This is a genomic window from Actinacidiphila yeochonensis CN732, from assembly GCF_000745345.1.
GTDB lineage: Bacteria > Actinomycetota > Actinomycetes > Streptomycetales > Streptomycetaceae > Actinacidiphila > Actinacidiphila yeochonensis.
On record NZ_JQNR01000005.1, the window covers coordinates 2,935,615 to 3,050,957 of the forward strand.

Genomic DNA, 115,343 nt, shown 5'->3' on the forward strand with positions numbered 1-115,343 from the left:
CGCGGAGCTGCGGGCCGCCACCGGCGCGGCCACGCCGGAGGCACTGCCCGAGGTGCTGCGCCACGCGTTCCGCCTCGGCGTCCGACTGTGGCGCGACATCGCCGCGCGCGGCGGCCGGACCGTCCCGGCCGCGCTGGTCGAGGAGCTGGCAGCCGCGCTGGGCGAGCCGGTCCCGTGAGCAGTGAGCAGTGGGCAGTGGGCAGTCCGTACGTCAGCGCGTCAGTACGTCAGCGCGTGCTCCGGCTTCGGAGGCGACGGACCGTGGACCAGTGGCCGGCGGCCGGGGCCGTCGGATCGGGGGATCGTCGGATCGGGGCCGTCGGACCGGGGCCAGGGCGGTGACCGGCGGTCAGTCGGCGTAGCGGAGGACGGCCGCGCAGCCGTCGTCCGCGGGCCGACCCGGCAGCAGCTCGCTGAAGCCGGCCCCGCTCAGCACCGCCGCCCGCAGCAGCAGCGCGCCGGCCGGGGCCTCGAAGGCCGAGGCCGCGTGCGCGCCCAGGGCCTCACGCGCGCTGCCCAGCAGCCGGGGGTCGTCCGGGGCGCCCCACAGCGCCGGGTCACCGGCGCGGTCCGCGGCGAGCAGCAGGGTGCGCACGTTGCCCGCGGCGAACGCCTCCGTCACCGCGGGGAAGCCGTGCACGGCGGTGTCCTGCTCCAGCGCCGCCTCGAACGCCTCCATCGCCAGCTCGTGGCTGCGCCGCGTGTATCCGGCCAGCGCCTCGTCGACGGCCTCGCGCAGGCTCGCCAGCGCGTCGGCGCCGCCGCGGCCGCCGGCCACGTCCACCAGTTCGGCCTGCGGGACGGCCTGCGCGCACAGCGGCCGCAGCACGCCGACCGCCTTCGGGTCCCCGCCCACGAAGACCAGCGGCGCGTCGACCTCCCGGACCGCCTGGGCGATCTCCTCGACCACGCCCGCCGCGTTCTCCGTCCAGAGGTTGAGGGTGCGGCGGTGGTACGAGGACATCGACGCGCCGCCCGCCCGCACCCGGGTGATGTGGAGGGTGCCGCCGTCGTAGGTGCGGCTGGTGGCGGGGTCGAAGGCGCCGGCGGGGTAGGCGTCGATGTCGCCGCCCTCGCGGTCCAGCGCCACCACCACGTACGGCACCTGGTGGTCCAGGTCCAGCACCGTCTCCAGGGGGTCGGGCACCGGCCCGGCCACCGCCCGGGCCCGCGCGGGCGGCGCGGCCAGGGTGAACGCGCCCAGCAGCCGGCCCTCCGCGGCGAACAGCGACTCGCCCTGCGGTCCGACCACGTGCGGCGCACCGCCCACGGCCTCCTCCAGGACCCCGAGCGTGGCCTCGTCGACGCCCTGCCCGGCGAGCCGGCCGCGCAGGTCCCGCCACACGACCTCGACGCGCTTGTCGGCGTCCTGGTCAAGCCGGCTGGTGTCCAGGTGCACCGACACCGTCGTCGCCGCCGGGGTGTACAGCGGGCGCAGCAGGGCGAGGTCCATTCGGCCACCTCCGGTTCGGAGCGTTCGGGGAGCAGGACGGGTTCGGGGGCGTTCCGGTCGCTCGGATCGCCGGACGGGCGTCGGCACCGCGCACCCGATCCCATACTGCGGTCATCCCGCCCGGCCCGCGCTGCGACCGCCGCCGGGCGGGGGCCTGAGAAGCCCGACGGGGGGCAGCGGGGGCGGCAGAGGCCGGACGGGGGCAGCGGGGGCCGCAGCTTCCTGTGCCGCCGGGGACGGGTCACCCGCGGTACGGTCCGGAGGGTCAGGCGCGGTACAGCTCGGAGACGTTGTCGCGCGGGGCGGGCCGGTGCCTGCCCGCGGGCCCGGAGGCGAACCCCGTCAGCACGTTCTCGGTGACCCGGGTGACGAAGCCGCGGGTGCGGGCGTCCATCCGGTGGTCCCGCCCGTCCAGGCCGGTGCCCGCCATCAGGCCCTCGACCCACCGCATCGTCCCGGTGGCGAACACCCCGGCACCGCTCGGCGCCGTGTAGTACGCCGAGTCCGAGTGGCTGCCCCGGCCCTTGCGTGTCAGCGGGGAGTGGGCGACGACCTCGATCGGCGCCGGCGTGGGGGAGCCCGGGGTGACCCGGTCGTACTCCACCCCCACCAGGTGGTCGAAGCGGTCGCCGCGGCGCGCCCCGGTCCCCTGGAACGCCCAGTGGTCGGGGCGCTCCACGACGTACGGCGCGTCCACCGGGTACCCCTCGTAGAGCACGCCGGTCATCGAGGACTCCGGGTCGGCGCCCGGCCCCGACCGGAAGTCGGTGGTCGCCATCTCCGGGTGGTCGGCGAGGTACGGGTCCTGGCCGTAGTCGGTCTTGTAGCAGACCACGCTGCCGGGCACCTCGGCGTGAGCACCTGCCTGCGCCGGGCCGGGCTCCAGCCGGACCCGGCGGAAGCACGTGTTCGCGCCGAGGAAGAGCAGGTTGGTGCCGGCGTCGCGGGCGGCCGTGACGTGGCGGCGCTGCCGGGGCGTCCAGTACTCGTCGTGGCCCAGCGCGACCGCGGTGACGGCACCGCGCAGCACGGCCGGGTCGCGGTCCACGTCCACGCCGGTGGTGTAGGCCAGGGGGATGCCCAGCCGCTCGGCCAGCACCACGGCGGCCCGTTCGTAGACCAGGAACTTCTCGGCGCCGCTCTTGGCGTAGGGCCGCCCGAACGACACCGCGAAGGCGCGGTGGGCGTAGGACCCGTCGGGGCCGAGGTAGAGGCTGGTCCCGCCCCAGTGGTTGTACGCCTGCCAGGTCGCGGGGGCGTGCATCAGCAGCGTGCGGCCCGCCGCACGGGCCGAGCGCACGATCAGCGGAACGTAGCGCTGATGGCCGCTGTCGGCCTCCAGCCGCAGCAGGTAGGCGCCCTCCGGCCACCCCGCGGCGGACACCTCCAGGCTCGGCTCCCACCCGGCCCACACCATCCGCGTCTCCAGCACCGTGTCGTGCGCGCCCTGCCGCTGCCCCCGTAGCGTCCCCGAGGCCCACACCAGGGCGGCCTCCGCGCCGCCGTACCAGCCCACCCGGAACGCCGAGGCGCGGAAGGAGCGCGCGGTCGTCGACACGTGCAACCGGAAGCGTCCGCCCGGGAGGACGCTGACCTGGTCCGCGTACCCCTCGATGGCGTCGGCCGGGCCGGTCGACGCCAGCCGCCAGCCGTTGGTGCCCCTTCGGGTGCCGCCGCTCACCAGCCCGGACGCTCCGGAGGTGGGGACGGGCGTGCGGCTCGCCGGGCTCGGTGCCGCCGCGTCGCAGCCGGCGCCGGCGGCGGACGCCATCGCGGCCGCCAACCCGCCGGCCGCGACCCGCAGCACCCCGCGCCGACCGGGCCCGGCCGGCGCCGCGTCACCCCGGCCGGGGGACCGCCCGCGTCAGCTCCGCCGGGGGGACCGCCCGCGTCAGCGTGCCCGGACACGCCGAAGCCCCTCGCCGCCCATGACGCCGCCTTCCTCACGCCTGCGCGGCCGCCGCCGCCGTCGTCGATCACGCTCCGTTTCCGATTCTCACCGCGGCCGACCCCGCCGGGCGACCCGGCACGGTGAAACCCGGGCATCCGGGGGAGCACCCGGGCCTGCTCCCGCCACCCGCTCCCCGCCCGCTCCCGCGGCCCGTCACCAGTCCGACGGGGCCGGCGAGGACGGGACCGCACGGGACGACAACACGGCCGACGCGCCGCGCGGGACCCTGGGTCCTGGGGCCGCCCGGTCAACCGACGGACTGCCGCACTCCTGCGCTCCTGCACTCCCGGACCGCCGCACTGCCGAACTCCCGAAAGGAGAGCCCACCGTGGCCGGCGTCACCGAAACGAGAGCACCCCGCCTCCCCGGCACCCGCGCGGACGCCCTGCGCAACCGGGAGCGGATCCTGGCCGCCGCGATCGACACGTTCGTCGAGTCAGGCCCCGAGGCGCCACTCGACGACATCGCCCGCCGCGCGGGCGTCGGCAGTGCCACGCTCTACCGGCACTTCGCCGACCGGCGCGCCCTCGTCCGCCAGGCCCTCGCCCTTGTCGCCGGCCGGGTCGCGGACTCCGCCGAGGCGATCGCCGCCGACGTGGCGGACCCGTTCACCGCGCTGCGCCGCTTCGCGCACGCTGCGGCCGACCAGAGGGTCGGCGTCCTGTGCGGCATGTTCGGCGACGTGGCCGCCGCGAGCCGCCAGGGGGACGAAGCGCAGCGGGACCGGTTGGCGGCCGCCGTCGGGGGACTCACCGAACGGGCCCGGAGGGCAGGGCAGTTGCGGCCGGACGTCGCTACGGAGGACTTCCTGATCGCGCTCGCCCAACTCGTCCGCCCGCTGCCCGGTCCGGCGCGCCCGTCCTCCGACGCCGCCGTCCACCGACGCCTTGAGATCCTCCTCGACGGCCTCCGGGCGGTCCCGGCGTCACCGGCGGTCCCGGAACGCCCGGCGGTCGCGGAGTCCCCGGAGCCCTCGGAATCCCGGGAGCCCCCGGCGTGACGGACCCGGGCTCGGCGGGCAAGCACCGGCGACCAGGACGCGGGGGCGTCGCCCCTCAGGCTTCCGGTCGCCGCTCGTGCCCCTCGTGCCCCTGCCGGCGGTGGGGGTGGGCCGGGTAGACGCCCAGCAGCCGCACCTCGGACGAGAAGAAGTTCAGCTCCTCCAGGGCGAGGGCGACGCCGGGATCGTCCGGGTGCCCCTCGACCTCGACGTAGAAGCGGCTGGGGTGCAGCCCAGCGCCCATCTGGTAGCTCTCGATCTTGGTGATGTTCACGGCGTTGCTGGCGAAGCCGCCCAGCGCCTTGTACAGCGAGCTGGGGATGTTCCGCACGCAGAAGAACAGGCTCGACATCGTGGGCGCGCCGGTGGCCTCGGGGACGACCGCGTCCCTGGACAGGACGACGAACCGGGTCGTGTTGTCCGGGTCGTCCTCGACCCCGGCCTTCAGCACCCGCAGCCCGTACTCGCGGGCCGCGGCCGGCGGGGCCAGCGCGGCGTGCCGGGGGTCGCCCAGCTCCGCCACCTCGCGGGCGGCCCCGGCGGTGTCCTGGGTGACCAGCGTCTGCCAGCCGCCCTCGCGCAGGACCTTGCGGCACTGGCCCAGCGCGTGCACGTGGCTGCGGACGTACTCGATCTGCTCCGCCGACCCGCCGGGCACGACGACGAGGTCGAAGCGGATGGGCAGGAAGTACTCGCCGATGATGGACAGGCCCGACTCCGGCAGCAGGTGGTGCACGTCCGCGACCCGGCCGGCGGTCGAGTTGTCCACCGGGATCACCGCGAGGTCGGCGGTGCCCAGCGTCACCGCGTCCAGCGCCTGCTCGAAGCTCGTGCAGGGCAGGCCCGTGCTGCCGGGGTAGAGGTCGGCGGTCGCGGCGGCCGAGTTGGAACCCGGCTCTCCCTGGTAGGCAATCGTGGTCATCGCGCCTCGGTTCTCTGCTGCCCGCACCGGCGATCCGCCGGCCGGCGGACGGTTCGGGATCTCTCGTCTTCTCGCACCGGCCGGACGTCCCGGTCGGCCTCGGAGGCGTCCCACGCCGTGGCACCTCCCACCCGGCATACTCCTTGGTCGCGACGGCGTTCTCCAACTCGCCGCCCTCCGCTTGACGCGGCGGCGGTGCTCCCCGCCGTGCCCGATCCGCTTGTCCCTGGCGGCCGGGGACGGGGCAGGACCCCGGCTCGCCGCCTCTCGCGCCTGCCCCTTCTGACCGCGCCGGGAGCCCTCAGCGGGCCCACCGTCCGCGCGAAGTCCCCCGCGAAGCGTGAGCCCCGCGGCCTGGGGGTGACGGGAGGGGCGGCCGGCACGGACGGCGGACCGGGGGTGTACGGCGCGGTGGAGTCCGGCGAACCGTGCGCTGCGCTCTCCCCGGGCCCCCGGCGGTGCTGAGGCAGCGCCGAGGCAGTGCTGAGAGGCGGGGAGCATCAGGCCGGGGGCGTCGCGTGGGTCAGCGCGGCGATGGTGTGGCGCCGCGGCGGGTGGCTGCCCAGAGGAGGAGAGCGAGCAGACTGACCCCGGCGCCCAGCGCGCAGACGGCCGTCCAGCCCGCCGCCGCGTAGAGAGCGGTCGCGGCGACGGCGCCGGAGGCGCTGCCGATCGAGTAGAAGACCATGTAGCCGCCGATCAGCCGGCTGCCCGCCTCCGGGTGCAGAGCGTAGATCAGGGTCTGGTTGGTGACGTGGACGGCCTGTACGGCGAGGTCGAGGAGGATCACGCCGGCCGCCAGCGCCCAGAGCGAGTGCCGGGTGAGGGCCAGCGGCAGCCAGGAGGCGGTGAGCAGGGCCAGGCCGATGCCGGTGGTGCGCTGGGAGAAGCCTTGGTCGTTCAGGCGGCCGGCCGCTGTGGCGGCGAGGGCGCCCGCGGCTCCGGCCAGTCCGAACGCTCCGATCGCGGTGTGGGACAGGGAGAGCGGGGGTGCGCTGAGCGGCAGCGCGACACTGCTCCACAGGGTGCTGAAGGCGGCGAAGACCAGCAGGGCGAGCAGGGCCCGCACGCGGAGGAGGCGCTCGCGGGCGAACAGCGTGACGGTGGAGCGCAGCAACTGCCCGTACGTCCTGGCCGTCGACGTGGTGCTGGTGCTGGTGCTGGTGCTGGTGCTGGTGCTGGTGCGGGACGGCAGCAGGCGGTGGAGTGCCAGGGCGATCGCGCAGGTGAGAACCGCTGAGGAGAGGTAGACGGCGCGCCAGCCGGCGAGGTCGGCCAGGAGACCGGACACGGTGCGGGCGAGCAGGATGCCGGTGACCACGCCGCTGGTCACCAGGCCGACGACCCGTCCGCGTTCCTCGGGTGGGGCGAGGGACGCGGCGAAGGCCACCAGCGTCTGCGTGACCACCGCGAGCAGCCCCACGGCCGCGAGGCCCCCCAGCAGGAGCGTCGCGCTGCTCGCGGTGCCGACCGCCGTCAGCGCCGCCGCCAGGAGGAGGAGCTGCGCCACGACGAGACGTCTGCGGTCGAGCATGTCCCCCAGCGGTACGAGGAGGAAGAGCCCCAGGCCGTAACCGATCTGGGTCAGGGTCACGACCGCGCCGACCGTCGCGGTGCCGATCGAGAAGTCGCGGCCCAGCGTCACCAGGAGCGGCTGCGCGAAGTAGACGTTGGCCACGGCCGTTCCACAGGCGACGGCGAAGAGCACGGTGCCCCCTCTGGACAGCCTGAACGCGGGCACCCCCGTCCCCGTTCCCAGCGCCACGGCCTCCGCCGCCTCGGCCATCCCCGTCGTGCCCCCGTGGACTCTTGCCATGTGAAGCCCTTTCGCGGAACTGGTTTCAACGTGCCACCAGGTGACGGTAGCCGTATCTGGTAGCATGTTGCAACCAGTGTGGAGGGTGGCATGGTGGAGCGGACCCGTTTCGACGACAGCGACTGTCCCGTCGCGCGGTCGGTCGACGCGATCGGCGACTGGTGGTCGCTGCTGATCGTGCGGGACGCCTTCGACGGCAGCCGCCGCTTCGGGGAGTTCCAGCGCGGCCTCGGCGTGGCGAAGAACATCCTCGCCGCGCGCCTGCGCTCGCTGGTCGCCGCCGGAGTCCTCGACACCGTCCCCGCCTCGGACGGCAGCGCCTACCGCGAGTACGTACTGACGCCGAGGGGCAGGGGCCTCTTCCCCGTCATCGTCGCGCTGCGCCAGTGGGGCGAGCAGAACCTCTTCGCCCCCGGCGAGCCGCACTCGGAGCTGGTCGACCGCGGGCAGGGGCTTCCCCTGCGGGCGTTGGAGGTCCGCGCCGCGGACGGACGGCGGCTCGACGCCGACGACACCACCGTCAACAAGCTCGGCTGACCGGCCGCCCGGGAGCCCCCGAACCGCGTCGCCGCCAGTCCGTTCGGGTGGGCAACGGCGCCGCCCGTCCCCTCGGCCCAGCCGGAACGACGCGTGACGCAGGCCACAGGAACTCCCCACAGGCCACGGAGAGAACCTGGTGTGAGGGACACAGACAACGAGACGCGCCGACGCGTACGCGAAGGGGACCGTGAGGCGTTCGCCCAGCTGTACGAGCAGTTCGCACGTGCCGTGTACAACCACGGGCTGCGGCTGACCGGCGACTGGTCGACGGCCGAAGAGGTCATGTCCGAGACGTTCCTGGCGGCGTGGCAGGCCCGCGCGCGCGTCCAGGAGGACGGCGGGACGCTCCTGCCCTGGCTGTTGGGCATCGCCACGCACAAGGCCGACAACGCGCGGCGGGGATTCCGCAGGCGCCAGGGCTTCCTGGCGCGGCAGCCGCAGCCGGACGTCCAGGAGGACTTCGCCCCGGAGACCGCCGGACGCATCGACGACGCCAGACGCCTGCGTGCCGTGCACGCGGCCCTCTGCCGTCTGCGGCGCCAGGAACGGGAGGTGCTGGCCCTGTGCGTATGGGGCGGCCTGGACTACCAGCAGACCGCCGAGGCCCTGGGCATCGCCGTCGGCACCGTACGCTCCCGGCTCTCGCGCGCCCGCGGAAGGCTGGCCGCCCTGGCGGAAGAAGGCATGGAACGGCCCGGCGCCCGCGGAGAGATGACAGGTGAGGCCGCGATCGCGGCCCTGACCGTAGGGGAGAAGCCCGCATGAAGGACACCGCGTCCCCGGCCGCCCGGGACCCGCGGCACGACCGCGAAGAGATCGCCCGCCTGCTGCCCGCCCCCGCCGAACAGAACCTTCCGCACGAGCGGTTCCTGCACCACAAGGAGCAGCTCATGCGTCGGATCGACCAGGACAGCGACCACGCCACCCGCTCCCACTCCCGGACCCGCACCCGCACCCGGCCGCAGCGCCGGCTGCTGCGGCCCGCGCTCCTGGCCCCGGCCACCGCGCTCGCCCTGGCCGGCGCGCTGACCGCCGGCATCGCGCTGACCCGCACCGGACAGGAGACGTCGGCCGGCGGCCGCGCGGACACCCGGGCGCTGCCCGCCGTGGCCCTGCTGGCACAGATCTCCGACACCGCGGGACGGCGTGCCGTTCCGACCGTGCGCGACAACCAGTACGTCTACACCCGGGAAGAGGGCCGCGCGGCGGACCTCACCAGCGGGAAGGCCGTCCTGGGGCCGCTGCGGGACACCGAGAAGTGGCTCTCCCAGGACCCCGACCCGGTCCAGCAGCAGGGGCTCCTGCGCGTCGACGGAGTGACGACCCGCCTCAACGCCGAGTTGGGCGACACCGACGGAACCCCGGCGGGTGTCGCCCGTCCCACCTACAAGTGGCTCGGCTCACTGCCCACCGACCCCGACGCGCTGCTCGACTACCTGAAGTCCCAGAAGCCCCGGACCAACGACAGCGAACCCGACCAGTGGGCGTTCGACGAGATCGGGAACCTGCTCGGCGGGGTGATGCCGCCGCGCACCGCCGCGGCCCTCTACCGGGCCGCGGCGAGGATCCCCGGCGTCGCCAGTGCGCCCGAGGCCCGCGACGCGATCGGCCGCCAGGGCCTCGGCATCGTCCGTGAGGACGACCAGCACGCCTCCCGCACCGAGTGGGTCTTCGACAGCAAGGACTTCACCTTCCTCGGCTCCCGCACCGTGCTCGTCAAGGACACCCCGTACGGCAAGGCCGGCACCCTGATGTCCAGCTCGGCAGAGATCGAACACGGCGTGGCCGACAAGGCGGGGCAGCGGCCCGCCGCCGACGAGGTGACCCGCACGGACGCCACCGGCTGACACGCATCCCGGCCCTGACCGGCCCCGCCGCCGTTCACCGCCGATCCCGCGAACGAGGACTTCCGCCCCCGGCCGTGCAGGTGGCGGCCGCGCAGGGCCCCGCACTTCGTCCCGTGCGGTCGCTCCCCGAGCGGCCGTGCGGGACGTGTGCGGGCGGAAGCCGGGCCACGCGGTGCAGGAGAGGCCCATCCTGGAGAGAGGTGACCCTCCACCACCGACCGAGAGTGAGCCTGTGAACCGACTCCTCACGCCTCCGTTCCTCTTTTCGGCCCCGGCCCACCTCGCCCGTCGTGAGGTCGACCGGCTCGGGATCGCACCGGGTGCCGTCGCCTGCGATGCCTGTCGAGTCGCGGATCTCCGCCTCCGTATCGCCAGGTGCCTCCCGTCATGACGGCGTCCAAGGAGTCTCGAACGGCGCTGTCGGAGGCTTGCGCGGTTGTCGGTCTGGATGCCCGGGGAGCTGTCCCCCTCCGCATCGCGGCGAACGCCCGTGGCCCTGGCGCGGAATCATGTGACCGCCTGCCGGCCCGGATCGTGAACGCCGTTGGACCCGGTCCGGGTACGCGGGAGACCGGTACGGACGGTCCGGAGCGGTCCCCTTGTATGGGAGCTCCGTGTCCGCGCCGGCCTCAGCGTGCGGCGAGCAGGACCGGGGTGCGGCGGAAACCGCCCGGTGCAGTGCCGTACTCGCGGCGGAAAGCGGCCGAGAACGCGAACTCGCTCGTGTACCCGACCTGGTGCGCGATGGCCGCGAGCGGGGCGTCCGACTCGCGCAGCATGCGCGCCGCGCGGCCCAGGCGCCACGTGGTCAGGTACCTCATCGGCGGCACCCCCACCACCGTGGTGAAGCGGCGCGTGAACGCCGTGCGCGGCATGGTGGCGGCCGAACTCAGCTGGGCCACCGTCCACGCCCGCTCCGGGTTCTCGTGGATCGCGCGCAGCGCGGCGGCTATCCCCGGGTCGTCGGCGCGCGGCCGGCCGGACGCGTCCTGCTCGTCGTACCACTGCCGCAGCACCTCGGCGAGAACCAGGTCGAGGAGTGCGGGCAGCGTGGCGCCGGTGCCCGGGCCGGTCGCGGCGGCATCGGCGGCCACGTCCGCCGCGAGGAGATCGATCAGTGTGCGCAGCCGTGGAGCGCGCTCGTACGCCGGCGACAGCGCTACGAGGTCCGGCAGCGCGCGCGGGTGCCGCGGTGAGGGACCGTGATCGAGGTGGTAGGCGCCGCACAGGAACTCGAAGTCCGCCGGGCCCGGCTCCGGCGGAAACGGGCCCAGCACCATCTCCGGCAGGTCCGCCAGCACGCGGGGGGCCGCGCACAGCCCGTGCGCGATGCCCGCGGAGACGAGTACGACGTCGCCCGGCCCGAGCCGGACCGGCTCGCCGTGCTCGGTGACCAGCCAGCACGTGCCGCGCCGGATGATGTGGAACCCGCTGCCGGAGAACGGCGGGAACCGCACGCCCCGCCGGTCGGTCTGCCGGATCAGTCGGGCGGCGGCGCTGCCGACGCGCAGGGTGCGGATCACCTCGCTGATCAGGTCCATGCATACGACTTTAGCGGCACGCACAAACGCGTATGGACCGGCGACGCTCGCGTATGGCCGCGGCCGCGAGGCCGGTGGTTGGGTCGATGGCATGATCGACGATTCCGACAAGACGAACGACATCCTGCGCGCTCACGCCGAGAAGACCGAACGGAACGAACGCCCGGCACCGGAGAGCCTCGACGCGCTGCGGGAAGCCGGGGACTTCGCGTTGCGGGTACCGAGAGGGCAGGGCGGAGCCGGAGCGGGCGTCGAGGCGGTGGCCCGGCGCCTGACCGCGCTGGGGCGGGCCTGCCCGTCGTCGGCGTGGGTCGCCGGGACGTGCGCGACGTCCAAGAACCTCGCGGGCGCGTGCTTCCCGGGCGCGGACGACCTGTTCGCGGACGCTGACGCGCTCTTCTGCGGCTCGGGTGTTCCCGGGGCGCAGGGCGTCCGGGACGGCGACGTCGTGCGGGTGTCGGGTCGCTGGCAGAACGTGTCCGGATGCGAGGACGCGGCCTGGGCCTCGCTCGCCGTGATGGTGGACGGTGTGTTCTCCCTCGCCGTGATTCCCGTGGCGGAGCTGACGATCGACCGGACGTGGCAGATGGCCGGGATGCGTGGCACCGGCAGCCACACCCTGGTCGCGGAGGACCTGCCCGTACCGGCGTCGCGGGTCGCGGCGGCGCCCCCGTTCGGCCTGAACGATGTGATGCTCTACGCGATGACGGTGCTCGGCCCGGTGGTCGGCGGCGCGCGCGGCGCACTCGACACGACGTTCGCGATGTTCGCCTCGGACCGCAAGCCGTTCATGAGCGCGCACGCGCGGATGGGGGAGTCGGCGGGCGCGCGGTACTGGCTCGCGGAGGCGGCGCGCCTGGTGGACCGGGCCGAGGAGACGATGCTGTCGGTGGCGCGGGAGGCGGACGCGCGCACACTGTCCGACGTGGACGCTCCGCGGCTGCGCATGGCGCTGGCGGACGCGGGCCGGGACGCCCGCGCGGCCGTCGAACGGCTGATGGACCTCAACGGCGCCGGCGGCTTCCGCACAGCGAACGTGCTGCAGCGCTTCTGGCGTGACGTGTCCGTCGGCAGCCGCCACCCGCACCTGAACCCGTACCTCGCGGTCGAGACCTACGGGACCGCGCTGGCGGGCGCCGGCGACGCCCGCTGACCCCGGAGGCCGGGCACGGGCCCAGCTGGCCCGGGGCGGCCCTGACCGGTGATCCGCGCGCCGGGGACCAGCAGCGGCACGGGGGAGCCGCAGCCGTGTGGCCGCCGCCCTGAGACGGCTGCGTCCGCCTGCACAACACCTCGGCCGAGGAGTTCACCCCGCCCCCCTCCTACCGCGCCGACCTCGTCACGGTCTGCCGCGCCTTCCACTGGATGAAGCAGGACGTGGTGCTGTCGCGCCTGGAGGGTATGACCGCGTCGGACGCCACTGTCGCGGTCATGGGCGACGGCAGCCTGTGGACCGCGCGCACCGAGTGGACCGACGCCCTGCGGGCCCTGATCCAGGAGTACTTGGGAGTCTCACCTCGGCACTCCTGGCCGGCGGCGATCCCACGCTCCACGTCCTCACCCCCGCCGACCCCGCGCGCGCCGCGGCCGCGCTCACCTTCGCCCTGCGCAAGCTCGACCGCTGCACGCTCGTCGTCGCCGGCAAACACTCGAGCGTCCACCACCCGCTGGACACCCTCTACGAGGAACTGCGACACGGCATCGCGATCTGGTCCCACCTGACCCACCCCGGCCCCGGCGAACCCGACCTGGTCCTCGCTTCCGCCGGCGACCTGCCCGCCGAGGCCCTGACCACCCTGGCCCGACGGCTCCGCGCCGAACACCCGGACCTACGCCTGCGGTACGTCCACATCCACGACCTCACAGCCCTGGCCGAGGACGGCACCCGCCCCCTCGCCCTCGCGCCGGACGCCTTCCCCCGCTACTTCGGCACCCGAGCGCCGATCGTCCTGGCCACCAGCGGGCACCCGGCCGACATCCACGCCCTCCTCGGCCGCCGCCACCCCGGGCCCCGGCTCACCGTCCTCGGCTACCGCGACTCCGGCCGCCCCGTCTCCCAGGCCCGCCTCCGCCAGCTCTGCGGACTCGACGACGCCGGCCTGTGGCAGCTCGCCACCACCCTCACCAACGCCGTGAAGGAGATACCGGCATGAGCACCCCGCTCCCGCCCGTCGCCCCCGACGCCGGCACCATCGACGCCTTCGAACGCGACGGGTACGCGGTCATCCGCGACGCGATCACCCCGGAACTCCGCGAACAGCTCCTGGCCGCCGCCGAGAAGCTGCTGGTCAGCGACATCACCCAGGGCCGCGACCGAGGAGGCGACGGCAAGGACGGCTTCCGCGGATGCCTCAACCTCGACCGCGCCTTCCTTCCCCTCCTCGCCAACCCGGCCGTCCTGCCCACCGTCGTCCAGCTCCTCAGCCCGAACATCCACCTGCTGTCCGCCCACCTCATCGCCCTGCCCAGCGGTCCGCCCCGCACCATCCGCATCCCCGGGCGCCACGGCTGGCACCGTGACATGTACGGCGTCACCGCCGACCTCGGCTTCCCCCACACCCCCCGCATGGCGATCAAGGCCGCCCACTACCTCACCCCCATCACCCCCGACTGCGGGCTGACCACGTTCCTCCCCGGCAGCCACCGCCTCACCGAACCAAGGGCAGCGGAGCCGCCCCCATCGGGACTGTAAATCGTCCGGGCCGCCGGCATCGCCCCCAAGGACGACGACCTGGCGTGCCGCTGGATCGCCGTGCGCCACGCGGACGACCACATCCACGTCCTCGCCATCACCGTCCGCGAGGACGGCCGCCGCCCCAAGCTCCACAACAGCGGCCAGCGCGTCGGAGCCGAGTGCTGCGAGATCGAGAAGGACTACGGCCTGCGCCAGCTCGGGACCGGCGACCGGACCGCCGAACGCCGCCCCACCCAGGCCGAGGTGCACAAGGCCAAGCGCCTCGGCTGGGAACAGACCAGCCGCGAGTGGCTCCAGGACCGCATCCGCGCAGCCATCCCCCACGCGAGCAACGCGGAGGAACTTCTCGCCTACCTCCAGGCCGATGGCGTCGAGGTCAAGATCCTCCGCTTCCCGTCCGGCGACCTTCGGGGCTACTCCGTCGCTCGCTCCGGAGACCTGAAGGCCAACGGGCAGCCCAACTACATCCCCGGCGGGAAGATCGCCCCCGACCTGTCCCTGCCCAAGCTCCAGGCGCTCCTTGAGGCCGCCAAGCCGGAGGAGTACCCCACCGCCCGCCGCAACAAGGCCGCCACCCGCTGGCAGCACGCCACCAACGCCCTCGACACCTTCACCACCAACCACGACACCGCCAGCGACAGTGGTGACGCGCGTGCGCAGGCGCACATCACCGCCCTCGGTGAACTGATCGAGGCCACCGCCCAGACCGCACCCCAGGACCTGCGCGCCGAACTCCGAGTAGCAGCAAAGACCTTCGCCCGCGCCCAGCGCTCCCAGATTCGTGCAGATCACACGGCGGCAGCCGGTCTGCGACAGGCGGCCCGCGATCTTGTGCACGCCGGCAGCGGAAAGGACGGCAGCACCCTCGCCGTCTTCGTCGCAGCCCTCGTCTGGGCCGCGATCCTCTCCCCGCGCTGGCACACCGCCAAGGGCCATGCCCAGCAGGCCGAAGCCGCGCGCCGAACCGTCCAGCACCTTCAGGCCGCCTACGACCAGGCCGCCGCCGACCAGATCGCTTTCCTCGCCCAGCGCCAACCCAAGGAGCAGACCCGCAACACCCTCGCCAGCGACGTCCGCGCCGCCATTCCCGACCACGCGACGCGGATCTCGCCGACCCCAACTGGCCCGCCCTCGCCACCGTGCTCGCCGACGCCGAGGCCGGCGGCTACATACCCCACCAACTCCTCACCGAGGCCGCCGCCCGCCGCGAACTCGGCAGCGCCCGCCTGCCCGCCAAGGTCCTCATCGCCCGCATCCAGCACACCAGCTACAACCCCGCACCCAACCGCACCGTCGAGGCGGCACTCCTGCGCTCGTCTGCCGCCCCGACCGTCCGCCACCCCACGACCAACCCGTCATCCGCCACGACTGCCCTGCAGCGCCCCGTCACCCAATCCCGACACCGCTGACCACCAGCGACCGGAATTCTGCTGCCGCCGTGGGCGGCCACCAGTTGGTGGTCGCCCACAGCTGTTCACTCAGCCCTTGAGCGCGATATCCAGGTATGCCTGCACTGGCTCGAAGATCCCGTATGGGACGTATTCGGGGATCTCTGCAAGCGCCACCCACGCCAGTGCGTCCAGTTCTCGTGGGTCACCGACGGCAGCGGTGCCGCTGACGATCTCGCAGACCATGTACGACATCCATCGGCCAGTCTCCGGGTGGACGCGCTCGCCGAGGACCTTGATGGCGGCCACGTTCAGCCCCGTCTCCTCCGCGGTCTCGCGAACAGCCGCTTGCTCGGGAGACTCGCCGGGCTCGATCTTGCCTGCCGGGAACTGCCACGAGAGCTGGCCCTCGCTGACTCGGCGCCGGACCATCAGCACCCGACCCTCTCGGATCACGATCGCGGCAGCGACACCTGGCGGCCCGTCTGAAGGCGGGAGCACCGGCTAATCCCTCTCCGCCACTGAGGCCGCCACGGGGCGGAGCAGGTCGAGGACGTGGGTCCAGTTGTACTTGTCGCGGCCCCCGCCGGCCTTGGGCTTGTGGGGGACGTAGTCGCCGATCAGGACGCCCATCGACCGGAGCCGGGCCAGGCTCTCCGCGTACGCCGGGTGGGCAGCCTGGGCGGAGTTGACGTAGGGCTGGACGGCCACGGGGATGCCGAGTCCGTAGGCCTCGCAAAGGATGCCGAGCGCGAGGGTGTCGGAGATGCCGGCGGCCCACTTGTTGATGGTGTTGAACGTGGCCGGGGCGACGGCGATGGCGTCGGCCGGGGGCAGTGGCTGGGGGATGCTCGGTGTGCGCCAGGCGGAGCGGATCGGGTAGCCGGTCTGGGCTTCGATGGCTTCCTGGTCTATGAACCCGAGTCCGTTCGGGGTCGCGATCACGCCGACTCCCCAGCCCTCGGAATGGGCAGCGGTGATCAGTTCGCCCACTCCGTCGGCGATGCCCGACGCGCAGACGACGACGTAGAGGAACGGCTCGCGGTGCTCGGTCAAACCTGGACTCCCAACTCCTGGCAGAAACGGCGAAGCTCCGGGACGGCGCCGCGCCGGTCGCGAGCGGCCATGTCACCGGCCAGCTCGAGCACGCTGGGCCGTCGGCGGATGTCCTCCGAGGCACAGCTCTCCGCGATCCTGAGCGCTTTGTATCCCTCGGCCAGTCTGCCCTGCTGGCTGTAGGCCCGTGCAGCCTCCACCCACAGTGCCGCCCGGCGTTCGGGGACCGGGATACGCCTGCGCATCAGCGGCTGGACGGCCTCCAGCGCCGCTCCGGCGTCGCCCAGGACGACCGAGGCGCTCACCGAGTGGAGCGCGACGTTGGTCGGACTGAAGTTTGCCCAGGCTTCGGGGCTGTCGAGGTCGACGTAGCGCGCGACCTCCTGAGCCTCGGCGAGGAACTCGGCGGTCGTGGCGCGGTCACCGCCGGCGCTTGCGGCCGTCACCCCGCGAAGGAGCATGAGCCCCAGCGCGGCGAGGTACTCGGGCGGGCGCCGGTCGTAGCTGCCGGAAAGCTGGTCGGCGGTGTGCCGGATGAGGGTGACGGCGGGCGCGGTGTGCCGGTCGCGCGCTAGGACGTGCGCCTGAACGCGGACGCTGGAGGCCATCACCACGGGGTCGGCGCTCCGTTCGGCCTCGGCCATGGCACGGCCGACCGCCAGCCAGGCGTTGCCGTGGTCGCCGAGCTTGAGCAGCAGGCTGACCGCGGTCTGGTACGCCGTCGCGAGGAGGCCGGACAGGACTTGATCGTCGCCGCGGGAGGCATCCTGGGCCTGGCGAAGGTCGGCGATCAGTGAGGGCAGAGCGCCTTCGAGTTCGGCGTACCGGCAGGTGTAGAACAGCCTCCGAGCCTGGGAGAGCCGGGCCGCGAGTGCGGCCTGGGGTTGTGGCGCGTGATCGGCTGGAACAGGTCCAGGCAGCAGCGCCTGGACCAGCTCTATCCCCACGCGGGGACGGGGCGTCGGGGTCGCGAGCGCGGCGACGCTCGCGGCCAGGAAGTTGCGACGGTGCATGTCGTCCGTCCTGCTGTCCGCACTGGTATGGGAGGACAGGCCGAGGCTTTCCAGTGGGATGTCGAGCACGGCTGCGACAGCGCGCAGGACGTCGATGTCCTGCGTCCCCTTGCCGCTCTCCAACCGGCTGATCTTCGACTGGTGGTAGCCCAGTTCGGTGGCCACGTCCGCCTGCGACCGGCCGCTCAACACTCGCGCGCGGCGGATCACCTCTCCGATCCCACTCGCAGCGGAGTGTCCTGTGGCCGTCCGCGACATGGCTTCTCCTGCCAATGCTGATCCTGCCCTGGCGAGCCGAGCGTAGCCGCACCAGGACAACCCGCCATGCACGATCTGCATGGATCATGCACGCGGAGCCGTTGCCCTAACCGTGGTGCATCGAGATGGAGTTGTCTGGACGTCAGCAGCTCGACCACCCTCGCAGCTCGCGATTCCCCGCTCCCGCATGACCGAGGCCCATCTGCGGTCTCTCGCATGCGCGGCTCTACCCAGTGGCTAAGGAGAAGCGCCGATGACCCTCCGCTCGGACGCCCAGAGGAGGCGCTACCACGCATCAGCGGGAAGCGGACGCGGTGGCCGTTCCTCTCGCTTCGGAAGACGGCCGGGCGTCGAACGCAACCGCGAGCCCCTCAGATCACGTCGCTGAGCGTCGCGCGCGCCTCGCCACCGCCAGCCCCCACGCCCGAGAGGTCCTCGACCGCCACCAGTTCGAGGACGGCCGGTGCGGCGACGGCTGCGGCCCCTGGCCGTGCAACAGCGTTGTCGACGCGGTCCAAGCCTGCGACGGTGACCAGTGATCGCCTCCACTCACGCTCGGCGTATCTCGTTCATCGGCACCAAGCGCGACCACGTCCCGCCGGCCCGGGAAGCCGTCGTCCGAGTCGCGCGCTCGTGGGGGATCGACCCGACTTCGCTGGGCGACATCGCGCTGGTCGCCGACGAGTTGCTCGCCAACGCGGTCATCCACGCGCCAGGAAGACTGCTGGCCGGCATCTACCTCTCTCCGGACGGCGACCGGGTGGTGATCGAGGTCTACGACCCGTCGCGCCGGATGCCCACCGGCGCCGCGAACTTCGGCAACGACGAACTGACCACCGGTCGAGGCATGCTGCTGATCGAGGGCCTGTCGGAGACCTGGGGCGCGGAACCGACGACCCATGGCAAGAAGGTTTGGGCCGAACTGGCGGTGCCCGCTGTCGCGGTACCCGAGCACCCTCGCTCGGCCCGCCGGGCGGCACTCATCGCGAGCCTCGTCCGCACCGACCGTCCCAGGCCCCGTCCCCACGCGCCCACCTGGCCACGCGCCCACGCGTACAGATGGTTCTCGCAGCACCGCTCGCCGCGCGCCTACCGACTCCGCCCGTGCTGGTCCAGGCGCACCGGCCGGGCGGTGACGGGGGCCGGTCGCTCTTTCCCCCGGGAGCGGCCAGCCCCACCCCGTCCGACTCGCGCGGAGCAGCCGTGCTCCACCCGAACTCTGCTCTACGGAAGGATGGATGGATGAGTGACTGGGAGTTCGTGAAGGACAGAACGGCCACGCAGGGCGCGGTGTGGAGGTCCGCCGACGGCCTGCTCTACAAGCGGACCGGCGGTGAGGATCTGCGGGTTGAGACCGAGTTCCAGCAGCTGGCCGCCGGTCTTGGTTACCCGGTGCCGGAGATCGTCGACAGCGGCTCGGAGAACGAGAGCTACTTCGTCATCGAGCGCGCCATCGGCGACAGCTCGCTGCACGAGGAGGCGCTGGCCGACGCCGGGCGGGACGGTCAGGTCAGCTACCAGGTGATCAGCACGGCGGCTGCCGTCGCATCGAAGCTCCTGCAGGCCCAGGCGAGGCACCCCCTCCCGGTCACGCCGTGGTTCGAGGAGGCGGCCTTCGCGGCTGAGGTCTTCGAGGAGAACCCGGACTTCGACACCCCGCGCGTCCACGAGGCGGTCAAGCACGCCCTCGACCGGCTGGCTCGGCTCCCGATGGTGCACGGGCACCTGGACTACGGCTTGCCCAACGTCCTTCAGGCCGGGGTCATCGACTGGCAGCACCACGGACCGATCCCGCTCGGCTACGACGTCTACCCCGCTCTCGACATCGTGGCCTTCAAGGGCGGCGGCAAGGGCTACAGCATCACCGCGGAACAGCGCGCCGCCTACACCGCAGCCCTCGACGAGACCACCGCATCCCTGATCGGGCAGCGGGTGAGCGAGCACCTGGGCGACTTCCTGCTCGTCAAGTGCTTCTTCTTCCTCGCCCTCATGCGGCCCACCGACCCCACGCGGCACGACAAGCACATCAAGTGGCAGTACCGGCGCACCCTCTTCACGATGGGACTTGATCAGTATGAGTCTTCCGACACGATCGACACCGGCACCTTCCCCACTCTGGAACGGTTCACTGCTGAACACCGGTAGGCCGGTCCCCACCGTCCGCGACCGCGACTACCTGATGGACCACCACGGAGTCGTCTTCAAGGTCATCGGCGACAGCCACCCCGGCAGCCACTACCTCGGCTACGTCAAGTACCACCCCGACGAGAAGGGCGACCGGCGGCTGTTCGGCCGGACCTACCGGCAGAACAGTGTCGTGTCGAAGTCCTTCGGCATCCTTGCCGGCAGGCCGGAGTGCTACGTCTACTCCGACACCCTCGGCTGCGTCATCACCGGCATCCCGCGCGAAGACGTCGCCGTCCACTACTCCTGCCGCCAGGCCCTCGCCGCCATCCACGAGGACCCCGGCCCGGTCGCCGACAACCCGGCCGGCAAGGACCTCCTGGCGATCACCGAGTGGATCACCGCGAACGACGCCCAGGGCCTGATCGGCGTCACCGGCTCCTTCCTCGTCGGCTGCTTCAACGAGCGCTCCGACATCGACCTCGTCTGCTACGGACCGGAGGGCTACCAGGCCGCACAGGAGCTATTCCAGCAGACCGACCTGATCCGGCCGTACGACGGAGACGACCTCACTCGGCTGTACATCCGCCGGGCCAAGTACATGGAGGGCAGCTCCTTCGACGCCCTCATCAAGCAGGAACGCCGCAAGCTCCAAGGGCTCACCGCCAACGCCGGCGCGCACATCAACTGCGAACCCATCCGCTCCGACCGCGACAAGACCTTCGCCCGGATCTCCTCCAAGGAGATCGGCGAGATCTCACTACTCGCCAAGATCACCGACCACGCCGAGGGCCTCACCACCCCGGCCGTCTACGGGATCAAGGTCAAGACCATCCTCAGCTCGACCATCGACGAGGCCGACTCCTTCGCCCGCCGGATCACCCACATGCGCTCGTACCTCGGCGCCTACACCGGCGCCTTCCGATCCGGCGACACCGTGCACCTGGCCGGCAAGCTCGTCCACACCCAGGACGGCGAACACAGCGGCTTCGGCATCGAACTCACCCCCTGGACCGTCAGCGGCTCCTACGTCGCCAACCTCGCCGGATAGGAGCCTCGTCTTGCCCCTGCTCGTCATCCGGCACGCGGAGTCCGTCGAGAACGCCGACAAGTACAACGGCTTCTACCAAGACCCCCGCCCCTACAGCGGAACCGCTGCCCACGCCATCTCCCGCACCATCGTCGGCCTGACCCCGCACGGCTTCCGGCAGGCCCAATGGCTCGCCGAAGTCCTCCCGCAGCTCGCGGGCCCCGAACCGCACGTCTACACCTCGACCTACCGCAGGGCGATCGACACCGCCGCAATCGCCCTGCCCGCCCTCCCCGACGGCTGGCCCCAGCAGACGCCGCTCCTGGACGAGCAGCACTACGGCGACGCCACCTACATGACCAAGCGTGAGCTCTACGACAGCTACCCCGCACTCGCCGAGGAGCGCCGCCTGCGCAAACACATCTGGACTGCGCCGGGCGGCGGTGAGTCGCTCGCAGAGGGCGTGCTCAACCGGGCCGCCGAGTTCGCCGCGCTGGCCCGTGCCGAGCTTCAGGGAGCGCGCACGGTCGTCGCCTTCACCCACCAGACCGCCGCGGTGGCGCTGCGTTCCCTGCTCGAACTCCGCAGCCTGCCCGAGATCCTCGCGGAGGAGCGGAAGGGCAAGATGCCCAACGCCGCGATCCTCCACTACGAGCTGCACGACGGCCGGTTCACCCGGACGGGAACCACCACCCCGCCGATTTAGGAGGAGCCCGTGCGACACCTGTTCCTCAACGGGCCCGTCCAGAACGGACCCTTCACCTTCGCCACCCGCCCTGGCAAGGCTGTCGGCATCCGACTCGCCGCCGCCCTCAACGCCATCCTCGGGTTACCGCCCGCACCCCACCTGTGGAACACCGTCACCCTCGCCGGAGACCTCCGCCACCGCCAGGCCGAGGGGTCGACGATCCCCCGCCAGCGGTTCGAGGCCGACCTGATTGCCGCCAAGTACACGTCCGGCCAGTCCCCGGTGGGCGGCATCCTGACCGACACCGACGCGGAAGTCGCCAACCTCGCGCTGGAGATGATCGAGAACAACCTCCGTGCCGGCACCCTCAGCATCAGCCGCGAGACCGTCCCCACCTGCCGGGCCTGCGGTCACATGACCGGCACCGGCGGCCACCCCTGCAACGCCTGCGGCAGCACCGCCACCCGGGAACGCAGCGGCCTCCACCTCGTCGCCGAACTCGCGAAGGACCGCCCCGTCCTCGACCGCTCGGACATCCACGCCAGCCACCGCCAGCAGCCCAAGCACCTGCAGAACACCGCCGGCAACGTCGCCGAGCGGTTGATCGTCTCCCGAACCCGCGACCACGGAATCGATCTCTCGCCCCTCGGCCTCAACGGCCTCGTCCTCGACCCGCGCGTCGGCATCCACGCCACCGTCCTCGCCGCAGCCCGAAGGCACCAGGCGGATGTAGCCGTCATGACCATCACCCAGAACGCGGCCAACCACATCGCCGCCCACGGCCAGCACTTCCGCGAGCACGACGGCACCCGGCTGCAGTACGCCCTGCACGGCCACCTCCCATACGACCACACGGCCAGCCTCCAGCCGCTGCACGAGGCGTACCGAACGACCCAGGAGATCAAGGACGGCTTCGGAGAGTGGTTCCTCCCGCTCTTCTCTCTGAGGGCCAAGACTGGAACTCGGCCGGACCAGTTGCCCGCGCTCTTCAAGCACTACATGCGGGCACACCTTGCCAAGCCCGTTGCGGTCGACGGAGTCACCTTCGAAGCCGTACAGCATTCGGTCTCCGCCGGCGACACGGAATGGATCACGGACAAGCGGGCGCTGGCCAATGTGATGGCTGTCCATGGGGCAGCGCAGGTAGCTGCTGCGGACTTCTGAGAGTCCCTGCCAGCAACCTGCTCGTCGTCGATGATCAGGGCGCCATCCCGTTCCAGCGCCGCCGGCCACCGGTCAGTGGGCTCTGCCCGGTGGCGCCCAGGACATCGGCAAGGTCGCCAGATTCGACTCAACTCGGCACCTGGCGAACCCACCTGGCAGTAGGCTGATCCACCAGCCAGCAGCGCTTCGTACGTCACTGTCACCTACAGCGCCCTACGGAGTTATTGATCTTGTCGGTGAGATGAGCGAGGCTTTGTGGTGGGTGCGTTCGGAGAGGGTGGAGCATGATGGAGTTCATCCCCGGCGTTGGTGCCGGGTCTTTGCTGCGGTCTGAGCTGCTTGCCGATGGTCGGTCGACCCGGATAGGTGCGATTCACCAGATCGACTACGACCAGGCCGTCGTGCTGACCCACGACCGCTGGAAGTTCGACGCCGGTGGCATTTCGCAGTTTTCGTTCCTCCTCGCGACCGCACAGGATGTCAACGACCCTCGCGTCGACGATGACGAGGTGCTGCTTCTGCGTGTCGAGGGCACGGCACCGCTGTCGCTTGAGCGTGACCTGCACGCCGTGCGCGAGGAATCCCTGCGAACGGCCCTTTCGAACAACCAGGACCCATCGCCATCCACCGTGCTTGATGCGGAGCTTGACCCGTTCACCAAGAACCGCGTGTCGTTCACCGGCGTGCGGTGCAAGATCCTCGGCACCTTCTACGAAGACGACGTGGATGGGCAGAAGGTGCTGGAGTTCGGTGCCGACGTGGACAACTTCTACGCCACGTCCACGTATCGAGTCCTGAAGCCTATCGGTGACGGCCTCGCGACGATCGCCTCCTACCTCAAACCGACTGGGCGCCCAGTAGAACGTGTACGCATAGGTGCGGTGCGGTACTCCGCGACGCGGCGGCGAGCTAAGGCCTCCAAGCAGGCTGACGCCGCAGTCGAAGTCAATATCCGGGACTTCATTGGCAACAAGACCGCCTTGCTCGGCATGACCCGGATGGGCAAGTCGAATACCGCAAAGATCATCATCGCGCGCACGTTCGTAGTCTCCGAACGACAGCGCGCCGCTGGCGGACACCCCATCGGTCAGCTGATCTTCGACCCGCAGGGGGAGTACGCCAACCCAAACACGCAGGACGGTACCGAGATTGCGGCGATCGGTGCGAACCATGTCCGCATCTTCAAGTTTGGTGCGGACGGTACGCAGCCACACGTGAAGCCTCTCAATATCAACTTCTTTTCCGAGAATCAGATTGACGCAGTTCAGGGGTTGATTTCCGACACTCTTAGCAGTGATGAGTCTGGCTACGTCAAGGACTTCGCGGGTATGTCCTATGCGGATGTGCCAGGAGATCGCTCCGCCACCACGCATGCCCAACGTGCCCGACTTGTTCTCTATGGCGCGCTGATGCGCGCGGGGTTCGCGGTGCCGACAAATTTTCGCGCGCGAATCAATATCAGCGGTGCTTTTCGGCAGAAGATTGTCACCGGACTCGGCCGTAACCCGTTTGTGCAGGCCGGGAGTAGTGCCAACTTGGTGGCCATCGCTGCAGCAGACGTCGAAAATGTCGTCGACAAGATCGTGGAGCTGCGCGACGCCGGAGATGCCGACGCGACCAACTTTGCGAAGGATGTCCGCTGGAAGAGCGTTGAGCCGATTTTCACGACTCGCAGCGGAAACCGCAGCGTCCGAGGCTGGCGAAATCTGAATCCGCTGCGGCCGTTTCACAGCCCTGCGACACAGAACGACCCTGCGATCGAGATTTACGAGGAGCTTCTCCGGGGGCGCATTGTGATCGTCGATTTGCATGTCGGAGCCGAAGCTGTGACCAAGGCTCTGAGCGAGTCGATTACGCGTCGGCTGCTTTCTAAGCAGACCGAGGTGTTTACCTCCGGGCAGGAACCGCCGCACATTCAAGTAATGCTTGAGGAGGCTCACAACCTGTTCTCGTCGGATCGGTATAAGGATGACCTCGACGTCTGGGTCAAGCTCGCCAAGGAAGCGAGCAAGCTGAATCTCGGCATGACCTACGCGACGCAGGAGGTCTCGGGGGTAGCGCACCAGGTCAAGGCGAATACTGCCAACTGGGTTGTCGCCCATTTGAACAACACGACAGAGGTGCGGGAGCTGGCCAAGTTCTACGACTTCGGGGCGTTCTCAGATGCGATCATCGCCTCCGAGGACCGCGGGTATGTGCGGCTAAAGACACTGTCCTCGCCGTACATCGTCCCCGTCCAGATCGATCGGTACGACATCGCGCTCGTCAACGAAGCACGAGCAGCGGCTGGTGACACGCCGTTGACGCTGAACGGGACGGCACTCTGATGCCGTACGAGACTGTCGGCGGGGCTCACGAGATCGCATCGCGGCTGGGGCATTCGGCGGCCGCCATCCGGGCGATCGCGGACCAACGCACCTTCCATGTTCCGGCTGAGGCGATCCAGGACCTGGATTCGATCCGCAAGCGAATCCGTCCGCGGGGCGACTTCGCCGCCCCGCCTGCGCCAGAGCGACTCACCGCTGCGCTGGCGATCGACGGTTCACACGTCGTTGAGCAGGTTCGTGACGGCCTGCCATCGGTCCTGTACGGGTTTGCGCAGGCCGCCGCAGCGTACGTGGACCTCGGAGTTCTGGAGTCGCAGCGGGCCGAGCGGTTTGTCGACCCGTACAAGATCGAGCGTGCGGTCAACACCGCCCTCGTGACGCTGGATCTGCCTGTCTCCGGCGCGTACACACGCGCCGACGCCGACATCGTGACCTCGTGGCGAGAGGTCATCAACGAGCTGTTTCGGCAGAAGAAGATCGACGTCAATCGCCTCGACCAGCCGCTGCTGGACCTGCTCTTCCTTCTCCACGGCGTTCCTGGGTCCCCAGCGGCTACAGTGCCGGTTAACTGCCCGACGCAGGACTGCAAGAAGGACATTCCTGTGCCACCCGCTGGTGCCGACTGCGACGCGTGCGGCGTGCACCTTTTTCCCACCGACGTGCTTCGTATCCACGAGGAGGTTGGCGAGGAGGGTACGAACCAGTCCGCTCTCGGGCGGCTCATGTCGGTGATCGAGCTGTTGGTGCTGGTCGGGCTGGCGACGCTGCTGTGGGAGCAGTCGCGCCAGAAGGCTCTGCCCATGACGCTGTTCATCGTCGATGGCCCGCTGGCCGTGTTCGGCACACCAGCAAAGCTGCGCGGGCGAGCCCTTGAGTACTTCCAAGCAATGGGCAGCACGACGCCGGGCAACGCGCCATACGTCTGTGGGATTGAGAAGTCCGGAGTTCTGGTCGACTACGCGCGCCAGCTGGCCCGGCACGACATTCTCGAACCGGGTGACCTGTTGGTATGCGACGAACTGATCATTGCGCGAGTCGTAAACGCCAACAACGCGCGGGCCTACGGCAAGGAGACATACTGGGGCCGCAAGTTCGTGTATCGGGCGCTTGATGGGCGAGTCGTCGTCCCGACCGTGCCCCCACCGGTGGGTGCACCGTATGATGCCAACGGCGGGCAAGCCGACCCGGCGGCCTACCCGACGCTGCCGGCAATCCTCGACGTGATCGACCGCACCGGTTCCTCGATGTACGTCGATGGCATCATCCCGGTGGCGGCCGCGCACGGGAAGGCCGCGTTCCCGATCGGCGTGGGCACCGATGTGCTCCGCCTCGTAGCCACCAAACGCCTCGGCCTCGACTCGACTGGTGGACAAGCGGCTCCGGTACGGTTTGCCCCATGATCGAGAATGTGGCTGTGCTGCCGGTCGCCCCCCTCCGTGATGCTCACGCTGCGCATGTTGCTGCGCCGGCAATCCCGACGCACATCCTCGACAACCCCCGCCCACTCGTTTCACCCCTCGGCGTCGTTGACCACGCGCTCATGATGAGCAGGTACCAGTCGCCCCTGCGCTACCCCGGAGCAAAGTCGTCCCTCGCGCCGGTGATCGCCCGAATCTTGGATGCCGCCAAGGGGTCGAGGGCCGTTCCGGAAATCAACCTGCTGGTCGAGCCTTTCGCCGGCGGAGCGTCGGCGTCTTTGCGACTCGTTGGCCAAGGGCTCGTCGACCGAGTGCTGCTCGCTGACGTGGATCCGTTGGTGACTGCCTTCTGGCAGACCGCGGCCGCCGATACAGAGGCGCTGATCGGCCGTATGCATGACGAGTGGACCCGATACGTCAAGCCGGGCGGAGTAGCCGCTGTCGAGCGGTGGGACTATTGGCGTTCCTGGGCGCCCGCTCGGAAAGCGAAGCCTGCCACGGTCCGACTGGAGTTGGCGACACAGTGCCTATTTCTAAACCGCACAACTTTTTCTGGAATCCTTCATGGTAAGGCAGGCCCGATCGGTGGACGCAAGCAAGCGAGCCCGTACGGCATCGGATGCCGGTGGAATCCGGAAGCGATAGAGGAACGGCTTCGATACGTCGGTCACCTGTACGACACCGGCCGGATCGTCGATGTCTGGCACAAGGACTGGCAGCAGACACTCGATGACGTGCCCAGCTACTACCCGCAGCTGATCCCGTCTCGCGTTGTTGCCTACCTCGACCCGCCCTACATCGAAAAAGCCTCGCACTTGTACCGAACCTCTTTCGACCCCCGAGGTGGATACGGCGGCGACAGGGGTGGCAAGGCGGAATCAGACGACCACATGCTCCACATGCAGCTCGCCGGATATCTGCGTACCAAGGCGCAGTTCCGCTGGTTGCTCAGCTACGACAACAACCCAATGTTGACCGAAAGCACTTGGCTCTACGCGCACGCTCGCATGACGCCTAGCCGCGTGGACCGGGAGACGCTCGGCGTACGCTCGTGGCCCTTGACGAAACGGTTGGTGAAGACGCGCTACAGCGCTAGTGGTAAGACCGGCAAGCGCGATGCTGATGAACTCCTCATCACAACCCTCCCGCCATCCACTGTCCCCGTAGATCACCAGCTGCGCGAGCTGCCTTGATTGCTGGGGGTTATCCGCCTTCCGCTACCTGTTCATCACCTTCCGTCCGTAGTTGTTCGTGCCCGCGATCCGGTTCAGCTCCGCGCAGGTCGGTGTACGGCTTGGTCAGGTAGGAGGCCGCATCTGCTGATCGGCCGCCGGCCAGGACTCGTCCGAGATCACCTGTCGGCGACGGCTGTGGTGTTGCGCGGCAGACTGAGTTGTCGGGTGATCGCCCACAGGGAGGGTCCTGCGCGTGCAGCTCGTGCACGGCTCGGTATGGGTCGCCGGTGCGGTCGGGTGGGTGGTGTTCACGGTCTTCGCCGCGCCGATGCGCGACTACCGGAGGGCTACGGCGACGGTTGGATCGGCAACTGAGACATGAGCCGCTGGGTCGACGGTTGCCACGCCGCGGCGGTTTGGCGGGCTAGAAGCGGTCGCAAGTGGCCAGCCTGCGTGAGCGATGCGTGAGCGGACGGGGTAACACGTGCCGGTTCGGACGGGATCGTGGATCACGGTGCAACGTTCTGACCTGCGGGTTCAGTACCAAATGATCGATGCTGGCAGTAGCCATCATGATCACTCTCGGGCTCGTAATGCGTAGGTCTCGGGTTGGGAGCCGGGTGGCGTCCCCAGGCAGGTCAGTGGTCGGCAGAAGCCGCGGCAGATCACTGACTGTGACTCGCTGCGGCTTCTTCCGAAGCCCGCCGCTCGACTGAGCCTGTCCACCACCATCCAGGGACTGAAGCCCGCCTCTGGACGGCGGCGGAGTCGGCGCAGCCCGAGGTCAGGGGGCCTTGCGGCCCGCGTTCGCCAGGGAGTTTTCAGGGACTTTCTGCTTCGTCCGAGGGAGTTTTCAGGGAGTTTTCGCTGTGCAAGCAGGAAAGCGCCTGACAGCTCTGAAAGACGAGACGTCGCAGGTCAGGCCCTGTTTCGTCAGCACTCGATGACGTTGACCGCGAGGCCGCCGCGGGCGGTCTCCTTGTACTTGACCTTCATGTCGGCGCCGGTCTGCTTCATCGTGCGGATCACCTTGTCGAGGGAGACGTGGTGGCGGCCGTCGCCGCGCATCGCCATGCGGGCGGCGGTGACCGCCTTGACCGCGGCCATGCCGTTGCGCTCGATGCACGGGATCTGGACCAGGCCGCCGATGGGGTCGCAGGTCAGGCCCAGGTTGTGCTCCATGCCGATCTCCGCCGCGTTCTCCACCTGCTCCGGGCTGCCGCCCAGGACCTCCGCGAGGCCGCCCGCCGCCATCGAGCAGGCCGAGCCGACCTCGCCTTGGCAGCCGACCTCGGCGCCGGAGATCGACGCGTTCTCCTTGAAGAGCATGCCGATCGCGCCGGCCGCCAGCAGGAAGCGGACCACCGCGTCGTCCTGCTCGGCCTGGGGCGCTCCGGCCGGGCAGACGAAGCGCAGGTAGTAGTGGAGGACGGCCGGGATGATGCCGGCCGCGCCGTTCGTGGGGGCCGTGACCACGCGGCCGCCCGCGGCGTTCTCCTCGTTGACGGCCATCGCGTACAGCGTCGTCCACTCCATCGCGCGGACCGCCGGGTCGCCCTCGGCCCGCAGCTGGCGGGCGGACTGCGCGGCCCGGCGGCGCACCTTCAGGCCGCCCGGCAGGATGCCCTCGCGGCTCATGCCGCGCTCCACGCACTCCCGCATGACCTGCCAGATCTCCAGCAGCCCGGCCCGGATCTCCGCCTCGGTGCGCCAGGCCAGTTCGTTCTCCAGCATCAGCGCCGAGATGGACAGTCCGGTCTCGCGGGCCAGCCGCAGCAGCTCGTCGCCGGTGCGGAACGGGTGGCGCAGCACCGTGTCGTCCAGCTTGATGCGGTCCTCGCCGACCGCGTCCTCGTCGACGACGAAGCCGCCGCCGACCGAGTAGTACGTCTTCTCCAGCAGCACCGCGCCGGCCTCGTCCCGGGCGAGCAGCCGCATCCCGTTGGCGTGGTACGGCAGCGACCGGCGGCGGTGCATCACCAGGTCGGCGTCCGGGTCGAAGGCGATCTCGTGGGCGCCCAGCAGGTTCAGCCGCCGCAGCGCGCGGACCCGGTCCACCTCGCCCTCGGCCGCCTCGGTGTCCACCGTGCGCGGGGAGTGGCCGGCCAGGCCCAGCAGGACCGCCTTGGGGGTGCCGTGGCCGTGGCCGGTGGCGCCCAGCGAACCGAACAGCTCGGCGCGGACCGAGGCGGTGTGCGCCAGCAGTCCGTCGTTCTTCAGCCGGTGGGCGAAGATCCCCGCCGCCCGCATCGGGCCGACGGTGTGCGAGCTGGACGGGCCTATCCCGATGGAGAACAGGTCGAAGACGGAGATTGCCATGTGGTGCGGCTCCTGGTGTGCGGGGGACGCCGTTGTCCCCCGGTCGGTCCGCGCGGCCGGGCCGCGCGGGGCGGTGCGCTGCCCGGGGGCGGGCCGCCGAGGCTTCGACGGCCCGCCCCCGCGGCTCACGCGTAGAGCGGGTACTGCCCGGCCAGCGCGGCCACGCGGGCGCGCAGCGGCGCCTGCTCCTCCTCGGGGAAGGAGGGGGAGCCGGTCAGCACGGCGGCGATGACGTCCGCGACCTCGCGGAAGTCGTCGGCGCCGAAGCCCCGGGTGGCCAGCGCGGGCGTGCCGATCCGCAGGCCCGAGGTGACCATGGGCGGCCGGGGGTCGTTCGGCACCGCGTTGCGGTTGACGGTGATCCCCACCGCGTGCAGCCGGTCCTCGGCCTGCTGGCCGTCCAGGGCGGACTCGCGCAGGTCCACCAGGACCAGGTGCACGTCCGTGCCGCCGGACAGCACCGACACGCCCGCCCCGGCCAGGTCCGGCTGGGACAGCCGCTCGGCCAGGATGCGGGCACCCTCCAGCGTACGGGACTGCCGGTCCTTGAACTCGTCCGTCGCCGCCGCCTTGAACGCGACCGCCTTGGCGGCGATCACGTGCTCCAGCGGGCCACCCTGCTGACCAGGGAAGACAGCGGAGTTGATCTTCTTCGCCAGCTCGGCCTTGGCCAGGATGACGCCGCCGCGCGGGCCGCCCAGCGTCTTGTGCGTGGTGGTGGTCACCACGTCCGCGTACGGCACCGGCGAGGGGTGCAGCCCCGCCGCGACGAGGCCGGCGAAGTGGGCCATGTCCACCATCAGGTAGGCGCCGACCTCGTCCGCGATCCGGCGGAACTCCGCGAAGTCCAGCTGGCGCGGGTACGCCGACCAGCCGGCCACGATCAGCTTCGGGCGCCGCTCCTTGGCCAGCCGCTCCACCTCGGCCATGTCGACCAGGCCGGTCTCGGCGTCCACGTGGTAGGCGGCCACGTCGTACAGCTTGCCGGAGAAGTTGATCCGCATGCCGTGGGTGAGGTGGCCGCCGTGCGCCAGGTCCAGCCCCAGGATGGTGTCCCCGGGGTTGAGCAGGGCGAACATCGCCGCGGCGTTGGCCTGCGCGCCGGAGTGCGGCTGCACGTTGGCCGCCTCGGCGCCGAACAGCGCCTTGACCCTGTCGATGGCGAGCTGCTCGATGACGTCGACGTGCTCGCAGCCGCCGTAGTAGCGGCGGCCGGGGTAGCCCTCGGCGTACTTGTTCGTCAGCACCGAGCCCTGGGCCTCCAGCACCGCGGTGGGCGCGAAGTTCTCGGAGGCGATCATCTCCAGGGTGGTGCGCTGACGCTCCAGCTCGGCGTCGATGGCGGCGGCGACGTCCGGGTCGAAGTCGTGCAGGGACTGGTTCAGAAGCGACATGGCGGCCTCAGCCCTCGATGAACGCGTCGTACTCGGCCTTGGAGAGCAGCTCCTCGGCCTCCCCGGAGACCCGCACCTTGAACAGCCAGCCGCCGGCGAAGGGGGCGGTGTTCACCAGCGACGGGTCGTCGGCCACGTCCTGGTTGACCTCCGTCACCTCACCGCTGACCGGCGAGTACAGCTCGCTGACGGACTTGGTCGACTCCAGCTCGCCGCAGCTCTCGCCCGCGGTGACCGACGCGCCGACCTCCGGGAGCTGGACGAAGACGACGTCACCGAGCGCGTCGGCGGCGTGCGAGGTGATCCCCACGGTGGACACGCCGTCCTCGGCGGCGTCGAGCCACTCGTGCTCCTTGCTGTAGCGCAGCTGCTCAGGGTTGATGGTCATGGCGCGAATTCTCCCGGATATGGAGGTGTGGGTACGGCCGCGCGGGCCACGGACGGCGCACGCGGCGGTCGGGTGGGGGGAGGTGGGGCTTTCGGTACGAGCCCGCCGGCGCGCCGCCGGTGGGAGCCGGGCGGGGGACGCGGACGGCGGGCTCAGACGGAACCGGCCGGTGGCCGGTCCGGCGATCGACCGGTGGCCGGTCCGGTGACCGGTCGGTGACCGGACCAGCCACCGGTCAGCGGGCGCGCTTGTAGAACGGCAGCGCCACCACGGAGTGCGGCTCGTGGGAGCCGCGGATGTCCACGGCCACCCCGGACGTGCCCTGCTCGGTGTGGGCGGCGTCGACGTACGCCATCGCGATCGGCACCCCGAGGGTCGGGGAGGGCGCGCCGGAGGTGACCTCGCCGATCACCGCGCCGGCCGCGTCCACCACCGGGAAGCCGGCCCGCGGCACCCGCCGGCCCTCGGCGACCAGGCCGACCAGGGTGCGCGGCGGGACCTCCGCGGCCCGGGCGGCCGCGGCCAGCAGCGCCTCACGCCCGACGAAGTCGCCCGGCTTGTCGAACTTCACGACCCGGCCCAGGCCCGCGTCGAAGGGCGTCACCGAGGCGGTCAGCTCGTGGCCGTACAGCGGCATGCCGGCCTCCAGCCGGAGGGTGTCGCGGCAGGACAGCCCGCAGGGGACCAGGCCGTGCGGCGCGCCCGCCTCGGTCAGCGCCTGCCACAGCTTCTCGGCGTCGCCCGGCGCCACGAACAGCTCGAAGCCGTCCTCGCCGGTGTAGCCCGTGCGGGCGATCATCGCCGGCACGCCCGCGACCACGCCCGGCAGCCCGGCGTAGTAGCGCAGGGAGTCCAGGTCGGCGTCGGTGAGGGAGGCCAGGATGGCCGGCGCCTGCGGGCCCTGGACGGCGAGCAGCGCGTACGCGTCGCGGTCGTCGCGCACCTCGGCGTCGAACCCGGCCGCGCGCAGCGCCAGCGTGTCCAGCACCGTCTGGGCGTTGGAGGCGTTGGCCACGACCAGGTACTCCTGGTCGCCGGTCCGGTACACGATCAGGTCGTCGAGGATGCCGCCGTCGGGCGCGCACACCATCGTGTAGCGGGCCCGGCCCACCGCCAGCGCCGACAGGTGGCCGACCAGCGCGTGGTCCAGCGCCTGTCCGGCCTGCGGCCCGGTGACGGCGATCTCGCCCATGTGCGAGAGGTCGAAGAGGCCGGCCCGGGTGCGCACGGCCTGGTGCTCCTCGCGCTCGCTGGCGTAGCGCAGCGGCATGTCCCAGCCGGCGAAGTCGGTCATGGTGGCGCCCAGGGCGCGGTGCAGCGCGTCGAGCGCGGTCCTGCGGGGCTCGCTCATGGGGTTGTGGACTCCCAGGTGTGACGGTCGGATGGCGGCCGGTACGGGCCGGACGAGGGGCCCTCGGTCCGGCCTCCCCATCTGTCATCGGAACCTGAGAGGTTCACCGTGAACCCGGCGAGGGGCCACGGTTTGCACCTTGGGTGGGAGCGGGGCCCGGGGGCGCACCGCTCCGCTTTTCAGATCTGCCTCGCCCGCGCGGTATCTGTGCCTGAGAGATTCAAGGGAGGGCTTGCTCCTTCGGCGCCGGGCCCGCCGCCGTACCGGCCGGCTGGTCCCGGAACTCTCCCGCGCGGCCTCGAACGGCCGTTATGCAGATGTCTGGCCTCATCATTGCACGTCGCCCCGGGGCCCCGCCCGCCCGGCCCGCCCGGCCGGCCCGCCGGACAGCGGCCCGTCGTCCGGCAGCGGTCCGGCAGCGCTCCGGCCTCCGCCGGGCAGCGGCGCGGCGAGGGCCGAGCCGGCTCCACCCCGACCGGTCCGCACCCCTCCGTGTCCCTTCATGCTCCTCCGCGCCCGTCCGGAAGCACCCGGTCGGCGGCATCCCCCGCGGGCCCCGGGCCGGATAGGGTTTCCCGCGCACGTGACGGACAAGCGCGGACAAGGGTGGGTATGGAGAATCCGGCGCCGTACATATGGCCGGCCAACGAGCTGGAAGAGGTGCTGAGCGCCAGCCTGGGCAACCCCGCGGCCACGCCCAGGCTGCTGGAGGTGCTCGGCCGCTCGCACGTGTGGGTGCCGCTGCCGAACGGCGGCAGCCCGGACTCGGTCGAACTCGACCTGCCCACGATGGAGCTGGGCGGCGCGCTGTTCGTGCCGGTGTTCAGCTCCGAGCAGCAGTTCCGGCTGGCCGCCGAAGGCATGTCGTGCACGGTGGCGCCGGTCCAGGAGTTCGCCCGCGGCCTGCCGCCGCAGCTGGGCATCGCGGTCAACCCCGGCGGCGCGGTCGGGGTGCCGCTGCCGCCCGCGGCCGTGGCCCGGCTGTGCCGGCCCGCGGCGGGGGAGCGCGGCGCGGAGACCGCTTCCGGCGCGCGGGTGCGGCTGTGGGAGCCGGACCACGAGAGCGAACCGGTGGACTTCCTGGCCGCGGCGGCCGGCGAGTTCGCGGTGACCCCGGTGGTGCTCAGCGCCCGGCGGGCCATGGCGGTGGTCGAGGACGACCCGCCGGCGCTCTTCGTCGGGGTCGAGCTGGACGGCTGGCAGGAGGGCGACCGGGCCGCCGCCCTGGACGCGCTGGGCCGGGCCGCGGGCACCGCGCTGCCGCCCTGGCCGGTCCACCTGATCCTCCTGGACCTGGCCCAGGACCCGGTCGGCGACTGGATGCTCGACAGGGTGCAGCCGTTCTTCACCCGCGACTGAGCCCGCGACTGAGCCCGGGCCCGGGGCCGGGTCCCCGACGGACCCGGTCCCGGGCCGGGCGGCGCGCGGAACCCGCGGACGGGGACCGGCGCACACCCGGTGGGCCGGGCACGTTCAGCGGACCTGTACGCGCCGTATATCCGGAAGCGGTTGAGTCGGTCGACGTTCCACCGCGAACCCCCACCTGATTTGATGGCGGGCGACGTGAGGTGAACGCAAGGACGAGGGGAAAGGGGCGGTCCCACGTGATCGCGGGCGCGCAAGGCGGTGCGGCGCCGGCCGGCCAGGTGGAGCAGTCGCTGCTCCAGGTGGCACCCGGCCGGTTCGACGCATACGAGAACCTGCTCGCGTCGCTGGCCGAGGGCCAGGTGTGGATGCTGCTCTGGCACGGCTCGCCGGGCTCACCGGACGCGCGGTACGGCTCCATGCAACTGGACGGGTACGGCTACACGCCCTGCTTCAGCTCGCCGCGCGAGCTGGCCGCCAGCGGGTGGAACCGCGACCACGAGGTGGTCTCCGGCCGCGAGATCGCCCAGTGCCTCTACCCCGACCGGCTCGGCCTGTGGATCAACCCGCACGCGGCCGGCGGCGGGATCGGCGTGCCCTGGGCCGACCTGCGCCGGGTGGCGGTCGGCCTCGACGTGCTGCCGGCCGGGCCGCTCCAGATCGGCGAGCCCTCCCTGCCGCTGCCCGAGTTCCACGCCCTGCTCGCCCAGGCCGCCCACCGCACACCCGTCGTGCGCGGCCTGCGCCAGGCGTGGGTGCAGCCGGTCCTGGGCGAGCCGTACCTGGCCGTCGGCGTGGAGGTGCACGACGGCGCCCCGCAGGCGGCGGAGTCGGTGCGGATGATGATGCAGCAGGCGGTGGCCGGGGTGCCCGACGGCGTCGCCGTCTCCACGGTGTCGCTGGCCGACCCGTACGACCCCGTGGCCCTGTGGATGCGTACCTTCGGCCGGCCCATCTTCGACCGCTGAGGCCGGTACGGCCGTCGCCGCGGGAGGGCCGCAGGACCGGAGGGCGGGGCCGGAGCCGGGGAGGGCCGGAGGGGCGAGCCGTCCGGCACGGCCCGGTGGGTTCCGCGCCGTACCTGGTTGGGCCGTACCCGGTTGGGCCGGGCCATGCACTACGGCGGGCGAACCGCTGGGCCCGGCCCCGCGCGCTGCCGGGCCAGGCCGGGACGCTGTCCGACGCCCAGCCGGGCCCAGTCGGCACCCTGCCCCGACGCCCCCAGCGGCCCCGGCCGATCCCCGAACCGTCCCGCCGCGCGCTCAGCCCGCGAGCGCCGCGTCCAGCAGCCCCAGCGGCGGGCTGCCCAGCTCCAGCAGCGCCGCGTGGAAGCGCTTGAGCGTGAAGCCCGAACCCCACTGCGCCCGGGCGCGTTCGCGCAGCCGCAGGATCTCCAGCTTCCCCCAGGTGTAGCGGCCGTACGCGGCGTCGAACGTGCCGCGCCGGGCCTCCGAGGCCGCCGCGGCCGGCGACAGGTGGGCGTCGCGGACGAAGAGCTCCGTGGCGTCGTCCAGGGTCAGCGCCCCGGTGTGCAGCCCGATCGCGCAGCTGAGCCGGGTGACCCGGACCAGCGCCTCCAACGCCACGCCCACCGCGAACCGCGGGTCGTCGGCCCGGAACCCCTCCTCCAGGCAGACCTCCTCCGCGTAGTGCGCCCACCCCTCGGTGAAGGACAGGCCGTGCAGCAGCCGCCGCACCGGCCCCGCGGCCCGGCGCAGCGCCCGGCCGTGCGCGAAGTGCCCGGGCGCCACCTCGTGGACGGTGATCGCCGGCAGGCTGGTGCGGCTGAAGACGGTCAGCCACTCCTCCTGCTCCTCCTCCGGCCACGACGGGTCCGGCGGCGTCACGTGGTACCAGGACGGGGCGTCCCGCTCGCCCGGCGCGGCCCACGTCATCATCGCCATCGCCCAGCTCCGCGACGCCGGGGCCGGGCCGACCGCGCACTCGCCGTCGGTGTGCGGGGCGAGCCCAAGGTCCCGGGTGAAGGCGATCACCTCCTCGGTGAGCCGGGCCGCCTCCGGGACGACCTCGTCGGCGGCCGGGTGGTCGGCCAGCAGCTCCGGGATCAGCGACGCCACACTCCGGCGCGCGTCCAACTCGGCGCAGGCGCGCGCCAGCATCTCCTCCAGCCGGGCGCGCTCCCGCGCGGCCTCCGACGCCAGCCGGGCGAGGTCGACCTCCAGGCCCTCCTGCGAGCCCATCAGCGCGGCCAGCGCCGGTCCGCCCAGCCGCGGATCGGGGTCGCCGTGCGCGGCGGTCCGTTCCAGGTGGGTGGTGAGCCGGGCGTGCGCCCGCAGCGCGGCGGCGGCCTCGGCGCCGCTCTCCGGGTCGACCCCCTCCGTCAGGCCGCGGACCGCGCCGAGCAGCGCCCCCGCGACCGGAGCCGGCACCAGGTCCAGCGAGGCCAGGGCGGCGTCCACGGCGTCCGGCCACCGCGCCAGGTGGCGGCGCCGGGCCCGCTCGCGCTCCTTCGCCGGGGCGTACTCGCGGTCGTAGGTGGCCAGTTCGAGGTTGGACAGGTGCGGGTAGGGGCTGCGGCGGTGCAGTTCGAGGTCGCCGTACTGGACGCGCAGGGCCCGTTCGAAGACGGCGAGGTGGGCCTCGTCGTGGGCGTCGCGCAGCGGCCCGGTGCCGCGCGCCCGCTCCAGCGCGGCGAGCGCGGCCCGCACGCCGTCCGGTGAGAGGTCCTGCACCCGCCCGTCGTACTCATGCAGGCCGGACATCTCCCTGGCCTGGGGCACCATCAGGTCACACACCGCACGCAGCCGCTCGTTCACGGCATGACCGTACCCCGGCCGGACGAACGGGTAACAAACGGTCCGTCAGAAGATCACAGTTGCGCATCCCTTCCCGGCGGGGGCTGGCGGGTGATCGCGAGCGGGCAGAAGAATCCAGCGGCAGGAGGTCCTGGAAAGTGCATGTCAAAAGGATTTCCGGGTCCGACGCTGGACGGGCCGGCCGACCACTGTGCGACCGGCCGCGCGGCCTGCCGGGCGGCGAACAGCGGTACGAGTGAAGTCGGCTTGAAAGAACGGCTGTTGCGCGACCAGACCGGTCGCGGGGAGCCGCGAAGAGTGCGACACGGAGTGACGTCCGCGCCGTTGTCGGCGGGCGGTCGCGCGGCGGCGAGCGGTACGAACGGCGGCCCGCGGCGGTACGGCGGGCGGGCGGCACAGCGCGGCACGCACGTCGAAACAGGCACCGAGCAGCACGGATCAGAGCACCGAGCAGAGCACGGATCAGCACCGAGCAGAGCACGGATCGGCACGGATCAGCACCGAGCGGCACCGCACCCGGCAGTACCGGGCGGCGCCGAGCGGTATCGCACCTGACGGCGCCGAGTAGCACCAGCCAGCAGTGGGTAGCACCGGGCAGTACCAGGCACATTCCGAACGGGCGCGGAGCCGGCGCCGAAGAGGCCCCAAGGGCCGTCGAGCAGGCGCGGGACAGCACCGAGAACAGCCGCAGGACAGCACCAGCAGAGCACTGAACAGGGCACCGAGCAGAGCACTGAGCAGGGCACCGAGCAGCAACTGGCAACAGCGGGGTCCGAGCCGCCACCGCGGCCGGGCGCGCGCTGGCAGCCCGCCGGCGAGAGGGGTCGTCACCACCATGACCGCACCGATCGAGACCACCCCGGGACAGGCCGAGGCCCAGCCCGAGGCTGTCCTGAGCGGGGCCGGGCCGAGCCTGATCGAGGGGCGCTCCCTCGGCCAGATCGCCTGGCGGCGCTTCCGGCGGGACAAGGTGGCCGTGGCGGGCGGCATCGTCGTCATCCTGCTGGTGCTGCTGGCCGTGCTGGCCCGGCCGATCGAGTCGATCTTCGACCTCGACCCGGACAAGTTCCACCAGAACCTGGTCGACCCGAACCTGCTCGCCCCCAAGGGCGGCTGGGGCGGCGTCAGTTGGGCGCACCCGCTGGGCGTGGACCCGTTGTACGGGCGGGACATGCTCTCCCGCATCATCGAGGGTTCGTGGCTGTCGCTGCTGGTGGCCACCGGCGCGACCGTGCTGTCCAACGTGATCGGCACCGTCCTCGGCGTCGTCGCCGGCTACTACGGCGGCTGGGTGGACAGCCTGATCAGCCGGCTGATGGACATCTTCCTCGCCTTCCCGCTGCTGCTGTTCGCCATCTCGATCTCCGCGGCCCTCCAGGACGGCGCCTTCGGGCTGAGCGGGCTGTGGCTGCACGTGTGGGTGCTGATCTTCGTGATCGGCTTCTTCAACTGGCCCTACATGGGCCGGATCGTGCGCGGCCAGACGCTCAGCCTGCGCGAGCGGGAGTTCGTCGAGGCGGCACGCAGCCTGGGCGCCCGCGGGCCGTACATCCTCTTCCGGGAGCTGCTGCCGAACCTCGTGGCGCCGATCCTCGTGTACTCCACGCTGCTGATCCCCACGAACATCCTCTTCGAGGCCGGCCTGAGCTACCTCGGCGTCGGCATCGCCCCGCCCCAGGCGTCGTGGGGCAACATGCTCACCGACGCCGTGACGTACTTCGAGATCGACCCGATGTTCATGGTCGTGCCCGGTGCGGCCATCTTCATCACCGTCCTCGCCTTCAACCTGCTCGGCGACGGGCTGCGCGACGCGCTCGACCCGCGCGGCAAGTAGGCCCGCACCCCTGCTCCCCACCCGCATCCGCACCGCCGAACCGCCGGCGCCGCCGCCCATCCCCGCGGCCGGCCTGGCTCTGCACCACCCACCGATCAGGAGGTCGTCCTCGGCATGAAAACGAGCAAAGCGACAGCGGCGCTGGCGCTGGTCACCGCCTTCGCCCTGGGGGTGTCGGCCTGCGGCGGCAAGGGCGGCGGCAGCCACGCCACGTCCAACGGCAAGGGCGGCACCGGAGCCACCGCCGGGCAGAACGCCGCACTGACCAGCATCGTGAACCAGTCCTCCAAAAAGGGCGGCACGGTCACGATGGAGGACTCCGACACGCCGGACTCCCTCGACCCCGGCAACACCTACTACGGCTGGGTGCAGGACTTCTCCCGGCTGTACTCCCGCCCGCTGCTGACCTTCAAGCCGGCCGCGGGCAGCGACGGCCTGACCGTCGTCCCCGACCTGGCGACGGGCCTCGGCAAGCCCAGCGCCGACGCCAAGACCTGGACCTACACCCTGCGCAGCGGCGTGAAGTTCCAGGACGGCACCCCGGTGACCTCCAAGGACGTCAAGTACGCCGTCGAGCGCAGCAACTTCGCGCCCGAGGCGCTCTCCAACGGCCCCACGTACTTCAAGGCGTACCTGGCCGACGACGCCAAGTACCCCGGCCCGTACAAGGACAAGGACCCGAACGGGCTGGCGTCGATCGAGACGCCGAACGACAGCACGATCGTCTTCCACCTCAGCAAGCCGTTCGCGGACTTCGACTACCTGGCGACGTTCGCGCAGACCGCCCCGGTGCAGCAGTCCAAGGACACCGGCGCCTCGTACGTCAACCACATCCAGTCCACCGGCCCGTACATGTTCCAGTCCTACCAGGACGGCCAGGGCGCGACGCTGGTGCGCAACCCGCAGTGGTCGGCGGCCAACGACCCGATCCGCAAGGCGCTGCCGGACAAGATCACCCTGAAGTTCAAGGTGAACCCGACCACCGTCGACGACGACCTGCTCGCCGACGACAGCACCGTGGACGCGGCCGGCACCGGCGTGCAGCCGCAGACGCAGCCCAAGCTGCTCACGCAGCCGCAGTACAAGGCCAACAGCGACGACCCGTACGCGGGCGCCACGCAGTACCTGGCGATCGACTCGAAGGTCGCGCCGTTCGACAACATCCACTGCCGCAACGCGGTGGAGTACGGCATCGACAAGGCGTCCGTGCAGCAGGCGTTCGGCGGTCCCTCGCACGGCGACGTCGCCAGCACGCTGCTGCCGCCGACCGTCAACGGCTACAGCAAGTTCGACCTCTACCCGTCCGCCGGCGACAAGGGCGACGTGGCGAAGGCGAAGTCCGAGCTGGCCGCGTGCGGCAAGCCCGGCGGGTTCTCGATGAACATCACCGCCCGCTCGGACCGGCCCACCGAGGTCGCCATGGCCACCGCGATCCAGCAGTCGCTGAAGGCCGTCGGCATCAACCTCACCATCAAGCAGTACCCGGCCGGCAAGTACTTCTCGAACTTCGTCGGAGTGCCCGACTACGTGCACTCGCACCAGCTGGGCCTGATGCTGATGGCGTGGGGCTCCGACTGGCCCACCGGCTACGGCTTCCTGGACCAGATCGTGGACGGCAGCGCCATCAAGCCCTCGGGCGGCAACAACCTGATGGAGCTGAACGACCCGAAGATCAACGAGGCGCTGTCGGCGGCGATCGCCAACACCGACGCGGCGGCCCGCACCAAGGCGTGGGGCGACATCGACAAGATGGTCAACCAGACCGCCACCGTCGTGCCGCTGATCTACCGCAAGAACCTGCTGTACCGGCCGCCGTCCGCCACGAACGTGACCGTCACCCAGGCGTACCTCGGCATCTACGACTACACCCTGCTCGGCTCCTCCAAGTAGCCGTGGCGAACGACGGACACGAGTCGACTCCGAAAGGCAGGTGAAGGCGTCGGGGCCGCCGGGCACCCCCCGCGCGGCGGCCCCGACGCCGGACAACTGTGGCTGCGTACATCATCCGACGCGTGATCGCGGCGATCGTGCTGCTGCTGGTGGTCAGCGCAGTCACCTTTGCGATCTTCTTCCTCGTGCCGCGTCTCGCCGGGCAGACCACCACCCAGCTCGCCACGCAGTACGTCGGCAAGGACGCCAACCCCGCCTCGATCGCCGCGGTCAAGAAGAACCTCGGCTTCGACCTGCCGCTGTACGACCAGTACTGGCACTTCATCAAGGGCATCGTGGTGGGCGCGGACTACAAGTTCGGGCCGGACGCCGCCAAGTGCCACGTGCCGTGCTTCGGCTACTCCTTCAAGAGCCACGTCGAGGTGTGGCCCAACCTCAAGTCCCGTATCCCGGTGACGCTCTCGCTGGCCGTCGGCGCCGCCGTGCTGTGGGTGCTCTCCGGCGTGGCCGTGGGCGTGGTCTCGGCGCTGCGGCGCGGCTCGGTCTTCGACCGGCTCTCCATGGGCACGGCACTGGCCGGGGTCTCGCTGCCGATCTTCTTCACCGGCCAACTCGCCCTGGCCCTCTTCGACTTCCAGTGGGGTGTGTGGAACGTCCACTACGTGCCCCTCACCCAGGACCCGGCGCAGTGGGCGTGGAACCTGATCCTGCCGTGGGTCAGCCTGGCCTTCCTCTACTCCGCGCTGTACGCCCGGCTCACCCGGGCGGGCATGCTGGAGACGATGAACGAGGACTACATCCGCACCGCCCGCGCCAAGGGGCTGCCGGAGCGGACCGTGGTCGTCAAGCACGGCCTGCGCTCCGCCCTCACCCCCATCGTGACGATCTTCGGCATGGACTTCGGACTGCTGATCGGCGGCGCGCTCCTCACCGAGCAGGTCTTCTCCCTGCAGGGCATCGGCAACTACGCGGTGGGCGCCGTCACCGACAACGACCTGCCCAAGATCCTCGGCGTCACCATGGTGGCCGCGTTCTTCATCGTGGTCTGCAACCTCCTGGTCGACGTCGTGTACGCCTTCCTCGACCCCCGCGTGAGGTACTCGTGAGCACCGACGGCAACAGCAGCGAGGCGCTGCGGAAGGACCTGCCGGCCGACCCGGCCGGTCCGGCGGACCGGCCCGAGGGCGCGGTGCCCGCACCGCGGCCGGCCGCCGGGGACGCCGACGCCGAGCGGTCCGCGCCCGACCCGGACGCGTACCTGTCGGTGCGCGACCTGCGGGTCCACTTCGACACCGACGACGGCCTGGTCAGGTCCGTCGACGGGCTCAGCTTCGACCTGCGGCGCGGCCGTACGCTCGGCATCGTCGGCGAGTCCGGCTCCGGCAAGTCCGTCACCTCGCTCGGCGTCATGGGCCTGCACCGCGGCGCGCGGGCCCACGTCTCGGGCGAGGTCTGGCTCGACGGCGAGGAGCTGGTGGGAGCCCGGCCCGAGGCCGTACGGCGGCTGCGCGGGCGGAAGATGGCGATGATCTTCCAGGACCCGCTGTCGTCGATGCACCCCTACTACACCGTGGGCGCGCAGATCGTGGAGGCCTACCGGGTGCACCACAAGGTGCCGAAGAAGGCGGCCACCGAACGGGCGCTGGAGATGCTGGACCGGGTCGGCATCCCCGAACCGAGGAAGCGCCTCCGGGACTACCCGCACCAGTTCTCCGGCGGTATGCGGCAGCGCGCCATGATCGCCATGGCGCTGGTGAACAACCCCGAGCTGCTGATCGCCGACGAGCCCACCACCGCCCTCGACGTGACCGTGCAGGCCCAGATCCTGGACCTGATCCGCGACCTCCAGCAGGAGTTCGGCTCCGCCGTCATCATGATCACCCACGACCTCGGGGTGGTCGCGGAGGTCGCCGACGACCTGCTGGTGATGTACGCCGGCCGGGCCATCGAACGCGGCACCGCCGAGCAGCTCTTCACCCGGCCCCAACACCCCTACACCTGGGGCCTGCTGGGCTCCATGCCGAGGCTGGACCGGGACCGCGCCGAGCGGCTGACCCCGGTCAGGGGCGCCCCGCCGAGCCTGATCAACGTGCCCGGCGGCTGCGCCTTCCACCCGCGCTGCCCCTACGCCGAACTGACCGGCGGGCTGTCGCAGAACGCCGTACCCCGACTGCGCGAGGCGGCCCGGGACACCTCGCCGCCTGCCACCTGGCCGACGGCGAGCGGTCCCGGATCTGGACCGAAGAGATCGAACCGAAGCTGTGAAGGGCCAGGACGAAGCAGTGGCGGAGAACAGCCTCCCGGCAGCGAACGACCCCGCGGCGGACCCTGCGGCCAACGACCCCGCTGCGGCCCCCGCGGCCGACGACCCCGCGGCCAATGACCTCGCGGCCAACGACCCCGCCCCGGAAGGATCGGACGCGGAAGGATCGGACGCGGAAGCGCCCGCCGCGCAGGTGCCCGCCGCGCGGACGGCACCGGCCAAGGCCGGGCCGGCCGGGGCCGGTTCCGGGCCGGCCCGGCCGACCGGTGAACCCCTGCTGCGGGTCAGCGGGTTGACCAAGCACTTCCCGATCCTCCAGGGCCTGCTGCGCCGCCAGGTCGGCGCCGTACGGGCGGTGGACGGCGTCGACTTCGAGGTCGCGGCCGGCGAGACGCTGGGCGTGGTCGGCGAGTCCGGCTGCGGCAAGTCCACCATGGGCCGGCTGATCACCCGCCTGCTCGAACCGACCAGCGGCCGGGTGGAGTTCGACGGCCGCGACATCACCCACCTGAGCGCCGGGGCGATGCGGCCGCTCCGCCGCGACGTGCAGACGATCTTCCAGGACCCCTACTCCTCGCTGAACCCGCGCCACACCATCGGCACCATCGTGGGCACACCGTTCCGGTTGCAGAAGGTCGCCACCGAGCACGGGGTGAAGAAGGAGGTGCAGGGGCTGCTGGAGCTGGTCGGCCTCAACCCCGAGCACTACAACCGCTATCCGCACGAGTTCTCCGGCGGCCAGCGGCAGCGCATCGGCATCGCCCGCGCCCTGGCGCTGCGGCCGAAGCTGGTGGTGGCCGACGAGCCGGTCTCCGCGCTCGACGTCTCCATCCAGGCGCAGGTGGTGAACCTCCTCGACGACCTCCAGTCCGAACTCGGCCTGACCTACGTGATCATCGCGCACGACCTCTCGGTGATCCGGCACGTCTCGGACCGGATCGCGGTGATGTACCTCGGCAAGGTGGTCGAACTCGCCGACCGCGAGGCCCTGTACACCACGCCCTTCCACCCCTACACCCGCGCCCTGCTGTCGGCCGTGCCGGTGCCGGACCCGAAGCGGCGCCAGCGCGCCTCGGCCCCGGCGCCCGGATCGGGCGGGGAGCCCGCGGCGGCGGGCGGACGCATCCTGCTCACCGGCGACGTCCCCTCGCCGATCGCCCCGCCCTCCGGCTGCCGCTTCCGCACCCGCTGCTGGAAGGCCACCGACCTGTGCGCGGAGCAGGAGCCGCCGCTGGCCGCCCTGGCCACCGGCCACCAGGTCGCCTGCCACTTCCCGGAGAACGCCCCGGAGCGGACCGGGGGGAACACCCCGGAGAAGGCACCGGTCTGAGGTTCCCGCCCCCGGTCGCCCCGCGTCGCCCCGGTCGCGCCGGTCCGCCCCGGTCGCGGGGCCTCGCCCTGCCGCCGTACGGGCGGGGGCGGGCGCCGCCGGTCTCAGGACAGGCCGGCGGCGCGGGCGCGATCCACGGCGGGGCCGATCGCCTCGACGAGCGCGGCCACGTCCTGCGCGGTGGAGGTGTGGCCGAGCGAGAACCGCAGGGTGCCGCGGGCCTCGTGCGGGCTGCGCCCCATGGCCAGCAGGACGTGGCTGGGCTGCGCCACCCCCGCGGTGCACGCCGACCCCGTGGAGCAGGCGATGCCCTGGGCGTCCAGCAGCAGCAGCAGCGCGTCGCCCTCGCAGCCGGGGAAGGTGAAGTGGGCGTTCGCGGCCAGCCGGCCCTCCGGTGACGGGTCGCCGTTGAGTACGGCGTCCGGGACCGCCGCCCGCACGCCCGCGACGAGGTCGTCGCGGAGCGCGCCCACCTCGCGGACGAAGTCCTCGCGCCGCTCGGCCGCCAGCGCGGCGGCCGTGGCGAACGCGGCGACGGCCGGCACGTCCAGCGTGCCGGAGCGGCTGCGCTCCTGGTCGCCGCCGTGCAGCAGCGGCACGGGGGTGTCCTCGCGGCGCAGCAGCAGGGCGCCCACCCCGTAGGGGCCGCCCACCTTGTGGCCGGTGACCGCCATCGCGTCCAGCCCGCTGGCCGCGAAGCCGACCGGCAGCTGGCCGAAGGCCTGCACCGCGTCCGCGTGCATGGGCACGCCGAACTCCTGCGCCACCTCGGCCAGTTCCCGCACCGGCAGGACCGTGCCGACCTCGTTGTTGGCCCACATCGCCGTCACCAGGGCCACGTCGTCGGAGCGCTCCAGGGCGGCCCGCAGCACCTCGGGCAGCACCCGCCCGTACCCGTCGACGGGCAGCCACTCCACGACCGCGCCCTCGTGGTCGGCCAGCCAGTGCACCGCGTCGAGCACGGCGTGGTGCTCCACCGGGCTGGCCAGCACCCGCACCTTGCGCGGGTCGGCGGCGCGGCGGGCCCAGAACAGGCCCTTCACGGCGAGGTTGTCGGCCTCGGTGCCGCCGCTGGTGAAGACGACCTCGCTGGGCCGGGCGCCCAGCGCGGCGGCCAGCGTCTCGCGGGACTCCTCGACGGTGCGCCGCGCCCGCCGCCCGGCGGCGTGCAGTGCGGAGGCGTTCCCGGTCACCGTGAGGTGCGCGGTCATCGCCTGGACCGCCTCCGGGAGCATGGGCGTGGTGGCGGCGTGGTCGAGGTAGGCCATGGTGGGTCGATTCTACGGTCGGGCCGGGTCGCCCGGACACGCTGTACCCGGCCACGTGTTCCAGCGGTGTGTCGACTGCCGTGCCGACCGCCGTGCCCGCGACCGTTCGGGGGCCTGCCGGGCGGGGCGGTCAGCGGCCCTTCGGCGCGGCCCCTTCGGTACGACCGTCGGCTCTGCCCTTCGGCCGGGGGCCGGTCGCCGGCACCTTCGGGGCCCGCCCCGGCAAAGGGCCGGCGGTCAGCCGCGGGGGGCGCGGGCCAGCTGGCGGGACTGCGCCACGAGGCGCCCCGCGCTGTCCCAGACCTCGCCGTCCTCCTCCAGCAGTCCGCCCGCCAGGTTCCGGGTGGCGAGCGCGACCCGCACCGGGCCGGGGGCCGGGCGGCAGCGCAGGTGGACGGTCAGCTCCAGGGTCGGCGTCCAGCCGCTGAGGCCCAGGTCGAAGGCGGTCGGCGGCAGGGCGTCCACCGCCAGCAGCAGGGAGAGCGGGTCGTGGTCGCGGCCGTCGGCCAGGCCCAGGAAGCCGCGTATCCGGCCGTCACCCGAGGGCGCGCCGAGCGCCCATCCGGCCGTCGCCGGGTCCAGGCGGAGGTCGAGCCGGTCCAGGATCGCGGTGGAGCCCGGCACCGGGTTGCCCTCGGGGGCGTCGTCGGCCGACACGCAGCCGTCGTAGCCGGGCATGTCCGGCGGGGCGGCCGAGGTGCGCACGTCGTCGGGCAGGCCGTCGAGGTCCCCGAACGCGCCGATGACCCGCAGCCGCTCGACCTCCCGGCCGTCCTCGTCGTACTGGAGCAGCGACGCCTGGCCGGTGGACATGCTCCGGCCGGTCCGCACCACCTCGGTCCGCACCCACGCCGGACCGGGCTGGGACGGGGTGAGGTAGTGCGCCGTCACCGTCAGCGGGTCCGGGTGCGGCAGGGCGGCGGCCAGCGCCCGCGCGGCCACGGCCAGCAGGTAGCCGCCGTTCACGGCCGCGATGATCGTCCAGCCCGCGGAGAGGGAGGCGTCGTACACGCCGGGCTCGCCGGGACGCGGCCGTACCGCGGTGTCCCGGTCGAACTCGCTGGCGGACGTGCTGGCGGGCGCGCTGGCGGACGTGTTGCCGGAGGCGCCGTCGGAGCCGTGGTCGACGTCGTGGTCGGACGGGCTGTCGCCGAGGGCCGGATCAGTGGCCGGTGCGGATGCCATGCGGTGATGTTACCCATCGGTAGAGAGGGACTGTCCAGATCCCTCGCGGCAACGCTGAGCAAGCGCTTGTTCTTCCCGGATGCCTCCCCGTGCTCCCCAGCGCTGCCCCGGCGCTCCCCTTCCCCGGCCGGCGGTACGGGGCGGTACGGGCCGGTACGGGGCGGTACGGAAAAGCCCGGGCGGGGCCCGGCGGGGCGGCCGTTACCCTGGAGCGGTGAGCGACTTCCCCAACCAGCCCCCGCGCCGGCTGCGCGTGCTCGCCGCCATGAGCGGTGGCGTGGACTCCGCCGTCGCCGCCGCCCGCGCCGCCGAGGCGGGGCACGACGTGACCGGGGTGCACCTCGCCCTGTCCGCCAACCCCCAGAGCTTCCGCACCGGCGCCCGCGGCTGCTGCACCGTCGAGGACTCCCGCGACGCCCGCCGCGCCGCCGACGTGATCGGCATCCCCTTCTACGTCTGGGACCTCGCCGAACGGTTCCGCGAGGACGTGGTCGAGGACTTCGTCGCCGAGTACGCCGCCGGCCGCACCCCCAACCCCTGCCTGCGCTGCAACGAGAAGATCAAGTTCGCCGCCCTGCTCGACCGCGCCCTCGCGCTGGGCTTCGACGCGGTCTGCACCGGCCACTACGCCAACGTCGCCACCGCCCCCGACGGCACCCGCGAGCTGCACCGCTCCGCCGACGCCGGCAAGGACCAGAGCTACGTGCTCGGCGTGCTGGACCAGCGGCAGCTCGCGCACGCCATGTTCCCGCTCGGCGACACCCGCGCCACCAAGGACGAGATCCGGGCCGAGGCGGAGCGGCGGGGCCTCGCGGTCGCCCGCAAGCCCGACAGCCACGACATCTGCTTCATCGCCGACGGCGACACGCAGGGCTTCCTGGCCCGCCGCCTCGGCTCGCAGGAGGGCCCGATCCTCGACGAGGAGGGCGCGGTCGTCGGCACCCACGAGGGCGCCTACGCCTTCACCGTCGGCCAGCGCAAGGGCCTGCGCCTGGGCGTGCCCGCGGCCGACGGCAAGCCCCGCTACGTGCTGGACATCTCACCGGTGAACAACACCGTCACGGTGGGCCCGGCCGAGGCACTGGAGGTCACCGCGCTCACCGCGGTCCGGCCGCGCTGGTGCGGCGCGCCGCCCGAGGGGCCGGTCCGCTGCACCGCCCAGCTGCGCGCGCACGGCGAGGACGTGGCCGTCACCGCCGAAGCGGACGGCGACACCCTCGCGGTGGCCTTCGACGAGCCGGTGCGCGGGGTCGCCCCCGGCCAGGCCGTCGTCCTCTACGACGGCACCCGGGTGATCGGCTCGGCCACCATCGCCGCCACCGACCGGACCGCCCGCACGCCCGCTCCCACCGGAAGGACCGCATGACCGACAGCGCCGCCACCCGCACCACCCCGACCCCCGCGACGGCGGCGCCCGAGGCGGCCGCCGCGTCGACGCCGGGGGAGCGGGCGGTGCGGCCGATGAACGTCTGCGTCTTCCTCTCCGCCGCCGACCTGGAGCCCCGCTACACCGAGCCCGCGCGCGAGTTCGCCCGCCTGCTCGGCGCCGGCGGCCACACCCTGGTGTGGGGCGGGTCGGAGACCGGCCTGATGAAGGTGGTCGCCGACGGCGTCCAGGAGACCGGTGGCCGACTGGTCGGGGTGTCCGTGGAGTTCCTGCGGGCCAAGGCCCGTGCCGACGCCGACGAGATGGTCGTCGCCGCCGACCTCGCCGAGCGCAAGGCCGAACTGCTGCGCCGCTCCGACGCGGTGGTCGTGATGGTCGGCGGCGCCGGCACCCTCGACGAGGCCACCGAGATCATCGAGCTGAAGAAGCACGGCCTGCACGCCAAGCCCGTGGTGCTGCTCAACAGCGCCGGCTTCTACGACGGCCTGGAGCAGCAGCTGCGCCGCATGGAGGCCGACGGCTTCCTGCCGCTGCCGCTGTCCGAGCTGGTCCACTTCGCCACGGACGGCGCCGCCGCCCTCGCCTACCTCCAGGAGCACGTGTGAGCGCCGCCCCCGACCGCACCGACAGCCCCCGCGTCCACCTGGTCACCGGCGGCGGGTCCGGCATCGGCACCGCGGTCGCCCGGCGGCTGCTGGCCCGGGGCGACGAGGTCTGGCTGCTGGCCCGCGACGCCGGCCGGGCCCGCCAGCTCGCCGAGGCCCTGCCCGGCGCGCACACCCTCGTCGGCGATCTCGCCGAGCCGGCCCGGCTGTCCTGGGCGCTCGGCCACCAGGCGCCCCCGGACCGGCTCGACTCGCTGCTGCACGTGGCGGGGGTGGCCGAGCTGGGGCCGGTCGGGGACCTCACCCCGAAGATCTGGAACGAGATCCTGGCCGTCAACCTGGTCGGCCCGGCCGAGCTCACCCGGCTGCTGCTCCCGCAGCTCAGGCTCAGCCGCGGCAGCGTGGTCTTCGTCAACTCCGGCGCCGGGCTCAGCGCCTCCCCGGAGTGGAGCGCCTACGCTGCCAGCAAGCACGGCCTGAAGGCACTGGCCGACGCGCTGCGGGCCGAGGAGCGCGACAACGGGGTTCGGGTCACCTCCGTCTACCCCGGGCGCACCGCCACCCCCATGCAGGAGAAGATCCACCGCCAGGAGGGCCGCGCGTACGACGCGAGCCGGCTGATCGACCCCGAGTCGGTGGCCACCGCCCTGCTGACCGCCGTCGACCTGCCGCGCGACGCCGCGCTCACCGACGTCTCCGTCCGCCCCGGACTCTGACAGCGGCCCCGTTCCCGGCCCGTACCGCCCCGCCCGGGGCCGTTCCGGCCGGGAACGGCCCCGCCCCGGCGGCGTCACGCACCCGTACCGCCCCCGCGGCGTCGCGTCCCGACCTCGTCCCGGGCCGGGTTCGGCGCCCGCGCCGGGCCGCGCCGCCCGCCCGACCGCATAAGGTGCGGGCGTGAGCACCACAGCGACCCCCGAGACCCCCAGCCCGTTCACGCTGCCGGAAGCCGCCGCCACAGGCGTCGGCTCGATGCCCGGCACCGACACCCGCGAAGCCGCGAAAGTGGCCGTGGAGGCCGTCGGGACGCTGCCGTTCCTGCCCGAGCTGCCCGCCCGCGGCCCCGGCGCCGACATGATCGGCCGCACCCTCGGCATGCTCGTCGAGCTGTACGCCCGGGTCGAGCCCAGCGGCTGGCGGTTCGGCGACCGGCCCGGCCGCGACACCCGCCGGGCCCGCTCCTGGCTCGGCGAGGACCTCGACGCGCTGGAGGAGTACACCCAGGGCTACGAGGGCCCGTTGAAGGTCCAGGCGGTCGGCCCCTGGACGCTCGCCGCCGCCGTGGAGACGCACAACGGCGAGGCCGCCCTGCGCGACCCGGGCGCCTGCCGGGACCTGGCCGCCTCGCTCGCCGAGGGCCTCACCGCGCACCTGCGCGAGGTGCGCCGCCGGGTGCCGGGCGCCCGCCCGCTGCTCCAGCTCGACGAGCCCTCCCTCACCTCGGTGCTGCTCGGCCAGGTGGCCACCGCCAGCGGCTACCGCACCCACCGGGCGGTGGACCGGGCCGTCGTCGAGGGCTCGCTGCGCGACCTGGTGGCCGCGGCGGGCGCCGCCGGGGCCGACGTCGTCGTCCACTCCTGCGCCCCCGGCGTCCCGTTCGGGCTGCTCCGCCGGGCCGGCGTGGCCGGCGTCTCCTTCGACTTCTCCCTGCTCACCGAACGTGACGACGACGCCATCGGCGAGGCCGCGGAGGGCGGCACCGCGCTGCTCGCCGGTGTCGTGCCCGGCACCGACGCCGCGTTGTCGGACCCAGCCGGTAGCGTCAGTGGTGTCCGGGCGCTGTGGCGCAGGCTGGGGCTGGATCCGGGGGCGTTGGCGCGCTCCGTGGCCGTCACCCCGTCCTGCGGTCTGGCGGGGGCCACACCGGCCTACGCCCGTGCCGCGCTCACGCACTGCGCGAGGGCCGCACGCTCGCTCGCCGACAACCCGGAGTGATCGAAGCCGACGCCGCGGCCGTCCCGCCCGCGGCCCGAGGAGGGACGACAGACGTGGCAGCCGAGCAGGAGGCCGACGGCACCGTCGGCGCGGAGATCCCCGCCGAGGCCCGTGAGGAGCACGCACGCCTGGCCGAGCAGGTCGAGGAGCACCGCTTCCGTTACTACGTCAACGACGCCCCGGTCGTCAGCGACGCCGAGTTCGACCGGCTGCTGCGCCGCCTGGAGGCGGTCGAGGAGGAGCACCCCGGCCTGCGCACCCCCGACTCGCCCACCCAGAAGGTGGCCGGTGCCTACGAGACGGAGTTCACCTCCGTCCAGCACCGCGAGCGGATGCTCTCGCTGGACAACGCCTTCACCCCCGAGGAGCTGGGCACCTGGGCCGAGCGCGTCGGCGCCGAACTCGGCCCGCCGGACAACGCGCACAGCCCCTACCACTTCCTGTGCGAGCTGAAGGTCGACGGCCTGGCCGTCAACCTCACCTACGAGGAGGGCCGGCTCACCCGCGCCGCCACCCGGGGCGACGGCCGCACCGGCGAGGACATCACGCCGAACGTGCGCACCATCGCCGACATCCCCGACCGGCTGGCCGGCGAGCGGGTGCCCGCGCTGGTGGAGGTCCGCGGCGAGGTCTACTTCCCGGGCGACCGCTTCGAGGAGCTCAACGCCCGTCTCGTCGAGGCCGGCGAGAAGCCCTTCGCCAACCCGCGCAACGCCGCCGCCGGCTCGCTGCGCCAGAAGGACCCGCGGGTCACCGCGAGCCGGCCGCTGCGCATGGTCGTCCACGGCATCGGCGCCCGCGAGGGCTTCGCCGTCGAGAGCCAGTCGCACGCCTACGAGCTGCTGCGCGAGTGGGGCCTGCCGACCTCCGCGCAGGCCAGGACGGTCGGGACGCTGGCCGCCGTCCGCGAGTTCATCGCCTACTACGGCGAGCACCGGCACGCCGTCGAGCACGAGATCGACGGCGTCGTCGTCAAGGTGGACGAGATCCCGCTCCAGGGCCGGCTCGGCTCCACCTCCCGCGCCCCGCGCTGGGCGATCGCCTGGAAGTACCCGCCGGAGGAGGTCAACACCCGGCTGGTCGACATCCGGGTGGGCGTCGGCCGCACCGGCCGGGTCACCCCCTACGCCGTGGTGGAGCCGGTGACCGTGGCCGGCTCGGAGGTCGAGTTCGCCACCCTCCACAACCAGGAGGTGGTGAAGAAGAAGGGCGTCCTGATCGGCGACACGGTGGTGCTGCGCAAGGCCGGCGACGTCATCCCGGAGATCCTCGGCCCGGTCGCCGACCTGCGGGACGGCACCGAGCGCGCGTTCGTGATGCCCGAGCGCTGCCCCGACTGCGACACCCCCCTCCAGCCGATGAAGGAGGGGGACATCGACCTGCGCTGCCCCAACGCCCGCTACTGCCCGGCTCAGCTGCGCGAGCGGATCTACTACCTGGCCGGCCGCCGCTGCCTGGACATCGAGGCGTTCGGGTACGTCGCGGCCACCGCCCTCACCCAGCCGCTGGAGCCGGCCGAGCCGCCGCTGCGGGACGAGAGCGACCTCTTCTCGCTCGACATCGAGCAGCTGCTGCCGATCCGCTCCCACGTGCTGGACCAGGACACCGGCCTGCCCAAGCGCGATCCGGAGACCGGCGAGCCGAAGGTCGTCACCTTCTTCGCCAACCAGAAGGGCGAGCCGAAGAAGAACGCGCTGGCCATGCTGGAGAACATCGCCGCCGCCAAGGACCGCCCGCTGGCCCGGATCATCACCGGCCTGTCGATCCGCCACGTCGGCCCGGTCGCCGCCGAGGCGCTGGCCCGCGAGTTCCGCGACCTGGACCGCATCATGCAGGCCGAGGAGGCCGAGCTGGCCGCCGTCGACGGGGTCGGGCCCACCATCGCCGCGTCCGTGAAGCAGTGGTTCGCCGAGGAATGGCACCGGGAGATCATCGACAAGTGGCGCGCCGCCGGCGTCCGGTTCACCGAGGAGGGCTCGGACGAGGGACCGAGGCCGCTGGAGGGGCTCACCGTCGTCGTCACCGGTACCCTCGCCGGCCACACCCGGGACGGCGCGAAGGAGGCGCTGGCCTCCCGCGGCGCCAAGGTCACCAGCGCCGTCTCGAAGAAGACGGGCTTCGTGGTCGTCGGCGACAACCCCGGCTCGAAGTACGACAAGGCCGTCCAGCTGAAGGTGCCGGTGCTGGACGAGGCGGGTTTCGCCGTCCTCCTGGACGAGGGCCCCGAGGCCGCCCGGGACGCCGCGGTGAACCCCGCGGAAAGCGAGGGCGAACAGGAGTGAGCCGGTCCCGTGCGCGGCCCGCCAGCCGCGCCCGGTTCAGCTGAGAGACCGCCACATTCACTCGATCGGCCCATATCAGAAAGGGGAGTTCGCCGGCGCGTCCAGGGGAACGCATTCCGGCAATGGGAGTCGATCGGTGTCCGCGCCGTGCCGCCGCGCCCTACTGTTGAGGGGTGCTCATGTCGGAGCACCGACATCGCAGCGGCCAGGCGGTACCGCCCGGCCTGCCCGGCACCCGAAAGGTGCCACCAGGCTGTGAGAGGGAACGGGCATGGAAGCCAACGCAAGCGCCGCGGGGGCATCGCCGCCGGCCGCCGGCACGCCCGCGGCCGTGCTCCCCGCCCGGGTCGCGGCCCTGGCGCGACGGGCGCTGCCCGCGCTGGCCGCGGCCGCCCTCGCCACCGCCCTGGGCGGCGTGCTCGTCCGGGGCCGCCCGCTGTTCCCGCACGGCGCCGTCGGCTGGTCGCTGGCGGTGCTGACCGGGCTCGTCGTCGGCCACCTGGTCGCGATGGGCCGCGACCGCTGGTGGGGCGGCACCGGATCGGGTGCCGCCCTGGTCCTCGCGGTCCTGCTGCTCTACGGCTGGGCGCCCGCCGGCCTGGTCAGCCTCGCCGTGGTGGTGCTGGTCGGGGCCGCCCGGCGGCACCGCTGGCGGCAGGCCGTCCTGCACGGGGCCATCGACGTCCTCGGTATCGGCGCCGCCGCCCTCGTCCTTGACCTGTGCGGCCGGCACCCCTCCGTCGAGCACCCCTGGCGGCCCGACGGCTGGAGCTGGACGGCGCTGCCGACCGTCACCGTCACCGCCCTGGCCTACCTCGCCGCCACCCGCGTGCTGCTCTGGGCGGCGTTCGCCCCCCGCCGCGGCGGCCTGCCCACCGTGGCCCGCACCGCGCTGCTGCGGCAGGGCATGGTCGGCGCCGCCCTGCTGGGCATCTCCCCGCTGATCCTGGTGGTCGCCGCGCACGCGCCGCTGCTGCTGCCGCTCTTCTCGGTGCCGCTGATCGCCCTGGACTCCACCCTGTGGATCGCCCACGCCCGCGCCGAGGAGCAGCTGCGGGACCCGCTCACCGGCCTGCCCAACCGGCAGTGGCTGCTGGAGCGGGCCTGGTCGGCGATCGACTGCGCCCGCGGCGGCGACGAGAAGGTCGGGCTGATCCTCATCGACCTCGACAAGTTCCGCTCGGTCAACGACACCCTCGGCCACCTCGCCGGCGACCGGCTGCTGCTGCAGACCGCCGACCGGCTGCGGCTGGCCCTGCCGCGCGGCGCGGAGGCGGCCCGGCTCGGCGGCGACGAGTTCGCGGTGCTGCTGCCCGACTGCGGCTCCGCCACCCGCGCCCAGCGGGTGGCCCGCGCCGTGGTCGCGGCGCTCGGCTCCCCGCTGAGCCTGGACGGGCTGACGCTGGTGCTGGAGGCGAGCGCCGGCGTCAGCGTCTTCCCCGACCACGCGCCCGACGCGGAGGGCCTGCTGCGCCGCGCCGACGTCGCGATGTACCAGGCCAAGCGGGAGCGCAGCGGCGCCGAGGTCTACGAAGCGGCCCGCGACGCCAACACCCCCGACCGGCTGGGCCTCCTCGGCGACCTGCGCCGCGCCCTGGACGCCGGCGAGGTCGAACTCCACTACCAGCCCAAGGTGTACTTCGACGGCCGGGTGGCCGGCCTGGAGGCCCTGGTGCGCTGGGTGCACCCCGAACGGGGCCGGGTCAGCCCGGAGGAGTTCATCACCATGGCGGAGACCTCCGGGCTGATGCCCCGGCTGACCGAGTACGTCCTGGACACCGCCCTCGCCCAGGTGGCGCGCTGGCGCCGGATGGGCCTGGAGGTGCCGGTCGCGGTGAACGTCTCCCCGCGCGACGTGCGCAGCCCCGGCTTCGCCGGCGCGGTCGCCGCGCGGCTGGCCCGCCACCAGGTGCCGCCCTGCGCGCTCCAGCTGGAGATCACCGAGCACGTGCTGCTGGAGGACCCGCAGCGGGCCGCCGACACCCTCAACGGCCTCACCGGCCACGGGGTGCGGATGTCCCTGGACGACTTCGGCACCGGCTACTCCTCGCTGGTGCACCTGCGGCGGCTGCCGGTCAGCGAGCTGAAGATCGACCGCTCCTTCGTGGCCCGGCTCTGCGCCGACGCCGAGGACGCCGAGATCGTGCGCTGCACCGTCGACCTCGCCCACTCGCTGGGGCTCACGGTCGTCGCCGAGGGCGTCGAGGACGACGAGACCTGGGAGCGGCTGCGGGACATGCGCTGCGACGCCGTCCAGGGCTGGCTGGTGTCCGCAGCGATGCCGCCCGAGGAGGCCACGGCCTGGCTGCGGGCCCGCGGCCACGGCGCCGACCGGCCCGCCATCGCCGCCGCCCCGCCCCCGCCGCCCCAGCCCCCGGCGCCCGGTAGCCGGCGGGGCTCTCCGGCCGGTCGTCAGCCGCGTCGTCGGCGGGCTCTGCGGCTGGTCGTCGGCGGGGGCGTCGGCGGGGCGTCGGCGGGGTCGTCGGCGGGGTTGCCGGCGGCCGGTCGTCCGCGGCCGGGTGAAGCCGGTGGGGGGCGGGTGCCGGGCCGCCGTAGGATTGGGGGCCACACCCGACAACTCACCCCCAGAGGTTCGCTGCATGCCTGGCATCACGCGCGAGGAGGTCGCCCACCTCGGCCGGCTGGCACGTCTGGAGCTGTCCGACGAAGAGCTCGACCACTTCGCCGGACAGCTCGACGACATCATCGGTGCCGTAGCCCGTGTTACCGAGGTGGCCGGCGAGGACGTCCCGCCGACCTCCCACCCGCTGCCCCTGACCAACGTGATGCGCACGGACACCGTCCGGCCGTCGCTGACCGCGGAGCAGGCGCTGTCCGGCGCCCCCGCGCAGGAGCAGCAGCGCTTCAAGGTCCCGCAGATCCTGGGGGAGGACTGACCACCATGACGGACATCATCCGGCTCACCGCGGCCGACACCGCCGCCAAGGTGGCCTCCGGCGAGCTCACCGCCGTCGAGGTCGCCGAGGCGCACCTGGCCCGTATCGAGGCCGTCGACGAGAAGGTCAACGCCTACCTGCACGTGGACCGTGAGGGCGCGCTGGCCAAGGCCCGCGAGGTGGACGCCAAGCGGGCGGCCGGCGAGCGGCTGGGCCCGCTGGCCGGCGTGCCGCTGGCGCTGAAGGACATCTTCACCACCGAGGGCGTGCCGACCACCGTCGGCTCGAAGATCCTCGAAGGGTGGCTGCCGCCCTACGACGCCACGGTCACCAAGAAGCTCAAGGCCGCCGACGTGGTCATCCTGGGCAAGACCAACATGGACGAGTTCGCGATGGGCTCCTCCACCGAGAACAGCGCCTACGGCCCCACCGGCAACCCGTGGGACCTCACCCGCATCCCCGGCGGCTCCGGCGGCGGCTCGGCCGCGGCCCTGGCCTCGTTCCAGGCGCCGCTGGCCATCGGCACCGACACCGGCGGGTCCATCCGCCAGCCGGCCGCCGTCACCGGCACCGTCGGCGTCAAGCCCACCTACGGCGGCGTCTCCCGCTACGGCATGGTCGCCTTCTCCTCCTCCCTGGACCAGGGCGGGCCGTGCGCCCGCACCGTCCTGGACGCGGCGCTGCTGCACGAGGCCATCGCCGGGCACGACCCGCTGGACTCCACCTCCATCGACGCCCCCGTGCCGCCGGTCGTCGAGGCGGCCCGCAACGGCGACGTCAAGGGCCTGCGGATCGGCGTCATCAAGGAGTTCGGCGGCGAGGGCTACCAGGCCGGCGTCGTCCAGCGCTTCCAGGAGTCCGTTGAGCTGCTGCGGAGCCTGGGCGCCGAGGTCGTCGAGCTGTCCTGCCCGTCGTTCAGCTACGCCCTGGCCGCGTACTACCTGATCGCGCCCTCGGAGTGCTCCAGCAACCTGGCCCGCTTCGACGCCATGCGCTACGGGCTGCGGGTCGGCGACGACGGCACCCGCTCCGCCGAGGACGTCACCGCCCTCACCCGCGAGGCCGGCTTCGGGCCCGAGGTCAAGCGCCGGATCATCCTGGGCACCTACGCGCTCAGCTCCGGCTACTACGACGCCTACTACGGCTCGGCGCAGAAGGTGCGCACCCTGATCACCCGCGACTTCGAGCGGGCCTTCGGCCAGGTCGACGTCATCGTCTCGCCCACCACGCCGACCACCGCCTTCCCGATCGGCGAGCGGGCCGACGACCCGCTGGCGATGTACCTGGCCGACCTGTGCACCATCCCGGTCAACCTCGCCGGCAACGCGGCGATGTCGCTGCCGTGCGGCCTGGCCCCGGAGGATGGTCTCCCGGTAGGACTGCAGATCATCGCGCCCGCACTCCAGGACGACCGGCTCTACCGGGTCGGCGCAGCCGTCGAGGCCGCCTTCGTGTCGAAGTGGGGCCACCCACTGCTTGAGGAGGCACCGCAGCTGTGAGCACCGACAAGAAGACCCCCGCCACGTCCACCGACACCTTCGGCGGCAGGTCCGCCGGTTCCGGTGAGTCCGGCGGCGGGTTCGGCGGCAAGTCCGGCGGCAAGGGCAAGGGCGGCACGTACCTGTCCATCGGCACGTCCCTGTTCAGCGGCTACACCGCCGTCAAGAAGGTCCGTACCGCCCGCGCCGAGGACGACAAGCTGCGGCTGGTCGACGCCCTGCTGCGGGCCGCCGTGGTGACCACCGGCATCGTGCTGCTCGTCCGCGAGCTGCGCCGGGCCGAGACCGACTCCCTGACCGGCTGACCGGGCGGACGAAAGAGGTAGAGCGAAAAGTGACCGTCACGGATCTGCTGTCCTACGAGGACGCCCTGGCGTCCTACGACCCGGTGATGGGCCTGGAGGTCCACGTCGAGCTGGGCACCCGCACCAAGATGTTCTGCGGCTGCTCCACCGAGCTCGGCGCCGACCCCAACACCCAGGTCTGCCCGACCTGCCTGGGGCTGCCGGGCGCCCTGCCGGTGGTCAACGAGATCGGCGTGGAGTCCGCCATCCGCATCGGCCTCGCGCTGAACTGCGAGATCGCCGAGTGGTGCCGGTTCGCCCGGAAGAACTACTTCTACCCGGACATGCCGAAGAACTTCCAGACCTCGCAGTACGACGAGCCGATCGCCTTCAACGGCTACCTGGACGTCCAGCTGGAGGACGGCGAGGTCTTCCGGGTGGCGATCGAGCGCGCCCACATGGAGGAGGACACCGGCAAGTCCACCCACATCGGCGGCGCGACCGGCCGTATCCACGGCGCCTCGCACTCGCTGCTGGACTACAACCGGGCCGGCATCCCGCTGATCGAGATCGTCACCAAGCCGATCGAGGGCGCCGGCGCCCGCGCTCCGGAGGTGGCCCGCGCCTACGTGGCGGAGCTGCGCGAGCTGATCCGCTCCCTGGGCGTCTCCGAGGCGCGGATGGAGATGGGCCAGATGCGCTGCGACGTCAACCTGTCGCTGCGCCCGCACGGCACCGCGAAGTTCGGCACCCGCAGTGAGACGAAGAACGTCAACTCGCTGCGCAGCGTCGAGCGGGCCGCCCGGTTCGAGGTCCAGCGGCACGCCGCGGTGCTCTCCTCCGGCGGCACGATCGTGCAGGAGACCCGCCACTTCCACGAGGAGGACGGCTCCACCACCTCCGGCCGGATCAAGGAGGAGGCGGAGGACTACCGCTACTTCCCCGAGCCGGACCTGGTGCCCATCGCGCCGGACCGCGCCTGGGTGGAGCGGCTGCGGGCCGAGCTGCCGGAGCTGCCGCTGGCCCGCCGCGAGCGGCTGAAGAAGGAGTGGGGCATCTCGGACCACGAGATGCAGTCCGCGCTCAACGCCGGCGCCATCGACCTCGTCGTGGCCACCATCGACGCCGGGGCGGACGCCGCCTCGGCCCGCAAGTGGTGGATGGGCGAGCTGGCCCGGCACGCCAACGAGGCCGCCACGGAGCTGTCCTCGCTGCCCATCACCCCCGAGCAGGTGGCCCGGGTGGCCGCGCTCGTCGCGGCCGGCGACCTCAACGACAAGCTGGCCCGCCAGGTGATCGAGGGCGTGCTGGCCGGCGAGGGCGACCCGGACGCGGTGGTCGAGGGACGCGGCCTGAAGGTGGTCTCCGACGACAGCGCCCTGGGCGCGGCCGTCGACCAGGCCATCGCGGAGAACGCGGCCGTCGCCGACAAGGTGCGCGGCGGCAACCTCGGCGCGGCCGGCGCCCTGATCGGCGCCGTCATGAAGCTGACCCGCGGCCAGGCGGACGCCAAGCGGGTCCGCGAACTGGTCCTGGAGAAGCTCCAGGCCTGACGGTCCGGCCGTCCTGACGGCGGTGCCGAACGGCCCCTGCCGCGGACCTGACGGCCCGGCACCCCGCGGCCCCGGACTCTCCGGGCCGTGACGGCGAACGGAGGCGGTACCCCCACCCGGGGGTGCCGCCTCCGGTCTTTCCGGACACGTGTGCACGGCGGGCGTTCCCAGGCCGACGGCGCCGGCACCGCCAGCCGGTGTACCCGGCCGCGCGTCGGGCACTGCCTCGGGACGGGGACCTGCTCCCACGGGTCCGTGCCACGACAGTACGGTGGACCTCGCACCGTTCGGCCGAGCCGGCACCGGTTGCGTGGCGGACGGGCGCGACCCGCCCCCGCGGGCTCCCGCCGCGCAGGCAGCCACCCGCGTACGAGCTGAAGGACACCACTGTTGTGAGCAAGAGCGGGTTCGCCGTCGTCGACAACCTCGGCGTCGCCCTCGCCGCGGTGGAGGACCTCGTCGAGGGGGCGGACGAGGTCGAACGCCCCGGTCTGGAAAGGGCGTCCCGCGAGATCGCGAGGATCATCGCCTCATCCCTCGACCCGCGCGTCCAATGGGCTCAGCGCATCCTCGCGGGGGCCGGCGTCGACGCGGGGGACATGGTCGCCGCGGTCCGCGCACTGCGCTCGCACGCTTCGGGGCTGGGCATCCTGGAGGCCGGAGTCCTGGTGAGGAGGCTCAACGAGGCGGGTAGCGCCGTACAGGCGGCCGGCCGGCGCCGTCCGGGTCCGAGGCCAGGTCCGGGCCCGTCCGCTGAGGGCGGGGTGGACGGCCGGCCCGTCAGCTGACGGTGAGCTTCAGGACGCGGTCGTCGCCGGAGTGCGGGGTGCCGCGGTCGTCGGTGTTGCTGGTGGTCAGCAGCAGGGTGTGGTCGTCGGTCGCCACCACCGTGCGCAGCCGCCCGTACTTTCCGGTGAGGAACGCCTGGGGCGCCGCCGCGGCCCTGGTGCCCGCCAGCGGGATCCGCCACAGCCGCTCGCCCTTCAGGGACGCCATCCAGATGCACCCGGCCGCGTAGGCGATACCGCTGGGGGATGCCTCGTCGGTGTGCCACTGCACCACCGGGTCGATGAACCCGGGGTGGTGGGCGATGCCCTCGACGTCCGGCCAGCCGTAGTTGCCGCCGGGCACGATCAGGTTCAGCTCGTCCCAGGTGTCCTGGCCGAACTCCGACGCCCACAGCCGCCCCGCGGAGTCCCAGGCCAGGCCCTGGACGTTGCGGTGGCCGGTCGAGTAGACGAGCGAGCCGGGGATGGGGTTGTCCGACGGCGGCCGGCCGTCGGGCGTCATGCGCAGGATCTTGCCGCCCAGCGACGCCTTGTCCTGGGCCAGCGCGCGCTGCCCGGTCTCGCCGGTGCCCGCGTACAGGTCGCCGTCCGGGCCGAAGGCGATCCGGCCGCCGTTGTGCAGGGTGCCGGTGGGGATGCCGCGCAGGATCGTGTCGGGGGCGCCCAGCTGCTCGCCCGCCGGCCGCGACGGGTCGTAGAGCATGCTCGCGACGCGGTTGTCGGAGTCGGTGGAGAAGTAGGCGTACACCAGGTGGTCGGCGCCGAAGTCCGGCGACAGCGCCAGTCCGAGCAGGCCGTTCTCGCCGCCCTTGGTGTGGGTCACGCCCGGCACCAGGCCGATCGTGGTGACGCTGTGGGTGTTGGGGTCGACCCTGACGATGGTGCCGGAGTCCCGTTCGGCCACCAGCAGCCCGCCGTCGGGGAGTTGGACCAGCCCCCAGGGTGCGGACAGGCCCGTGGCGACGGTGCCGACGACCTTGGCGCTGCCCTTCGCGGGTGCGGCGGACGGCGAGGCGGAGGGCGTCGCGCTCGCCGAGGGCGCGCTGTGCCCGGGCGCCGAGGAACGGGCGGAGGCGGCGCCCGTCGACGGGTGGTGGGCGAGCGGGTTGTCCTCGGCCGGGCCGCCGGAGGAGCAGCCGGCCGCCAGCAGCACGGCCGCCAGGGCGGTGGCGCACAGCGCGGGGCCGCGCCGCCGGGACCTCCCGCGCCCGGCTTCCGCCGCCGCTTCCGTCGGCCGCGCCGCGCCGCTCGGCACGCCCCGGCCGCCCGCCCGGGCCGTCCGCCCGGTCCCGCCTCGTGTCCTCACCGTCAGCTCCCGCGCCTGTGGCCTGCTCCGCTTCGCAGCCAAGCACACCACACGGGGACGGCACGGCGCGCGCGTTCGGGATCAAACGAGCGCACGGCGCGGTGGCGACGGCTCCCGACCGCGATCACGGTCGGGAACCGTCGCCGGGGTGGGACCGGCCGGGCGGGCCGCAGGCTGGCGGGGATCGGTCCGGCGCCGGCCGGCCTGGCGTCGGTCGGCCCGGCGGGGACCAGGCCGGTGGAGGTCCGCCCCGCCGCGGTGCGTCAGGCGGCGGTCTCGGCGGACGTGATCAGGACCGCGCGGCCGAGGATGTGGCCGGCCATGGCGAAGCCGAGGGCGGCCGGGGTGGCGTCGGCCGGGACGCCGACGGACTCGACGCCGAGGGCGTGCACCACGGTGAAGTAGCGGTGCGGGCCGTGCCCGGCCGGCGGGGCCGCGCCGATGAAGCGGGCCGCGCGGGCGTCGTTGGGCAGTTGGAAAGCGCCCTCGGGCAGGCCGGAGCCGGTGTCGTCGCCCGCGCCCTCGGGCAGTTCGGTGACGGCGGCGGGGATGTCGGCGACCGCCCAGTGCCAGAACCCGGAGCCGGTGGGCGCGTCGGGGTCGTAGACGGTGACGGCGTAGCTCCTGGTGCCCTCCGGGGCGCCGCTCCAGGACAGCTGCGGTGAGCGGTCCTTCCCGCCGGGGACGCCGAAGACGCCGGAGAACTGCTCGGGCGGCCAGGCATCCCCGTCGCCGACGGTGGTGCTGGTGACGGTGAAGGAGGACGCCTCGGGAAGGCGGGCGAAGGGGTCGTTGGCGCTCATCGGGTCGTTCCTTTCAGGCCGTGCTGCGAGGTGGAGGGGAGGGGTGGCGGAGGGCCGAAGGGTGCCGCGGCTGCCGCCCTGATCGAACCACCTCGCGAATCGATCGCGGCGAGCATAATCGATTATTCGTTTCATCGTCTATTCTTAAGTCATGAACGAGACGACCCACACCCCGGCACCGCCGGGGAAGCAGATGCTCTCCGAGCAGGTCTACGTACGCCTGCGGGACGCGATCATGCGCGGGGACCACGCCCCGAGCGACGCTCTCAAACCGCAGGACCTCGCGAAGGAGCAGGGCGTGAGCCTGGCCGTGGTGCGCGAGGCGCTCGTGCGGCTGGTGGGCGACGGGCTCGCCGACCGGCTGCCCAACCGCGGCTTCGCCGTCCCGGCCTTCTCCGACCGCCGCTGGCAGGAGGTGGCCGAGGCCCGCCGGGCCATCGAGCCGGTCGTCCTGCGGATGTCCGTCGAGCGCGGCGACGTCGACTGGGAGGCCCGTGTCCGAGCCGCCCACCACCGGCTGGCCCGCACCCCGGCGTACCTGCCGGAGGAGGGGGAGTACTACAGCGCCGCGTGGTCCGAAGCCCACCGGGACTTCCACCGCACCCTCCTGGACGGGTGCGGCAACCCCGTCCTGCTGGAGGCGTTCGACCGGCTGTGGACCGCGAGCGAGCTGGCCCGCCGCTGGTCCGCGCACCGCAACCCCGACCGGGACGGGGCCGCCGAACACCGCCGGCTGGAGGAGGCGGCGCTCGCCCGCGACGCCGGCACCGCGGCCGAGGTGCTGGCCCAGCACCTCACCCAGACCGCCGCCGGACTGACCGACCCCATCCACCACGAGTCCGCGAAGGACGTCTGATGGCACCGGACCGCCCCGCCCGCCCCGCTCGGCCACCGCACCCGATCACCGCCACCGCCGCCATCGCCGCCGACACCGAGACAGGGGCCACGGCATGACGACGTCCGAGGCGGGTACGGGCCGCCGCTGCCACAACGCCGTCAGCCCCCTGCACGCGGCCGTGTACTTCGCGCCGGAGCCGGAGGACGAACTCGCGGCCCTCGGGCTGGAGCGCGGAGCCATGGCCTACTTCGCGGGCCGCGCCGCCCCGCTCGGGGCCGTGGGCGCGGGCACCGTCACGGCGACGTTCTACAACTTCAACCCCGAGCACGTGCGGCGCCACATCCCCGCCGCGTGGACCGTCGCCGCGCCGGAGGCGGTGCTCGCGGCCCGGCTGCGCGGCGCCGACGCGACGCTGCGGCGGCTGCTCGGGGCGGAGGCCATCGCGTCGGAGGAGATGGCCGAGACGGCCCGGCTCGCGCTGCGCGCCACCGAGGCGTGCCGCCGGGAGGCGCGGCCGCTGTACGCCGCGAACGCCGACCTGCCCGTGCCCGAGGAGCCGCACCTGGCCCTGTGGCACGCGGCGACGCTGCTGCGCGAGCACCGCGGCGACGGCCACCTCGCCGCCCTGGCGATCGCCGGCCTGTCCGGCGTCGAGGCGCTGGTCCTGCACAACGCCACCGGCAGGGCGCCGACGTCGGCGCTGTTCATGCGGACCCGCGGGTGGTCCGCGCGGCAGTGGGCCGCGGCCCGGGACGGGTTGCGCGAGCGCGGCCTCCTGGACGAGGCGGGGGACCTCACGGCGGAGGGGGCGGCCCTGCGCGGTGAGGCCGAGGCGCTCACCGACCGTCTCGACGCCGCCCCGTACGACCACCTCGGCCCGGCGGCCACCGCGCGCCTCACCGAGCTGGCCGGCGGCCTCAGCGGAACCCTCAGAGCCGCGGGCGCCTTTCCGGCGGTGCACTTCGGCAGGGGCTGAGGGCGGTCGAGCACTGACAGCTCACGAGGGCCGGGGACGGGTGCCTGGCCGGACGTCCCGCGCGAGCGCGCCGGGATCGGAAGCGGGCGAGGGCGGGCCCGCGGGCGGGGCGGTGGAGGGCGGCGGGCCACGCGGCCGGGGGAGCGGGCCCGGCCGCCCGGCGACCGCCGTCCCCCGCCGCGGCTGCTTCCGCCGTTTTGGCCGCTTCCGATCCTGCCCGGCCGTCAGTCCCAGGAGCCGCGCGCGGGGGGCAGCGCGTCGATCTCGGCGAGGTCGGCGGGGGTCAGCCGCAGCCGTGCCGCCGCGGCGTTCTCCGCTGCCCAGCGGGCCGTCTTGGCGCCCGGCACGGGAACGACGGACGGGCCCTGTGCGAGCACCCAGGCCAGGGCGGTCTGCGCGGGGGTGGCGCCGTGCCGGGCGGCGACCCGGCGCAGGCCGGCCACCACGGGTTGGTTCGCGGCCATCATCTCCGCGGTGAAGCGCGGGTGCATCGCCCGCGGGTCGTCCCGCTCGAAGCCCTGCCCCGGCGTGAGCGTGCCCGTCAGGAAGCCGCTGCCCAGCGGCAGGGCGGCCAGGAAGCCGACACCCCGGGCCGCGCACCACGGCAGCAGCTCGGCCAGCGCCTCCCGCGCCCACACCGACAGCTCGGCCTGCACGCTCGCCACCGGGAACACCTGCTGCACCCGGGCCAGTTGGTCCAGCACCTCGGCGTAGGGGCGGCCCCTGCGGCGGCCCCGGCCCGACCCGCGGGCCGTGCCGCCCGCCCAGCCGGGCCGCCCGCGCCGACCGCGCACAGGCCCAGGGCCCGCACCTTCCCGGCCGCGACGAGCTCCGCCATCGCCCCCCAGGTCTCCTCCACCGGCACCTCGGGGTCGGCCCGGTGCAGCTGGTAGAGGTCGATGGAGTCGGTCTGGAGGCGCCGCAGGGACGAGTCACAGGCCCTGCGCACGTACGCCGGGCGGCCGTTGGCCACCAGGTGCTGCTCGCCCACCAGCAGCCCGCACTTGGTGGCCACGAACGCCTCGCTCCGGCGCTCCCGCAGTACCCGGCCGAGCAGCAGCTCGTTGGTGAAGGGGCCGTACATGTCAGCCGTGTCCAGCAGCGTGACCCCGTGGTCGAGAGCGGTGTGCACGGTCCGCAGCGACTCCTCGCCGTCCCGCCGGGACGCGCTGTACGCCCAGTTCATCGGCATGCACCCCAGCCCCACCGCACCCACCGCGAGCGCCGCGGCCCCGAGCGTCCTGCCCTCCACCCGAACACAACCTCCTTGCGCGGGCCCACTCTGTCACACGCCACGGCCCCCACCGGAGGGGACCGGACAGGCCGTAGCCTCCTGACCATGACCGATCCAGCCGCCCGCCGTGCCGACAGCGCTCCCCCCGCCCACCGTGCCGAGCGACCCGCCGCCTCCGCCGTTTCCGCCGCCTCCGCCGTGACCGGCGCCCGCAGGCCGGTGGTGTGGCTGCCGCTGCCGCCCGAGGAGGCCGGCGCGCTGCCCGACTCCCTGGAGTACGTCTTCTGGGACGGCGAGGACGACTTCCCCGCCGACCCCGCCGAGGCCGCCTTCTACGTCGTGCCCTACATGAAGCGCCAGGAGACGCTGGTCCGCCCGCTGGCGGCGATGGCCGCGGTGCGGGTCGTGCAGACGCTCACCGCCGGCACCGACAACGTCGCCGGACACGTGGCCCGGATGGCGCCCGGCGTCCAGCTCTGCAACGCCCGCGGGGTGCACGAGGCGAGCACCGCGGAGCTCGCCCTCACCCTGATCCTGGCCTCGCTGCGCGGCGTCCCCCGCTTCGTGCGCGGCCAGGAGCGGGAGAAGTGGTACTCCGGCTTCTACCCGGCGCTCGCCGACCGCCGGGTGCTCATCGTCGGCTACGGCTCGATCGGCGCCGCCATCGAGGACCGCCTCGTCCCCTTCGAGGTCGAGGTCGACCGGGTCGCGCGCGCCGCCCGGCAGGCCCCGCGCGGCCCGGTGCACGCGCTGGCCGACCTGCCCGCGCTGCTGCCCGCCGCCGACGTCGTCGTGCTCACCACCCCGCTCACCGGGCAGACCGCCGGGCTGGCCGACGCCGCCTTCCTGGGGCGGATGAAGGACGGCGCGCTGCTGGTGAACATGGCCCGCGGACCGGTCGTCGACACCAAGGCGCTCCTGGCCGAGACCGAATCCGGGCGACTGACCGCCGCGTTGGACGTCACCGACCCCGAACCGCTGCCCGCGGGGCACCCGTTGTGGCACGCGCCCGGTGTGCTGATCAGCCCGCACGTGGGCGGCAGCACCTCCGCGTTCCTGCCTCGCGCCCGGCGGCTGCTCGCCGCCCAGCTGGGCCGTTTCGCCGCCGGGGAGCAACTGGCCAACGTGGTCTCCGTCACCTGAGCCGGCCTCCGCCACCTGAGCGGCCTCCGGCGACAGGCACCGACCGGACCGCCGGCCGGAGCCTGCCGCCGGCGCAGGGGCCCGCTCAGGAGTCCTTCCGGGCCGCCTCGCGGCGCTGCCGCTTGCCCAGCGGCGCCTGGGAGAGGTCCTCGGCGCTGCTCCGGAGGTTCTTGTAGCCGTAGCCGCGTTCGGCCAGCCAGGCCCGCGCCGCGTCCTCGGCGCGCTCGCTCGCGGCCAGGATGTCCTCCTCCTCTTCCCCCGATTCCTGGAAGCGGAAGGTGAAGGCGGAGCGCGCCGCCAGGTCGTAGCTGAGGTGCCCCTCGGCGGTGAAGGCCGCGGACAGGACGTCGTGGTCCGCGGCATGTGCGAGAAGCTCGGCCCGCTGCTCGGGCCGGAGTCCGTCGAAGACCCCGCGGACGGTGACGCGGAAGGTACGAGTGCTCATCCCGCGACCCTAACCAGCGGGACCGGTGCCGCTCCAGCACGTTTACGGCGGCGCCCGCCGGGGGCACGGATCGTCCGGGGAACCCCGGCCGGCCGTACGTACCGGCGGCTCGGCCGCGGCGCCCCGCCGGCCCCGCCGGAACGGGCCCGAGGGCGGCGGAACCCCCGCCCCCCGGCCCGCCGGAGGCCGGGCGTACGGACCGTCCACAGGCGGCGGACGGACCCTCGACCGGACGGCGGACGGACCGTCAACCGGACGGCGGACGGACCGTCGACCGGTCGTCAACCCGCCGCCGGCCGGCCGCCGACTGCGGCCAGTGGCCGCCCGTCCCCTGATGATTACACAGTGTAGAAACAACCTGTCCCAGAGTGACCAATCTGGTGTATCGTCGGCATACGGGGGCACGTTGTGACCGAACGACCACGGACACGGCGTGCGAACGACGACCCAGTGAGGGGGGCGACTGGCGATGCGGGACCGGCGTGGCACATGGTGGGGGGCATGGCGCGGAAGCGCGCGCGCCCGGCGCGCCACGGCCCGCAGGAGCGAGCCGTGAGCACCGGCGCGGCGGTGCTCGCCGCACCGGAGGAGACCGCGGGCGAGCGGGGCGGGCTGCTGCCCCAACTGCTGCTGGCCCTCGTCTGCGGCGGCTACACCGTGGGCGCGGCGCTCGGCTGGGGCGACACCGAAACGGCCCTGGTGATGGGCGACTTCGGGCTCGCGGCCGGGGCGGCGGCGGCCTCCGTCTCGTCGCTGCTCTACGCGCGGCGAGCGGCCGGCCCGCACCGGCCGGCCTGGCTGCTGTTCGCGTTCTCCTCCGCCATGAGCGCGCTGGGCAACGGCATCTGGGGCTGGTACGAGGTGGTCCTGCGCGAGACCGTACCGCGGACCTCCGCCGCGGACTTCTGCTTCCTGCTCTTCGCCCCGCCGGCGATCACCGGGCTGCTGGTACTGGCCAAGCGGCCGGTCACCCGGGCCGGATGGGTCTGCCTCGCGCTGGACACCTGGCTGATCGGCGGCTCGCTGCTCACCCTGTCCTGGACGCTGGCCCTCGCCCGCACCGCCACCTTCGACGGCCCCAGCACCGCGCGGATGGCCATGTCCCTCGCCTACCCGCTGCTGGACATCGTCCTGGTCAGCATGGTGCTCGCGCTGCACTTCCGGCGCTCCGGCGTGAACCGGGCGGCGGTCAACACCGCGCTGGCCGCGCTGGCGCTCACCGTGCTGTGCGACGCGCTGTTCACCTCCCCGCTGCTGCGGGCGCACTACCGCTCGGGCCAGGTGCTCGACGCCGGATGGTTCGCCGGCAGCCTGCTGCTCGCCTACGCCCCCTGGGTCGGCTCCCGGCCCCACGCGCCGCGCCGCGCGGGCGCCGCCGCCCCCCGGGTCGCCACCTCCCTCACCGCCCTGACGCCCTACCTGGCCGCCGCGGTGTGCACCCTCGGCGTCCTCTACGACGTCACCACCGGCCGCAAGGTGGACCGGGTGGTGCTGGTCACCGCCTGCACGGTGGTGCTCGCCCTGGTGGTCCGGCAGGGCATCATGCTGCTCGACAACATCTCCCTCACCCAGGAGCTGGCCCACAAGGAGAACCACTTCCGCTCCCTCGTGCAGGGCTCCAGCGACGTCATCATGATCGCCGCGCCCACCGGTGTGCTGCGCTACGTCAGCCCCGCCGCGCAGGGCGTCTACGGCCGGGACCCCGAGGAGATGGTCGGCACCGAACTGGCCGCCCACATCCACCCCGACGACCTGGGCCGGGTGCTCCACGAGGTCCGGCGCTTCCTCGCCGCGCAGCCGGAGGAGCAGCCCGCCACCCGGATCGAGTGCCGCATCCGCTCCGGCCCCGCCCGTCCCGCCGCCCGGCCCCGGCCGGGCTCCGGCCCCTGTCCCGGCCCGCAGGGCCCGCTCGCCGCCGCCGAAGGGGCGCCGGGCCAGGAGCGGCCCGGCGCGGGCTGCGACTGGCTCAACGTCGAGTCCAGCGTCACCCGCTACCAGGGCGGGCTGATCTTCAACAGCCGCGACATCACCGAACGCGTCCGCCTCCAGGCCCAGTTGCAGCACAACGCCTCGCACGACCCGCTCACCGACCTGCCCAACCGCGCGCTCTTCCTGGAGCGGCTCGGCCGGGCGGTCGGCGGCCGCCGGGCCGGGGACCGCACCGCCGCCGTGCTCTACGTCGACCTCGACGGCTTCAAGGAGGTCAACGACACCGTCGGCCACCAGGCAGGGGACGACCTGCTGGTACAGGCCGCCCGGCGGCTGCGCGAGGCGCTGCGGGCCGGGGACACCGCCGCCCGGCTCGGCGGCGACGAGTTCGCCGCCCTGGTCACCGGCCCGGACACCGTCCCCATCCCGCACCCCAGGACCACCGCGGACGGCGTCGGCGGGCCCGGGGGCGGCTTCGCGGGCGCCTCGGCCGCCGCCGGGCCCCGGAGCACCGGAGCCCCCCGGACGGCCCACGAGGAGCGCGTCCTGGACATCGCCGACCGCCTGCGCGCCATCCTCTCCGAGCCCTACCGGGTGGACGGCGTCGAGGTCCGCGTCGGCGCCAGCGTCGGCGTGGCCTTCGCCGAACCCGGCGCGACCCCCGGCGAGGTGATGCGCCACGCCGACATGGCGATGTACCGGGCCAAGCAGTCCGGCAAGGGCCGCATCGAGCTGTACTCCCCGCAGCTCCAGGCCGACACCGCGCGCCGCACCGAGCTGGCCGGCCGGGTCAGGAAGGCGCTGGACGAGGGGGAGTTCACCCTCCTGCACCAGCCCGTCGTGGAGCTGTCCGGCGGCCGCATCACCGGCCTGGAGGCCCGGCCCCGCTGGCGCTCCGCCCAGGGCATACTCTTCACCCCCGCCGAGTTCCTGCGCGCCGAACCGGACGGCGAGCGCGGCTTAGACGTGGGGCGCTGGCTGCTGGAGAGCGCGGTCGAGCAGGCCGCGCAGCGGTACGGCGCGGGCCACCGGCTCCCCGTCACGGTACGGCTGTCCGCCCGTCGGCTGCTCCACCGCGACCTGCCCTCCCGCGGCATCGAGCACCTGCTGGCCCGGCACGGGCTGCCTCCCGGCGGCCTGGTGGTGGAGGTGGCCGGCGGTGACCCGCGGGTCGCCCCGGAGGAGCTGGAGCAGCGGCTGGCCGGCCTGCGCCGGCTCGGCGTGCGGGTGGCGCTCGCCGGCTTCGACGCCGGATACGGCGCCCTGGGCGCCCTGCGCACCCTCCCGGTCGACGTGATCAAGCTCGACCGCGCCTTCACCGACGGCGTGGTCGAGTCCACCCGGCAGCACAAGATCACCCGCGGGCTGCTCGGCATCGCCGCGGATCTCGGCATCGGCACCGTCGCCGAGGGCGTCGACCGTCCGGAGCAGGTCCAGGCCATGCGCGCCATGGGGTGCCTCCAGGGTGTGGGCGCCGCCTTCGCCGGACCGCTGGAGGAGGCCCCGCTGCGCCGCTGTCTGAACCGCGGCGGCTACCCCGTCCCCCCCGACCCCCGGCGGGAGCCGGCGGTGCCCGGCGAACCGCAAACGGACCCGAACGGCGGCACCCGGGACCCGAACGGCACCCCGTACGTCCCGCCGCACCGGGACCCGCACCGGGAACCGCGCGACGCGCCCGCCGGCGTGCGGCACGACGACCCGCGCGCGTCCCGCGACCCGGTGCCGTCGAGCGGCCTGCCACCCCTCCCCAGGCGTTCGAATGCTGAGACGGCCATCCCACCGGCTTGACACCCCCCGGGGAGCGGGAGCAAGGTCGGGGCCATGCGCACCCTCCTCGTACTTGGAAAGCGCGTCGGCTGACCGGGGCCCCAACGCCTCGCACCCACCGGCGCGCTCCCCTCGCTTGCCTTACGGCACGAGGGGTTTTTTGTTGTCCGGCCCCCAGAAGACCCTCATCTTCGAGAGAAGAGAACGCAGATGACCGAGCAGGCCACCGGGACCCACCACCCGCAGCCGCGGACCCGCAGCGCGGCCGCCGCCGCCCCGCCGAGCGCGTCACCGGCGCCCAGGCGCTCATCCGCTCGCTTGAGGCCGTAGGCGCCGACACCGTGTTCGGTATCCCCGGTGGCACGATCCTGCCGGCCTACGACCCGCTGATGGACTCCACCAAGGTCCGCCACGTGCTGGTCCGCCACGAGCAGGGCGCCGGCCACGCCGCCACCGGCTACGCGCAGGCCACCGGCAAGGTGGGCGTGTGCATGGCCACCTCCGGTCCCGGCGCCACCAACCTGGTCACCCCGATCGCCGACGCGCACATGGACTCCGTGCCGATCGTCGCGATCACCGGACAGGTCTCCTCCAACGTGATCGGCACCGACGCCTTCCAGGAGGCGGACATCTGCGGCATCACCATGCCGGTCACCAAGCACAACTTCCTGGTCATCGACCCGGACGACATCCCGCGCACCATCGCCGAGGCGTTCCACATCGCCGCCACCGGCCGTCCCGGGCCGGTCCTGGTCGACATCGCCAAGGACGCCCTGCAGAAGCAGACCACGTTCTCCTGGCCGCCGCAGCAGGACCTGCCCGGCTACCGCCCCGTCACCAAGCCGCACGCCAAGCAGATCCGCGAGGCCGCCCGGCTGGTCAACGAGGCGCGGCGCCCCGTCCTCTACGTCGGCGGCGGCGTCCTCAAGGCGCAGGCCACCGCGGAGCTGCGCATCCTGGCCGAGCTGACCGGAGCCCCCGTCACCACCACGCTGATGGCGCTGGGCGCGTTCCCCGACAGCCACCCGCAGCACGTCGGCATGCCCGGCATGCACGGCGACGTCTCGGCCGTCACCGCGCTCCAGAAGGCCGACCTGATCGTCGCCCTCGGCGCCCGGTTCGACGACCGCGTCACCGGCCGGCTGGACACCTTCGCGCCCTACGCCAAGATCGTGCACGCCGACATCGACCCCGCCGAGATCGGCAAGAACCGCGCCGTCGACGTCCCGATCGTCGGCGACGCCCGCGAGGTGCTGGCCGACCTGATCGTCGCCGTCCAGGCCGACCACGACGCCGGCCGCAAGGGCGACTACACCGACTGGTGGCGCCAGCTGAGCTTCTGGCGGAACACCTACCCGCTGGGCTACGACGTCCCCGAGGACGGCCGCCTCGCCCCCCAGCAGGTCATCGAACGCATCGGCCAGCTGGCCCCCGAGGGAACCCTGTTCGCCGCGGGTGTCGGCCAGCACCAGATGTGGGCCGCCCAGTTCATCAAGTACGAGAAGCCCTCGACCTGGTTCAACTCCGGCGGCGCCGGCACCATGGGCTACGCGGTGCCCGCCGCGATGGGCGCCAAGGCCGGCCGCCCCGAGGCCACCGTCTGGGCGATCGACGGCGACGGCTGCTTCCAGATGACCAACCAGGAACTGGTCACCTGCGCCCTGAACAACATCCCGATCAAGGTCGCCATCATCAACAACGGCGCCCTCGGCATGGTCCGCCAGTGGCAGAACCTCTTCTACGGCGAGCGCTTCTCCAACACGGTGCTGCACGACGGCGCCGGCAGCGTCCCCGGCACCACCCAGGGCTCCACCCAGGGCGTCGGCTCGCTGCCCAACCGCGGCACCCGGGTGCCGGACTTCGTGAAGCTGGCCGACGCCATGGGCTGCGTCGGACTGCGCTGCGAGACCGCGGACGAGCTCGACGCGGTCATCGCCAAGGCCAACTCCATCAACGACCGGCCCGTGGTCGTGGACTTCATCGTCCACGAGGACGCCATGGTCTGGCCGATGGTGGCCGCCGGCACCTCCAACGACGAGATCATGGCCGCCCGCGACGTCCGCCCGGACTTCGGCGACGGCGAGGACGACTGACCCGCACCGGGACCCGCACCAGCGCCGTACGCCGGCCCCCAGAGGCCGCCGCAGGAAGTGAAGGAACCCCCATGACCAAGCACACGCTGTCCGTGCTGGTGGAGAACAAGCCCGGTGTCCTGGCCCGGATCACCGCCCTGTTCTCCCGGCGCGGCTTCAACATCGACTCGCTCGCCGTCGGCACCACCGAGCACCCCGAGATCTCCCGGATCACCATCGTGGTCAACGTCGCCGACCAGCTGCCGCTGGAACAGGTGACCAAGCAGCTCAACAAGCTCGTCAACGTGCTGAAGATCGTCGAGCTGGACCCGGCCGCCGCCGTCGCCCGGGAGCTGGTGCTGGTGAAGGTGCGGGCCGACAACGAGACCCGCTCGCAGATCCTGGAGATCGTCCAGCTCTTCCGCGCCAAGACCGTGGACGTCTCCCCGGAGGCCGTCACCGTCGAGGCCACCGGCGTCGCCGAGAAACTGGCCGCCATGCTGCGGATGCTGGAGCCCTTCGGCATCAAGGAGCTGGTGCAGTCCGGCACCATCGCCATCGGACGCGGCGCCCGCTCCATCACCGACCGCTCGCTGCGCGCCCTCGACCGATCCGCATAGCGAGACCCGAAAACCCCCTGCCCCCCGCCGGACGTACGGTGGGGCGGTACCGACGAAATTCCAAGGAGAGACCCCAAGTGGCCGAGCTGTTCTACGAGGACGACGCCGACCTGTCCATCATCCAGGGCCGCAAGGTCGCGGTCATCGGATACGGCAGCCAGGGGCACGCCCACGCGCTGTCGCTGCGCGACTCGGGCGTCGACGTGCGCGTCGGCCTGCACGAGGGCTCCAAGTCCAAGGCCCAGGCCGAGGAGCAGGGCCTGCGCGTGGTGACCGTCGCCGAGGCCGCCGCCGAGGCCGACGTCATCATGATCCTGGTGCCGGACCCGATCCAGGGCCGCGTCTACGAGGAGTCCATCAAGGACAACCTCAAGGACGGCGACGCCCTGTTCTTCGGCCACGGCCTGAACATCCGCTACGGCTTCGTCAAGCCCCCGGCCGGCGTCGACGTCTGCATGGTCGCCCCGAAGGGCCCGGGCCACCTGGTCCGCCGCCAGTACGAGGAGGGCCGCGGCGTTCCGTGCATCGCGGCTGTCGAGCAGGACGCCACCGGCAACGCCTTCGCGCTGGCCCTGTCCTACGCCAAGGGCATCGGCGGCACCCGTGCCGGCGTCATCAAGACGACCTTCACCGAGGAGACCGAGACCGACCTCTTCGGCGAGCAGGCCGTGCTCTGCGGCGGCACCTCGGCGCTGGTCAAGGCCGGCTTCGAGACCCTGGTGGAGGCTGGCTACCAGCCGGAGATCGCCTACTTCGAGTGCCTGCACGAGCTGAAGCTGATCGTCGACCTCATGTACGAGGGCGGCCTGGAGAAGATGCGCTGGTCGGTCTCCGAGACCGCCGAGTGGGGCGACTACGTCTCCGGCCCGCGGATCATCAACGACGGCACCAAGGCCGAGATGAAGAAGATCCTCGCCGAGATCCAGGACGGCACCTTCGCCAACAACTGGATCGCCGAGTACAACGCCGGCCTGCCGAAGTACAACGAGTACAAGAAGGCCGACGAGAGCCACCTGCTGGAGACCACCGGCCGCAAGCTGCGCAAGCTGATGAGCTGGGTGGACGAAGAGGCCTGATCCCGACGGCCCCGTGAGGGGCCGCCCGCCGTACACCGCGGCCACAAGCCGCCAGCCCCGGGCCCGCCCGCTCGTACACGACGCCGAGCGCGGACCGGGGCGCCAGGCGCGACACCGCCGGGCCGGAGCTCTCCGGCCCGGCGGAGCTGCCTGCGGCTTTGTACGAAGCGACGCAACCCTTCCGGGTGATCCTGCCATTTCGGCAATGGCGCCCGACCACCGCGTCGATACACTCCCTTAACAAGCGCGTCAGGCTCACAGCGTCGTGCGTCTCCCACGCGGCAAGCCCATCCCGCCCATCCCGCCCTCCCCGGGGCGGCCGCACGGGACCGGCCGCCCCCTGGACTAGTGAGGACCACGTGAGCCAGAAGCCTGTCGTACTCATCGCAGAAGAGCTCTCGCCCGCCACGGTGGACGCCCTCGGCCCGGACTTCGAGATCCGGCACTGCAACGGCGCGGACCGCGCCGAGCTGCTCTCCGCGATCACCGACGTCGACGCCATCCTGATCCGCAGCGCCACCAAGGTGGACGCCGAGGCCGTCGCCGCCGCGAACAAGCTCCGCGTGGTCGCCCGGGCCGGCGTCGGCCTGGACAACGTGGACGTCGCCGCCGCCACGAAGGCCGGCGTCATGGTGGTCAACGCGCCCACCTCCAACATCGTCACCGCCGCCGAGCTGGCCTGCGGCCTGCTCATCGCCAGCGCCCGCAACATCGCCCCCGCCAGCGCGGCGCTGAAGGCCGGCGAGTGGAAGCGGAACAAGTACACCGGCGTCGAGCTGAGCGAGAAGACCCTCGGCGTGGTGGGCCTGGGCCGTATCGGCGTCCTGGTCAGCCAGCGGATGGCCGCCTTCGGGATGAAGGTCGTCGCCTACGACCCCTACGTGCAGCCCGCCCGCGCCGCCCAGATCGGCGTCAAGCTGCTCACCCTGGACGAGCTGCTGGAGGTCTCCGACTTCATCACCGTCCACCTGCCCAAGACGCCCGAGACGGTCGGCCTGATCGGCGACGAGGCGCTGCGCAGGGTCAAGCCCTCGGTGCGGATCGTCAACGCCGCCCGCGGCGGGATCGTCGACGAGGAGGCGCTGGCCGCCGCCCTCAAGGAGGGCCGGGTCGCCGGCGCGGGCCTGGACGTGTACGCCAAGGAGCCCTGCACCGACTCGCCGCTCTTCCAGTTCGACAACGTGGTGGCCACCCCGCACCTGGGCGCCTCCACCGACGAGGCCCAGGAGAAGGCCGGCATCGCCGTCGCCAAGTCGGTCCGGCTGGCGCTGGCCGGCGAGCTGGTGCCGGACGCGGTCAACGTCCAGGGCGGCGTCATCGCCGAGGACGTCAAGCCCGGCCTGCCGCTGGCCGAGAAGCTGGGCCGGATCTTCACCGCGCTGGCCGGCGAGGTCGCCGCCCGGCTGGACGTCGAGGTCTGCGGCGAGATCACCCAGCACGATGTGAAGGTGCTCGAACTCAGCGCGCTCAAGGGCGTGTTCGAGGACGTGGTGGCCGAGACGGTGTCCTACGTCAACGCGCCGCTGTTCGCCCAGGAGCGCGGCGTCGAGGTCCGGCTGACCACCAGCTCGGAGTCGCCCAACCACCGCAACCTCGTCACCGTCCGCGGCACCCTGGCCGACGGCAGCGAGGTCTCGGTCTCCGGCACCCTGGCCGGCCCCAAGCACCAGCAGAAGATCGTCGCGGTCGGGGACGAGGACGTGGACCTGGCGCTCGCCGACCACATGGCGTTCCTGCGCTACACCGACCGCCCGGGCGTGGTCGGCACCATCGGCCGCATCCTCGGCGAGGTCGGCGTGAACATCGCCGGCATGCAGGTCGCCCGCGCGGCGGTCGGCGGCGAGGCGCTGGTCGCCCTCACCGTGGACTCCACCATCCCGGCCGGCGTGCTCAGCGACATCGCCGACGAGATCGGCGCCACCTCGGCCCGCGCGGTCAACCTGACGGACTGACGCAGCCGGTCCGGCCCCACCCGGCCGGGCCGTCAACTTCGGCGCCGCCCTTCACTCGTTCGAGGGGCGGTGCTGTCGTTTCCAGGCGCTACGGTGAACACTGCGGACATCATCCCGTCCATGGGAGGAATCATGACTGCCGACGAACTCCCGGCCTGGGTCTTTCCCCCGCCGGGCGGTTTCACCGCGGACGATTTGGACCGCATCCCCGATCTCCCGCCGCACACCGAGCTGATCGACGGGAGCCTCGTCTTCGTGAGTCCGCAGAAGAGTTTCCACGCGCTGGTACTGGACCTGCTCGTCTATGGACTGCGCTCACAGGCACCGGCGGAGCTCCGGGTGCGCCGGGAAATGAGCGTCGTACTGAACCGGGGCAACAGGCCTGAGCCCGACCTCTGCGTGGTGCGGGCAGAGGCGGTCCTGGAGTCGGCGGACGAGACCGCGTATCGGGCCGAGGACGTCGTGCTCGCCATCGAGGTGGTCTCCCCCGAGTCACGGGAGCGGGACAACAAGCGCAAGCCGCAGCTCTACGCGGAGGCGGGGATTCCGCACTTCTGGCGGATCGAGCAGGGCACGGGGCGCCGACCGGTTGTCTACGTCTACGAACTGGACCGGGTGACCGGCGGCTACGTTCCGACCGGCATCCACCACGACCGGTTGAAGCTGGGCTACCCCTTCACCGTCGACATCGACCTCACGGAGATCGACGCCATGTGAGCCCGGCCGGTGCCGCCTACAACCGTGCCGCCTTCAGTGCCATGTGCAGCAGCAGCCGGGCCTCGCCGCTCGCGAGGTCGAGGCCGGTGAGCTGCTCGATCCGGGACAGCCGGTAGTAGAGGGTCTGGCGGTGGATCGCGAGGGCCGTCGCGGTACGGCCGGCCTGGCCCGCGTGGTCGAGGAACACCTCGGCGGTATGGGCGAGTTCGCGGTGCGCCTCGGTCAGCAGCGGGGCCACCGCCGGGTCCGGCGGCGTCCCCGGCGGCAGCGCGGTGAGCAGCCGGTAGGGGCCCAGCCCGGACCACTTCGCGACGGGCGCGAGCGCGGGTTCGGCGCGCGCCGCCCGGGCCGCCGCCACGGCCTCCTGCCATGCCCGCGGGAGCTCGGCCAGGTCGACGCGCGAGTCGCTCACCCCGGCCACCGGCCCGCCCTGGTCGGCCGGCGCCGGCTCGCCGCCGCCCAGCGCGGCCAGCACCCGGACCGCCGCCGAGCGGGCCGGCGCCAGTACGTGCGGCGACCGCAGCCGCACCAGCACCGCCACCACGCCCGCAGGCCCCCAGCCGGGCACCCGGGTGATCACCGCGGCGCCCGGCACCGTCCGCGCCCCGGGCAGGTCACCGCCGTCCGGCTCCTCGGCCTCCGCCCACACCGCCGTGCGCGCCAGCCGCTTGCCGGCGCGGGCGCCCGGGGGAGTGGCGCACACCAGCGCGTGCGGCAGCTCGGAGTCGGCGCCCAGCGCCTTGCGCAGGTCGTCCTCCGCGTCGTCCCGTCCGGAGCGGGTGACCGCGGTGAGCAGCGCGCGCAGTGCCCGCGCGCCCTCCTCGCCGGCCCCGGCCAGCGCGGCCAGCCGACCGCCGATGCGGGCGGCCACCGCCATCGCCGCGTCGAGCTGTGCGGGGGAGTGCTCCGCCTCGTCCAGCAGCCACACGTATCCGTGGACCACGCCGCCGTACCGCACGGGCAGGCAGAGCCGGCCGCGGAAGACGCCGGCCGAGGGGGCGGCGGGGATGCGCACCGGGCCGGTGGCCCTGGCGATGCCGAACCGCTCGAACCAGGCCCGCACCTCGGCCGTCGAGCGGCGGGTGAGGATCGAGCGGGTGCGCACCGGATCGACGGCCGAGTCGTCGTCGCTGTCGTGCACGCCGAAGGCGATCAGGCGGAAGTCGCGGTCCTCCAGCGTCGCCGGCGCGCCGAGCAGCGCCGAGACCTCGTCCACCAGCTCCTGGAAACCACCGTAGTCAGCGGGCACCCGTCCATTGTCCCCCACCGGCCTCATACATCTGTATGACGGACGCCGCCCGGATGCGTGACAGGTGTCGATGGTCCGGGCGGTTACGGGTCCCTACATTCACGGTGACGGCACCCTTTCCGCCACGGAACCGCTACAGCGCTCCTCCTGGGGGAAGGCGTGCCGCAGTGCCCGTTTCCGCACCGCCAGGAGGACCCCGTGCTCGGTCCCGTTCTGCTCGCCGCGTCGCGCAGCGACCGCATGCGCCGCGTTGTGGCGTCCGCGCCCGTCACCCGTCCGGTGGTACAGCGGTTCATCGCCGGTGACGACCTCCACCCGGCCCTGGACACCGTCCGCGCGCTGGTCGACTCCGGACTCCACATCACGCTCGACCACCTGGGTGAGGACGTCACCGACCGGGCCACTGCCCAGGCCACCCGCGACGCCTACCTGCGGCTGCTGGAGACGCTGGCCGACGCCGGGCTCGCCGAGCGGGCCGAGGTCTCGGTGAAGCTCTCCGCGTTCGGCCAGGCGCTGCCCGACGGCGGCCACGACATCGCGCTGGAGAACGTCCGCCCGGTGGCCGAGCTGGCCAGCACGCACGGCACCACCGTCACACTCGACATGGAGGACCACACCACCGTCGACTCGACGCTGGCCGTCCTGCGCGAGCTGCGCCGCGACCACCCCGGCACCGGCGCCGTCATCCAGTCGTACCTCTTCCGCACCGAGGACGACGCCCGCGCGCTGGCCGTCGAGGGCTCGCGGGTACGGCTGGTCAAGGGCGCCTACAAGGAGCCCGCCTCCGTCGCCTTCCAGGACCGCCGCGAGGTCGACCGCGCCTACGTACGGGCGCTGCGCATCCTCTTCGAGGGCAGCGGCTACCCGATGGTCGGCTCGCACGACCCGCGGATGATCGCCATCGCCCAGGAACTGGCCGCCCGCACCGGCCGCACGCCCGGCCAGTACGAGTTCCAGATGCTCTACGGCATCCGTACCGCCGAGCAGCGGCGGCTCGCCGACGCCGGTGAGCGGATGCGCGTGTACGTGCCGTACGGCGCAGACTGGTACGGGTACTTCATGCGCCGGCTCGCCGAGCGCCCCGCCAACCTCGCCTTCTTCCTGCGCTCCTTCGCTCCCGGCCGCTGAAGCCGAGCGGCCGACCCCGAGCCGCCGACCCCGAGCCGCCGGAAGCCGGCCTTGAAGTCCGGCCGCCGAACCCGGCCGCCGGCGACAGCCGCCGGACCCGGCCCGCCCGCCCCGGACCCGCCCGTCGACCCTGACGACCCCGACGGGTCCGGGCGGCCGGTCCCCGAAAACCCCCGGACCCGCCGGACCCGCGCGACGCGCCCCCGGTGGCCCGCACCCCCCGCCCGACCCACGAGGAGGCAACGCTCCATGGACGCTGTGACCCAGGTCCCCGCCCCGGTCAACGAGCCGGTGCACACGTACGCGCCCGGCAGCGCGGAACGCGCTCGGCTGGAGGCCAGGCTCAAGGAGCTGGCCGGCAACCCGATGGACCTACCCATGGTCATCGGCGGGCAGGAGCGCATGGGCGGCGGCGACCGCTTCGACGTCGTCCAGCCGCACAACCACGCGGCCCGCCTGGGCACCTACGCCAACGCCACCACCGACGACGCCCGCGCCGCCGTCGACGCCGCGCTCGCCGCCGCGCCCGGCTGGCGGGCCACCTCCTTCGACGACCGCGCCGCGATCATCCTGCGCGCCGCCGAGCTGCTGTCCGGCCCCTGGCGGGAGACGCTGGCCGCCTCCACCATGCTCGGGCAGTCCAAGACCGTGCAGCAGGCCGAGATCGACAGCCCCTGCGAGCTGGTCGACTTCTGGCGGTTCAACGTGCACTACGCCCGGCAGATCCTCGCGGAGCAGCCGGTCGCCAACGCGCCGGGGGTGTGGAACCGGCTCGACCACCGCCCGCTGGAGGGCTTCGTCTACGCGGTCACGCCGTTCAACTTCACCGCCATCGCGGGCAACCTGCCCACCGCCCCGGCGCTGATGGGCAACGTCGTGGTGTGGAAGCCGTCGCCGACCCAGACCCACTCGGCCGTGCTGCTGATGCGCCTGCTGAAGGAGGCCGGACTGCCCGACGGCGTCATCAACCTCGTCACCGGCGACGGCATCGCCGTCTCCGAGGTCGTCCTCCCCCACCGGGACCTGGCCGGCATCCACTTCACCGGCTCCACGAAGACCTTCCAGTACCTGTGGAAGACGGTCGGCGAGAACATCGAGGGCTACCGCTCCTACCCGCGGATCGTCGGCGAGACCGGCGGCAAGGACTTCCTCGTCGCGCACCCCTCCGCCGACCCGGCGGTGCTGAAGACCGCGCTGACCCGCGGCGCCTTCGAGTACCAGGGCCAGAAGTGCTCGGCCACCTCCCGCGCCTACGTCCCGCGCTCGCTGTGGGAGGGCGGCTTCAGGCAGGAGTTCGCCGCCGAGGTCGACGGCATCACCATGGGCGACGTCACCGACCTGTCGAACTTCGTCGGCGCCCTCATCGACGAGCGGTCCTTCGCCAAGAACAAGGCCGCCATCGACCGCGCCAAGGCCGACCCGACGGTCGAGGTCGTGGCCGGCGGCACCTACGACGACTCGGTCGGCTACTTCGTCCGGCCCACCGTGCTGGCCTGCACCGACCCGGAGAACGCGGTCTTCCGCGAGGAGTACTTCGGCCCGGTCCTCGCCGTCCACGTGTACGAGGACGCCGAGTACGACGCGATGCTCGCCCAGATGGAGTCGGTCGCCGACTACGCCCTCACCGGCTCGGTGATCGCCCGCGACCGCGCGGCCGTCGCCCACACCATGGACGTGCTCCGCTACGCGGCCGGCAACTTCTACATCAACGACAAGTCCACCGGGGCCGTCGTCGGCCAGCAGCCCTTCGGCGGTGCGCGGGCCTCCGGCACCAACGACAAGGCCGGCGCGGCGCAGAACCTCATGCGCTGGACGTCCACCCGGGCGATCAAGGAGGCGCTGCTCCCGCCCACGGACTACCGCTACCCGCACCAGGGCTGACCTTTCCGGCCCGCCAGCCCGGCCCGCCGTCCCTGACCTCGGCGGGCCGCCCGGCCCCGCCCCCGCCTCCCACGCCCCGAGGAGACGGGGCGGCTCCACGTCCAGGCGTGCCGAGGGCGAGCGCGTCCGCGCCCGAACGGGTGAGGTGCGTCTCAGATACTAGGAAGTCCGAGTAATTCCGCAGACACGGCCGGGCTGTTGTTCTAGCGTGGAACAAGAGCCGAACGTGGCCGCCCGACCGGGCGACCGGCGGATCGAGCCCGGTGCCACCGCATGGCGGGTCACCCCCCGCGGCGCCGTTCTCCGCCGCGCGTTCCGGCAGCCGCTGTTGTCCCACACCGTTCACCACCGCCCGCCACCGCCTGCCGCGGCCGCCCGGAACCGGGCCACCGTACGAGCGGGTGGAGGGGCGGTGCCCACCGGCCGACCGCCGGCGCGGAACCCTCAGCAGCCCCGTTTCTCCCTGGAGTTGGTATCCCATGGACGAGAACGCCCGCCAGAACGCCCTGCGCGCCCTCCAGCGCTCCATGGACCGCCGCGACAACGGCGGCTCCACCGGCCACGAACGCGCGCACGAGCAGCTCCACGACCGCGACCACGACCACGACGGCCGCTGACCCGGCAGCTGACCCGGCCGCCGTCCTACCCGCCGGCGGCGGTGGGGCCCGCGCACGCCGCGTCACGGTGCGCGACATCGATGTCCGGCATCCGGACATCGCATGTCACAAGGCAAGACGCGGAGTAGGGTGCCCTGCATGTCTCGCAGCATCAGCCTCGCAGTGATCCCCGGTGACGGAATCGGCCAGGAGGTCGTCGCGGAGGGCCTCAAGGTCCTCTCTGCGGTCCTTCCGCAGGAAACCAAGCTGGAGACCAAGGAGTACGACTTCGGCGCCAAGCGGTACCACCGCACCGGCCAGACCCTCACCGACGAGGACCTCGCCGACCTCAAGCCCCACGACGCCATCCTGCTCGGCGCGATCGGTGACCCCTCCGTGCCGTCCGGTGTGCTGGAGCGCGGGTTCCTGCTGAAGCTGCGGTTCGCCTTCGACCACCACGTGAACCTCCGGCCCAGCCGGCTCTTCCCGGGTGTGGCCACCCCGCTGGCGGGGGCGCCCGAGATCGACTTCGTGGTCGTCCGCGAGGGCACCGAGGGCCCGTACACCGGCAACGGCGGCGTGATCCGGACCGGCACCCCGCACGAGGTCGCCACCGAGGTCAGCCTCAACACCGCCTACGGCATCGAGCGGGTGGTGCGCGACGCCTACGCCCGCGCCCAGGCCCGCCCGCGCAAGAAGCTCACGCTGGTCCACAAGAACAACGTGCTGGTCCACGCCGGCCACCTGTGGACCCGCGTCTTCCAGGCCGTCGGGGCCGAGTACCCCGACGTCACCACCGACTACCTGCACGTGGACGCGGCGACGATCTTCCTCGTCACGCAGCCCGAGCGGTTCGACGTGATCGTCACCGACAACCTCTTCGGTGACATCATCACCGACCTCGCCGCGGCCGTCTCCGGCGGCATCGGCGTGGCCGCGAGCGGCAACATCAACCCCAGCCGCGAGTTCCCCTCGATGTTCGAGCCCGTCCACGGCTCGGCCCCGGACATCGCCGGCCAGTCCAAGGCCGACCCGACCGCCACCGTCCTGTCCGTCGCCCTGCTCCTGCGGCACCTGGGCTACGACGCGGAGGCCGCCCGGGTCGAGGCCGCGGTCCAGGCCGACCTGGCCGAGCGGGGCACCCTTCCCGCCCGCTCCACCGTGGAGATCGGCGACGCCCTGGCCGCCCGGGTCTCCGGCTGATCCGGCGGCACCCACCGCGGTAACCGTCCCCCGTCCCGGGCGCGCCCCCGCGTCCTGACGCCGCACCGGCCCGCTGAGCCCCTCCGGGGCCCGGCGCCGGGCGGCCCCGTCGTACCGCGCCCGCGGCCCTCCGGCCGCGGGCGCCTCGGCGAGCCTTCGCGCCCGCCGGCACCCGCCGCTGCCTCCGGCCGTTCAGGTCGGGGCGGCGGGGGGAGGTCACTCCGCCCCGTCCTGCTGCGATAATCGGAACGGGGCCGCAGTGCGGCGGGAAAGTCGGACGTCCTAGCACCTTGGACCGGACGCCACGCGAACACGTTGAAGGAACCAGACATGACGACGTCCACGATCGAGCTCAAGCCCTCCTCCCACCTGCTGCCCGACGCCGAACGGGAGGCGATCCTCGCCAACCCCGGCTTCGGCCGCCACTTCACCGACCACATGGTGTCGATCAAGTGGACCGAGGGCCGCGGCTGGCACGACGGCCAGCTCGTGCCGTACGCGCCGCTCTCCATCGACCCGGCGAACATGACGCTGCACTACGCGCAGACCATCTTCGAGGGCCTCAAGGCGTACCGGCAGCCCGACGGCTCGGTGGCCACCTTCCGCCCCGAGGCCAACGCCCTGCGCTTCCAGGCCTCCGCGCGCCGGCTGGCCATGCCCGAACTGCCGGTGGAGACCTTCATCGAAGCCGTCGAGGTGCTGGTCCGGCAAGACTCCGCCTGGGTGCCCGAGTCCGGTGAGGCGTCGCTCTACCTGCGCCCGTTCATGTTCGCCACCGAGGTCGGCCTGGGCGTGCGCCCGTCCAACGAGTACACCTTCCTGGTCATCGCCTCCCCGGCCGGCGCCTACTTCTCCGGCGGCGTCAAGCCCGTCTCCGTGTGGCTGTCCGAGGAGTACGTGCGCGCCGCCCCCGGCGGCACCGGCGCGGCCAAGGCCGGCGGCAACTACGCCGCCTCGCTGGTCGCCCAGGCCCAGGCCGCCGAGAAGGGCTGCGACCAGGTGGTCTGGCTCGACGCGATCGAGCGCCGCTGGGTGGAGGAGATGGGCGGGATGAACCTGTACTTCGTGTACGGCGACCGCATCGTCACCCCCGAGCTGTCCGGCTCGCTGCTGCCCGGCATCACCCGCGACTCGCTGCTGACCATCGCCGCCGACCTCGGCTACCAGGTGGCCGAGGAGCGGATCAGCGTCGAGGACTGGAAGCGCGGCAACGAGGACGGCACCCTCACCGAGGTCTTCGCCTGCGGCACCGCCGCGGTGATCACCCCCGTCGGCTCGGTGAAGTCCACCCGCGCCGACTGGACCGTCGCCGACGGCGAGCCCGGCGAGGCCACCATGCGGCTGCGCAAGGCACTGCTCGACATCCAGACCGGCCGCGCCGCCGACCCGCACGGCTGGATGCACCCGCTGAGCGCGTGACGCCCCCCGCTCGGGGCGGCCCCCCGACCGGGGGCCGCCCTGAGCCGCGTCCGGCACGCCGCGGGAGCGAGGTCCCGCCCCGGACGGGCGCCCCCGGTGAGGCCTGGGCCAGAACGTGAGACGGGGGTTCCCCGTGGCCGGGAATGTGGCAGACTGCCGACGTGTCCTCGTACGCCCTGATTATTGGCAGCAGGCACGCCGGTCCGCAGTGACGCCCTGACTGACCCCAGTAGGACGCCATCGTGCCCCAGACCCGCGTGCAGACCTCTCGCATCCGCGAGAGGTTTTTTCGTTTCCCGGCCCACCCGCGCCGGGGGCGTTCCGCACGAGGGGCGAGGGGGCAAGTGGAGTCGGAACCTCCGGACGGCAGCCCGCGCGGCCCGGAGGCCACCCCGTCCACCGACAGGAGTTGCATCAGCCATGACCGCCGAACGCGACGACGGCTTCCACGTCTTCGACACCACCCTGCGCGACGGCGCCCAGCGCGAGGGCATCAACCTCACCGTCGCCGACAAGCTCGCCATCGCCCGGCACCTGGACGACTTCGGCGTGGGCTTCATCGAGGGCGGCTGGCCGGGGGCCAACCCCCGGGACACCGAGTTCTTCGCGCGCGCCGCCGCCGAACTCGACCTGCGCCACGCCACCCTCGTCGCCTTCGGCGCCACCCGCCGGGCCGGCGGCTCGGCCGCCGAGGACCCGCAGGTGCGGGCGCTGCTGGAGTCGGGCGCCCCGGTGGTCACCCTCGTCGCCAAGGCACACGACCGGCACGTCGAACTCGCCCTGCGCACCACGCTGGAGGAGAACCTGGCGATGGTCCGGGACACCGTCTCCCACCTGGTGGCCCAGGGCCGGCGGGTCTTCGTCGACTGCGAGCACTTCTTCGACGGCTACCGCGCCAACCCCGAGTACGCCACCTCCGTCGTCGCCGCCGCGCACGAGGCCGGCGCCTCCGTGGTGGTGCTGTGCGACACCAACGGCGGCATGCTGCCCGCCCAGGTGGGCGCCGTCACCGCCGAGGTGCTCGCCGCCACCGGCGCCCGGCTCGGCATCCACGCCCAGGACGACACCGGCTGCGCGGTCGCCAACAGCCTCGCCGCCGTGGACGCCGGCGCCACCCACGTGCAGTGCACCGCCAACGGCTACGGCGAGCGGGTCGGCAACGCCAACCTCTTCCCGGTGGTCGCCGCCCTGGAGCTGAAGCAGGGCCGGCGGGTGCTGCCCGAGGGCTCGCTCGGCGAGATGACCCGCATCTCCCACGCCATCGCCGAGATCGTCAACCTGCCGTCCTCCACGCACCAGCCGTACGTGGGCGTGTCGGCGTTCGCGCACAAGGCAGGACTGCACGCCTCCGCGATCAAGGTCGACCCCGACCTCTACCAGCACATCGACCCCGAGCAGGTCGGCAACACCATGCGGATGCTGGTCTCCGACATGGCCGGCCGCGCCTCCATCGAGCTCAAGGGCAAGGAGCTCGGCATCGACCTCGGCGGCGACCGCGAGGTGGTCGGCCGTGTGGTGGAGCGGGTCAAGGAGCGCGAGCTCAAGGGCTACACCTACGAGGCCGCCGACGCCTCCTTCGCGCTGCTGCTCCACGACGAGCTGCAGCGGTCCCGCACCGGCGAGGAGCCCGGCCGCTTCTTCCGCACGGAGTCCTGGCGCGTCATCACCGAGGACCGGCCCGACGGCACGCACGCCAACGAGGCCACGGTGAAGCTGTGGGCCAAGGGTGAGCGCATCGTCGCCACCGCCGAGGGCAACGGCCCGGTCAACGCCCTGGACCGGGCGCTGCGGGTGGCCCTGGAGCGGATCTACCCGCAGCTCGCCGGCTTCGCGCTGGTCGACTACCGGGTGCGCATCCTCGAAGGCCGTTCCGGCACCGACTCCACCACCCGGGTGCTCATCACCACCAGCGACGGCGGCGCCGAGTGGTCCACGGTCGGCGTCGCCGACAACGTGATCGCCGCGTCCTGGCAGGCACTCGACGACGCCTACGCCTACGGCCTGCTGCGGGCCGGCCTGGAACCGGGGGAGTAGCGGCCGCCGGCACCAGGCCGACGCCCCCGGAGCGGGCGCGTGCCGAGCGGTGCGCACGCCGTGCCACCAGCGCACGGCGCCGGGCGGCGGGCGGCGGGCGGCAGGCAGGCGGTGGCGTGCGGCGGGCGGCCGGTGGCGGGAAACCCGGTGGGTCCGGACCGCCCGCGCCCCTACCCTGCCCACCATGACCGATGCAGCGGATCGTTTCGCCGACAAGGCCGGCCGGCCACCGGTACCCCGCGCCCGCCCCGCCGACGCCGACCGGGCGGGCGCGGCGGACGGGCCGAGAGGGCGGGCGCGGCCGGCGGGGTGGGCGCGGGGGCCGCGGTGGTGCGGCCGGCCCGGCCCGGGGACGCCGCGGCCATCGCTCACGTCCACGTCGCCTCGCGTGAGAGCACCATGCCCTACCTCCCGCCGCGCCGCCGCAGCGACGCCGAGGTGGTGGCCTGGGTCGCCGAGGTGATGCTGCCGGGGTCCGCCGTGTGGGTGGCCGAGGACCCGGTAGGCGCGGTCGTCGGGTACGCGGCGGTGGCGGGGGAGGTGCTGGAGCACCTGTACCTGCTGCCCGGCGTGCTGCGCCGGGGCATCGGCTCGCGGCTGCTGGAACAGGCCCGGCGGCACCGGCCCGGCGGCCTGACCCTGCACGTCTTCCAGCGGAACACCGGCGCCCGGGCCTTCTACGCCCGCCACGGCTTCACGGTGGTGGACCTGGACGACGGTTCGCGGAACATGGAGCACGAGCCCGCCATGACGCTGCGCTGGGAACCGGTGACCAACGGCACACCTACCGACGGGTAACCGGTGGGGGTGCCGGAGCCGTAGGGTGAGCGCCGGACCCTCGACCGCGATCCACCGGGAGATGCGTATGCGCTCGGCGAAGGACTTCTTCCGCCCGCTGGCCGTCGGGGCGCCGGCCCCCCTCAGGGAGGTCCCGTTCCGCCCGTCACGGATGATCCACTTCTTCGACCCCGGCAACGAGAAGATGGCCGCGAAGGTGCCCGCCCTCGTCCCGCAGGTCGACGTACTGCTCGGCAACCTGGAGGACGCCGTGCCCGCCGACCGCAAGGAGGCCGCGCGGGCCGGGCTGCTGAGGACCGCCCGCGCCACCGATCTGGGCGCCACCCAGCTGTGGACCCGGATCAACAGCCTCGACTCGCCCTGGGCGCTGGACGACCTGCTCACCCTCGTCCCCGGCATCGGCGACCGGCTCGACGTCGTCATGGTCCCCAAGGTCGAGGGCGCCCAGGACATCCACTACGTCGACCGGCTGCTGGCCCAGCTGGAGGCGAAGGCGGGGCTGACCCGGCCGGTCCTGGTGCACGCCATCCTGGAGACCGCCGCCGGGGTGGCCAACGTCGAGGAGATCGCCGGTGCCAGTCCGCGCATGCAGGGCATCTCGCTCGGCCCCGCCGACCTCGCCGCGAGCCGCCGGATGAAGACCACCCGGGTGGGCGGCGGCCATCCGGGCTACCTCGTCCGCGAGGACCCCGCCCCCGGCGCCCCCGCCGACGCCCCGCGCGCCTCCCACCAGCAGGACCTGTGGCACTACACGCTCGCCCGGATGGTCGACGCCTGCGCGGCGCACGGAATCCTCCCCTACTACGGGCCGTTCGGCGACATCCGGGACACCACCGCCTGCGAGGACCAGTTCCGCAACGCCTTCCTGCTCGGCTGCGTCGGCGCCTGGACCCTCCACCCGGCGCAGATCCCGCTGGCCCGCCGGGTGTTCTCGCCCGACCCGGCGGACGTCGCCTGGGCCCGCCGGGTGATCGCCGCCATGGGCGACGGCACCGGCGCGGTGATGATCGACGGCAGGATGCAGGACGACGCCACGTACAAGCAGTGCCAGGTGGTCGCCGGCCTCGCCGACGCCCTCGCCGCCCGCGACCCCGAACTCGCCCGCGCCTACGCCCGCGCCCACATCCACACCGACGCCTACGACACCGCCACGGAGGCCGCCCGATGACCAGCCCCGCCGCCCCCGCCCCCGCCGGAGGCGCCGACCCGGCCGGCCCCCGCCCGCGCCGCTCGGTGCTGTACATGCCCGGCGCCAACGCGCGCGCCCTGGAGAAGGCCAGGACCCTCCCCGCCGACGCGCTGATCCTGGACCTGGAGGACTCCGTCGCCCCCGACGCCAAGGCCGAGGCACGCGAACGGGTCGCCGCCGCGGTGGCCGGCGGCGGCTACGGCCACCGCGAGGTCGCCGTCCGGGTGAACGCCCCCGGCACCCCCTGGTACGCCGACGACCTGCGGGCCGCCGCCGCGGCCGGACCGGACGCGGTCGTGGTGCCCAAGGTGGAGTCGGCCGCGACCGTCCGCGAGGTCGAGCAGGCGCTGGAGGCGGCGGGCGCCCCCGGGCACACCGCCGTCTGGGCCATGCTGGAGACCCCGCTGGGGCTGCTGGACGCCCGCGCGGTGGCCGCCGCCTCGCCCCGGCTGGCCGTCCTCGTCATGGGCACCAACGACCTCGTGAAGGAACTGCGCGCCGAACACGTCCCCGGCCGCGCGCCGCTGCTCGCAGCGCTCTCCCTCGCGGTCCTCGCCGCCCGCGCGGCGGGCAAGACCATCTTGGACGGTGTCTACAACGACGTGACCGATCTGCCGGGCTTCGAGGAGGAGACCCGCCAAGCCCGGCAGCTCGGCTTCGACGGCAGGACGCTGATCCACCCGCGCCAGATCGAACCCTGCAACCGCGTCTTCAGCCCCGCCCCGGAGGAGGTCGAACGCGCCGGACGGATCATCGCCGCCTTCGAAGATGCCACGTCACAGGGGCGCGGCGTGGTCACGGTGGACGGCCGGATGGTCGAGAACCTGCACGTGGAGGAGGCCAGGCGGGTACTCGCGCTGGCCGCTGCGGTGGCCGGCCGCTGACCCGGGCGGCCGACCCGGGGGCCGGTGTCCTCGGGCCGGTCGCCGGGCGTGACTGTCGGGTTCCACCATGAAGTGCCCGAGGACACTGTACGAAGTCGATGGCCCGTTCCGTGGGCTTTCGCTCGTAGTGTCGATACATGACCACATCGCAAGAGGTGCCTGTCACGGCGGACGACGCCCACGGGCGCGTCGCCGAACTCCGAGCGATCCGCGAGGAGGTGCGGCGGGGGCCGAGCGAGAAGGCGACCGAGGCCCAGAGGGCCAAGGGGAAGCTCACGGCCCGCGAGCGGATCGACCTCCTGCTGGACGAGGACTCCTTCCACGAGGTGGAGGGGCTGCGCCGGCACCGGGCGACCGGGTTCGGGCTGGAGGGCAAGCGCCCCTACACCGACGGTGTGATCACCGGCTGGGGCACCGTGCACGGCCGGACGGTGTTCGTCTACGCGCACGACTTCCGGATCTTCGGCGGAGCCCTCGGCGAGGCGCACGCCCAGAAGATCCACAAGATCATGGACATGGCCATCTCGGCCGGCGCGCCCCTGGTCTCCCTCAACGACGGGGCCGGCGCGCGTATCCAGGAGGGCGTCTCCGCGCTCGCCGGCTACGGCGGCATCTTCCAGCGCAACACCCGCGCCTCCGGCGTCATCCCGCAGATCTCGGTGATGCTCGGCCCGTGCGCGGGCGGCGCCGCCTACTCCCCGGCGCTCACCGACTTCGTGTTCATGGTCCGCGAGACCTCGCAGATGTTCATCACCGGCCCCGACGTCGTCAAGGCCGTCACCGGTGAGGACATCACGCAGAACGGCCTGGGCGGCGCCGACGTGCACGCCGGCATCTCCGGCGTCTCGCACTTCGCGTACGACGACGAGCAGCACTGCCTCGAAGAGGTCCGCTACCTGCTGTCGCTGCTGCCGCAGAACAACCGCGAGAACCCGCCGGCCGTGGAGTGCGCCGACCCCGTCGAGCGGCGCGGTGACTCGCTGCTGGACCTGGTGCCCGCCGACGGCAACCGCGCCTACGACATGCACAAGGTCATCGAGGAGATCGTCGACGACGGCGAGTACCTGGAGGTCCACGAGCGCTGGGCCACCAACATCATCGTGGCGCTGGCCCGGCTCGACGGCCAGGTGGTCGGCATCGTCGCCAACCAGCCCGCCTCGCTGGCCGGCGTCCTCGACATCGAGGCGTCCGAGAAGGCCGCCCGCTTCGTGCAGATGTGCGACGCCTTCAACATCCCGATCGTCACCCTTCTGGACGTCCCCGGCTTCCTCCCCGGCGTCTCCCAGGAGCACGGTGGGATCATCCGGCACGGAGCGAAGCTGCTCTACGCGTACTGCAACGCCACCGTGCCGCGGATCTCGCTGATCCTGCGCAAGGCCTACGGCGGCGCGTACATCGTGATGGACTCCCAGTCCATCGGCGCCGACCTCACCTACGCGTGGCCGACCAACGAGATCGCGGTGATGGGCGCCGAGGGCGCGGCCAACGTGATCTTCCGCCGGCAGATCGCGGGGGCCGACGACCCCGAGGCGATGCGGTCCCGGATGGTGAAGGAGTACAAGGCCGAGCTGATGCACCCGTACTACGCCGCCGAGCGCGGCCTGGTGCACGACGTCATCGACCCGGCCGAGACCCGCGAGGTGCTCATCCACTCGCTGGCCATGCTCCGTACGAAGCACGCCGACCTGCCCTCCCGCAAGCACGGCAACCCGCCGCAGTGACCCGCCGCGGGGCGCCCGGCCCGCCGGACGCCCCGCAACCCCGCCCACTGCCACCGCCGCCGTCCGCCACCGCGGTCGGCGGCACACCACTGGAGACCATCGTGAGTACTCCCGCAGACGCCCCCGAACGCCCCCTCGATACCGCCCCCGGCCTCGACCTCTCCATAGTGCGCGTCGAGAAGGGCCACGCCGACGCCGAGGAGCTGGCCGCGCTCACCGCGCTGCTGCTCGCCCGCGCCGCCGCCGCGGGCACGCCGCCCCGCCCGCCCGGCCCGCTCCACCGCCGGCTGGCGCCGGCTGGAGCGCACCCCCGGCTTCCGCGCCCCGCACTCCTGGCAGGGCTGAGCCCCTGCCGGTCCTGCCCGCCGGCTGAGCCCGCCGCGGGCCGCCGGCTGAGCCGTTCGCGAGCCCCCGGCCGAGCCCGGGCAGGGCCCGCCGCCCGGCTGCCGGCCCGCGCCGCGCGACCCGCCCGTCCCGTCCTGTGACGCGTGACCTGTGGCACCCGTGCGGCGCCCCCCCCATGACGAACAACGGCGGCGCCCCCGCGAAGGGGGCGCCGCCGTCGGCGTTCAGGCGGGCGGGTCAGCCGGCGAGGCGGGCCAGCGCCGCGTCGATCCGGGCCAGCGTCCGCTCCCTGCCGAGCACCTGGAGCGACTCGAACAGCGGCAGCCCCACCGTCCGGCCGGTGACGGCCACCCGGACCGGCGCCTGCGCCTTGCCGAGCTTGAGGCCGTGCGCCTCGCCCGCCACCAGCACCGCGTCCTTCAGCGGCTCCGGCGCCGACCAGTCGGCCGCCGCCAGGTTCTCCCGGGCGGTGCGCAGCAGCGCGTCCGAGCCCTCCTTCATCGCCTTCGTCCACGACGCCTCGTCGAAGACCGGCTCGGGCAGGAAGAGGAAGTCGACGTTGGCGGTGATGTCCGACAGCACCGTCAGGCGGGTCTGCGCGTGCGGCGCGACGGCCTGCCAGGCCGCCTCGTCGAACGCCTCCGGCGCCCAGGGCGCGAAGGGCGCGCGGAGCCACGGCTCGCACGCGTCGGCGAAGGCCTTCACGTCCAGCAGCCGGATGTGGTCGGCGTTGATCGCCTCGGCCTTCTTCAGGTCGAACCGCGCCGGGTTGGCGTTCACGTCGGCGATCTCGAACCGCTCCACCAGCTCGTCGAGCGAGAAGACGTCCTGGTCCGCCGAGAACGACCAGCCCAGCAGCGAGAGGTAGTTGAGCAGCCCGTCGGGCAGGAAGCCGCGCTCCCGGTAGAGGTTGAGGGAGGCCTGCGGGTCGCGCTTGGAGAGCTTCTTGTTGCCCTCGCCCATCACGTACGGCAGGTGGCCGAAGAGCGGGGTGCCGCCGGTGCCGACGCCCAGCTCCGCCAGTGCCTCGTACAGCGCGATCTGCCGCGGGGTGGAGGAGAGCAGGTCCTCGCCGCGCAGCACGTGGGTGATCCCCATCAGCGCGTCGTCGACCGGGTTCACCAGCGTGTAGAGGGGGGCGCCGTTGGCGCGGACGATGCCGTAGTCCGGCACGTTCTCCGGGGCGAAGGACAGCTCGCCGCGGACCAGGTCGGTGAAGGTGACGGTGCGGTCGGGCATCCGGAAGCGGACGATCGGGTCGCGCCCCTCCGCCCGGTAGGCGGCACGCTGCCCGTCGGTCAGGTCGCGGCACTGCCCGTCGTAGCCGGAGGGGCGGCCGGCCGCGCGGGCCGCCTCGCGCCGGGTCTCCAGCTCCTCGGCCGAGCAGTAGCACTCGTAGGCGCGGCCGGCCTCCAGCAGCCGGCGGGCCACGTCCGCGTACACGTCCATCCGCTGCGACTGGCGGTACGGCGCGTACGGGCCGCCGACCTCCGGGCCCTCGTCCCAGTCCAGGCCGAGCCAGCGCATCGCGTCCAGCAGCCGGCCGTAGGACTCCTCGGAGTCGCGGGCCGCGTCGGTGTCCTCGATGCGGAAGACCAGCGTGCCGTGGTGGTGCCGGGCGAAGGCCCAGTTGAACAGGGCGGTGCGGACCAGGCCGACATGCGGGTTGCCGGTCGGGGAGGGGCAGAACCGGACGCGGACCGGCGTGTCGCCGGGAGCCGGGGCCGCGGGGGAGGTGGCGCTAGCCACGCGAGACGACCCTGTTGGTGAGGGTGCCGATGTTCTCGATGGTCACCGAGACCTCGTCGCCGGGGTTGAGCGGGCCGACCCCGGCCGGGGTGCCGGTGAGGATGACGTCGCCGGGCAGCAGCGTCATCGCCTCGGTGATGTTGACGACGAGCTCCTCGATGCCGTGCAGCATCTGCCGGGTCCGTCCGGCCTGCCGCAGCTCGCCGTTGACCGTCGCGGTGACAGCCAGGTCACCCGCAGCGTCGAGGTCCAGCGAGGTCTCGATCCACGGGCCCAGCGGGCAGGAGGAGTCGAAGCCCTTCGCGCGCGCCCACTGCTTCTCGGCGCGCTGGGTGTCCCGGGCGGTCACGTCGTTCGCGCAGGTGTAGCCGAGGATCACGTCCTTGACCCGTTCGCGCGGCACGTCCCGGCACAGCCGGCTGATGACGACCGCCAGCTCCGCCTCGTGGTGCACCTCCTGCGAGAAGGAGGGGTACACGATCGGGTCCCCGGGGCCGATCACCGAGGTGGAGGGCTTGAAGAAGGCCCACGGGGCGTCGGGCACCTCGTTGCCGAGCTCGGCGGCGTGGGCCGCGTAGTTGCGGCCGATGGCGACGACCTTGTTCGGCAGCACCGGCGGCAGCAGCCGGACCTTGGCCAGCGGGACCTTGGTGCCGGACAGCTCGAACTCGCCGAACGGCACGCCCTTCATGATGTCGATGACGAGTCCGTCGGGGCCGTCGGCGGGGTCACCCTCGACTGACCCGAACCCGACGTTGCCGTCGATGGAGAACCTGGCGATGCGCATGGCACTCAGCCTAGTGCCGTGACCGGCGCGGTTCCCTCCGGCGGCGGCGCGCCCCGGGTAGGTGCGGGCGCGCGGCCCGGACTACGCGGAGCACGGGAACCGGGATGCGACGCGACGGGTGCGTGCGGGCGCGCGCCCCGGACATCAGAGGCACCCGGGGCGGACGGTCGTCCGCCCGTCCTGGCCGCGGCCCTCAGGAGGCTTCGGGCACCCGCGGCTCGGGCAGGCGGTCCAGGACCGTCCGGCGCGGGTTGGCGGTGCGCTGCGGCAGCGTGCGCGGCTCCGCCGGCCCGGCGACCGGCGCCGCGTCTGCCACGTCCTGCTGCTCCCGAGGGGTGCCGCCGGACAGGACGACGGCCAGCTCGGAGACGTCCTTGAGGTGCGCCAGCGTGGTGCGGCGCGGGTTGGCGAGCTTCTGACGGGAGTTCAGGGTGGTCTTCATCGGCCGTGGGGACCTCGGGTCTCGAAGAGCGGTAACCGGCGGGCCCGCGTGCCGGTCGGGCGGCGCGCCGTGCGAGGCGTGCCGTGCGGGGCGCCTCGAAGGCGGCGTGAACCGGGCCGGTTTCCGCGACGGTTCGGTAAACCACCAGCGTAATGCGGCCGTTTCCCGCGGGACACGGCCGCATTCGCCTGACGGGTTGTGATTTTCCTCACGGAGTGTCCGACAGAAGCCGCGTTGCGGACATTCCGTCCCAGAGGTGTGTTCCGACATCTCGTACGGAAAGCCGCAAGGGGGGTGCGATCGCCCCCCGTCGAGTGCTCGAACACCCCTGGATGGGGTTACCGAAGCGGCTCTCGTGCTGGTCGATATGCCCGGAATCGACGTTCCGTCGTTCGACGCTGCGTACTTGGACCATCGCGACCAGTGACACATTCCAGGAGCTGGGCTGCGGGCCTTGTTGGGAGATCAGGCACTGTGCTGGAATTCCCCGGACCGCCGCATCACATCGGCTGCGCGCAGGGGGCGCGCACGATCACCGAGCGGCGGTGGAGGACACGTCTGCCGTCCCGCGATCCGGGGTGGGCCAGAACCCTTCTGAGTGTGCCCCCATGACTCGACACCGTCCTTCCCCGTCTGTGCGGCGGGAAGGGCGCCTGGTCCAGAGGTTGCGACGCTAGTGCAGGGACGTTTCAAGAGGGACAGCGGCGCCGCGGGTGACCCGGAGCAGCCGTCGGCCGGAACCGGCGGCGGTCCCGCGCAGGGCGCGGAGGACTCCGCGGCCGCCGCGCCGGCCACCGGTGCGGCCCCCGCGAGGACGGGCATGCCCAGCGGGATGGAGGCCGGGAAGATCACCGGCGCCGGCGTCAGGCCCGGCCCCCGAATAGCCATGCGCAACTGGCGCATCAGCACCAGACTCGTCTCCCTGCTCGCCCTCCCCGTGGTCACCGCCTCCGCCCTCGGCGGTCTGCGCATCAACAGCTCGGTGGACAACATCCACCAGCTGGAGCACATGAAGACGCTGACCGACATCACGGAGCACGCCACCGACCTGGCCGCGGCGCTCCAGGAGGAGCGCGACAGCTCGGCGGGACCGCTCTCCGCGGGCCGGACCGACGACGACAACGTGGCCGGCAGCCGGCAGGCCACCGACCGCGAACTGAAGCTCTACGAGCAGGCCACCGACGACGTCTCGGACACCGACCCCGTCTACAGCGGCGTCCGCGCCACCCTGGTGGCCATCGGCGGCCAGCTCGCCACCCTCCAGGAGATCCGCGGCCAGGCCTACAGCCAGGAAGCCGGCATCGCGCAGACCGTCTCCGAGTACGACGGCCTGATCACCTCCCTGCTGTCCCTCTCCCAGGACATGGCCCAGGCCACCAGCAACCCGGAGATGATCAAGGCCACCCGGGCGCTGGCCGCCTTCTCGTCGGCCAAGGAGTACGAGTCCATCCAGCGCGCCGTGATCAGCGCCGCGTTCGCCACCGGCGGCCAGCTGGACGCCGACAACTACCAGACGGTGAAGTGGGCGGCGGCCGACGAGTCCACCGCGCTCACCCGGTTCCAGAAGGTCTACGGCACCGACTCGGCCACCCTGCTGCGGCCCATCGAGGGCGGCAGCGACCCCATCTCGAACCACGACAACGTCCGCGAGCGCATCGCCGGCTCGCAGAACGCGATCAGCAAGATCGGCGGCATGTCGTACCTCGACTGGGACGATGGCGCGAAGACCAAGATCGACGCGATGAACCAGATCGAGCGCTCGCTGCTCAACGAGATGCAGCAGAAGTCGATCAAGCTGCGCGACGAGGCCAAGCAGGAGGCGCTGATCTCCGGCGCGATCATCCTGCTCGTCCTCGGCGTGGCCGTCATCGGCGCGTTCGTCGTGGCCCGCTCGATGATCCGCTCGCTGCGCCGGCTCCAGCAGACCGCCCAGGACGTCGCCCAGAAGCGGCTGCCCGAGCTGGTCAAGCAGCTCTCCGAGGCCGACCCCCAGGACGTCGACACCTCCGTCGAGTCGATCGGCATCAACAGCCGCGACGAGATCGGCCAGGTGGCCCGCGCCTTCGACGAGGTCCACAGCGAGGCCGTCCGGCTGGCCGCCGAGCAGGCCCTGCTGCGGGGCAACGTCAACGCGATGTTCACCAACCTCTCGCGCCGCAGCCAGGGCCTCATCCAGCGTCAGCTGTCGCTCATCTCCGAACTGGAGTCCCGCGAGGCCGACCCGGACCAGCTCTCCTCGCTCTTCAAGCTCGACCACCTCGCCACCCGTATGCGCCGCAACGGTGAGAACCTGCTGGTCCTCGCCGGTGAGGAGCCGGGCCGCCGGTGGACCCGCCCGGTCCCGCTGGTCGACGTGCTGCGCGCCGCCGCGTCCGAGGTGGAGCAGTACGAGCGGATCGAGCTGACCTCCGTGCCCTCGGCCGAGGTCACCGGCCGCATCGTCAACGACCTCGTGCACCTGCTCGCCGAGCTGCTGGAGAACGCCACGTCGTTCTCCTCCCCGCAGACCAAGGTGCGCGTCACCGGCCACTCGCTGCCCGACGGCCGGGTGCTCATCGAAATCCACGACACCGGCATCGGACTGTCCCCCGAGGACCTGGCCGACATCAACGAGCGGCTGGCCAACCCGCCGACGGTGGACGTCTCCGTCTCACGCCGCATGGGCCTGTTCGTGGTCGGCCGGCTGTCCCTGCGCCACGGCATCCGCATCCAGCTGCGCCCGTCGGACTCCGGCGGCACCACGGCGCTGGTCATGCTGCCGGTGGACGTCACGCAGGGCGGCGCGGCCAAGAACGGCGCACCCGGCACCCGCCCCGCGGGCGCCCAGGCGGCGGCCGGCGCCGGCATCGCCGGTGCCTTCGGCAACGCCCCGCAGGCGGTCGGCCGGTCCCAGCGCGGCCAGGTGGGCGGCGCCCTGCGGCCCGCGCTGCCGGGCGCCGGCCAGCCCGGCGGCCCGGGCACCCCCGGTGGCCCCGACGGCCCCCGCAGCAGGGCGGCCCGCGCTGGACGGCCCCGGAGGGCGGTCGTGGTCCGGGTGAGGACACCCCGCGCGGCCACGAGGACGTCGAGGCGCAGACCGCGTTCGACGGCTTCGAGCGGCAGTTCGACCAGTCCGCGTCGTCGGCCCGCGGCGAGCTGCCGCAGGCCGGCCCCGCCGCCGCGGCCGGCCCGGCCCAGCAGGGCCAGCAGGGCCAGCAGGGCGGGTTCGCGCCGCCGCAGCCGCAGTCGACCGGCCCGTCCGGCTTCCGCTCCGACGTCTTCGGCGGCCGCCCCGGCCCGACGCCCCGGCGCGGCCAGAGCGACACCGGGTCCTTCCCGCGCCTCGGCGGCCCCGGCGACACCGCGCAGTTCCCGGCGGTGTCCGACGACGGTCCGGCCCAGGACCGGAACGGCCGGCAGGACCAGAACGGCCCGCAGGGCGCGCAGGGCAGGGGGCCGGCACGCGGCCGGCTGCCGCAGCGCGGCAACCGCGGCCAGCAGGGCACCCCCGGGTGGGACCCGGCCGAGCAGCAGCAGGACCCGTTCGCGCCCGCGGGCGGCGGACGGGGCCCGGCGGCCGGAGGCCAGGGCGGTACGGGCCAGTTCCCGGTGCAGGGCGGCCAGGGTGGTCCGGGCGACACCGGCCAGTTCCCCGTACAGGGTGGTCCGGGTGACACCGGGCAGTTCCCCGCGCACGGCGGCCAGGGTGGTTTCCAGGACCGGCGTCCCGGTGACACGGGGGCGTTCCCGGTGCCCGGTGCTCCGGGTGACACGGGCCAGTTCCCGGCGGCGCGCGATGGCGAGGGGGCCCCGAGGGCCTTCCTGGGCCCGCGCCCGGGTGACACGGGGGCGTTCCCGGTGCCCGGTGCTCCGGGTGACACCGGTCAGTTCCCGGCGGCGCGCGGCGACGAGCGGGCCCCGAGGGCGCGCCTGAACCCGCGTGTGGGTGACCCCGGGTCGTTCCCGACACCCGGTGGTCCCGGCGGCACGGGGCAGGTTCCGGCTCAGTCCGGCCAGGGCGGTACCGGTCGGTTCCCGATGGAGAGCGGCCAGGGCGGTCCCGGTGACACCGGTCAGTTCCCGGTGCAGGGTGGTCCGGGTGACACGGGTCAGTTCCCGGTGCACGGTGGCCAGTCCGGCCAGTCCGGCCAGTCCGGCCAGGGCGGTACCGGTCGGTTCCCGATGGAGAGCGGCCAGGGCGGTCCCGGTGACACGGGTCAGTTCCCGGTGCAGGGTGGCCAGGGTGCTCCGGGCGACACGGGTCAGTTCCCGGTGCTCGGTAGCCAGGGCGGTCCGGGTGACACCGGGCAGTTCCCGGCGCCCGGCGTTCCCGCGCCGCAGTTCCAGCGGCCCGGCACCAGCCGTCCCGGCGGCCCGCCGTCCGGCGCCGGCCCCGAGGGCGGACCGATGTACCCCGCCCGTCCCCAGGGCGGCCAGCAGTACGACCTGACGGCCGGCCACGGGAGCGTGCCCGCCGGCTACGGGCAGGGCGGCCTGGAACAGCAGCAGCAGTCGGCCGAGCCGATGGCGCTGCCGCCGGCCCCGACCCGGGGCGACGAGCCGACGCCGATCTTCGCCGCGATCGAGTCCGACTGGTTCCGCACCGGCCAGGCCGAGCGGATGCAGCAGATCCACGTGGAGCAGGGCAACCGCGGCCCGCAGGCCCCGCCGCCCCGGCCGGTCGGCCGCACCGCGCCTCCGCAGCGGCGCCCCGGCCCGGGCGCGCAGCGGCCCATGGCCACCGGTCCGACCGGACCGCAGCCGGCCGCGACCGCGCAGCCGGCCTCCCCGGCGCCCGTGGCCCAGCCGCTGCCGCGGGAGACGCCGAACTGGCGCACCTCGCCCAACGACGAGCTGCGCCAGCGGGCCGAGGCGATCCGGCAGCCGGCCGCAGGCGGGGTCACCCCGTCCGGCCTGCCCCGCCGTGTCCCGCGGGCCAATCTCGTCGCCGGAGGGGCGACCCAGCAGCAGGCCCCCCAGGGCGGCCCGCAGATCTCCCGTGCCCCCGACGACGTGCGTGGACGTCTGACCAACCTCCGCAGGGGTATCCAGCAAGGCCGCCAGGCCGGGAACAACACCGACGGCCGTGGTATCGGCATGAACAACCAGGAGCGCTAGTTGAGTGCGATGAGCCAGGCGGCACAGAATCTGAACTGGTTGATCACCAACTTCGTGGACAACACCCCGGGGGTGTCCCACACGGTGGTGGTCTCCGCCGACGGCCTGCTGCTTGCGATGTCTGATGGTTTCCCGCGTGATCGTGCTGATCAGTTGGCGGCGGTGGCTTCGGGGTTGACGTCGTTGACGGCTGGTGCGTCCCGCATTTTCGAGGGCGGGAGTGTGAACCAGACGGTGGTGGAGATGGAGCGGGGTTTCCTGTTCATCATGTCGGTTTCGGATGGTTCGTCGTTGGCGGTGCTGGCGCATCCGGAGTGTGACATCGGCTTGGTGGGTTACGAGATGGCCCTCCTCGTCGACCGGGCCGGTGCCGTCCTCACCCCTGACCTGAGGGCCGAACTGCAGGGCAGCCTGATGAACTAGGCCGCCCTGGCGGCCCGCCTCCTCGGGCCGCGGCACCGCACCACAAACAGAACGTTCCCGTTATTCCGCACCAGTAGCTCTGCCCGGACACGGAGGACCCTCATGACCCCGCCACCCGCCTCGCCGGGCCCGTACGGCGCGTCCCACCACGCGCCGTACGGGGTGGAAGGCGACCAGCCGCTGGTGCGGCCTTACGCCATGACCGGTGGCCGCACCAGGCCGCGCTACCAGTTGGCCATCGAGGCACTGGTCAGCACCACCGCCGACCCGGCGCAGTACGCGGGACTGCTTCCGGAGCACCAGCGGATCTGCCACCTGACGCGCGAGATCAAGTCGGTGGCCGAGATCTCCGCGCTGCTGGCGATACCGCTCGGCGTGGCCCGCATTCTCGTGGCCGACCTCGCTGAGGCCGGCATGGTCGCCATCCACCAGCCCGGCAGCGGCGAGGCGGGCGGCCAGCCAGATGTGACACTGCTTGAGAGGGTGCTCAGTGGACTTCGGAAGCTCTAGGTCGCAGCCGCAGCCGGCGTACGGTGCGCCGCCGGTGCGGTCGACCACCTCCGCGAAGATCGTGGTGGCGGGCGGCTTCGGTGTGGGCAAGACCACGTTCGTGGGCGCGGTGTCGGAGATCAATCCGCTGCGCACCGAGGCCGTGATGACCTCCGCCTCGGCCGGGATCGACGACCTGAGCCACGTCCAGGACAAGACCACCACGACGGTGGCCATGGACTTCGGCCGCATCACGCTGGACGACGACCTGATCCTGTACCTGTTCGGTACGCCGGGCCAGGACCGGTTCTGGTTCATGTGGGACGACCTGGTGCGCGGCGCGATCGGGGCCGTGGTGCTGGTGGACACGCGGCGGCTGGCCGACTGCTTCCCGGCGGTCGACTACTTCGAGAACAGCGGGCTGCCGTTCGTCATCGCGCTCAACGGCTTCGACGGCCACCAGCCGTACCGCCCGGAGGAGGTCCGGGAGGCCCTCCAGATCGGGCCCGAGGCGCCGATCATCACCACCGACGCCCGGCACCGGGCCGAGGCGAAGAGCGCGCTGATCACGCTCGTCGAACACGCGCTGCTGGCGCGGCTGAAGTAGTCCGCGCGCCCAGGCGCTGTTGTCGCCGCTCGCGCGGCGGAAGGGCCCGTCGTGCCGTACCCCGGCACGACGGGCCCTTCGTTTTCATAACGTTTCCCGGGCGTTTCCCCGCGGTTTCCGCCACGAGTCGCGCTCACGCGGTGTCACAGCGTGTCCGCGTGTCCCACGGTTTGCCACCGCCTTGGACTTATGCCGGTTTTATCTCCGGTCATCGCCGGGAAAACGGTCCGTCGTGGCCGTTTACCGGTCGTTTGCCACCTCATGTCCCGCATGCTGGAATGCCCAGACCCGAGCGCACGACGGCCGTCATGTCGGCCGTCGCCGAGAGGTTGTTGGTCCAGTGAGGAACACCAGGCGAGCAGAGCCGAGCACCGCCACCAGCCCGCGGGGCAACTTCACTCCGCCCCCGCCCGCCGGCACCGGGCCGAGTGGCACGCCCGACGCGGAGGCCGCCCCGGCGGGACTGCCCGCCCCCGGCAGCCGGTTCGGCGTGCGCAACTGGCGCGTGGCGACCCGGCTGAACGTCATCCTCCTGATACCCGTGCTGGTCGCGCTCGTCTTCGGCGGCTTCCGGGTGAACGGCGCGGTGACCACCTGGCGGCAGGCCGACGACGCCGTGCGCATCGCCGGCCTGGTGCGCGCCGCGGCCACCTACGGGGACGCCCTGGAGAAGGAGCGCGACGCCACCGTCGTTCCGCTGGTCAGCGGCCGCAGAAACGATCCGTCGGTCGGTGCCGCCGACGCGGCCACCGACGCCGCCGCCACCGCGTTCGAGGAGGCCGCCCGGCACATCCCCTCCAACGCCGACCTCAGGCGCCGGCTGGCCGAGGTCCGCAGCGTCCAGCCGCAGCTCGCCGCCACCCGCAAGGCCGCCTACACCGCCCAGCTCTCCGGCGTGCAGACCGAGGAGCGCTACGTGCTCCTCCAGCACCCGCTGGCCGAGCTCGCCAACGAACTCGGCTACGGCACCAGCGACAGCGCCTCCTACGGCCGCATCCTGTACTCCCTCTCGCTGGCCAAGTCCGCCGAGTCGCTGACCCGTTCCATCGGCCTGCACATCCTGGTGGAGAAGGGCACCGCCAAGGACACCCTGGCCCTCCAGAAGACCGCGCTCGGCTCCTACCAGTACCTCCAGGGGATCGCCCGCCAGGAGTTCGAGGAGGGCGGCACCCCCCAGGAGCAGGCCCTGCTGAAGAAAGCGCAGGCCGACGCGGCCGCCAAGGGCCAGCGGCAGACCACGGCGGCGCTGGACGAGGCCAAGGCGGCCGGCGCCGCGTACGTGGTGCCGCCGGACCTCGCCACCATGGTCGCCGACCTCGCCGACCCGGCCCTCACCCCGGACGGGCTCGCCCAGCGGGGGATCACCCCCGACTCCTACACCGCCGCCGCGACGCTCTCCTTCGACGCCTACCGCGCCGTCGAGGTCCAACTCGCCGACCAGGCCGCCTCGGACGCCGCCGCCGTCGCCTCGCACGCCAAGCGGGACGTCTTCGTCAACTCGGCGATCGTGCTCGTCGCCCTGGTCATCGCGTTCATCGTCGCCGCCCTGATGGCCCGCGGCATGACCCGCGGCATGCGGCGACTGCGCTCCGCGGCCTTCGACATCGCCGAGACCCGGCTGCCGGGCCTGGTCGACCAGCTCTCCCGCACCGACCCGGGCCGGGTCGACACCCAGGTCGCGCCCATCCCGCTCAACACGCGGGACGAGATCGGCGAGGTCGCCCGCGCCTTCGACCAGGTGCACCGCGAGGCGGTCCGGCTGGCCGCCGAGCAGGCCCTGCTGCGCGGCAACGTCAACGCGATCTTCAGCAACCTCTCCATGCGCAACCAGAGCCTCATCCAGCGCCAGCTCGACCTGATCACCGAGCTGGAGAACAACGAGGCCGACCCGGACCAGCTCTCCTCCCTCTTCACGCTCGACCACCTCGCCACCCGTATGCGCCGCAACGGCGAGAACCTGCTGGTCCTCGCCGGCGGGGACACCGGCCGCACCTGGAACCAGCCGGTGCCGCTGGTCGACGTGCTGCGCGCCGCCGCGTCCGAGGTGGAGGCGTACGACCGGATCGAGCTCGTCGGCGTCCCCGAGGCCGACATCCACGGCGGCACCGTCACCGACCTCGTGCACCTGCTCGCCGAGCTGCTGGAGAACGCCACCTCGTTCTCCTCGCCGCAGACGAAGGTGCGGGTCACCGCGACCCGGCTGCCCGACGGGCGGCTGATCGTCGAGATCCACGACCAGGGCATCGGGCTGACCGCCGAGGACTTCGCCGACATCAACCACAAGCTGGCCGATCCGCCCACCGTGGACGTGGAGATCGCCAAGCGCATGGGCCTGTTCGTGGTCGGCCGGCTGTCCCTGCGGCACGGCATCCGGGTCCAGCTGCGGCGCTCGGGCGAGCTGTCCGGCACCACCTCCCTGGTGATGCTGCCCGAGGCGGTCACCCGCGGCGGAGTCGGCCGGCCCCGGGTGGAGGAAGGCGACTTCACCGTCCCCCGGATCGCCCCGGAACCCACGGGCGAAGGCCGCGGACCCCGACCCGAGGCGGGCGGGCGTACGGCCGCCGAACTCGGCTTCGACGACTCCCGCTACGAGCGGCCGGTCAGCGCCCTCGACTCACTCGGCCGCTCCCTGGCGCGCGAGGAGCGCCGCGCCCAACTGGAGGCCGCCGCGGCCGAGCGGTACGGGTCCAGCCCGCTGCCCACGCACCCGGGCGGGCAGCCGCCCGTACCGGAGTCCGGGCAGGAGCACGGCGGGTACGCCGCCTACGGCACCTCCGACGGGTACACCGGATACGGCCGGTACGACGTCGGTGCCGACGGCCGCGTCAACGTCGCAGGCCAGGCTTACCCCGATCAGTACGGCACCGGAAACGGCCAGGCCGGCGGCGCCGGCCTCGACCCGGCGGGGGAGTCCGCCGGCCCCGCGCAGCCGTACCCGCAGCCCTACCCGCAGTCCTTCACGCAGCCCTACGCCCATGGCCTCCAGCAGAGCCTCCAGGGTCCGGACGCTGTGCCGGGCCAGGGCCCCGTGCAGGCGTTCCCGCAGCAGTCCGGCCCGGTGAACGGCCAGGAGCAGAACGGTTTCCCCGCACCGGGCGGGTACGACGACGGCTCCGCGCGGCCCTACGCCCCGACCGGCGCCGCGGGTTCCGCTTCCTCCGGCGAGGGCGGCCCGGCCGGCCTCCCGGAGCGGCCGGGCGACGTCGGCCAGGCCGGGTTCCCCTTCTACCGCCCAGCTCAGGAGGGCTGGCCGGAGAACGGCGCCGGGGCGCCCCGGAACGCGGTCGACGCGGCGCAATCCGTTCCGCCGCCCCCCGCGGGGCCGTCCGAGAGCGTAGTCTCACAGGCACTGACGGACGCCGGCCTGCCCCGCCGGGAACGGCAGCGCCCGAGCAAGCACGTACAGGAGAGGCCCGAACCCACCCCCGATCCGCACGACGCCCCGCAGCCGACGGCCCTTGACCCGCGGTCGGCCAACGACGAGCACTGGCAGCGGGCCGAGCAGGTCCGAGAGCCCAGGGCAGGCGGGGTCACCCCGTCCGGCCTGCCCCGGCGGGTCCCGCGGGCCAACCTGGTCCCGGGCGCCGCCGACCAGACATCGCAGGGTGGCCCACAGGTCTCCCGAGCGCCTGAGGACGTACGCGGCAGACTGAGTAGTCTGCGACGTGGTGTCCAGCAAGGGCGCACCGCCGGAACCGACTCGAACGGACCGGCCGCTGACAGCCGTTTCGGCGGCCCCCACAACCAGGAGCGCTAGTTGAGTGCGATGAGCCAGGCGGCACAGAATCTGAACTGGTTGATCACCAACTTCGTGGACAACACCCCGGGGGTGTCCCACACGGTGGTGGTCTCCGCCGACGGCCTGCTGCTTGCGATGTCTGATGGTTTCCCGCGTGATCGTGCTGATCAGTTGGCGGCGGTGGCTTCGGGGTTGACGTCGTTGACGGCTGGTGCGTCCCGCATTTTCGAGGGCGGGAGTGTGAACCAGACGGTGGTGGAGATGGAGCGGGGTTTCCTGTTCATCATGTCGGTTTCGGATGGTTCGTCGTTGGCGGTGCTGGCGCATCCGGAGTGTGACATCGGCTTGGTGGGTTACGAGATGGCCCTCCTCGTCGACCGGGCCGGTGCCGTCCTCACCCCTGACCTGAGGGCCGAACTGCAGGGCAGCCTGCTCAACTAACGCACCGGAAGCGGACCTTCCGGGCGCCGGCCAGGCGCTCGGACAGGGCGCGCCGGAACAGCAGGAGGAGGACCCGTGAGCACTTCCCCCGGTGCGGACGGCTACGGCCCGGCCTCGGACCGACCGCACGACCAGCCCTACGGCCGGCCCGACGGCGCCCGCCGCCCGGGGCCCGACGCGCCGTACGGCGGGCGGTACGAGGGGCAGCCGTACGAGAGACGGCCCTACGACGCCTACGACACCCGCGACATCCGCGACGGGCGGCCGTACGGCGGGCAGCCCCACGAGGGGCCCGAGGGTCCGTACACAGGGGCGTCCCCGACGCCCTACGGGCAGTCCGGCGAGCCCGCGCGCGGGCGGCACGGGCAGCCCTACCGGCAGGGCTCCGAGCAGCCCTTCACCGCGAGCACCGGCCAGGACGCCGAGCCGGCCGTGCCCCGGCCGGGCGGACGCTACCGCCGGCCCGTGGTGCAGCCGTACTCGCCGCCGCAGGCCCCGCCGCCGCGGCAGGAACGCCGGCAGGACGCCGGCGACCCGTTCCAGCAGCCTTCCCAGCCCCTCGCCGAGCCCTCGCAGCAGCCGTCCCGACGGCCGCAGCACGGCGCCCCGGCATCGCCTGGCCAGGGAGCGGGCCAGGAGGCGGGCCAGGGGCCCGCTCAGGGCGCCCAGCGCCCGGACCAGGGCCGGGGCGGGGCGGCGGGCTCCGGCGGGCGTCCGCGCACGCCGTCGGGCCTGGTGCGGCCCTACGCCATGACCGGCGGCCGGACCCGGCCGCGCTACCAGCTGGCCATCGAGGCGCTGGTCAGCACCGCGGCCGAGCCCGACCGGCTGCGCGGCCAGCTCCCCGAACACCAGCGGATCTGCGTGCTGTGCCGGGAGGTGAAGTCGGTGGCGGAGATCTCCGCGCTGCTGGGCATCCCGCTCGGCGTGGTCCGCATCCTCGTCGCCGACCTCGCCGAGGCCGGCCTGGTCGCGATCCACCAGCCCGGCGGAGACGACTCCGCGGGCGGGCAGCCAGACGTGACATTGCTTGAAAGGGTGCTCAGTGGACTTCGGAAGCTCTAGCGGTCCGACCCGCGCCACCACCTCCGCGAAGATCGTGGTGGCGGGCGGATTCGGCGTGGGCAAGACCACGTTCGTCGGTGCCGTGTCGGAGATCAATCCGCTGCGCACCGAAGCCGTGATGACCTCCGCGTCGGCCGGGATCGACGACCTCACGCACGCGCCGGACAAGACCACCACGACGGTGGCCATGGACTTCGGCCGGATCACCCTCGACGAGGACCTGATCCTCTACCTGTTCGGCACCCCGGGCCAGGACCGGTTCTGGTTCATGTGGGACGACCTGGTGCGCGGCGCGATCGGCGCGATCGTCCTGGTGGACACCAGACGGCTGGCCGACTGCTTCCCGGCGGTCGACTACTTCGAGAACAGCGGGCTGCCGTTCGTCATCGCGCTCAACGGCTTCGACGGCCACCAGCCGTACCGCCCGGAGGAGGTCCGGGAGGCCCTCCAGATCGGCCCTGACGCGCCGATCATCGTCACCGACGCCCGGCAGCGGGTGGAGGCCAAGAGCGCGCTGATCACGCTCGTCGAGCACGCCCTGATGGCGCGGATGCGCTGACGGGAGGGCGACCGGAGACGGTCCGCGGCGGGGGCTCGGAGGCGTGCCACCGGGCCCCCGTGGAACCCGTTTTGGAGCGTGGTCGTGGATCAGGTAATGTTCTTCCTGTCGCCGCCGGAAGGGCCGAAAAGCCCGGGACGGAGGCGGACGCCGAAGGAGACTTCCAGACGGAAGTTGAATTCTGGTGGGGTATGGTGTAATTGGCAGCACGACTGATTCTGGTTCAGTTAGTCTAGGTTCGAGTCCTGGTACCCCAGCAGCACTGAAAAGTGCGAGCCCCCGTTGTGTAGCGGCCTAGCACGCTGCCCTCTCAAGGCAGTAGCGCCGGTTCGAATCCGGTCGGGGGTACAGATCCTTCCTTCCACCACCACCGGGTAGCTCCCGGTCATGGTGACGCGAGGATCGCTAGGGCCCCCGTTGTGTAGCGGCCTAGCACGCTGCCCTCTCAAGGCAGTAGCGCCGGTTCGAATCCGGTCGGGGGTACGCACCAGAGCGGTGAACGAGTTCGACCGCAGAGCACCGGGTCCGTCGCAGCAGCGGCGGGCCTTTTGTGTTTCCCGGGTCCCGCGGGTCCGGGGGCCGGCTGCTCGTCCTCCGGGCCTCGCGCGCCCTGGGCCGTCCCGGGCCCTGCGGTGCCCGCCGGGGGCCACGGGCTCCTGCCCCACCCCCGGCGATGTCACCGTGCCGGCTTCCGTTCCGGCCGCGGGCGCGCTTCCCGGTGGCCCGCCCACGGCGTCGTGCCGGATGCGGCGACCCCTTTGGTCGGGAAGCCGTCGCCGGGCGCTCTCCTGGCCGTCTGCGGCCGTTCACCGGCCTCTGCCGCCGTCCGCCGCCCGTCGTGCCGCCGCCGACCGCTGCCGCCTGCTCGGCTGCCGCTCAGCCGTTGCGGCGCAGTGCCTCGCTGAGGCGGGTGGCGGCGTCCACGACGGCCTGGGCGTGCATGCGGCCCGGGTGGCGGGTCAGCCGCTCGATCGGACCGGAGACGGAGACCGCGGCCACCACGCGGTTGGACGGGCCGCGCACCGGCGCCGAGACCGACGCCACACCCGGCTCCCGCTCGCCGATCGACTGCGCCCAGCCGCGCCGGCGCACCCCCGACAGCGCGGTCGCGGTGAACCGGGCGCCCTGGAGGCCCCGGTGCAGCCGCTCCGGCTCCTCCCACGCCATGAGGACCTGTGCGGCCGAACCGGCCTTCATGGGGAGCGTGGAACCCACCGGGACGGTGTCCCGCAGCCCGGACAGCCGCTCCGCGGCGGCCACGCAGATGCGCATGTCCCCCTGGCGCCGGTAGAGCTGGGCGCTCTCACCGGTGAAGTCCCGCAGGTGGGTCAGGACCGGGCCGGCCGTCGCCAGCAGCCGGTCCTCGCCGGCCGCCGCGGCGAGCTCCGACAGCCGCGGACCGAGTATGAAGCGGCCCTGCATGTCCCGGGCCACCATGCGGTGGTGTTCGAGCGCCACCGCCAGGCGGTGCGCGGTGGGGCGGGCCAGGCCCGTGGCGCCGACAAGTCCGGCCAGGGTGGCCGGGCCGGACTCCAGCGCGCTGAGCACCAGAGCCGCCTTGTCGAGAACGCCGACGCCGCTAGAGTTGTCCATGCAACGATACTCGCGTCTCAGAGTGTGAAACGCAAGTTCAATTTTTCCCGTCAGGCTGCACGCTGGATGGCACACACGCCAGCCAAACACCGAGTTGTGGCCCGCGACGGTGCGGGCCGGAGGGATACCGATGGGTAGGACACTCGCGGAAAAAGTCTGGGACGACCACGTCGTCCGCCGCGCCGAGGGCGAGCCCGATCTCCTCTTCATCGATCTCCACCTGATCCATGAGGTGACCAGCCCGCAGGCCTTCGACGGGCTGCGGTTGAGCGGCCGCAAGGTGCGCCGCACGGACCTCACCATCGCGACCGAGGACCACAACACCCCCACCCTGGACATCGACAAGCCGATCGCGGACCCGGTCTCCCGCACGCAGTTGGAGACCCTGCGCCGCAACTGCGCCGAGTTCGGCGTGCGGCTGCACCCGCTGGGCGACGTCGAGCAGGGCGTGGTGCACGTGGTCGGCCCGCAGCTGGGCCTGACCCAGCCCGGCACCACCGTGGTCTGCGGCGACTCGCACACCTCCACGCACGGCGCGTTCGGCGCGCTGGCGTTCGGTATCGGCACCTCCCAGGTCGAGCACGTGCTGGCCACCCAGACGCTGCCGATGGCCCCGTTCCGGACCATGGCGGTCACCGTCGACGGCGAGCTGCCCGAGGGCGTCACCGCCAAGGACCTGATCCTGGCGGTCATCGCCCGGATCGGCACCGGCGGCGGCCAGGGCTACGTCATCGAGTACCGCGGCTCGGCCGTCGAGAAGCTCTCGATGGAAGCCCGGATGACGGTCTGCAACATGTCGATCGAGGCCGGCGCCCGGGCGGGCATGATCGCCCCGGACCAGACGACGTTCGACTACCTCAAGGGCCGCGCGCACGCCCCGCAGGGCGAGGACTGGGACGCCGCGGTGGAGTACTGGAAGACGCTGCGCACCGACGAGGACGCGGTCTTCGACCACGAGGTGCGCATCGACGCCGCCACCCTGGCCCCGTTCGTCACCTGGGGCACCAACCCCGGGCAGGGCGCGCCGCTGAGCTCCTCCGTGCCGGACCCGGCCTCCTACGAGGACCCGACCGACCGGCTCGCCGCCGAGAAGGCCCTGGAGTACATGGGCCTGACCGCCGGGCAGCCGCTGCGCGAGGTCAAGGTGGACACCGTCTTCGTCGGATCGTGCACCAACGGCCGGATCGAGGACCTGCGGGCCGCGGCGTCCGTCGTCGAGGGCCGCAAGGTCGCCGACGGCGTACGCATGCTGGTCGTCCCCGGATCGGTCCGGGTCGCCCTGCAGGCCGTCGAGGAGGGGCTGGACAAGGTGTTCACCGCGGCCGGCGCCGAATGGCGGCACGCGGGTTGCTCGATGTGCCTGGGTATGAACCCGGACCAACTCGCCCCCGGCGAGCGTTCCGCGTCCACCTCGAACCGCAACTTCGAGGGCCGCCAGGGCAAGGGTGGCCGTACCCACCTGGTCTCCCCGCAGGTCGCCGCCGCCACCGCGGTGCTGGGCCGCCTGGCCGCGCCCGCCGACCTGTCCGACGCCCCTGCCCTGACGGAGGTCTGAGCACCATGGAAGCCTTCACCACGCACACCGGCCGGGCCGTCCCGCTGCGCCGCAGCAACGTGGACACCGACCAGATCATCCCCGCGCACTGGCTGAAGAAGGTCACCCGCAACGGCTTCGAGGACGGCCTGTTCGAGGCGTGGCGCCGCGACGCGGAGTTCGTGCTCAACGCGCCGGAGCGGCAGGGTGCCACCGTCCTGGTGGCCGGCCCGGACTTCGGCACCGGCTCCTCCCGCGAGCACGCGGTGTGGGCGCTGCAGAACTACGGCTTCAAGACCGTCATCTCGCCGCGCTTCGCCGACATCTTCCGCGGCAACTCGCTGAAGAACGGCCTGCTCACGGTGGTGCTGCCGCAGGACACCGTGGAGAGCCTGTGGAAGCTCACCGAGGCCGACCCGACCGCTGAGATCACCGTCGACCTGGTCGCCCGCGAGGTGCGCGCCGAGGGCGTCACCGCGTCCTTCGAGCTGGACGACAACGCCCGCTGGCGGCTGCTGGAAGGCCTGGACGACATCAGCCTGACGCTGGCCAACGAGGCCGACATCGCCGCGTTCGAGGCGTCCCGGCCGTCCTGGAAGCCCAGCACCGTCCAGGCCTGACCCCGGCCGGGCCCGGTCCGGCCGCTGAGGCCCGCACGGGGCCCCGTGCGGGCCTCAGCGGGCTCCTTTCGGGCCCGGTTCGGGTCCGTCCCGGACCCGGTGCCGGTACCGGTCCGCAAGCAACCCCGAAGCGCCCCTCGCCCGTCCGCGAGGGGCGTTTCGGCGTGCCCGGGCGGCCGCGCCGAACCCTGCCATGGGTACTGTTGAAGGCCCCATGGGCACCCGGTTGGCCCTGCTGTCAGCGATAACTCGCCACAGATGGCACAATCGACGCATGGAACGCGACGGCCAACTGGAGCTTTACCGGCTCCTAGCCGCGCGTCTGAAGGAGGCGCACACCCGCGTCGCCGATCCCGAAGTACCCGACGCGACAAGGCGGGAGCTGACTCGACGGCTGCTCGTGGTGACCGCGGCGGCCAAGCACGACCTGGCCGACGCGGCGCGGCGGCTGGACGCGTTGACGGCTGAGTTGGACGATCTCGGAATCCCTGATCGGTGATCACGCCCAGTACCGAGTCCGTTGCGGCACAAGGGTGATTCGCCCGTTTCGTATTTGATTTGCGGTATATATCCGCCTAGCGTGCGAAATCAGCCCGTACTCATTCACCGGGCAAGTTTCCGAAGGGGAAGACGTGAACAAGGCGCAGCTCGTAGAAGCGATTGCCGACAAGCTGGGCGGCCGCCAGGCCGCAGCGGACGCCGTCGACGCGGTTCTCGACGCGATCGTCCGCGCGACCGTCAGTGGCGACCGGGTCTCGGTCACCGGTTTCGGTTCGTTCGAGAAGGTCGAGCGGCCCGCTCGTTACGCTCGCAACCCCCAGACCGGGGAGCGGGTGCGGGTCAAGAAGACCTCTGTGCCGCGGTTCCGCGCAGGACAGGGCTTCAAGGACCTGGTCAGCGGCGCGAAGAAGCTTCCGCGCGGCGGCGAGGTGTCGGTGAAGAAGGCCCCCAAGGGGAGCCTGTCCGGCGGCGCGTCCAGCACCGCCCGCACCACCACCAAGAAGGCCGCGGCGAAGAAGGCCACCACCGCCAAGAAGGCCACCGCGGCCAAGAAGACGGCGGCCACCAAGACCACCGCCGCCGCGAAGAAGACCGCCACCGCCGCGAAGAAGACCACCGCGGCGAAGAAGACCGTGGCCAAGAAGGCTCCGGCGAAGAAGGCCACCGCGAAGAAGGCTCCGGCCAAGCGCACCACGGCTCGCAAGACCGCCACGAAGCGCGCCGCCGCGAGGTGATCCTCGCCACTGTGCCCCCGACGGGCCGGCTCCCGCACCGCGGGAGGCGGCCCGTTCGCGGTTCCGGGCCAGGGGGCCCGCCAGGGGGCCCGGGCGGGCGCCCTCCGGTGTCCCTCGGGCCCGCTCGCGTACGGGCTTCCGGGCCCGCTCGCGTCCGGAGCTGACGGACGCGGAAGCGGGCGCGGGCTACGCCCGCGGGTCGGGGAAGGTCTGGAGGGTCACGAAGACCACCCGGCGAGCCTGCCCCGAGCCCTCGGTGCGGATGCGCACCCGCTGACCGGGCCGCAGCGTCAGCAGGCCGCCCGCGTCGAACGCCTCGGAGCCGAACTCCAGCGGGCTGCCGTCGTCCAGCAGCACGCTGCCGCTGCGGGTGTCGTCGTCGAAGGTGAAAGCGGTGGCCTGCATGCCACCACCCTATGTGCCCGACCGTCCGCCGGTCAGGCGGAGAGCAGCGCCGCGGCCGCCTCCGCCGTCGCCGGGCCCACCCCGAGCGCCAGCGCCGCCCGCAGATCGTCGAGGGTGTCCACGTCCTGCCGTACCGACGGGGCGTGCGGAAGGCCGATCTCGGCCGCTCCGGAGGCGAGGTGGCGGGCCCGGGAGGGGCCGCCGAACGCGGGAGCCAGCACCACCGCCGGCGGCGCCGCCAGCAGCGTCGTGCCGATCCCCGCCGCGTCCGTCACGAACGCCCGCTCGCCGATCCCGGCCGCGGCCCGCAGCACCTGCGCGAGCTCCGCCGGGCGCAGGGCGGGCAGATCGCCGTTCAGCGCCGCGACCGGCGCCGAGGCCCTGCGCGCCCGCACCGCCGCCGCCCCGTGCCGCAGAGCGGCGTTGAGGCCCGCGGCGGGGGAGTCGGGCACCACGTGGGCGCCCACCGCCACCAGTTCCGCGGCCGCGGCGGGGTCGTCGGTCACCACCGTCACCTCCGCGACCTCCGGACACGCCAGCGCGGCGCCCACCGTGTCCAGCGCGAACGCCAGCGCCAGCGCGGGCCGCAGCGGCCCGGCCGCCGCCAGCCTGCTCTTGGCCAGTGCCAGCGGCTTCAACGGCACCACCAGCGACCACCGCGGCTCATTGACGGCCTCATCGACGGGCTCATTGAACGGCTCATCCACGCCGTCCATTGTGCGTCCCCGGAGCCGCGCCACCGTGCGGCCCGTCACCCGCCGCATTCCTCGCCGTATCGCCCCCCGTCGCCGCCGCAACGCCGCCGAGCGCCCGGGAAGCGGCTCGGGAGGGCGCCGTGAGGCTTGTCGTGATGCCGCCGTGCGGCCGCGTGGAGCGGCCGTGGAGCGGTCTCGGAACCGCTGTCGGCCGCGGGCCGCCGGGCCGGATCGCGGCGCCCGGGAGGCCGCTGGGGAGGCCGTACCGCGCCCGTCCGGCGTGCGCGGAGTCGACCGGCCGGACGGCCCCGGTACGGGTGTTCGCACCCCCGGCGGCGCAGTCGTGGCGAAGCCGTGACGAACAGGTGGCAGAGGTGCCCCATCGCGTGCGAAGCCCTGGCGTTAACCTCTCGGTTAGCCGCCACACCAGCGCGGCACCCCACCGACCAGGAGGAGACCCCGGTGACCCGCCGCAGAATCGGTTTCTGGTACCGCTTGGCGGCAGCCATCGCCAAGCCGCCGCTCATCGTGCTCTTCAAGCGCGACTGGCGCGGAATGGAGAACATTCCGGCCGAGGGCGGATTCCTCACGGCCGTGAATCACAACTCCTACCTCGACCCGCTGCTGTACGCGCATTTCCAGTACAACACCGGCCGACTCCCGCGCTTCCTGGCCAAGGCGTCCCTCTTCACGCCGTTCTTCGTCGGCCGCATCATGCGCGGCACCGGCCAGATCCCGGTCGTCCGCGCCTCCACCGACGCCGCGGCCGCGTACCGGGCCGCTGTCGAGGCGGTCAACAAGGGCGAGTGCGTTGCCTTCTACCCCGAGGGCACCCTCACCCGCGACCCCGAGCTGTGGCCGATGGTCGGCAAGACCGGTATCGCCCGCGTCGCCCTGCTCACCGGGGCCCCCGTCATCCCGATCGCCCAGTGGGGAGCCAACGAGTTCCTGCCGCCGTACGCGAAGCGGCCCAGCGTGCTGCCGCGCAAGACCCACCGCGTGCTGGTCGGCCCGCCCGTCGACCTGAGCCGCTGGCAGGGCCAGGAGCCGACGGTCGAGGTGCTGCGCGCGGTGACCGAGGCCATCATGGTCGACGTGACGCGACTCCTCTCCGAGATGCGGGGCGAACCCGCCCCCGCCGAGCTCTACGACCCGCGCCGGCAGAAGAAGGGGGCGGCGTGACGGCTCGCTGCGCCGTCTACGGCACCGGCTCCTGGGGCACCTCCTTCGCGATGGTGCTGGCCGACGCGGGCTGCGAGGTCGCCCTGTGGGGCCGCCGACCCGAACTCGTCACCGCCATCAACACCACCCGCACCAACCCCGAGTACCGGCCGGAGGTCGTCCTGCCGGACACCGTCACGGCCACCACCGATCCCGCGGAGGCCGCGCACGGCGCCGAGTTCGTCTTCCTCGCCGTGCCCTCCCAGGCGCTGCGGGCCAACCTGGCCGAGTGGGCGCCGCTGCTGCGGCCCGACGCGGTCCTGGTCAGCCTCATGAAGGGCGTCGAACTGGGCACGGCGAAGCGGATGAGCGAGGTCATCGAGGAGGTCGTCAAAACCGACCCCGCCCGGGTCGCCGTCATCACCGGGCCCAACCTGGCACCGGAGATCGTCGCCCGGCAGCCGGCCGCCGCCGTGGTGGCCTGCCGCGACGAGGAGGTCGGCCGGCGCATCCAGTCCGCCTGCCTGACCCCGTACTTCCGGCCCTACACGAACACCGACGTGACCGGGTGCGAGCTCGGCGGCGCGGTCAAGAACGTGATCGCGCTCGCCGTGGGCATCGCCGGCGGGATGGGCCTGGGCGACAACACCAAGGCGTCGCTGATCACCCGGGGCCTGGCCGAGACCACCCGGCTGGGCGTGGCGATGGGCGCCGACCCGCACACCTTCGCCGGACTCGCCGGCATGGGCGACCTGGTGGCGACCTGCTCCTCCCCGCTGTCGCGCAACAACACCTTCGGCCGCAACCTCGGCCAGGGCATGAGCCTGGCGGAGACCATGCGCGCCACCAGCCAGACGGCCGAGGGCGTCAAGTCCTGCGAATCCGTAGCCGACCTGGCCAGGCGGCACGGCGTCGACATGCCGATCACCGAAACGGTCGTCGACATCGTGCACAACGGGAAATCTCCCGCCGCCGCCGTGCGGGAGTTGATGTCACGTTCTGCGAAGCCCGAACGGTAAGGTCAACGCGATATGGAAGACAATCCGGAAATCCGCCTGGAAGACCAGTCCGACGACAGGCCGCCGCAGCACACCGCTGACGGCCGGCCCGCGCCCCACAGCGTCGTCCGACCGGGTCCGGAGGGCCGCAAACCCCGCGTCGCCGTCGTCTTCGGCGGCCGCAGCTCCGAACACGGGGTGTCCGTGGTGACCGCGGCCAGCGTGCTGCGGGCCATCGACCGCGACGCGTACGACGTGCTGCCCATCGGCATCACCACCGAGGGCCGCTGGGCCCTCACCGCCGACGCCCCCGACCGGATGGCCATCACCGACCGCCGCATGCCCAGCGTCGAGCAGGTCGCCGACCAGGACGGCGCGC

The 115,343-nt window shown here is 73.0% G+C and carries 91 protein-coding genes, 3 tRNA genes, 7 pseudogenes and 2 riboswitches (2 of these 103 only partly in view); of the genes and pseudogenes, 74 read left to right on the forward strand and 27 right to left on the reverse strand.

Going from position 1 to position 115,343, the window contains the following annotated elements:
* Positions 1–178, forward strand: partial view of a hypothetical protein gene (locus BS72_RS24235; RefSeq protein ID WP_037913530.1) — the 3' portion only. It extends 635 nt beyond the left edge of the window; only the last 178 of its 813 coding nucleotides appear in the window; its start codon lies off the left edge, out of view; it ends in the stop codon at positions 176–178.
* A gap of 171 nt (positions 179–349) precedes the next feature.
* Here BS72_RS24235 and BS72_RS24240 read toward each other — a convergent pair whose 3' ends face one another.
* Together BS72_RS24240 and BS72_RS24245 are read right to left on the reverse strand one after the other, a co-directional pair.
* The gene (locus tag BS72_RS24240) at positions 350–1,453 is read right to left on the reverse strand and encodes a baeRF2 domain-containing protein (protein WP_037913532.1); all 1,104 of its coding nucleotides are present in this window, start codon (positions 1,451–1,453) and stop codon (positions 350–352) included.
* Between the two features lie 265 nt (positions 1,454–1,718).
* Positions 1,719–3,224: a N,N-dimethylformamidase beta subunit family domain-containing protein gene (locus tag BS72_RS24245; RefSeq protein WP_232792524.1), complete on the reverse strand. Its 1,506-nt coding sequence runs from the start codon at positions 3,222–3,224 to the stop codon at positions 1,719–1,721.
* 508 nt (positions 3,225–3,732) lie between these two features.
* Here BS72_RS24245 and BS72_RS24250 point away from each other — a divergent pair.
* Positions 3,733–4,404, forward strand: coding sequence for a TetR/AcrR family transcriptional regulator (locus BS72_RS24250; RefSeq protein WP_037913536.1), 672 nt, complete (start codon positions 3,733–3,735; stop codon positions 4,402–4,404).
* Between the two features lie 55 nt (positions 4,405–4,459).
* Here BS72_RS24250 and BS72_RS24255 read toward each other — a convergent pair whose 3' ends face one another.
* Entirely contained in the window at positions 4,460–5,326 is an 867-nt protein-coding gene (locus BS72_RS24255; protein WP_037913538.1) for a prephenate dehydratase, read from the reverse strand.
* A gap of 523 nt (positions 5,327–5,849) precedes the next feature.
* Positions 5,850–7,112 carry an MFS transporter gene (locus tag BS72_RS24260; protein WP_051951610.1) on the reverse strand — a complete coding sequence of 421 codons (1,263 nt, stop codon included), beginning with the start codon at positions 7,110–7,112 and terminating at the stop codon, positions 5,850–5,852.
* 120 nt (positions 7,113–7,232) lie between these two features.
* On the opposite strand from BS72_RS24260, the gene BS72_RS24265 reads away from it, so the two are divergent.
* The 3 genes from BS72_RS24265 (at position 7,233) to BS72_RS24275 (ending at position 9,529) form a co-directional block, all read left to right on the forward strand.
* The gene (locus BS72_RS24265) at positions 7,233–7,679 is read left to right on the forward strand and encodes a winged helix-turn-helix transcriptional regulator (protein WP_037913539.1); all 447 of its coding nucleotides are present in this window, start codon (positions 7,233–7,235) and stop codon (positions 7,677–7,679) included.
* 141 nt (positions 7,680–7,820) lie between these two features.
* Positions 7,821–8,447, forward strand: coding sequence for an RNA polymerase sigma factor (locus BS72_RS24270; RefSeq protein WP_037913542.1), 627 nt, complete (start codon positions 7,821–7,823; stop codon positions 8,445–8,447).
* Positions 8,444–9,529, forward strand: coding sequence for a CU044_5270 family protein (locus BS72_RS24275; RefSeq protein WP_037913543.1), 1,086 nt, complete (start codon positions 8,444–8,446; stop codon positions 9,527–9,529). The genes BS72_RS24270 and BS72_RS24275 overlap by 4 nt, the downstream gene beginning before the upstream one ends.
* A gap of 629 nt (positions 9,530–10,158) precedes the next feature.
* On the opposite strand, the gene BS72_RS24280 is transcribed toward BS72_RS24275, so the two are convergent.
* Positions 10,159–11,070, reverse strand: a complete 912-nt coding sequence (locus BS72_RS24280) for an AraC family transcriptional regulator (RefSeq protein WP_037913547.1) — start codon at positions 11,068–11,070, stop codon at positions 10,159–10,161.
* Positions 11,071–11,161: 91 nt separating this feature from the next.
* Between BS72_RS24280 and BS72_RS24285 the strand changes: the two genes are divergently transcribed.
* The 4 genes and pseudogenes from BS72_RS24285 to BS72_RS38715 all read left to right on the forward strand — a co-directional run.
* Complete coding sequence (locus BS72_RS24285) at positions 11,162–12,223, forward strand: acyl-CoA dehydrogenase family protein (protein WP_037913549.1); 1,062 nt, start codon at positions 11,162–11,164, stop codon at positions 12,221–12,223.
* 313 nt (positions 12,224–12,536) lie between these two features.
* On the forward strand, positions 12,537–13,223 hold the full coding sequence (locus tag BS72_RS24290) for a phosphoketolase family protein (RefSeq protein WP_037913552.1): 687 nt from the start codon (positions 12,537–12,539) through the stop codon (positions 13,221–13,223).
* Complete coding sequence (locus tag BS72_RS24295; RefSeq protein WP_051951612.1) at positions 13,220–13,762, forward strand: phytanoyl-CoA dioxygenase family protein; 543 nt, start codon at positions 13,220–13,222, stop codon at positions 13,760–13,762. The genes BS72_RS24290 and BS72_RS24295 overlap by 4 nt, the downstream gene beginning before the upstream one ends.
* Positions 13,763–15,174: pseudogene (locus tag BS72_RS38715) on the forward strand (mobilization protein); the annotation flags it as partial. It abuts the gene before it with no gap.
* A gap of 69 nt (positions 15,175–15,243) precedes the next feature.
* Here BS72_RS38715 and BS72_RS24305 read toward each other — a convergent pair.
* The 4 genes from BS72_RS24305 to BS72_RS36745 all read right to left on the reverse strand — a co-directional run bounded on the left by BS72_RS24305 (position 15,244) and on the right by BS72_RS36745 (position 17,998).
* Entirely contained in the window at positions 15,244–15,654 is a 411-nt protein-coding gene (locus BS72_RS24305; protein ID WP_037913556.1) for an NUDIX hydrolase, read from the reverse strand.
* Between the two features lie 3 nt (positions 15,655–15,657).
* Positions 15,658–16,209: a flavoprotein gene (locus BS72_RS24310; RefSeq protein WP_037913558.1), complete on the reverse strand. Its 552-nt coding sequence runs from the start codon at positions 16,207–16,209 to the stop codon at positions 15,658–15,660.
* Positions 16,206–17,480 (reverse strand): helix-turn-helix domain-containing protein, encoded by a 1,275-nt coding sequence (locus BS72_RS24315; RefSeq protein WP_037913560.1) that lies wholly within the window; start codon positions 17,478–17,480, stop codon positions 16,206–16,208. Before BS72_RS24315 ends, BS72_RS24310 begins: the two co-directional genes overlap by 4 nt.
* Positions 17,481–17,851: 371 nt before the next feature.
* Positions 17,852–17,998, reverse strand: coding sequence for a hypothetical protein (locus BS72_RS36745; RefSeq protein WP_157856322.1), 147 nt, complete (start codon positions 17,996–17,998; stop codon positions 17,852–17,854).
* A gap of 17 nt (positions 17,999–18,015) precedes the next feature.
* On the opposite strand from BS72_RS36745, the gene BS72_RS32740 reads away from it, so the two are divergent.
* The 8 genes from BS72_RS32740 to BS72_RS24360 all read left to right on the forward strand — a co-directional run bounded on the left by BS72_RS32740 (position 18,016) and on the right by BS72_RS24360 (position 27,424).
* Positions 18,016–18,726, forward strand: a complete 711-nt coding sequence (locus tag BS72_RS32740; RefSeq protein WP_051951619.1) for an ATP-binding protein — start codon at positions 18,016–18,018, stop codon at positions 18,724–18,726.
* Positions 18,723–19,625: a phosphotransferase gene (locus tag BS72_RS24330; protein WP_037913566.1), complete on the forward strand. Its 903-nt coding sequence runs from the start codon at positions 18,723–18,725 to the stop codon at positions 19,623–19,625. The genes BS72_RS32740 and BS72_RS24330 overlap by 4 nt, the downstream gene beginning before the upstream one ends.
* 34 nt (positions 19,626–19,659) lie before the next feature.
* A complete protein-coding gene (locus tag BS72_RS24335; RefSeq protein ID WP_037913569.1) occupies positions 19,660–20,655 on the forward strand; it encodes a nucleotidyltransferase domain-containing protein in 996 nt (331 codons plus the stop codon).
* Positions 20,656–20,665: 10 nt separating this feature from the next.
* Positions 20,666–21,340, forward strand: coding sequence for a phosphoglycerate mutase family protein (locus tag BS72_RS24340; protein ID WP_037913571.1), 675 nt, complete (start codon positions 20,666–20,668; stop codon positions 21,338–21,340).
* A gap of 9 nt (positions 21,341–21,349) precedes the next feature.
* The gene (locus BS72_RS24345; protein WP_051951621.1) at positions 21,350–22,486 is read left to right on the forward strand and encodes a hypothetical protein; all 1,137 of its coding nucleotides are present in this window, start codon (positions 21,350–21,352) and stop codon (positions 22,484–22,486) included.
* Between the two features lie 284 nt (positions 22,487–22,770).
* A complete protein-coding gene (locus BS72_RS24350) occupies positions 22,771–24,813 on the forward strand; it encodes a helicase HerA domain-containing protein (protein ID WP_037913573.1) in 2,043 nt (680 codons plus the stop codon).
* A complete protein-coding gene (locus BS72_RS24355; RefSeq protein ID WP_037913575.1) occupies positions 24,813–26,213 on the forward strand; it encodes a hypothetical protein in 1,401 nt (466 codons plus the stop codon). The genes BS72_RS24350 and BS72_RS24355 overlap by 1 nt, the downstream gene beginning before the upstream one ends.
* Positions 26,210–27,424 (forward strand): DNA adenine methylase, encoded by a 1,215-nt coding sequence (locus BS72_RS24360; protein WP_037913579.1) that lies wholly within the window; start codon positions 26,210–26,212, stop codon positions 27,422–27,424. The genes BS72_RS24355 and BS72_RS24360 overlap by 4 nt, the downstream gene beginning before the upstream one ends.
* A gap of 915 nt (positions 27,425–28,339) precedes the next feature.
* Here the strand turns inward: BS72_RS24360 and BS72_RS24365 are convergent.
* From BS72_RS24365 to gcvT, 4 genes are all read right to left on the reverse strand, one after another.
* Positions 28,340–29,725, reverse strand: a complete 1,386-nt coding sequence (locus BS72_RS24365; protein ID WP_037913581.1) for an L-serine ammonia-lyase — start codon at positions 29,723–29,725, stop codon at positions 28,340–28,342.
* Positions 29,726–29,850: 125 nt separating this feature from the next.
* Positions 29,851–31,119, reverse strand: a complete 1,269-nt coding sequence (glyA, locus tag BS72_RS24370; protein WP_037913584.1) for a serine hydroxymethyltransferase — start codon at positions 31,117–31,119, stop codon at positions 29,851–29,853.
* 7 nt (positions 31,120–31,126) lie between these two features.
* Positions 31,127–31,507, reverse strand: coding sequence for a glycine cleavage system protein GcvH (gene gcvH, locus BS72_RS24375; protein ID WP_037913586.1), 381 nt, complete (start codon positions 31,505–31,507; stop codon positions 31,127–31,129).
* 235 nt (positions 31,508–31,742) lie between these two features.
* Entirely contained in the window at positions 31,743–32,858 is a 1,116-nt protein-coding gene (gcvT, locus tag BS72_RS24380) for a glycine cleavage system aminomethyltransferase GcvT (RefSeq protein ID WP_037913590.1), read from the reverse strand.
* A 71-nt stretch (positions 32,859–32,929) separates the two neighbouring features.
* Positions 32,930–33,047, reverse strand: a riboswitch (glycine riboswitch).
* A riboswitch (glycine riboswitch) is annotated at positions 33,048–33,159 on the reverse strand.
* Positions 33,160–33,470: 311 nt separating this feature from the next.
* Between gcvT and BS72_RS24385 the strand changes: the two genes are divergently transcribed.
* Positions 33,471–34,217, forward strand: a complete 747-nt coding sequence (locus BS72_RS24385) for an enhanced serine sensitivity protein SseB (protein ID WP_037913592.1) — start codon at positions 33,471–33,473, stop codon at positions 34,215–34,217.
* 245 nt (positions 34,218–34,462) lie between these two features.
* Complete coding sequence (locus BS72_RS24390) at positions 34,463–35,191, forward strand: enhanced serine sensitivity protein SseB C-terminal domain-containing protein (RefSeq protein ID WP_037913594.1); 729 nt, start codon at positions 34,463–34,465, stop codon at positions 35,189–35,191.
* A 294-nt stretch (positions 35,192–35,485) separates the two neighbouring features.
* Here BS72_RS24390 and BS72_RS24395 read toward each other — a convergent pair whose 3' ends face one another.
* Entirely contained in the window at positions 35,486–37,000 is a 1,515-nt protein-coding gene (locus tag BS72_RS24395) for a DUF885 family protein (protein WP_037913596.1), read from the reverse strand.
* Positions 37,001–37,835: 835 nt separating this feature from the next.
* On the opposite strand from BS72_RS24395, the gene BS72_RS24400 reads away from it, so the two are divergent.
* The 5 genes and pseudogenes from BS72_RS24400 (at position 37,836) to BS72_RS24420 (ending at position 44,317) form a co-directional block, all read left to right on the forward strand.
* Positions 37,836–38,834, forward strand: a complete 999-nt coding sequence (locus BS72_RS24400) for an ABC transporter permease (protein WP_037913598.1) — start codon at positions 37,836–37,838, stop codon at positions 38,832–38,834.
* A 114-nt stretch (positions 38,835–38,948) separates the two neighbouring features.
* Positions 38,949–40,724: an ABC transporter substrate-binding protein gene (locus BS72_RS24405; RefSeq protein ID WP_037913600.1), complete on the forward strand. Its 1,776-nt coding sequence runs from the start codon at positions 38,949–38,951 to the stop codon at positions 40,722–40,724.
* 98 nt (positions 40,725–40,822) lie between these two features.
* Complete coding sequence (locus tag BS72_RS24410; RefSeq protein WP_037913602.1) at positions 40,823–41,830, forward strand: ABC transporter permease; 1,008 nt, start codon at positions 40,823–40,825, stop codon at positions 41,828–41,830.
* An 83-nt stretch (positions 41,831–41,913) separates the two neighbouring features.
* Positions 41,914–42,989, forward strand: a pseudogene (locus BS72_RS24415) (ABC transporter ATP-binding protein).
* Positions 42,990–43,180: 191 nt separating this feature from the next.
* Positions 43,181–44,317, forward strand: coding sequence for an ABC transporter ATP-binding protein (locus BS72_RS24420; RefSeq protein ID WP_051952018.1), 1,137 nt, complete (start codon positions 43,181–43,183; stop codon positions 44,315–44,317).
* A gap of 104 nt (positions 44,318–44,421) precedes the next feature.
* Here the strand turns inward: BS72_RS24420 and BS72_RS24425 are convergent, their stop codons facing one another.
* Positions 44,422–45,585: a cysteine desulfurase family protein gene (locus BS72_RS24425; protein WP_037913604.1), complete on the reverse strand. Its 1,164-nt coding sequence runs from the start codon at positions 45,583–45,585 to the stop codon at positions 44,422–44,424.
* Between the two features lie 237 nt (positions 45,586–45,822).
* Complete coding sequence (locus BS72_RS24430; RefSeq protein WP_078901602.1) at positions 45,823–46,770, reverse strand: thioesterase family protein; 948 nt, start codon at positions 46,768–46,770, stop codon at positions 45,823–45,825.
* Positions 46,771–46,984: 214 nt separating this feature from the next.
* On the opposite strand from BS72_RS24430, the gene mnmA reads away from it, so the two are divergent.
* The 11 genes and pseudogenes from mnmA to BS72_RS24475 all read left to right on the forward strand — a co-directional run bounded on the left by mnmA (position 46,985) and on the right by BS72_RS24475 (position 60,000).
* On the forward strand, positions 46,985–48,136 hold the full coding sequence (mnmA, locus tag BS72_RS24435; RefSeq protein ID WP_037913607.1) for a tRNA 2-thiouridine(34) synthase MnmA: 1,152 nt from the start codon (positions 46,985–46,987) through the stop codon (positions 48,134–48,136).
* 95 nt (positions 48,137–48,231) lie between these two features.
* On the forward strand, positions 48,232–48,762 hold the full coding sequence (locus BS72_RS24440) for an LOG family protein (RefSeq protein WP_037917476.1): 531 nt from the start codon (positions 48,232–48,234) through the stop codon (positions 48,760–48,762).
* Positions 48,759–49,478 (forward strand): SDR family oxidoreductase, encoded by a 720-nt coding sequence (locus BS72_RS24445; protein WP_051951624.1) that lies wholly within the window; start codon positions 48,759–48,761, stop codon positions 49,476–49,478. The genes BS72_RS24440 and BS72_RS24445 overlap by 4 nt, the downstream gene beginning before the upstream one ends.
* A 181-nt stretch (positions 49,479–49,659) precedes the next feature.
* Positions 49,660–50,697, forward strand: a complete 1,038-nt coding sequence (locus BS72_RS24450) for a methionine synthase (protein WP_078901603.1) — start codon at positions 49,660–49,662, stop codon at positions 50,695–50,697.
* 53 nt (positions 50,698–50,750) lie between these two features.
* A complete protein-coding gene (gene ligA / locus BS72_RS24455) occupies positions 50,751–52,979 on the forward strand; it encodes an NAD-dependent DNA ligase LigA (RefSeq protein WP_037913609.1) in 2,229 nt (742 codons plus the stop codon).
* A 271-nt stretch (positions 52,980–53,250) separates the two neighbouring features.
* Positions 53,251–55,333, forward strand: a pseudogene (locus BS72_RS40010) (putative bifunctional diguanylate cyclase/phosphodiesterase); the annotation flags it as partial.
* 246 nt (positions 55,334–55,579) lie between these two features.
* On the forward strand, positions 55,580–55,876 hold the full coding sequence (gatC, locus tag BS72_RS34665) for an Asp-tRNA(Asn)/Glu-tRNA(Gln) amidotransferase subunit GatC (RefSeq protein WP_078901904.1): 297 nt from the start codon (positions 55,580–55,582) through the stop codon (positions 55,874–55,876).
* Between the two features lie 59 nt (positions 55,877–55,935).
* A pseudogene (gatA, locus tag BS72_RS34670) lies at positions 55,936–57,375 on the forward strand (Asp-tRNA(Asn)/Glu-tRNA(Gln) amidotransferase subunit GatA); the annotation flags it as partial.
* Positions 57,372–57,680, forward strand: a complete 309-nt coding sequence (locus BS72_RS39635) for a hypothetical protein (protein ID WP_322942476.1) — start codon at positions 57,372–57,374, stop codon at positions 57,678–57,680. The pseudogene gatA and the gene BS72_RS39635, both read left to right, overlap by 4 nt.
* Before the next feature lie 29 nt (positions 57,681–57,709).
* On the forward strand, positions 57,710–59,212 hold the full coding sequence (gene gatB, locus BS72_RS24470) for an Asp-tRNA(Asn)/Glu-tRNA(Gln) amidotransferase subunit GatB (RefSeq protein WP_037913612.1): 1,503 nt from the start codon (positions 57,710–57,712) through the stop codon (positions 59,210–59,212).
* A 392-nt stretch (positions 59,213–59,604) separates the two neighbouring features.
* On the forward strand, positions 59,605–60,000 hold the full coding sequence (locus BS72_RS24475) for a hypothetical protein (RefSeq protein WP_037913615.1): 396 nt from the start codon (positions 59,605–59,607) through the stop codon (positions 59,998–60,000).
* On the opposite strand, the gene BS72_RS24480 is transcribed toward BS72_RS24475, so the two are convergent.
* Positions 59,993–61,177: a PQQ-dependent sugar dehydrogenase gene (locus BS72_RS24480; protein WP_037917484.1), complete on the reverse strand. Its 1,185-nt coding sequence runs from the start codon at positions 61,175–61,177 to the stop codon at positions 59,993–59,995. The two genes, BS72_RS24475 and BS72_RS24480, sit on opposite strands and share 8 nt — an antisense overlap.
* 392 nt (positions 61,178–61,569) lie before the next feature.
* Positions 61,570–62,109 (reverse strand): YbhB/YbcL family Raf kinase inhibitor-like protein, encoded by a 540-nt coding sequence (locus BS72_RS24485; protein ID WP_037913616.1) that lies wholly within the window; start codon positions 62,107–62,109, stop codon positions 61,570–61,572.
* A 151-nt stretch (positions 62,110–62,260) separates the two neighbouring features.
* Here BS72_RS24485 and BS72_RS24490 point away from each other — a divergent pair, with 151 nt between their 5' ends.
* Together BS72_RS24490 and BS72_RS24495 are read left to right on the forward strand one after the other, a co-directional pair.
* Positions 62,261–62,965 carry a GntR family transcriptional regulator gene (locus BS72_RS24490; RefSeq protein ID WP_037913619.1) on the forward strand — a complete coding sequence of 235 codons (705 nt, stop codon included), beginning with the start codon at positions 62,261–62,263 and terminating at the stop codon, positions 62,963–62,965.
* A 94-nt stretch (positions 62,966–63,059) separates the two neighbouring features.
* On the forward strand, positions 63,060–63,923 hold the full coding sequence (locus tag BS72_RS24495) for an SCO6745 family protein (RefSeq protein WP_037913622.1): 864 nt from the start codon (positions 63,060–63,062) through the stop codon (positions 63,921–63,923).
* A 224-nt stretch (positions 63,924–64,147) separates the two neighbouring features.
* Here the strand turns inward: BS72_RS24495 and BS72_RS24500 are convergent.
* Positions 64,148–65,175 (reverse strand): annotated as a pseudogene (locus tag BS72_RS24500) (aldo/keto reductase).
* A gap of 204 nt (positions 65,176–65,379) precedes the next feature.
* Here BS72_RS24500 and BS72_RS24505 point away from each other — a divergent pair.
* Positions 65,380–66,300: a 2-hydroxyacid dehydrogenase gene (locus BS72_RS24505; RefSeq protein WP_037917486.1), complete on the forward strand. Its 921-nt coding sequence runs from the start codon at positions 65,380–65,382 to the stop codon at positions 66,298–66,300.
* An 85-nt stretch (positions 66,301–66,385) separates the two neighbouring features.
* On the opposite strand, the gene BS72_RS24510 is transcribed toward BS72_RS24505, so the two are convergent.
* Entirely contained in the window at positions 66,386–66,745 is a 360-nt protein-coding gene (locus BS72_RS24510; protein WP_037913626.1) for a DUF6204 family protein, read from the reverse strand.
* 552 nt (positions 66,746–67,297) lie between these two features.
* Here BS72_RS24510 and BS72_RS34675 point away from each other — a divergent pair.
* The 6 genes and pseudogenes from BS72_RS34675 (at position 67,298) to BS72_RS24540 (ending at position 76,878) form a co-directional block, all read left to right on the forward strand.
* Entirely contained in the window at positions 67,298–70,462 is a 3,165-nt protein-coding gene (locus tag BS72_RS34675; protein WP_037913628.1) for an EAL domain-containing protein, read from the forward strand.
* A 189-nt stretch (positions 70,463–70,651) separates the two neighbouring features.
* Positions 70,652–72,534, forward strand: a pseudogene (locus BS72_RS24520) (acetolactate synthase large subunit).
* A gap of 71 nt (positions 72,535–72,605) precedes the next feature.
* Complete coding sequence (gene ilvN / locus BS72_RS24525; RefSeq protein ID WP_037913633.1) at positions 72,606–73,133, forward strand: acetolactate synthase small subunit; 528 nt, start codon at positions 72,606–72,608, stop codon at positions 73,131–73,133.
* Positions 73,134–73,210: 77 nt separating this feature from the next.
* Complete coding sequence (ilvC, locus tag BS72_RS24530; RefSeq protein ID WP_037913636.1) at positions 73,211–74,209, forward strand: ketol-acid reductoisomerase; 999 nt, start codon at positions 73,211–73,213, stop codon at positions 74,207–74,209.
* Positions 74,210–74,568: 359 nt separating this feature from the next.
* Complete coding sequence (gene serA / locus BS72_RS24535; protein WP_037913638.1) at positions 74,569–76,161, forward strand: phosphoglycerate dehydrogenase; 1,593 nt, start codon at positions 74,569–74,571, stop codon at positions 76,159–76,161.
* Between the two features lie 120 nt (positions 76,162–76,281).
* Positions 76,282–76,878 (forward strand): Uma2 family endonuclease, encoded by a 597-nt coding sequence (locus BS72_RS24540; RefSeq protein ID WP_407639011.1) that lies wholly within the window; start codon positions 76,282–76,284, stop codon positions 76,876–76,878.
* A 16-nt stretch (positions 76,879–76,894) separates the two neighbouring features.
* On the opposite strand, the gene BS72_RS24545 is transcribed toward BS72_RS24540, so the two are convergent.
* The gene (locus BS72_RS24545; RefSeq protein WP_037913643.1) at positions 76,895–78,154 is read right to left on the reverse strand and encodes a PucR family transcriptional regulator; all 1,260 of its coding nucleotides are present in this window, start codon (positions 78,152–78,154) and stop codon (positions 76,895–76,897) included.
* 171 nt (positions 78,155–78,325) lie between these two features.
* On the opposite strand from BS72_RS24545, the gene BS72_RS24550 reads away from it, so the two are divergent.
* The 11 genes and pseudogenes from BS72_RS24550 (at position 78,326) to BS72_RS24595 (ending at position 91,325) form a co-directional block, all read left to right on the forward strand.
* Positions 78,326–79,255 carry a proline dehydrogenase family protein gene (locus BS72_RS24550; protein WP_037913645.1) on the forward strand — a complete coding sequence of 310 codons (930 nt, stop codon included), beginning with the start codon at positions 78,326–78,328 and terminating at the stop codon, positions 79,253–79,255.
* Between the two features lie 249 nt (positions 79,256–79,504).
* A complete protein-coding gene (pruA, locus tag BS72_RS24555) occupies positions 79,505–81,136 on the forward strand; it encodes an L-glutamate gamma-semialdehyde dehydrogenase (RefSeq protein WP_037913648.1) in 1,632 nt (543 codons plus the stop codon).
* Between the two features lie 479 nt (positions 81,137–81,615).
* The gene (locus tag BS72_RS37480; protein WP_198545947.1) at positions 81,616–81,753 is read left to right on the forward strand and encodes a hypothetical protein; all 138 of its coding nucleotides are present in this window, start codon (positions 81,616–81,618) and stop codon (positions 81,751–81,753) included.
* 138 nt (positions 81,754–81,891) lie between these two features.
* On the forward strand, positions 81,892–82,935 hold the full coding sequence (locus BS72_RS24560; protein WP_037913650.1) for a 3-isopropylmalate dehydrogenase: 1,044 nt from the start codon (positions 81,892–81,894) through the stop codon (positions 82,933–82,935).
* Between the two features lie 330 nt (positions 82,936–83,265).
* Positions 83,266–84,354: a branched-chain amino acid aminotransferase gene (locus BS72_RS24565; RefSeq protein ID WP_037913652.1), complete on the forward strand. Its 1,089-nt coding sequence runs from the start codon at positions 83,266–83,268 to the stop codon at positions 84,352–84,354.
* Positions 84,355–84,774: 420 nt separating this feature from the next.
* The gene (cimA, locus tag BS72_RS24570) at positions 84,775–86,388 is read left to right on the forward strand and encodes a citramalate synthase (protein ID WP_037913655.1); all 1,614 of its coding nucleotides are present in this window, start codon (positions 84,775–84,777) and stop codon (positions 86,386–86,388) included.
* A gap of 399 nt (positions 86,389–86,787) precedes the next feature.
* Positions 86,788–87,186: a GNAT family N-acetyltransferase gene (locus BS72_RS24575; RefSeq protein WP_078901906.1), complete on the forward strand. Its 399-nt coding sequence runs from the start codon at positions 86,788–86,790 to the stop codon at positions 87,184–87,186.
* Between the two features lie 67 nt (positions 87,187–87,253).
* Positions 87,254–88,354, forward strand: a complete 1,101-nt coding sequence (locus BS72_RS24580; protein ID WP_051952021.1) for an HpcH/HpaI aldolase/citrate lyase family protein — start codon at positions 87,254–87,256, stop codon at positions 88,352–88,354.
* Positions 88,351–89,259, forward strand: coding sequence for an HpcH/HpaI aldolase/citrate lyase family protein (locus tag BS72_RS24585; RefSeq protein ID WP_051951626.1), 909 nt, complete (start codon positions 88,351–88,353; stop codon positions 89,257–89,259). Before BS72_RS24580 ends, BS72_RS24585 begins: the two co-directional genes overlap by 4 nt.
* 137 nt (positions 89,260–89,396) lie before the next feature.
* A complete protein-coding gene (locus tag BS72_RS24590; RefSeq protein WP_037913662.1) occupies positions 89,397–90,980 on the forward strand; it encodes an acyl-CoA carboxylase subunit beta in 1,584 nt (527 codons plus the stop codon).
* Between the two features lie 101 nt (positions 90,981–91,081).
* Positions 91,082–91,325, forward strand: a pseudogene (locus BS72_RS24595) (acyl-CoA carboxylase epsilon subunit).
* Positions 91,326–91,562: 237 nt separating this feature from the next.
* On the opposite strand, the gene gltX reads toward BS72_RS24595, so the two are convergent.
* The 3 genes from gltX to BS72_RS24610 form a co-directional block, all read right to left on the reverse strand.
* Complete coding sequence (gene gltX, locus BS72_RS24600; protein ID WP_037913665.1) at positions 91,563–93,074, reverse strand: glutamate--tRNA ligase; 1,512 nt, start codon at positions 93,072–93,074, stop codon at positions 91,563–91,565.
* Positions 93,067–93,861, reverse strand: coding sequence for a fumarylacetoacetate hydrolase family protein (locus BS72_RS24605; RefSeq protein WP_037913667.1), 795 nt, complete (start codon positions 93,859–93,861; stop codon positions 93,067–93,069). The genes gltX and BS72_RS24605 overlap by 8 nt, the downstream gene beginning before the upstream one ends.
* A 193-nt stretch (positions 93,862–94,054) precedes the next feature.
* Entirely contained in the window at positions 94,055–94,303 is a 249-nt protein-coding gene (locus BS72_RS24610) for a hypothetical protein (RefSeq protein ID WP_037913668.1), read from the reverse strand.
* Positions 94,304–95,123: 820 nt separating this feature from the next.
* Between BS72_RS24610 and BS72_RS24615 the strand changes: the two genes are divergently transcribed.
* From BS72_RS24615 to BS72_RS24665, 12 genes are all read left to right on the forward strand, one after another.
* Positions 95,124–98,216: a sensor histidine kinase gene (locus BS72_RS24615; RefSeq protein ID WP_322942480.1), complete on the forward strand. Its 3,093-nt coding sequence runs from the start codon at positions 95,124–95,126 to the stop codon at positions 98,214–98,216.
* A 338-nt stretch (positions 98,217–98,554) separates the two neighbouring features.
* Positions 98,555–99,400, forward strand: coding sequence for a hypothetical protein (locus BS72_RS37485; RefSeq protein WP_198546042.1), 846 nt, complete (start codon positions 98,555–98,557; stop codon positions 99,398–99,400).
* 9 nt (positions 99,401–99,409) lie between these two features.
* A complete protein-coding gene (locus BS72_RS24620) occupies positions 99,410–99,823 on the forward strand; it encodes a roadblock/LC7 domain-containing protein (protein WP_037917493.1) in 414 nt (137 codons plus the stop codon).
* A gap of 102 nt (positions 99,824–99,925) precedes the next feature.
* The gene (locus BS72_RS24625) at positions 99,926–100,333 is read left to right on the forward strand and encodes a DUF742 domain-containing protein (RefSeq protein ID WP_037913670.1); all 408 of its coding nucleotides are present in this window, start codon (positions 99,926–99,928) and stop codon (positions 100,331–100,333) included.
* The gene (locus BS72_RS24630; RefSeq protein ID WP_051951632.1) at positions 100,314–100,919 is read left to right on the forward strand and encodes a GTP-binding protein; all 606 of its coding nucleotides are present in this window, start codon (positions 100,314–100,316) and stop codon (positions 100,917–100,919) included. Before BS72_RS24625 ends, BS72_RS24630 begins: the two co-directional genes overlap by 20 nt.
* Before the next feature lie 340 nt (positions 100,920–101,259).
* Positions 101,260–104,676: a sensor histidine kinase gene (locus BS72_RS24635; protein ID WP_037913674.1), complete on the forward strand. Its 3,417-nt coding sequence runs from the start codon at positions 101,260–101,262 to the stop codon at positions 104,674–104,676.
* Positions 104,677–104,685: 9 nt separating this feature from the next.
* Positions 104,686–105,099 carry a roadblock/LC7 domain-containing protein gene (locus BS72_RS24640; RefSeq protein ID WP_037917495.1) on the forward strand — a complete coding sequence of 138 codons (414 nt, stop codon included), beginning with the start codon at positions 104,686–104,688 and terminating at the stop codon, positions 105,097–105,099.
* 249 nt (positions 105,100–105,348) lie between these two features.
* Positions 105,349–106,164: a DUF742 domain-containing protein gene (locus tag BS72_RS38725; RefSeq protein ID WP_407639056.1), complete on the forward strand. Its 816-nt coding sequence runs from the start codon at positions 105,349–105,351 to the stop codon at positions 106,162–106,164.
* Positions 106,145–106,723 carry a GTP-binding protein gene (locus tag BS72_RS24650; RefSeq protein WP_037913675.1) on the forward strand — a complete coding sequence of 193 codons (579 nt, stop codon included), beginning with the start codon at positions 106,145–106,147 and terminating at the stop codon, positions 106,721–106,723. The genes BS72_RS38725 and BS72_RS24650 overlap by 20 nt, the downstream gene beginning before the upstream one ends.
* A 185-nt stretch (positions 106,724–106,908) precedes the next feature.
* Positions 106,909–106,980 (forward strand) — tRNA-Gln (locus BS72_RS24655).
* A gap of 18 nt (positions 106,981–106,998) precedes the next feature.
* Positions 106,999–107,071, forward strand: a tRNA-Glu gene (locus BS72_RS24660).
* A 62-nt stretch (positions 107,072–107,133) separates the two neighbouring features.
* Positions 107,134–107,206, forward strand: a tRNA-Glu gene (locus BS72_RS24665).
* 393 nt (positions 107,207–107,599) lie between these two features.
* On the opposite strand, the gene ndgR is transcribed toward BS72_RS24665, so the two are convergent.
* Entirely contained in the window at positions 107,600–108,316 is a 717-nt protein-coding gene (gene ndgR / locus BS72_RS24670) for an IclR family transcriptional regulator NdgR (protein ID WP_037913676.1), read from the reverse strand.
* Positions 108,317–108,446: 130 nt separating this feature from the next.
* Between ndgR and leuC the strand changes: the two genes are divergently transcribed.
* From leuC to BS72_RS24690, 4 genes are all read left to right on the forward strand, one after another.
* Positions 108,447–109,871, forward strand: a complete 1,425-nt coding sequence (gene leuC, locus BS72_RS24675; protein ID WP_037913678.1) for a 3-isopropylmalate dehydratase large subunit — start codon at positions 108,447–108,449, stop codon at positions 109,869–109,871.
* Between the two features lie 5 nt (positions 109,872–109,876).
* Positions 109,877–110,470 (forward strand): 3-isopropylmalate dehydratase small subunit, encoded by a 594-nt coding sequence (leuD, locus tag BS72_RS24680; RefSeq protein ID WP_037913679.1) that lies wholly within the window; start codon positions 109,877–109,879, stop codon positions 110,468–110,470.
* A gap of 274 nt (positions 110,471–110,744) precedes the next feature.
* Positions 110,745–110,969, forward strand: coding sequence for an SCO5555 family protein (locus BS72_RS24685; RefSeq protein ID WP_037913680.1), 225 nt, complete (start codon positions 110,745–110,747; stop codon positions 110,967–110,969).
* 133 nt (positions 110,970–111,102) lie between these two features.
* Positions 111,103–111,705 carry an HU family DNA-binding protein gene (locus tag BS72_RS24690; protein ID WP_037913681.1) on the forward strand — a complete coding sequence of 201 codons (603 nt, stop codon included), beginning with the start codon at positions 111,103–111,105 and terminating at the stop codon, positions 111,703–111,705.
* Positions 111,706–111,891: 186 nt separating this feature from the next.
* On the opposite strand, the gene BS72_RS24695 is transcribed toward BS72_RS24690, so the two are convergent.
* Both BS72_RS24695 and cofC read right to left on the reverse strand, forming a co-directional pair.
* A complete protein-coding gene (locus BS72_RS24695) occupies positions 111,892–112,110 on the reverse strand; it encodes a hypothetical protein (protein WP_037913682.1) in 219 nt (72 codons plus the stop codon).
* Between the two features lie 32 nt (positions 112,111–112,142).
* Positions 112,143–112,817, reverse strand: coding sequence for a 2-phospho-L-lactate guanylyltransferase (gene cofC, locus BS72_RS24700; protein ID WP_232792526.1), 675 nt, complete (start codon positions 112,815–112,817; stop codon positions 112,143–112,145).
* Between the two features lie 450 nt (positions 112,818–113,267).
* Between cofC and BS72_RS24705 the strand changes: the two genes are divergently transcribed.
* The 3 genes in view from BS72_RS24705 to BS72_RS24715 are tightly spaced (at most 12 nt apart) and all read left to right on the forward strand, a layout consistent with a single transcriptional unit that may run on beyond the window.
* The gene (locus BS72_RS24705; RefSeq protein WP_037913683.1) at positions 113,268–113,987 is read left to right on the forward strand and encodes a lysophospholipid acyltransferase family protein; all 720 of its coding nucleotides are present in this window, start codon (positions 113,268–113,270) and stop codon (positions 113,985–113,987) included.
* Positions 113,984–114,985, forward strand: a complete 1,002-nt coding sequence (locus BS72_RS24710; protein WP_037913684.1) for an NAD(P)H-dependent glycerol-3-phosphate dehydrogenase — start codon at positions 113,984–113,986, stop codon at positions 114,983–114,985. The genes BS72_RS24705 and BS72_RS24710 overlap by 4 nt, the downstream gene beginning before the upstream one ends.
* A 12-nt stretch (positions 114,986–114,997) precedes the next feature.
* Positions 114,998–115,343, forward strand: partial view of a D-alanine--D-alanine ligase family protein gene (locus tag BS72_RS24715; protein WP_078901605.1) — the beginning only. 881 nt of this gene lie beyond the right edge of the window; 346 of the gene's 1,227 nt are visible here — the first part of the coding sequence; the start codon lies at positions 114,998–115,000; its stop codon lies beyond the right edge, outside the window.

What these genes read in the sequence shown, in the direction of transcription:
- BS72_RS24240 (WP_037913532.1), bottom strand. Translation starts at nt 1,453, where the DNA reads ATGGACCTCGCCCTGCTGCGCCCGCTGTACACCCCGGCGGCGACGACG.
- BS72_RS24245 (WP_232792524.1), bottom strand. Translation starts at nt 3,224, where the DNA reads ATGGCGTCCGCCGCCGGCGCCGGCTGCGACGCGGCGGCACCGAGCCCG.
- BS72_RS24255 (WP_037913538.1), bottom strand. Translation starts at nt 5,326, where the DNA reads ATGACCACGATTGCCTACCAGGGAGAGCCGGGTTCCAACTCGGCCGCC.
- BS72_RS24260 (WP_051951610.1), bottom strand. Translation starts at nt 7,112, where the DNA reads ATGGCCGAGGCGGCGGAGGCCGTGGCGCTGGGAACGGGGACGGGGGTG.
- BS72_RS24265 (WP_037913539.1), top strand. Translation starts at nt 7,233, where the DNA reads ATGGTGGAGCGGACCCGTTTCGACGACAGCGACTGTCCCGTCGCGCGG.
- BS72_RS24275 (WP_037913543.1), top strand. Translation starts at nt 8,444, where the DNA reads ATGAAGGACACCGCGTCCCCGGCCGCCCGGGACCCGCGGCACGACCGC.
- BS72_RS24280 (WP_037913547.1), bottom strand. Translation starts at nt 11,070, where the DNA reads ATGGACCTGATCAGCGAGGTGATCCGCACCCTGCGCGTCGGCAGCGCC.
- BS72_RS24285 (WP_037913549.1), top strand. Translation starts at nt 11,162, where the DNA reads ATGATCGACGATTCCGACAAGACGAACGACATCCTGCGCGCTCACGCC.
- BS72_RS24295 (WP_051951612.1), top strand. Translation starts at nt 13,220, where the DNA reads ATGAGCACCCCGCTCCCGCCCGTCGCCCCCGACGCCGGCACCATCGAC.
- BS72_RS24315 (WP_037913560.1), bottom strand. Translation starts at nt 17,480, where the DNA reads ATGTCGCGGACGGCCACAGGACACTCCGCTGCGAGTGGGATCGGAGAG.
- BS72_RS24330 (WP_037913566.1), top strand. Translation starts at nt 18,723, where the DNA reads ATGAGTGACTGGGAGTTCGTGAAGGACAGAACGGCCACGCAGGGCGCG.
- BS72_RS24335 (WP_037913569.1), top strand. Translation starts at nt 19,660, where the DNA reads ATGGACCACCACGGAGTCGTCTTCAAGGTCATCGGCGACAGCCACCCC.
- BS72_RS24350 (WP_037913573.1), top strand. Translation starts at nt 22,771, where the DNA reads ATGATGGAGTTCATCCCCGGCGTTGGTGCCGGGTCTTTGCTGCGGTCT.
- BS72_RS24355 (WP_037913575.1), top strand. Translation starts at nt 24,813, where the DNA reads ATGCCGTACGAGACTGTCGGCGGGGCTCACGAGATCGCATCGCGGCTG.
- BS72_RS24360 (WP_037913579.1), top strand. Translation starts at nt 26,210, where the DNA reads ATGATCGAGAATGTGGCTGTGCTGCCGGTCGCCCCCCTCCGTGATGCT.
- BS72_RS24365 (WP_037913581.1), bottom strand. Translation starts at nt 29,725, where the DNA reads ATGGCAATCTCCGTCTTCGACCTGTTCTCCATCGGGATAGGCCCGTCC.
- glyA (WP_037913584.1), bottom strand. Translation starts at nt 31,119, where the DNA reads ATGTCGCTTCTGAACCAGTCCCTGCACGACTTCGACCCGGACGTCGCC.
- gcvH (WP_037913586.1), bottom strand. Translation starts at nt 31,507, where the DNA reads ATGACCATCAACCCTGAGCAGCTGCGCTACAGCAAGGAGCACGAGTGG.
- gcvT (WP_037913590.1), bottom strand. Translation starts at nt 32,858, where the DNA reads ATGAGCGAGCCCCGCAGGACCGCGCTCGACGCGCTGCACCGCGCCCTG.
- BS72_RS24385 (WP_037913592.1), top strand. Translation starts at nt 33,471, where the DNA reads ATGGAGAATCCGGCGCCGTACATATGGCCGGCCAACGAGCTGGAAGAG.
- BS72_RS24400 (WP_037913598.1), top strand. Translation starts at nt 37,836, where the DNA reads ATGACCGCACCGATCGAGACCACCCCGGGACAGGCCGAGGCCCAGCCC.
- BS72_RS24405 (WP_037913600.1), top strand. Translation starts at nt 38,949, where the DNA reads ATGAAAACGAGCAAAGCGACAGCGGCGCTGGCGCTGGTCACCGCCTTC.
- BS72_RS24425 (WP_037913604.1), bottom strand. Translation starts at nt 45,585, where the DNA reads ATGGCCTACCTCGACCACGCCGCCACCACGCCCATGCTCCCGGAGGCG.
- BS72_RS24430 (WP_078901602.1), bottom strand. Translation starts at nt 46,770, where the DNA reads ATGGCATCCGCACCGGCCACTGATCCGGCCCTCGGCGACAGCCCGTCC.
- BS72_RS24440 (WP_037917476.1), top strand. Translation starts at nt 48,232, where the DNA reads ATGAACGTCTGCGTCTTCCTCTCCGCCGCCGACCTGGAGCCCCGCTAC.
- gatC (WP_078901904.1), top strand. Translation starts at nt 55,580, where the DNA reads ATGCCTGGCATCACGCGCGAGGAGGTCGCCCACCTCGGCCGGCTGGCA.
- BS72_RS24485 (WP_037913616.1), bottom strand. Translation starts at nt 62,109, where the DNA reads ATGAGCGCCAACGACCCCTTCGCCCGCCTTCCCGAGGCGTCCTCCTTC.
- BS72_RS24490 (WP_037913619.1), top strand. Translation starts at nt 62,261, where the DNA reads ATGAACGAGACGACCCACACCCCGGCACCGCCGGGGAAGCAGATGCTC.
- BS72_RS24495 (WP_037913622.1), top strand. Translation starts at nt 63,060, where the DNA reads ATGACGACGTCCGAGGCGGGTACGGGCCGCCGCTGCCACAACGCCGTC.
- BS72_RS24510 (WP_037913626.1), bottom strand. Translation starts at nt 66,745, where the DNA reads ATGAGCACTCGTACCTTCCGCGTCACCGTCCGCGGGGTCTTCGACGGA.
- ilvN (WP_037913633.1), top strand. Translation starts at nt 72,606, where the DNA reads ATGACCAAGCACACGCTGTCCGTGCTGGTGGAGAACAAGCCCGGTGTC.
- BS72_RS24540 (WP_407639011.1), top strand. Translation starts at nt 76,282, where the DNA reads ATGGGAGGAATCATGACTGCCGACGAACTCCCGGCCTGGGTCTTTCCC.
- BS72_RS24545 (WP_037913643.1), bottom strand. Translation starts at nt 78,154, where the DNA reads ATGAGGCCGGTGGGGGACAATGGACGGGTGCCCGCTGACTACGGTGGT.
- pruA (WP_037913648.1), top strand. Translation starts at nt 79,505, where the DNA reads ATGGACGCTGTGACCCAGGTCCCCGCCCCGGTCAACGAGCCGGTGCAC.
- BS72_RS37480 (WP_198545947.1), top strand. Translation starts at nt 81,616, where the DNA reads ATGGACGAGAACGCCCGCCAGAACGCCCTGCGCGCCCTCCAGCGCTCC.
- BS72_RS24560 (WP_037913650.1), top strand. Translation starts at nt 81,892, where the DNA reads ATGTCTCGCAGCATCAGCCTCGCAGTGATCCCCGGTGACGGAATCGGC.
- BS72_RS24565 (WP_037913652.1), top strand. Translation starts at nt 83,266, where the DNA reads ATGACGACGTCCACGATCGAGCTCAAGCCCTCCTCCCACCTGCTGCCC.
- cimA (WP_037913655.1), top strand. Translation starts at nt 84,775, where the DNA reads ATGACCGCCGAACGCGACGACGGCTTCCACGTCTTCGACACCACCCTG.
- BS72_RS24575 (WP_078901906.1), top strand. Translation starts at nt 86,788, where the DNA reads ATGCCCTACCTCCCGCCGCGCCGCCGCAGCGACGCCGAGGTGGTGGCC.
- BS72_RS24580 (WP_051952021.1), top strand. Translation starts at nt 87,254, where the DNA reads ATGCGCTCGGCGAAGGACTTCTTCCGCCCGCTGGCCGTCGGGGCGCCG.
- BS72_RS24585 (WP_051951626.1), top strand. Translation starts at nt 88,351, where the DNA reads ATGACCAGCCCCGCCGCCCCCGCCCCCGCCGGAGGCGCCGACCCGGCC.
- BS72_RS24590 (WP_037913662.1), top strand. Translation starts at nt 89,397, where the DNA reads ATGACCACATCGCAAGAGGTGCCTGTCACGGCGGACGACGCCCACGGG.
- BS72_RS24605 (WP_037913667.1), bottom strand. Translation starts at nt 93,861, where the DNA reads ATGCGCATCGCCAGGTTCTCCATCGACGGCAACGTCGGGTTCGGGTCA.
- BS72_RS24610 (WP_037913668.1), bottom strand. Translation starts at nt 94,303, where the DNA reads ATGAAGACCACCCTGAACTCCCGTCAGAAGCTCGCCAACCCGCGCCGC.
- BS72_RS24615 (WP_322942480.1), top strand. Translation starts at nt 95,124, where the DNA reads ATGCCCAGCGGGATGGAGGCCGGGAAGATCACCGGCGCCGGCGTCAGG.
- BS72_RS24620 (WP_037917493.1), top strand. Translation starts at nt 99,410, where the DNA reads ATGAGCCAGGCGGCACAGAATCTGAACTGGTTGATCACCAACTTCGTG.
- BS72_RS24625 (WP_037913670.1), top strand. Translation starts at nt 99,926, where the DNA reads ATGACCCCGCCACCCGCCTCGCCGGGCCCGTACGGCGCGTCCCACCAC.
- BS72_RS24640 (WP_037917495.1), top strand. Translation starts at nt 104,686, where the DNA reads ATGAGCCAGGCGGCACAGAATCTGAACTGGTTGATCACCAACTTCGTG.
- ndgR (WP_037913676.1), bottom strand. Translation starts at nt 108,316, where the DNA reads ATGGACAACTCTAGCGGCGTCGGCGTTCTCGACAAGGCGGCTCTGGTG.
- leuC (WP_037913678.1), top strand. Translation starts at nt 108,447, where the DNA reads ATGGGTAGGACACTCGCGGAAAAAGTCTGGGACGACCACGTCGTCCGC.
- leuD (WP_037913679.1), top strand. Translation starts at nt 109,877, where the DNA reads ATGGAAGCCTTCACCACGCACACCGGCCGGGCCGTCCCGCTGCGCCGC.
- BS72_RS24685 (WP_037913680.1), top strand. Translation starts at nt 110,745, where the DNA reads ATGGAACGCGACGGCCAACTGGAGCTTTACCGGCTCCTAGCCGCGCGT.
- BS72_RS24695 (WP_037913682.1), bottom strand. Translation starts at nt 112,110, where the DNA reads ATGCAGGCCACCGCTTTCACCTTCGACGACGACACCCGCAGCGGCAGC.